This is a genomic window from Paenibacillus sp. FSL P2-0322 (assembly GCF_037975315.1).
Taxonomy (GTDB): Bacteria; Bacillota; Bacilli; order Paenibacillales; family Paenibacillaceae; genus Paenibacillus; species Paenibacillus polymyxa_B.
Genome location: NZ_CP150243.1, coordinates 130,343 through 245,685 on the forward strand (window position 1 = coordinate 130,343; position 115,343 = coordinate 245,685).

Sequence of the window (115,343 nt, forward strand, 5' to 3'; positions counted from 1 at the left end):
GAGCCTGCTTCAGGGAGAGAGCATCGTATCAAGTGAGTCCCTTAGAATGCGTAAGGATGGAAGTACGGTAGAGATTAGTATGAGCACGTCGCCTATTCTGGATGAAGAAGGCCAGATTTTGGGGTTTATCTGCGTGTCGCGTGATATCACGGGTCGCAACCGGATGGAGGAGCTGTTGCGCAGATCAGAGAAACTGACAACCGTCGGACAACTAGCGGCAGGCGTAGCGCATGAGATTCGTAATCCGCTAACCACGCTACGTGGCTTTCTCCAACTACAGCAGCAAAATCAAGTGTTGAATATGAAACACAACGATATTATGATGTCTGAGCTGGATCGCATTAATTTGATTGTAAGCGAGTTTTTAATTCTGGCGAAGCCACAGGCGGTGCATTTTCAGAAAAAAGATGTTCGCTATATTGTGAGCGATGTGATTTCTTTACTAGATAGTCAGGCGCATCTGCTGGGCATTGTATTCAATCTTCAGGTCACGGACGAGCCTGCCCTGGTATACGCCGAAGAAAATCAGTTAAAACAGGTATTCATTAATTTACTTAAAAATAGCATGGAGGCTATGAGTAAAGGTGGTATCATCACGATTCATTTGTTCTTGGAGGGAGAAAGCGTTAAAATCTTCATACGGGACCAGGGAACGGGTATTCCTGCAGAAATGCTGTCCAAGCTAGGAGAACCTTTTTTCACAAACAAAGAAACAGGGACAGGACTAGGACTTATGGTCAGCCAGCGTATTATACAGAGTCATAAAGGCACACTGGATATTGAAAGCACAGAGGGAGAGGGAACGACAGCCCTGGTGCAGCTTCCGATTGCCAAGCCGGAGTAACGGGCAGGGGCGCAGGAGGAAGTGTGTTAGTAGAAATGGAGGGTACACAGGTTGCGCATTAACAAGTTTATCAGCGAAACCGGTTTTTGCTCGCGTCGGGAGGCGGACAAGCTGGTAGAGAGCGGCAGCGTGACGATTAACGGCGAAGTGGCCGTGCTGGGTAGTCAAGCGGAGGAAGGCGATGATGTTCGCGTGAACGGCAAGCCACTGCGCGAGAAGTCCGATCACGTCTATATTGCATTGAACAAGCCGGTGGGCATTACAAGTACAACGGAGAGCCACATTAGAGGCAATGTTGTTGATTTTGTGGGGCACCCGCAGCGGATATTCCCGATTGGACGCCTGGATAAGGATTCGGAAGGTCTCATTTTACTTACCAATGATGGAGACATTGTGAATAAGATTTTACGGGCAGAAGGCAAGCATGAGAAAGAATATATCGTAACAGTGGATCGCCCTGTCATACCGTCTTTTGTGCAGGGCATGTCCAGCGGGGTGAAAATACTCGGCCAGCGGACGCTACCTTGTGAGGTGACGCGTGTATCTGAGTATGTATTCCGTATTATCCTGACTGAAGGGAAAAATCGTCAGATCCGGCGTATGTGTGCTGCCTTCGGTTATGAAGTAAAAAAACTGCAACGGCTGCGAATCATGAATATTCGGTTGGGGTCCCTTCAGAAAGGTGCCTGGCGTGATCTGACAGAGGCTGAGAAGCAGGAGCTTGGCCAGATGCTCGATTATACGCTTAGCTAATGCCAGAGGAGTTTCGTATAGCCTACAGCGTATGATCGTGTACCTGACAGGGCCAGAAGTACAGGAAGCATAAACAAAGAGGCACCAGCTGCATAAAAATGCGGCGGTGCCTTTGTTCATATAACATATGCATAATCAACCTTCACTCGAGCTTGAGGTAGGACTGATGACTTGTGTCCCGTTCTGATATTTGCGGAGAACAGATATTTCAACACGACGGTTTTTGGAGCGTCCTTGACCATCTTGATTGCTTGCCAATGGACGATACTCGCCATAACCGATGGATACAAACTTGGTTGGATCGAGATCTGGATTGAGCAACAAGATACGCAAGAAATTCAGAGAGCGCTTGGCGCTCAAATCAAAGTTGGACGGGAACTGGCTGTTGGAGATCGGTACATTATCCGTGTGACCCGATACGATAACATCATAGCCAGGGAACTGCTGAAGCATACTAGAAATAGACTTGGCCAGCTTTCTTGCTTCCGGCTTTACTTCGGCCTGCCCGGATGAAAACAAGGCATTATCACTAATGGTGATCATCAGCTGTGATTGGTTCAGCTTGGTATTCAGCAACGGGGTCAGGCCGTTATTTTGAATGTATTGATCCATTTGTTTTTTAAGTTTTTTTAAATCTTCTTCTTCCCGCTGGGCCAACTGTTTTTGCAGTTCAGAGGTAGAAGTAGCCTTCGATTTTAAGGGTTGTGATACTTGTTCTTTATTTTTGCCCATATCCATGGATTGTGACGACGGATTCGCGGCCGAGTGATCCAGCACGCCAGTGCCGCCACTAAAAGCTGCACTCAGGGATTGAGCCATAGTTTCAAATTTTTTGGCGTCGAGCGAGCTCATACCGAATAAGACAATGAAAAGAGCCAACAGAAGGGTCATTAAGTCGGAATATGGCAACAGCCAGCTTTCGTCAGCATGCTCTTCATGCGGTTCATGTCTCTTTTTACTCACTGGAATCGCCATCCTTCTGGGTCAACGTAGCCCGTTCGGTCGGAGTCAGGAAGATCGTCAGTTTCTGACTGATGGCAATCGTCGATATCCCCGATTGAATGGAAAGCAGACCTTCGACCATCATTAATTTAAGCTCCACTTCTTTTTTGGATAACCGTTTGAGCTTGTTGGACATCGGATGCCACAGGACATAACCTGTAAAAATACCGAGCAACGTCGCAATGAAGGCTGCTGCAATGGCATGAGAGAGCTTTTCCATGTCACTAAGGTCGGCCAGAGCGGCGATCAGACCTACAACCGCACCGAGTACCCCGAGCGTTGGAGCGTACATACCAGCTTGAGAGAAGATCAGCGCGCCAGAGCGATGTCGGTCCTCGGTAGCATTGATATCCTCCATCAGAACGTCCCGTACGAATTCCTGATCATTTCCGTCAATAATCATTCGCATGCCGCCACGCATAAAGGGATCGTCGATTTCCTCTACCTTAGATTCCAAGGCAAGCAGACCTTCACGACGGGTAATGGATGCCCACTCGGTAAACGTACCGATGAGCTCTTTGCGGTCTAACAGTTTTTGTTCGGTGAAAATAACCTTGAACAGCTTCGGAATCCGTTTGATTTCTGCCATCGGGAAGGCCATAAATATACTCGCTGCCGTTCCGACGAAAATAATCATGTAAGCAGCGGGATTATTGACCAGATTGACGACCGGAGCGCCTTTTAAGATCATCCCGACGACCAGTGACATAATCCCGAGCACAAGTCCGATAATGGTTGAAATTTGCATGATACACCTCATCCATGAGAATAGATTTTGAATCCTTTCATGCCGCCGGGGTCGTCCTTGCCCCAAGCGCGTCATTACAAGACGGATTATAGTATTTATCGACAAAACTCTCTTTTTTGTTAAGTGCGAATTTCCGGTATAATAAGGTGATTATGTATTGAATGGCGGAACCATTGGAGGAAATGGCATGGGAGTAAAGCATGGGCGTGAGTATGAACAAATTTTGAACGATTTGACAGAGGCTGTGGGACGCATCCCAGACAGCTATGAATTTTTTGAGATGGAAGCAGAAGATTGGGACAGGCTGGACCCGGCGGGACGCCAGGAAGTCAATGAAGCTTTGGCAGAAGACTTATTTTATGCACTGGGTACAGAGCCCATAATCACTGTAGGCAGTGGCGTTGTGATCTATGAGCCGGAGCAGCATCGTATCTATGTACTCATTGGAGACGAGGAGCTGACGTCAGTCCCTTTGATTTGAGGTCCGTCTTATGGATTTATCAACGGGGCCGTGGTAATATGTACACCAATATATCGTAGTTTTGGCCGTATTTAAGCGGTCGAAAGGCTTCCGTATAAACGGGGAGGAGTTCGTAACATGCCTTTTACACAAGAAGAGATTGAAGCACATCTGGAGAAACTGGAGGGCTGGGAACTGGAGGAAGGACGTTGGATCGTTCGGAAATATAATTTTTCCAGTTTTATGAAAGGGATTGCATTCGTGGATGAAGTTGCCGCTATATCTGAAGCATTCAATCATCATCCATTTATTACGATTGATTACAAGACCGTGACTCTGCGTTTGACCTCTTGGGACGACGGCGGTATTATGGCCGTGGATATTAAGGAAGCCCAACAATATAATGAAGCTTTTGAAAAAATGCGCAGCAGTCATTGAGCTTGTAATGATCTGTCGTATGATGATAAAAGCGCCTTCGCTATACAACATCGCGGTTGTATGCCGAAGGCGCTTTTATCATAGAACCTGGGTTTGGTGCTCGGGACGATATACCATACAAAAAAACGGTTTTTTGCCATCGGGAGTCTGGCGTTCATAGGTATCTGTAAGCTCAAATCCAGCCGCCTTGTAAGCCCGGATAGCGCGCCCATTCCAAGTGAGTACCTCTAGATCAATTTCATTCTTCGGGTTGCGTCGTTGGGCTTCCTCTGCAATGGCACGGACAAAATCAGCGCCTTTGCCATGTCCGCATCTTTCAGGATGCATTCCAAGACCTAGCCGGGTCACACCGATCATAGGAAAATATTGAGCAAATCCCGTCAGCTTATTCTCTTCATCCAGTACGGCAACATATTGCTCTTGACGAAGCGTGGGACTTCCAAATTCGACTTCAAGCGCCTTCATTTGTTCCCAGGGGAGCCAACCGTATATATTATAAGGTGGGTCATAGCGCCACTCACAGATTGCAGCCGCTTGATGCTCGTCCATCGGTACGATCTGATAGTTGGATATTGAGGCCGGCATGTGTTCCATCCTCCTTTTACAGGTACTTCAATCATTAACAACAGATTGTAGACAAGTTGCAGGGGAATGGCAAGCGTGTTTATTTCATACTCAAGTCGGGTATACATTCAATAAGAAGGAATTACTGCTCATATGCTCCCCCAGCGCTGACGGTAAAACCGACGATGTTCGCTAAAATTGAAACCTTTTGAGGCTTCAGTTCGTCAGTAATGATAATAATTGCTGATGTTGTGGACATAAAAAACCGCAATTCGATTCCGGCCAGAATCAAATTGCGGCTAGGGTTAGCTTGCTGTGCGTTAGTTATTCTACGTTGTCGTCATCAGGAATTTCTGAAGCTACAGAATGGTAAGCGTCTGTGCTCATAATTCTTTTTGCACCGACATAGCGGTTAGCGTAATAATTTTCGTTCAGTGAGCTAACTACTACACCACGTGAAGTCGAGGAGTGGGCAAATTTCCCTTCACCTACGAAGATACCTACATGGGAAATGCCTCTTCCTGTGGTGTTGAAGAACACCAGGTCTCCAGGTCTCATTTCATCGCGGGATACAGAAGATCCCATTTTGAATTGTGATCCGGATTGATGCGGAAGTTTAATTCCCAGTTTGTTGAATACATACATTGTGAAGCCGGAGCAATCGAATCCCTCGAGTGTAGTGCCTCCGCTTCTGTAGCTCGTTCCTTTGGCATCTTGAATGACCTGGTCCATCTTAGAGTCTGCATATGCACTGCCGCCACCGAATGTAAAAGATGTAAAGGCAATGGCAAGACCCATAGCTGCGATCGTTAGCTTCTTCTTCAAAAAAAATATACCCCTTCCAATGCCTGCGAGGTTAGCTTAAGGATTCGGTAGAAGGTTCCCCTATGACCACTCTGTTGCGAGATCAATTCACCCAAACTGGTTCCCCCGCTTCCTAGGTGCCAGGAATTAGGCTTAACTTAAGATGTGCACCTTGGAGAGCAGTATTCACAATAACGTTATTTTTGAGATAAAGGTTACAATAAAGATTACAAAGTTGTTACTATCAGTTCACTGCGATTATTGTAACAAAGACGGCTGGCTTTGGCAAATGTTTCATTGCAAAAAGTTACAAAAAAAATCTGCTCCTAATGTCCAAGGAACAGATGTTGTTAACAGTATTCAGTTATGTGTCGTTTGCGCGGATATGAATCAAGATTTTTCGACAGACGGAAATGAAGTAAAAAACATAAAGGCAGGGCTTAACTTCTACTGGAGATATCGGTATGCCATAGTCTGTACTGCGAACTGATATGCCACAGCCTGACCAGACTAGTAACAAAATGATACGATTGCTGGAGAATGAGCGCCAGCATGCCAGTCCAAATCATCGCCACGGTGCCAAATAGACCGAAGACCAGCAGCACACAAGCACCAAGCAAAAGAGATATACCGACAGCTGGAAGGAGCTGGCGAAAGAAGGCGAGCAGGGACGATAGTATGGCGTGACCACCGACAGTCCCCAGTTGCATATACAGGATGCACTGCCGAATGAACCATCCGTATGCCATCCATCCCATGACATAGGGCAACAAATGCAGCAGATAAGAGGAAGATTGAAGTGCTCCTGCTACAATAGGGTAGAGTCTCGGTACTACCCAAATGGCGGGAAGCAGCAGCAGTCCCAACTCGATGATGTAATACAACAGCGACGACATGCCATGGCGTTTCATACCCTTGAAAAAGGACAGGCTTTGCGGTTCAGTCGCATCGGTATGCAGGCTTTGATATATTCCGGCTCTAATGAAGGGAGTGATCAGTATGCGTAGTACAGTCGCCCCTAGTAGTATCCACAAATACACATGTACTTCCCGGCTGTCCATCAGAGCAATCTGGCTCTCCATCCAAAACAAGGTCTGTCCCAGCTCGTTTTGACCCTGATCAGGATAACGGAGCAGTAGCGGGATAACGGCAGACTGCACCAGCCGATAGAGAAACACCCCCCACAGTAGTCGATACAGAAATAAAATGATAACGATATAGAATCGTATGCGCACCAGCGCCCAGCCCTCTTTTATAACAGTCCGCATCTATAGACACCTCACCATGACAGACTTCCAAGCAGTGTTTCTAACAGCTTGGTTACACTTACATTCCAACGGGTTTGTTGCTTTTCGTCCAATTCGGCTTTTAGGCTATTGTTAATGTGCTTGTTCTCCAGTGCAATGGTATATAGAGGATCAAGGGTTACATAGGAAACGGGAGAAGTACTTTTGATCCGAAAAGTTGTGCTTTTGCCCGCGCCGTCCCAAGCCTTGAATATCGTGGTACCATCCTTGAAGGTAAATTGGACAGGGATCTTGGGATAATCCGCCCCTTTTTTGCTGACCGTCACGACTGCTTCATATCCATTCTCCAGCTTTTGGTTCGTGATATGATCCACCGAAAAGTCCGCCATCTGGCCGTCATATACATACTGTTCAAAATAGTGGCTCCATGAGCGTCCGGTGGCTCTCTCCACGATACGTTGAAAATCCTGGGAGGATGGATGCTTGAATCGGTACGTCTGGACGTAGGTCCGCATAATCCGATCCATTTTTTTCATACCCACCTGACGTTCAATGCCCCGTAGTACCAGCTTGCCTCGAGAGTAGGCGTTTTGCGCGTACTCAGCAGCCGAGCCGTACTTCCATGACTCGCGGTTTAGCGGCTGTGGGGAGGCTATCTGTCCCGATTGTAATGGCAAGTTGGGGGTAAGCCCATATTCTTGCTCCATAAGCCGCTCCTCTGCATAGGAGGTGAAGCCTTCATCCAGCCACGGCTCCTCAAATTCGTTATTGGCTACCATTCCGTAGAAATATTGATGTCCAATCTCATGAACTAATGTTCGTTCCAGACTATAGCCAGGATTTAGATTACCCGCAGCAGCGGCTGTGATGAGTGTCGGATACTCCATACCGCCGGCTCCATTGCCTGATTTGGGTGGAACCACGATGGATAGGGTGGAATATGGATAAGGCCCGTACCATTTGCTGTAGTACGAAAGAGCGGCCTTCGCTGCGCTCATATAGCGCCCTTTGAGCTCCTTGTGCGACGGGTCAAGGTAGAGCTTGATTTTGACACCAGGGACTTCAGCAGAAGAAAAGGGTTCTTCTACGGTTACAAAGTTGGGTGAAGCGGACCAGGCAAAATCGTGTACATCATCGGCATAAAATTGATATATTTTTTGGCCGTTCTGTCGGACGGCACCACGGGTGGGAAATCCGGTCGCTGCTACGATATGAGTTTCAGGCACCCGAATCCGTACGCTGTAAATTCCAAAATCGGCATAAAACTCGGAGTTACCATGATACTGGTGGAGGTTCCAGCCCTCTTCGGCGCGTCCACGTTGCCCTGCAGTCTCGTAGACGCTGAGCTTCGGGAACCACTGTCCTGCCATTACAAAATCATCTGTCGCACCCATACGAGCGAAGATGGCGGGCAGTTTTACCTCAAACTTCATATATAATGTGATTTCTTCGCCACCTCGTACCGGCTTGGGTAGACGCACCTTCATGAGCGAACGGTCGCCTGCGTTACCGTCATCTGGCTGCACATATTGGATGCGGTGCATGAGAGATAAACCGTCTTCTGTTTTTAGTTCAGTCAGCGTCATGGAGCCAAAGCCGTCTTTGGGCATGGTGTCTCCGCGCAGCTTTCCACCGGATTCCTTCATAAAGGTGGTTTCCATGGAAGAGAAGGCATTCGGGTATAGATGAAGATACAGATCATTCACGGTTTTCTTGCCCGGATGCCTCCAGGTCAGTGTCTCAGTGCCTCGCAAAACCTGTCCTTTTTCCAGAGACACATCAATGTGGTACTCTACCACCCGTTTGCTGAGGATTTCTGTAGCGGGCTGTGGAGGGTTCTTGGGCAGGTCAGGCAGGATGTTTGCCCCTAGAGGCATGCCCATATTTGGGGCAAGCGCAGACTCAGACAGGGAGCCGTATAGTGGTTGGCCTATGGACTGCGGGTCTGATTGCGATTGGGGCTGCCAGGCAAACCATAACGTCCCTGCGAGGAGACCGAGGGCTAGTGTAGACAATAAAACGATTTTAGTGCGTGCTGGGGTCATACAATGGATACCTCCCGTTGACAAGCATCTACAGCATGTATATGTTTGCTTTCAGGAGATTATTAGTTAAAATATTTATAGTGTAGAATGAGTGTGAAGACGGAAAATGGAGGTCTAGTGACGCATGAGTGAAAATCAGCCGGACGGCAAAAAACAGATTGCACTGAACATTGTCAGTGGCAAGAGTAAACATAAGGGTTTCGGCGCAGGCTCAATTGACCTGAACAGCATGTCCCCGGTCATCATTGACCGAGGAGAAGCGAAAATTGATATCGGTGCCATGCATGCCAAAAGTAAAGTAGAACGTGGTATCAAGTTCTCTACGAATAAAGAGGATGTACCGAATGGACGGCAGGTATGGCTCGTATGGGTAGCCGTGGATCGTACGCCCGAAGGACGTATGTACGGCGGCGCCACCGCCTGCGAGATGCTGATTGACGACGAAGCCAAACGCGGCTGGAAAATCCTCGCCGATCACGTCAACCGTATGGATTACGCGCTCAAGCGTCGTTTCATGCTGGATGATCTCGGCAGCGAAGATAGAGCAGCGCTTAAAAGCCTGCTAATTTCGCATAACGAGGAATGGTGGGACGCTTCGCCTGAGGAATTGAAGCAGGCGCTGGAAGGATAGGCCCAGCGTTAACGCAGTAAAAAAAGCAGCCACTTCTGTGGGCTGCTTTTTTTATTTATCTGAGTTGACACTAACCTTTTAGTAAGTAGTTGTCCTGAAAGTGCATACTTACATATTTGTAGCGCTCACTTTATACTCAAAAATAAATAATACTTAAGGAGGACAATTCTTTGAAAACTCTTGTTATCGTTACACATCCAAGCATCGAGGCATCTGTCATAAATAGGCGATGGGTAGAAGAACTCAAAAAATATCCAGAAAAGTATACTATCCACGAATTGCATAAGGTTTACCCAGACGGGAACATTGATGTGGAAAAAGAGCAGCACTTCATTGAATCACATAGCAATCTCATTTTACAGTTCCCAGTTTATTGGTTTAACAGTCCGCCTCTCCTTAAAAAATGGCTTGACGATGTTTTTGTTTATGGCTGGGCTCATGGTTCAAATGGAGGTGACAAATTAAAGAATCGTAAGGTTGCTTTAGCAGTATCTGCCGGAAGTAAAAAAGAAGATTATAGTGAAGAAGGAAGATATCGCCATACACTTGAGCAGCTATTATCTCCTTTTGAAACAACCTTCCTATATTGCAATGCAGATTATCGTTCGTTCTTTGCGTTTTATGGTACAGAAAAAGAGTCTGGCGAAAATGAGATTGGTACGTCCGAAAGCGAATTGGAGAAAAGCGCACGAGATTATTTGAATTTTATTGACAGCCTGTAATAGGAATGTCTATTGCTGTCCGTCCTCCAGAGCTGGCAAACCATTTTCCTCTCCCCACTCGCACATCATATTTAATAATGGAATGAGAGAAAGGCCACGTTTAGATAGTGAATATTCAACTTTTGGAGGGATCTGGGGAAATTCCTTGCGTATGATAAGGCCATCTGCCTCTAGCTCTTTTAACATGATGCTTAGTGTTTTGAAGGAAATGGTACCGATACTTCGCTTCAGCTCGTTATGTCGCATAACCTTATTTTCAAAAAGCCAATATATAATGATCATTTTATATTTACCGCTTATTAAGGACAACGTATATCCAAAGCCAGTGTCTTTTAGGACCACGCCAGACGGAACACAGGGTTCACTCATAAATTACACTCTCCTTTAGGTAAGTATATAATATGAATGTGCATACTTTACAACTGATCATTATGCAATTTTAGTGAAAGGATGTAAAGTATGCTCGCTATAAAATGTTTCTGTATCTTTAAATGGAGTGATTCTAGAAACGGAGAGAAGCATCTTGACATCCTGGAAAGGCATTCACTATAATTCAGATAGAAATCGCTTCCACTCCTCTTTTTATTCATTTTGTGGAACCGGTTCCTTGAAAGATGTAGTTAAGTCCTATTCACTGTTTATGAATGTAATCTCTAAATAAGGTGGCATCGTTATGTTTAAATGGTTGAAAAAGAAGGCGGCTCCTCGTATTGAAGAATTCGACATGGTAGCACCAATCAAAGGAAAAGTGGTTTCCCTTGAAGAGGTTCCAGATCCTGCGTTCTCTACGAAGGCTATGGGGGAAGGCATCGCTATTCATCCGACTGAAGGTAAAGTGACTGCTCCTTTTACGGGTAAAGTCGTCCACGTGATGGAGAAAAGTAAGCATGCTCTGATCATTGAGCATGAATCTGGTGTACAAATTTTGATACATGTCGGGATTAATACAGTTTCCCTCAAAGGACAAGGGTTTAACCCTCACGTTCAAACAGGAGATAACATTAAAGCAGGGCAATTACTGATGGAGTTTGATCTAGACGCGATTCAACAGGGGGGATTGCCTGTAATTACTCCGGTAATCGTTCCAGACGGGCAAGAGATGATCAGCCATGTGGAAATCTTGGAAGGAACATCTGCCTCTTCAGAAGTACCCGTATTAAGAGTCCACTTAAAAGCCTAGTTCTCATTCAGAAAAGACTAACCAGGAATTCCTGGTTAGTCTTTTCTTTAGATGATTATCTGATCGGTCAAGGATCGGGTATGACCATGTAATCAAAAGCTAGGATTCACATATTTCAGATATCCGCTGATTACAATTGCCTTCGTACAGCCCTCCATGAAAGCAGATCACTTTTTTAATATCATAAGGCAGCAGGTTTTTAAGAGATTCTTTGGCCATATTGAAATCACAGCAGTATTGCGGGTCTGGAGCCAATAATTTGCTGCTTACTACGCGTAGGGCATCTCCTGCAATCAGGGTTTGACTGGATTTATGATAGAAACTTAGGTGTCCTGGTGTATGACCAGCAGTATCTATAACTACGATCCCCCCACAGAAGGACAATTCCTCTCCGGCAACGATGATGGAGTTTACAATAGCCTTTGGGGGATTTTCAAGTGTACGCCGGAATGCATGTCTCCATTCTACCGGAACGGATTCGGGCATGGAGCTTACAGCTTGATCTATTGCTTCTGGAGTCAGCTTTATAAGCTGTTTTTCTCCTTGTATATAAGGCCTTTCGATAGAACTGGCTAATACTTGAACTGGGGATGAGGAAGCCCGGATTATATCTGTTAAACTGCCGATATGATCAAGATCCTGGTGTGTTATTAATATGGAGGTAAGTTTATGGATTGCTAATCCGGTGTCTAGAATAGCCTCATGTAAAAGTGAGAGTTGCCCGGGGTAAGTCGTATCGACTAAAATCATGTTATCTTCGTCCCACATTAAAGTGGGGTGAATACTCTCTATACTTCCCATGATGTTAGCAGAAACCTGGAGTATGTGTATTCCCTTGTCTAATTGCATCGAATCCCTCCCATAAGAGTTGATGTAATACAAAGGAATCGTATCATGAAATCCAAATATGTAAACCAATATTATAACATAAAAATAATTATTTGTAAATATGCAGAATTTTAAATTTGTGTGACAGTTAAGGAGTGATGACGTGAAGAAAATTTATTTTGTCAGACATGCCCAAGCAACCGGACAGGAACCAGATGCCCGACTCACCGATGAAGGTACCCGGCAAGCTGAGCAGTTGGCTGATTTTATGGAGAATGTAGGTGTGGAATATATTGTGTCCAGTCCATGGAAACGGGCCGTGCGAACCATTCAGCCCTTGGCTGAGCGTAGACAGTTGCAGGTATATACTGATCTACGTCTTCAGGAACGTGTATTAAGCGGTGAGCATCTGGATCATTGGCTGGACGTGCTGGAGCAGACGTATTTGGACGAGGACTTGAAGCTGGAGGGAGGAGAATCATCTCGTGAAGCAGCAGATCGAGGAATCCAGCTTGTCCAGGAGCTTATAGAGCGGGCGGAAAAAACGGTTATCATTGTAACTCATGGAGCTTTACTATCTCTTCTCATTCGACATTACGATCCGCAGTTTGGTTTTGAGGAGTGGAAAAAACTTTCGAATCCAGACATATATTTGCTAGAACTGAAAGAAGCAGAAGCCAAGATTCATAGAGTGTGGAATACGGGTTGAAATAAATAAAGCACGTTCACCATAAGTGCAGAATGGAATCGAAGAGGGAGGCGCATGTTGAATGCAAACCGTTTTTTTAGAATTAGAAAAGGCGTTGTTTCAAGCTTGGTCTTTGGAGTCTAGCTCTAAATGGATAGCAAATAATCCTGCGGCTGGACAATGTGGTGTCACAGCGCTTGTCGTTCAGGACAGGCTTGGCGGCGATATTTTGAGGACATGGCTGGATAGTGGTTGGCACTATTACAACCGCATTGGTGAGGACATTATAGATTTTACGAGGTCGCAATTTTCAATCCCTCCACAGTATCAGGATGTATACTCCAACCGGGAGGAGGCTTTTTCGGACACCAATGCAGAGCAGTATACAGCTTTAAGTCGGAGATTAAAGGAATTTCTGAACGAAGAAGAATAAGGGGATTTTGGTGCATCTTCTGTAGCCTTGATTTATATTAAAATGTTTCCGTAGCCAAATAGGCTTTGGGAGTAGGGAGAGAGTATGATTAACAAATATATAGCAGTTGCGGTTATCGTTCTTGCGATTGTTTGTGGCTTGGTACTGAATGCTTCTAAACAAAATCCAATAACATTAGATCAACAGGAAACAGCCCCAGAAAGTAAAAAATATTCAGGTGAGAAGTACATAACGAAATATACTTATAAAAAAATTAATGATCAAAAGGCTTCATTGATGACATCCAATATTCTTCATGCTACATCGCTGGAAGAGGAGACTGTTGCTCAGTTTAGAGGAGCGCTAATTACTTTATTTGGAGAACCTCAAAGGACATCAGAAAATTTTGAAGAAGCATATGAGTACATAATTAAGGCAACAGATCCAAATGGGCAAAGCTGGATATTGACTGCATACGAGGGACCAGGAGGCCCAGCTATAGGAGGGGACACCGAGAAAGAGTCTATAGAAGAAGTCGCGCAGGATTTGCTGAATCTAATTGAAGCCACAAGGCCCGCTAATTTCGAAGATGTGGGCTATTATGAGGATACTGGATCTACTATTCGTTATGGATGTAAGGAACAAGTCTGTTTTCATCAGGAAAGCACTACAGAGCAATATGCACCGGATAAGTGAAAGTACGGAGTGAACAGTAAAATTTTTGAAGATAAAAGCTGTATTTACGTTATAAAATGAGCTATACTGAGGTAAGAATAGTAAAGGAGTCGTGCGCTAACACGACTCCAGTATACAACCACTGCTTAAAGAGCAGTCGGCAGTAGGGTCCAACAATAGACCGTTACCTTTGTGGGGGGCGGTCTATTTCTTTTTCATGTAGGTAAGCAATGTTTCTTTAGAAAAAAACTAATGCAGCCAATGGCCGGGAATGCTTAGAGAGGGGGGCAGTTTGGTTTTACAATTGCCCTTAGCCGAATTTAATTGCGCTTGTGTAAGGAAAATACTTCCTTCCAGATTAGCTCCACTTAAATCAGCGTCTCTAAAATCCGCACCGATAAGGTCGGTCATTCTCATATCGGCTTCTCGGAGGTCAGCAGCAATAAGTAAAACTCCTCTCAAATTGGCACCCCTAAGATTGGCGCCTCTCAAATTTGCCCCGATAAGGTCTCTACTCCTGATTTTTTTATTATATTTATTGCGCTCTAAGTTTTTCTTACCTTTTTCTCGTACTAACTCACTTGTTTGTAAAAGTAAATCATTGACTAACGCCCTATGGGTTGGTACATGAAGATTTATGAGGGATTTTGGATCTTGATCCGTAAGCTGCTCGGTTTTCGCCATAGCTTTTTGTAAGTCTGTATAGATGGGGTGAGTTTCTTTTAAGTTAAGGGCTTCATTTAGGTAATAAAGCATTTCATGAAGCTGTTGCATGATGGGAAATATACTGAACATTTCCTCAGCTATTGCCGGGTGGTCTCGCCAGCTTTTTCCGTTGTATGTAACTTGGGAAATTTTTTGACCTGCTCCAAAGCAATCATATACCGTACAGCCTCGCAAGCCGTTGTTTCTTAGATTCTTATGAATATCACAACGATAATCCGCATTTAGGTTTTGACAAGGAGTTCCTCCATCCTTATTAAAAGCAAAATCAGCTGATTTTGCATAAGGCAAGGCTACACAGCATAAACCAAAACATTGTTCACAATTTGCACTATACAATAAACACACATCCTTTTACTGGCACCTATTAAATATAATATTACCAAAAAAAGATGGAGCATGGTCTATTGTTTTTTCATAGACTTCTAGAGTCTGCTGGATCGTTTAGAGAAGAAATTTAGTCTTTTGCCAGGTTCAATTGCCATGAGACTCCGTATTTATCTTCAACCCACCCAAATTGTTGGCTTACGGGAGAGGCTTCAAGGGGCATTAGAACTCGGCCTTCCTGAGATAGCTGGTCAAACACGCTATGGATTTCTTCTTCCGAATCACAAGTGACGAGTAGCGATAGAGCTGGGGTAAAAGGGTGTTTGTTGTGATGATTTTGGTCAATAGCCATAAAAGTCTGCCCTTTGAGGTTGAATACGGCATGTAACACGGTTCCATCTTCCTGATGAAAAATGCTCATAATACCAGACGGCTTAAATACAGAGGTATAATATTGCATGGCTTCTTCTGCTTGACCTGAGAACATGAAAAATGTTGTAATTTTTGGACTGGAATCTTGCATGAGATCAACTCCCTAGACTGGATCGTAGATGATAACATCTTTCCTCTTTTTTAATAGAAATATTCAACAGTGGAGAAGTGCTTCATAAAGAAAGGTATGCAAACATGGGAAAGGGGAAAACAGGATGATGGACGCGACAGCAGGGCTTATTGATATGTTCGGCTCAGGCAAGAAGCTGGACGCCAGCATCATTTCCGCTTATACGGATGTGGTTGCCCAATATGGGACCATGGAGGATGCTTGGGAGTTATACAGGCTTTTTGTAGAAGATCCCCATCATTATATCCGGGGGTTACTCCTCCAGCCGATCATGAGATGCGGGGATGTTACTTTGGCGCAGGATATGTACGAGCGTTACGTTCAAAATCAGGCATCCCCAGAACATATACCTGACGGTGTGCTGTATGTGCTAGGTTATTTGGGTTATGTGGAGGCTGCTGCTGATCTTGTCGCTTTGGTGAATGGGCCATATGGAGTTGCGTCTGTGGATGCCTGTTTGGGACTGGTACATCTTCCATGCGAACCGTATCGTGAACAACTAGCGGCTGAATTGGAAAAAGTGTTGGATCAGAATTTGTTTAATGAATTCTTACCTCTGTTAAGCTTTAAATGCACTACTGAAGATATGATTCCGCGATTGGTACATTGGGGAGAGCAACATGCTTCCGTAGACTGTAATGCAGGAATTATTGCTGGAATAGCATTGTTTGGAGAAGGGCAGAAGGATACGATTCGCTCTATCCTGTGGAATCCGTTTTGGGAGGCTCATGGAACGGCTACAGGCAGTTGTGTGTGGTCTTATTTTGCTATGCAGCATGTAGGGCTAACCTTTAGGGAGCTCGTTCAGGATATAAAAAGCTACGATGCATCCAAAGAAGATGTACAGGCATTGGAATATCGTTTGGACGTGCTATATGAGATGTTGGAACTCAAGCTAAGCTATACAGCCCGACCGATCCGGTTCGCTCGCAGCAATGAGGAATCATTTGGTCAGCTATATAGCGATTTGTTTAGCTGGTCTAACGAACATCACGATGACTCTATTATAGGCTGGATGAATGAACAGTTGGGGGTTGAGCACCGACTGCTGGAACGGTATTATGAGCTAAGGAAACGAGTCGAGATTAAAATGGTGCATGAAATTGAGCTGGAGCATGTTCAGAAAGGGAGTTAATCGTAACAGGAAATAAGAATTTTTGATGTAAAAGGACGAAATAGCGGAGTTTGGCGGCGATATGGGGATTCGCCCAGTCCGCGGGCTGATGTCCCGCATAGGATACATCAGCCTAGAACACAAGGAGTGAAACACATGTCTTTACTGCCACAAGTTCCTTTCGGAACGCAACCGGGTACTCCGGGTCCATTCACGCCGTCAGGTCCTTCGATTCCACAATTTCCTGATATGCAGGATTCCTTCCCATCTCCGATAGGTCCGCCACCAGGCCCAGGGCCATTTTCGCCACAGCCGTTCTCACCGCCGCCGCAGGGGCCATTCGGTCCGCAAGGTGGGCAGCAAACTCAAGCACCAACTTCCCCACCACCGCAATTTACGCCACCGAAGCCGCTGGTTTCGGCGTATGCGGTTGACCCTGGAGCCATTTTCGGTTGTTTGTTCCGCAACACGTTTGTATGGCTGACGAACGGGGAGCGTTTCTGGATGTACCCTGTCTTTGTAGGCAGGACATCCGTAGCGGGTTTCCGGTGGAGTGGTCGTTTTTGGTTTTATTACGGTGTAGACACTAACCGTATTGAGTCGTTTAGCTGTTATTGGTAATCGCGCAGCTTTAGGGAAGAGCGGGGCTTAACGGGATGATGGCTGATGGCACTGGCAAGAGAGGTAAATGGGTAAATGAGGTAAGTGAAGCGAAAATAAAAAGACTGAGAGAGCGCTCATCGCGTTCTCCCAGTCTTTTTTTGCTATTAATCCATCCACCAACGCTTAAAATTGCCCCACCACGATTTCTTTTCGGCTTGTCGCTCCGCTTGGTCAGTTGGCGTTGCTGCCGGTGGGTTATCTTGCCCCGACAGCGTATCCTTTGGCTCCGTGCCGCTGACGAATACCTCCAGCCGCTTGTCCGGGCTGTCCGATGCAGCCAGCTTGCCGCTGGCCGGATCAATATAAGCGCTGACTACGCCGTCAGGGATAGGGAAGATTTTGGGCGGCACATTCTCCAGCGCTTTCTCCGTATATTGCGCAAAAATCGGAGCCGCCCGTCGGGCATCCTGTGTGCTGATGGCCTTGCCCTTGTCGTAGCCGACCCAGACAGCGGTGGACAGCTCGGGGGTAAAGCCGACCATCCACGCATCGGTGTTGGTCGTGCCGCTCTTGCCGGCGACCGGGCGCTTGATCAGCTTCGCGACCCGGTTGCCGGTGCCGCCTTCTTCAAACACGCCTTCCATGAGGCGTGTGAGGACGTAGGCGGAGGCGGGCTTCACCACCTGCACGGGCGCGGCTTGGGGCGCTTCGTACAGCGACCGCCCGGCCGCATCGGTGATGCGCAGCACTGCCACCGGAGCCACCTTTTGCCCGCCGCTGCCGATGACCGAGAAGGCCGAGGCCATCTCGAACGGGCTGACGGGCGACACGCCCAGCGCCAGCGAAGGTACGGGCTTGAGCTCGCTTGTAATGCCCATTTTGCTGGCGAGGTCCATGACCTTATCCGTTCCCACCTTCAAAATGGTGCTAACAGCATAGATATTATCGGACGCCGCAATTGCGCGCCGAAGATCTATTTCGCCCAAATATTTATCTCCAAAATTTTTGGGCTTATAGGTCTTGCGGTTGTTATCGTAGTGGAACAACGTCGGTCGGCTTTCGAACTTGGACGTACTCGTCAATTCGCCGGAATCCAGCGCGCTCAGATACATAATCGGCTTGAAAGCGGAGCCTGGCTGCCGGGTTGTGGCCAGCGCATGATTATATTGATTCCCGACATAGTTCGTTCCACCGACCATGGCCTTGACATGTCCGTTGCGCGGGTCCATGGAGATTAACGCGGTTTCCAGTCCGTTGCTGCTCTTCATGCCCTCGTTTACAGCCGCCTCGGCTGCTTGCTGCATGTGCATGTCCAGCGTGGTATAAATGCTCAGGCCACCATGCTCAAGCACCCCTTCGCTAATCCCAAGCTGATGAGTCGCCAGTTGGCGGACGTAATCGCGGAACCAGGGAGCGGCTTCCACTGTCCGGCGCTGGCTCTCGGGCCGCAGGGCCAGCATTTCCTCATAGGCCTTGGTGGCTTCGGCCGGAGTAATTTTGCCGGTGAGCGCCATGGAGTCCAGTACAATTTTCTGCCGATCCTTTGCATTTTTCATATGATTATACGGTGAATAGTAGGTCGGTCCTTTCGGAATACCTGCTAACAGGGCGCTTTCGGCCAAATCCAGATCCTTTGCGGATTTACCGAAATACATTTGCGAAGCCGCTTCAATGCCATAGGCGCCATGACCATAGTAAATTTCGTTCAAATACATTTGCAGCAGCTCATTCTTGGTGTACTTCATTTCAAGCTGTGCGGTATAGATGGCCTCCTTGGCCTTGCGAGTCCACGTTTTCTCATGAGATAAGTACAGATTGCGTGCAAGCTGCTGAGTCAGCGTGCTGGCCCCTTGCGACATATCCCAGCGGGTCAGATTAACGATTACCGCCCGGCCCAGACCTTTGAAATCAAAGCCAAAATGATCGTAAAACTTCCGATCTTCCACAGCCAGGGTAGCTGCAATCAAATCGGGTGAAATGTGATCAAGCTGGACCGGAATGGATTCTTTGCCTCCAGCAGAGAAAGTGGCGATGACTTGCCCTTGACTATCGAGTAGACGTGAATTCCGATCCGTATCCGCGAGCGGAAGGCTGGTCGTGTACAAATAGGCGAGCAGGATGCAGGCGGCGATGACCGTCAGAATAGTGAGAGACATCAGTCCTTGAAAGCATCGAAGCCAAAGCGGTTTACGCTTGGGGGATCGCCCGGTCGTATCGGTCATCATGCCACCTCCTTCCATAGTTGATGTTCTCAGTATAGTCAATCCGAAAGCGTCTATTCATCAGATACACACACGTGTCTATTTTAAACAAGATTAAATCTCCAAATTGCTTTTGCAGTCCATTCAGGTATCACTTATAATGCAAAAAGTGTGAAATTCCAATGCGTTTGGTACAATAAATATAGCAAACTCGGCGTTTGCGTGTTGCTGATATAAGGAAAGTCAACGTTTATGCTACCGGATTGCCGGACACATACTTTGATCAGAAAGAAGGTTGGAATGATGGACTTGTGGTTTACGGAGAAGCAGACTCCCTCTTTCGGCATTACAGCAAAAATCAAACAAACCTACGTCTCTGAGAAAACAGATTTTCAGGATCTGGCTATGATCGAGACTGAGGAATTCGGCAATATGCTTGTTCTGGATGGCATGGTGATGACAACGGTTAAGGATGAATTTGTGTATCACGAAATGGTAGCACATCCGGCCTTGAATACACATCCGAATCCGAAAAAAGTTTTGGTTGTGGGCGGTGGCGATGGCGGCGTTATTCGTGAGGTTATCAAGCACCCTGAAGTGGAGAAGGCTGTATTGGTTGAGATCGACGGTAAGGTGATTGAATATTCCAAAAAATATTTGCCTGAAATCGCAGGAAAGCTGGACGAGCCTAATGTAGAAGTGCTGGTCAATGACGGATACATGCACATTATTGAACACAAAAATGAATACGACGTCATTATGGTCGATTCGACGGAGCCGGTAGGTCCGGCAGCCCCGCTGTTTGAGCGCGGGTTTTACCAAGGTATTTTTGAAGCGTTGAAGGAAGACGGCATTTTCGTTGCGCAAACGGATAATCCTTGGTTCAAGGCAGACCTGATTCAGAAGGTCAACAAAGATGTGAAGGAAATTTTCCCGATTGTGCGTGTGTATGGTGCGAACATTCCGACCTATCCGAGCGGTCTTTGGACCTTCACGTTGGGTAGTAAGAAGTATGATCCGCTCGAAGTAGACGAGACCCGAATTCCAGAGATGGACACCCGATATTACAGTCCGCGTCTACACAAAGCGGCGTTTGTATTACCTAAATTTGTGGAAGATTTAACGAAGTAAACATTTTAAGAAGCGCCTTAGTGGTCTTTATTGCCTGTTTTTGGGTGAGAAAGAGCGCTATAGGCGCTTTTTTGTGTTGGATAAGATTTGGAAAAGGCTATGAAAGCATACTGGACACCGGATTTCCTTTTAAGATAAAAGAAGGAAATTTAAGGGTGTACGTAGAATATACAAAAAACCAGACAATTAACAGATTTGTAATATCAACAAGGGAGGTTTGGTTATGGAAATACCTAAATTGGCGATGTACCAAAGAGGGGGAAACTTTTTTGATCAGACGCTCTTTTTATTACCTGTGGGGGTCTCAGACGATCTCCAACGTAGCAGATATCATCTACATGTTGAGTGTAGTGGTATTGGTGTTCAGTTCAAGTAATTCCTTAATGACGACTATTTTAATCCCGTTGTTCCGATTGTCTGCCCAAGTGCTTAGTGGGCTCGTTGCACCGATCGTCCTCGGCCGATTTCGGCTGACGCGCGTGTTGCTATTTTCCCAGTTTGGGCAGTTTGTCATTTTTACGCTGCTGCTGCTTTATTTGTGGATCGTACCGGAGCAGAGGTCGTTTCTATTTATTTTTGTGATGGTGTTTGGTATGTCTTTTCTGGATGGCTGGACAAATCCTGCGCGTAATGCGCTTGTACCCCGTTTGGCTACGGGTGAAGGGCTAATGCGGGCCAACGGCATGGTAGCGGTCAGTGATCAGGTGGTCAGGTGTGCAGGCTGGGCGTTGAGCGGAATTATTGTGGCTTGGCTGGGTTCCCTGAATACGCTTGTGATCGCATCCGGTTGTTATCTCGTAGCTGTAACTGTCACGTCCTTCGTCCGCGATCCACTGGATCAGAAGGAATTAAGTCTTGAAGCTTCGGATTCCTCAACAAATCTAGTAGAACCTGCAAAGGGAAAGGAAAAAGGCTCCCATTGGAAAGAGCTTGGGGAAGGCTGGAAAATCATTTGGCACAACCGTCGTATTCGTTCTCTGATGATCGTCGATAGTGTGGATAGTATTGGGGGAGTCTCCTGGCTCGGCGTATTTATTTTGGCGTACGTCAGTCAAGTGCTGCATCGGGATGCAAGCTGGTGGGGCTTTATGAATGCGTCCTTTTTCTCGGGCACGATCTTGGGTGGATTGATTGTCGTTGGCTTGGTCAAGCGATTGCAAAAGAACAGCTTTTTGTACATGCTCGGAGCGTTGCTGGTGTATGTACTGATTACAATTGTATTTGCGCTGAATACAATCCCCGTTGCTGCGCTTATTCTTTTTGCTGTATCAGGCTTACCTGTTCAAATGGCTGGGATTATTCGCCGCACCTTGCTGCAAACCAGTGCACCGGCAGCCCAGCTGCCCAAAGTGATGGCGGGAATTGATGTGCTTACAAATCTCGCTTTCGGTCTGTCCTTGTTATTTATGGGCTGGTATGCAGACCGTTTCGGTATGGTACAGGTGTATTTGTTGGCCGCGGCTATGACGACCATTGCTATCTTGATCGGCTGGTTGTATCGCAGGGATTTTCAGGAAAGTGAGCAAATGGACCATCCAACCGCTACGGGCGCTGGGATTTAAAATTGGGGTTCTCGTTAGGCGTGACATCATTCATTGGATGACTACATAATTAAATGCAGTTGTAAAAGTGAACGTGACGATTGGGGAGAATAAAAGCCTGCAATTCTCCTCAATTTTACAGGAACACCACTGGAATAACGTTGACGGTGGTGTTCCTTTTATAACTATTAAATTAATTGGTATATCTGTTGAGCAGTATGTGCCATTCCTAATGTCAGGTCCGTTTGCTTTTGAGATATGTTTTGACGGCAGGAGGAGTGTAATTTGTAAATTGCCGTAGGATTCCTTGCGGAGTGGTATCCGTAATTACCATCGCACGATATTTTTCCTGCATAAATTGTTCCTCAGCCATACGATCGAACAAGGTAATAAGAGGATCGTAATAATGGTTAATGTTTAAAAGACCGCATGGCTTTTCATGCAAGCCTAATTGCGCCCATGTGAAGATTTCAAAGTATTCTTCCATTGTACCTGGGCCACCTGGTAAAACAATGAATCCATCCGCAATCTCTGCCATTTTAGATTTTCGTTCGTGCATGGAATCAACAATGATTAATTCGCTCAGGCCATTATGTGCAATTTCACGGCTTTGCAAAAAGTGAGGGAGCACACCGATGACGCGACCTCCTGCATGAAGTGCAGCGTCAGCCACTGCACCCATTAAACCAACACTTGCTCCTCCATAAACCAGGCTTATTTCCTGTTCGGCAAGTGTCTTGCCCAGAGCAACAGCATGCTCTCGATAAATCTCAGACGCTCCATTACTGGAACCGCAAAAAACAGCAATGCTTTTCATATGAGATTCTCCTTTATGTATATCTTTTTGCAAGTTTTTGCTGGTGTGTTCGAAATATATCCTCCAAGGTGATGTCATACTTGTTGGCGATCACGATGAGATTACCCAGTACGTCTCCAAGTTCTTCAGTTAAATGGTCCTTGTTCTCCTCGAATGAACCATCGATCTCATCAGGCCGGTCTCTGCCGATCTCCAGGGCGCGAATAGCTCTCGCAACCTCCCCGGTTTCCTCTGCCAAGAAACCAATTCGGACAAAGATATCCAAATCAGACCAGTTTCTCTCCTGATAATATTGCTTGACCCACTTTTGAAATTCATTAATATCCATATTCAGCCTCCCAACTGGAACCCATGCATAGGTGTTGGCTATACACAAACCATAAGGTTTAGATGAAACAGAAACATTTGTTCGTGTTTTATTATATAATATAAGAGGCGAATTTATCAAAGAAAAATTTAAAAAGCCGTTTGCTTAAAAAGCAACCGACTTTTTAAAAGAACGTTGACCTTAATGATGCGACCGTATCCGGTCAGTCTTTTAAGCCGTAGTGAACTGGCTGTTATAGAGCGAGGCATAATGGCCGCCGCTGGCAAGAAGTCCCTCATGGGTACCACTTTCGACGACATCGCCGTTTTTCATGTATAAAATTAAATCCGCTTCGCGGATGGTCGATAGTCTGTGGGCGATCACAAAGCTGGTGCGTCCGGCAATCATTTTCATAAATGCTTTTTGGATACGCGCTTCTGTCAGGGTGTCTATGCTGCTGGTCGCTTCATCCAGAATCAGCATAGGTGGATCGACCAGGATCACCCTCGCGATAGTGAGCAGCTGCTTTTGGCCTTGCGACAGGCTATCGCCCGATCCGCTGATGACCGTATCGTAGCCATGAGGCAGTCGTTTGATGAAGCTATGCGCATTGGCAGCTGTTGCAGCCGCGATGACTTCTTCGTCTGTAGCCTCCGGCTTCCCGTAAGCGATATTGTCCCGAATGGTCCCGCTGAACAGCCAAGTATCTTGAAGTACCATACCAAAGTTAGTCCGCAGGCTGTCCCGGCTCATGTCGTTGATATTCATTCCGTCGATGGATATCGAGCCGCTGTCCACATCGTAAAACCGCATGAGCAGATTGACGAGTGTGGTTTTACCAGCTCCGGTCTGCCCGACAATGGCCACACGAGTGCCTGGCTTAACCTCCAGACTAAAGTTCGTAATGAGCGTACGTTCAGGATTATAGGAGAATTTGACATGATCAAAAAGAATCGTGCCTTTGCTGCGCTCCAGCTGTACGGCGTTCGATTTTTCCGACTGCTCTGGCGGTGAGTCTAAAATCGAAAATATGCGTTGAGCAGAAGCCGTAGCTGCCTGGAACTGGGTCAGCACACCCGTAATTTCATTAAAGGGCTTGGCGAACAAATTGGTATAAATTAGAAAGCTCGACAATCCGCCTACCGAGATCACGCCCAAAATGATGGAGATACAGCCAATCATGGCGGTGACTGAAAAAGTCATGTTGTTCACCAATCGGGTGGAGGGGTTGGACAATGATCCGTAAAACTGCGATTTCACCCCGGCTTGATACAATTGTTCGTTTCTGGCGGAAAATTCCTCAAGCGAGCGGTTTTCATAATGAAAAGCGGTAACTACCCGTTGTCCGCCGATCATTTCTTCGACGTAACCGTTCAGGCTTCCTAAAATTTTGGCCTGTTCGCGGAACATACGCTGCGACCTTGTAGTAATGAACCGTGCCACGCCATATGTGATCGGGGCAGACACCAATACGACCAACGTCATGATCGGACTGATATACAGCATGAGTACAATGGAGCCTATAATTGTAATAATCCCGGTAATCAATGTGGAAAATCCTTGTAGCAATCCATCCGACACAGCATCCATATCGTTCACAAAACGGCTAATGCTGTCTCCTTGTGGATGAGTGTCATGAAAGCTTAACGGAAGGATATTAAAATGATCAAATAATTCCCGCCGCATATCATTTACAGTCTGAAAAGCAATCCGGTTCGTCAAATACGTGAGCAGCCAGCTAAATAGACTTCCTACTACATATACAAGGCCTAATCCAGCTAGAATCTGCGCAATACCTTTAAAATCCACTGCTCCCTTATCCACCATGTGGTCGATAGCTTGACCAATCATGTAGGGTCCGATCAGACTGGCAAGCACGCTGAGAAACGCACTGACGATGACCCAAAATGTTGTTGTTTTATATTGACCCACATAGGTTAACAATCTTCTCCAGGTTTCCTTGCCACTCATTGGTCTACCTCCTGCGTTGAGAGCTGGGAATGATTAATTTCCTGATACACATCTGAGCTGCTCATCAACTGTTCATGTGTGCCGATACCGACAATCCGCCCCTCATCAAACACAATTATTTTATCAGCATGCTGTACGCTGCTTACTCGTTGCGAGACCAACAGGACGGTCATACTGGTGCTATTTTCCCGTAGCGATTTACGGAGGGCGGCATCGGTAGCAAAATCAAGTGCGCTTGAGGAGTCATCCAAAATGAGAATTTGTGGATTGCCGACAATAGCTCTGGCAATGGTAAGTCGCTGCTTTTGTCCTCCCGACAGATTAAGCCCCCCTCGGGTGATCGGAGCATCGAATTTCTCCGGCAAGTTGGAAATGAACTCATCTGCTTGCGCGATTGCTGCAGCTTGAGCGACTTCCTCATCGGTGGCGTGTTCATGCCCCCAACGGATATTATCCGCTATAGTTCCAGTGAACAGCAGCGCCTTCTGAGGAACAATACCGATTTTCTGCCGCAATTGCTCAAGCTTATACTGCCGTACGTCAATGCCATCAACCTCTATACGACCTTCTACTACATCATAGAAGCGGGGAATGAGATTCACAAAGGTGGATTTCCCCGAACCTGTTCCTCCGATGATGCCGACCGTTTCACCGGGATAGATGTTTACCACTACATCGCTAAGCGCCAGTTGCCCTGTCGTATTGTATCCAAAGGAAACATGATCAAAAGAGATGGCTGGTACAGCGCCATGCTCAGTTGTTCCCTCCCTGTCTATAGGTGTAGAAGTAGCAGCAGTGTCGGAAATCGAAGCTTGCGTGTCTAGGACCTCCTGAATCCGCGCTGCTGAAGTGGCAGCCTTGGTGAACAAAATAATTAAATTGGTCACCACAATCAGAGCCAGTAAAATTTGCGTAATGTAATTAATAAAGGCAATAATCTCCCCTTGTGTAAGAGATCCATATTGGATATGGATGCCGCCGATCCACAGGATTGCAATAATAGCTCCGTTCACCACCAGCAAGGTGGCAGGGCTTAGCAAAGCAGAAATACGTCCGACACGAATAGCGGTCTGAGTCAGGTCATCTGAAGCAGTGTTGAATTTAACTCGTTCAGCTCCTCTTTTGGCAAATGCGCGTATGACCCGTACGCCTGTAAGATTTTCGCTTAGCACCAGGGCGATTTTATCCAATTTTTTCTGATACCGACGATACAGTGGTGAAGCCTTCGTAATGACCACATATAGGATCAAAGCCAGAACTGGTGTAGCCGCCAACAGCACCAAAGCCAGGCGGAAATCCAGAATCATTGACATGATAATAGCCCCGATACAAATAAAAGGGGCACGAATGACCAGACGAATCAGCATTGCTACAGCCGTTTGGAGCTGATTGACATCATTCGTAATCCGGTTAATGAGCGAGGGCGTACCGAACTTATCGAGATCAGCATAAGAAAACGATGAAATATGCTTAAACATCGTATTGCGCAGCGTAGTTCCGAATCCTTGAGAGGCACGGGCTGCGTAAAACTGACACACTAATGAACTGCCAAAGCCCAGTATAGTCATGAGTAACATCAAAAGACCCATCTGCCAAACATAATGGGTGTCTCCTTTACCTACGCCATGATTGATCATTAAAGCAACCATAGTAGGCAGCAATAGTTCCAAGATGGCCTCAATCAATTTAAACAGAGGTCCAAGAATCGTTTCCTTTTTATAAGGTTTCAAAAAAACAGCAAATTTCAGCAAATAAACCATCACCTAACCTAAATAATGTATATAGCCTCATGCCGCAATAGCATAACTGAATTTGATTATGGCACATCCCCAACCATATGAATAATATTTAATATATATTAGAGGTATAGGTTTTACATATATCAGTACCGGAGGTCCATAAGGATGGAATTGAGACATCTCAAGTATTTTTTGGCGATCGCAGAGGCCGGACAGATTACAGCGGCAGCCAAAAAGCTGCAAATCGCGCAGCCTCCTTTAAGTCAGCAGCTCATGCAGCTAGAGGAAGAGCTTGGTGTAAAGCTCGTGCATCGAGGCTCACGAAGTATCCAGTTGACGGAGGCCGGCATCATTTTACAGAACAGGGCCAAGCAGATCTTGGAGCTGACAGATGCCACAACGAGAGAAATAAACGATTTTGCCTTGGGGATGAAGGGGACGCTCACCATTGGAACGGTCTCCTCTTCCGGCGCAGCCCTGATGAAAGACAGGCTTTCCGAATTTCATAAAACCTATGCGGGTGTAAAATTCGAAATTCATGAGGGAAATACCTTCATGATTCTTGATCTTTTGAACAAAGGAATTGTAGAGGTCGGTATCGTCAGAACCCCTTTTAATACCACCGATTTAGGGTGCAGATATGCGTCCTCCGAGCCGATGATAGCAGTGATGACAGAAGAACATGACTGGAACCCCGAACAGAAGACCATCCCGTTGTCTGATTTGAAAAACAGGCCGCTCATCGTATATCGCCGCTTTGAACAATTGATCCACGATACCTGTATGAAGCATGGCTTTGAGCCAAATTTCTTTTGCAAAAACGATGATGCCCGCACCACGCTTCACTGGGCTAATGAAGGACTGGGGATCGGTATGATTTCGCGGTCTGCGTTGTCACTCGGAAGCAATAACCAGTTAATCATTAAGGAAATTATGTGTGAAGAATTGCATACGCGTGTGGCAGCTGTCTGGCTGAAGGATAAATACATGTCTTCTCTAGCCTCTCGATTCATTGAAAGTTTTAGCCAAGCATCCGATGAAGCTGACTTAAGGTAGCTAAATTTTTTGGATGAAAGCATCTTTTTGTAAAAACTCATTTGAATTGCAATCGGGAACTGGATATAGTAGTACAGTAGGATAGCAATAGAATGGAGTTTGAATACATGCCACATAATGCAAAGGTCCGAATCCGTCTTCATAGTCATCATGACGGAGAAGATGTGGTACAGGAACTTCCCGGAGAAGCGATCGTGCGTGGGAAGCATCTATATATAAGGTACGATGAGCCGCAAGAAAGTCCTGAGGGCGGTACGACACGGAACACAGTCAAAATCGGACCGGATGAGCTAAAGCTGATTCGTCATGGTGAGGTACAATCAGAGCAGTCGTTTGCGCTGGGACGCAGGTTGCCTGGATTTTACCGCTCGCCTTATTTAAACCTGAACATGTCTGCGCATACGCAGAAGCTCGATATTCGGATGGATGGATTCACCGGACATGTGAGCTGGACCTATGATCTGTACGTATTTGAGGATTTCTCGGGGCATTTTGCCATCAGTTTGCATATACAGGAGGAGCAATAATCATGACAAGCAATCCACTGGAACTTATTAATCAAAAGGTGACCTCAGCAATTGAGGCGGCGGTGCTGGCTACCGGAATCGTGAGCCGCGAAGAGCTGCCGACCATTACGCTGGAGGTACCGAAGGACAAGTCACACGGTGATTTGGCCACCAACGCCGCGATGCAGCTCACTCGCATTGCGAAGAAGAACCCACGGCAAATTGCTGAAGATTTGATCGCGAATATGGATTTAGCTTCTGCTTCTATTGAAAGTGCGGAAATCGCTGGACCGGGCTTTATTAACTTCCGCCTGAACAAGAGCTACCTTTATGCTGTTATTGGACAGGTGCAGGAGCAGGGGGCAGATTACGGGCGTATACAGGAAGGTGCGGGCAAAAAGGTGCAAATCGAGTTTGTCAGCGCCAATCCGACGGGTAGCCTTCACTTAGGTCATGCACGTGGTGCAGCCGTAGGGGATGCTCTTTGCAACGTGCTTGATTTTGCTGGATACAAAGTAACTCGTGAATACTACATTAATGATGCGGGTAACCAGATTTACAACATGAGCCGTTCTATTGAAGCGCGTTATTTGCAGGAGCTGGGACAGCCTGCGGAGATGCCCGAGGATGGTTACCATGGTGAGGATATCATCGGGTTTGCCAAGGAACTGGTGGCCGAAAAGGGAGATTCTCTGTTGTCTATGGAACCGGGAGATCGCGCTGCTTATTTCCGTGACTACGGTCTGGAAAAGGAACTGAACAAGATCAAGCGCGATCTGGAACTGTTCCGTGTACCTTTTGACTCCTGGTTTAGCGAAACGTCGTTGTATGAAAACGGTGAAGTGCTTAAAGCGCTGAATGAGCTGCGTGACCGTGAGGAGATCTACGAGAAGGACGGAGCTACATGGCTGAATACGACCAAGTACGGCGACGATAAAGACCGCGTCTTGATCAAAAATGACGGTACATACACGTACCTGACCCCGGATATTGCTTACCATCGCGATAAATATGCTCGTGGGTATGACACGATCATCAACATTTGGGGAGCGGATCACCACGGCTACATTCCACGGATGAAGGCAGCAATGGAAGCACTGGGCAATGACCCGGATAAGCTTAAAGTGCTGATTGCCCAAATGGTCAGCTTGTTCCAAAATGGGGAAAAAGTAAAAATGTCCAAACGTACCGGCAAGGCCGTGACGATGGAAGATCTGATGGAAGAAGTGGGTGTAGACGCGATCCGTTACTTCTTCACTATGCGCAGCATGGATTCGCACCTGGATTTTGACATGGATTTGGCGATTTCTACCTCCAATGAGAATCCAGTATTCTACGTGCAATATGCGCACGCACGTGCATGCAGCGTATATCGTCAAGCCGAAGAGCAAGGTATTGCTGTGCTGCCGTTGGCAGAAGTTGACTTGTCCAAGCTGACGGCTGAGCATGAATACGATCTGTTACGCAAAATCGGCGAGCTGCCGGAAGAAGTATCGGTGGCGGCTGCAAACTTTGCACCACACCGTATGATTCGCTATGTCTACGAGCTGGCTTCATTGTTCCACAGCTACTACAAGGCAGAGCGCGTCATCACAGAGGATGCCGCTCAAACGCAGGCACGCTTGGCGTTGTTTGGTGCGGTGCGTACTACCATTGCCAACGTACTGAAGCTGGTGGGCGTGTCTGCACCGGAACGTATGTAAGCAAGCAACTTTGACATCATGACTTCGTAGTCATATAAATAATAATAAAAGGAACCGTTCGTATCACCCTCAACAGGGTGGCGCCTCGGTTCCTTTTTATGTTGGATTAGCTTAGTAGCGTTCCAGTACCAAATTCGTTTTCAGGGAATCGGCGGGAACCAGCCATCCTTTGGATTGCAGCAGGTTCATCAGCTTGGTGCGGTTGCTGGCGGCAACACTGTAATCCGAGGTTTTGAAGGAGATTTCGATAATATTTTCTGTACCTGATCCGTTTGCGCTGCGAATAGGCCATATTTCAACGTCGGTATCCAATCCCTGAAAGCTACCCTCGTATTTACTGACCTGTACAGGACCGCGTACTCTGGAGTTTGCTAAGGTTTGTTTACCCCAATTGCTGTTTTTCCAGTTTTGCAGCTTGCCCGGAAGATTATCCTGCAATTGCTTTAATGCTTGATCTGGGGAAGGCAGAGCCAATCCTTTGGAGGCGTTTGTCTTCTTATCATTGGAAAAGCTTAGTGTTTGCTTGCTGTATCCCCAATCCACCTCAGCCTCATAATTATCATCAGATGCACTGAACCCATCTTTATTCGCTTGGGTGAGCGCCGCGTCGATATTTCCATTTGTGACCGTATAGCGCTTTTTGTAGGTTAATTCATAATTCTTTTTGTCCTCTTTTTTACGAAATCTCACGTTCCAGCCCTCGTCATTCAATTGCAATGAATTTGTATCAAAATACTCGACGCTCAATCGTTGTGCATCTTCGCTAATTTGAAACTCGTTCACGATGCCACTTTTTAATGAGCCATCCGCATTGAGGACCTGAGCCGTATCCAGTAGCAGCTTCACCTCATAGCTTGGTGTGGCATTGGCGGCAGCTTGTACCGGCTCTGCTCCTTTCCATCCTGTTACGAGCAGCACTGCACTTAGAGTTACTACCGACATCAATTTGGTGATACGAAGGCCTGTTTTCATTTCATCCTCTCCTGTTCGTCCGAATAGGTTACACGCTACACTTTACGGGTGTATTGTCAGTCGTATGTCAAAGCAAGAGGGTACTCCGGTTAAAAAATTACATAATTTCTATATGACAGGTAAGATTTAATCTTGGTTCCATGAACAATATTCGGTGAATCTGTGAATGAGCGCCGAGCGATGGCGGTCTTTGTTGCTGACCATATAGATGTACCGCTCAACAGACTGCCCCGGAATAGGTCTTACAACCAGTAAGCCCCGCTCAACCTCTGACTGAACGGCAATGCGAGAGACAAAGGAGATGTGTTCTCCCAGCATAACCGCCTGTTTGATGGCTTCCAGTGAATCCAGCTCCAGATAGGAAGGAAGTCGCCGACTCCCACGCTCCAGCCATTTGTCGGTCACGTGGCGTGTGCTGGATTCCTTGCCATGTAATACGAAGGAGGAAGAAGCGATAAGCTCGGGTGTCAAATCGGTTTCGTTGGCGAGCGGATGAGTGGGTGAGCAGATGAGCATCAATTCATCTTCGCCCAAGGATTCGGAGAGTAGCGTTGGGGATTGAAACGGCTCTGCCGAAATGATGCCAAGGTCAATTTCGTGGCGAGCGAGCATGTCCTTGATCACGGGCGCTGTTTTCACGGACAAGGCGATGTGAATGCCCGGATGCTCACGGGCAAAGCGGTGCAGCACAGCAGGAAGCAGGTAGGTAGCGGGTACATAGCTTGCGCCAATACGTATACTTCCCCGCTGGAGCGTATCGAACTCGCGGACGACTCGCTCAGCTTCAGCAGCCAGTGCATTAATTTTAGTGGCATAGTGCAGCAGCGCATTTCCAGCATCCGTCAGGATGATTTTACCCATACGTGTGTCAAACAGCTTCACTCCGAATTCACGCTCCAGATTTTTCATATGAAAAGTAACGGTGGGTTGCTTTAGGCCAAGAAGCTCGGCGACCGTGGTAATTTTATGGTGCTTATTCAGTAGCTCTACAATATGTAACTTTAGAAGACTTAAGTTCACTTAGAATGCCTCGCTTTCAGGTTAATCGAACAATCATGCCTACTTCTTTGGGGAGCAGCATCAATCCCCTCTATATAGATTAAATCTATGAGTGTTAACACAATTCATTGAAATAATTAATTTTGTTTTAACTTTCCAATAACACAGGTTGCGAATTCAAGTCTTACACTGGGGTCAGTCAGAAGAACAGGCAGGTAATGCGATGAATCAGGATCTATATATTCACGGATTAAGTAAAACCTTCAGCCAAATAACAGCGCTGCATGAGACGAATCTGGTAGTACGACGGGGCAAATTCACAACACTGCTCGGACCGTCCGGCTGTGGGAAAACAACGCTCTTGCGCTTGATTGCTGGTCTGGAGATACCGGATACCGGCACAATCATGATGGGAGAGGAAATTCTTTTTTCGGCAGAACGCAAAAAGGATATTCCCGCCCATCTCCGCCACTTTGGCATGGTCTTTCAGGATTTCGCGTTGTGGCCGCATATGACGGTGTTTGAAAATGTGGCCTTCGGCCTGCGTGCGGGCAAGCGGGGGAAAGGGTTCGCCAGCGTACGAGACAAGGAACTGCGGACAGTGGTGCTGGAGGCGCTCGACATGGTCAGATTGTCAGGGATGGAGGATCGGTATCCTCATCAGCTGTCCGGTGGTCAGCAGCAGCGGGTTGCCTTTGCAAGAGCGGTTGCTATCCGGCCTCGACTTGTTTTGTTCGACGAGCCGCTCAGTGCGCTGGATGCGGTGCTACGGGAGGAGATGCGCATTGAGATGCTATCGCTTGTGCGCGATCTGGGGCTGACCGCCCTATATGTCACCCATGATCAGATCGAGGCCATGTCCATGTCTGATGAAGTAGTTGTTATGAAAAGTGGACATATTTTGCAGACCGGAACACCAGAGGTGATCTACGGTTGCCCAGCTCATCCAGAGGTAGCGAGGTTTATTGGCAAATCCAACTGGCTGGAGTCGGAACGAACACTATTTCGTCCTGAACATGTCCGTTGGGAACAGGAGCAAGCGGATCAGCATGCTTTTACAGTAGAGATCCTGCATGTCAGCTATGTCGGCGATCGTTATGAAATTCGTATACTAGCCGAGAACGGCGAGCAATGGACTGCATATCACTCCATCCGCTTGCCCATAGGTCAACAAATGCACATTTGGGTATCACCGCAACACATCCACCAACTTGAAGCATAGGGAAAAGGGGTAAATATAAGATGATGAATAGGCATGTTTTTCGTACAGGATGGAGAAAAGGGACGATGCTCGCATTAACATTGACTTTTGGACTCGCTGTGGCGGGTTGCGGAACAGCAACGCCATCTAAGGATGGGGCGCCAGCTAATGGATCAGCAGGACAAGCTGAGGCGGCATCCACCGATCAGAAGCTGGTGGTCTACAGCGCAGGCCCGGATGGACTGGCGAAAAAGCTGGTAGCAGGGTATGAGGCGCAGAGCGGAGTTAAGGTAGAGTTGTTCCAGGGAACGACAGGAAAAATTTTGGCCCGCATGGAAGCCGAGAAGACGAATCCAGTAGCGGACGTGGTTGTGCTGGCATCGCTTCCGTCTGTACAAGGCTTGAAAAAGGAAGGACTTACGCTGCCTTACCTGGATGCCAAGAACGCAGACAAGCTAAACCCAGACTGGTCCGATAAGGAGGGCAACTACTTCAGTACCAGTGCTTCTGCTCTGGGCATTGCGTATAACACGAAGCTGGTGAAAACACCACCAACTTCATGGGCTGATTTGGCGAAGCCTGAGTACAAGGATCAGGTTAATATTCCCGATCCATCCCTGTCCGGCTCAGCGTTGGATTTTATGACAGGCTATCTGAGCGCTAAGGGCGATGGAGGCTGGACGTTGTTCGAGCAGTACAAGGCTAACGGCGTTGCTATGGCTGGTGCCAATCAGGAAGCGCTGGACCCCGTGATTACCGGAGCTAAAGGTATAGTCGTCGCTGCGGTTGATTACATGACCTACAAGGCAAAAGCCAAAGGCGAGCCGATTGACATCGTCTATCCGACAGAGGGAACAGTCATCAGCCCACGTCCTGCCGCAATTCTCAAGTCAACGCAGCATGAGCAGAATGCGAAGGCATTCATTGACTATCTGTTGTCGGATGAGGCACAGAAACTAGTAGCTGATGCCTCTTTACTCCCGGGCCGCACGGATATCAAAGCCGACAAGCGTGCCAACCTGGACGAGATTCCATTGTTGAAAACCAATTGGGAGTGGATGGGTGAGCACGGATCAGACGTGACGGAGAAGTTCACGCAAATGTTCAAGTAAGCCGATGGGAGGCTTATCCGTTAAACACATCAGAGCGTGGTGTCTGACGCTGGCTCTGATCGCGCTTCTTTTCCTGATTGTGATGCCGTTGCTGCAAATCTTTATCCAAAGTGTGTATGTTGATGAAAAATTTCAATGGGATGCGCCTTTTCGAACGTTAGCTGCTTCACCATTTGCGGGAGTGCTATTCAGCTCGATTTGGCTAGGCATCTGTGTGATTGCAGGAACGACGGTACTTGCGCTTCCGCTAGCATGGATCATGTCCAACACTCGTCTTGCACACTGGCGCTGGTTGGATGTCGTGTTGCTGATTCCGTTTATGACCCCGCCCTATATCGGTTCCATGGGCTGGATTCTGTTCATGCAAAAAAACGGATATCTGGAGCAGTTGTTCCCGGACCTGCATTTCTTAACGCCGTCCTTCTTCAGCCTTGGTGGCATGGTGATGATCATGAGCCTGCATCTGTTTCCATTCCTGTACCTGCTGCTGCGCGGGGCGCTGGTGAGGATTGGCGGGAGCCTGGAAGAGGCGGGTGCCGTAATGGGCGGCGGCTTTCTGTACAGATTCCGTCGAATCATTTTACCGCTGCTGCTTTCAGCTTACGGAATGGGCGCGTTGCTCATTTTCGTTAAAACGATTGCCGAGTTTGGCACCCCTGCTACCTTTGGGCGACGTATCGGGTATGAGGTCATGACTTCGGAAATTCACAAATATATTTCCAGCTGGCCCATAGATTTTGGCAAAGCGACGTCAATGGCCTCGGTGCTGTTAACCGCCTGCCTGCTCATGTGGTATGCGCAATCGGTGATCAACCGAAAGTTTACGTACAGGCTGGTAGGTGGTAAAGGTTCGCGTCCGTCCCGTCTTCGTATATCCGGCTGGACTACGGGGCTGAGTGTTGCATACATTCTATTGTTGCTCATTGCGTCCATTGGCATTCCTTATTTTTCAATTCTTTCAGCCTCGACGATGAAGCTGAGGGGAATTGGGCTCGCCTGGGATAATTTGACGCTCGACTCTTACAAGGAACTGCTGTCTTGGGGATCAGAGAGCATGGAGGCGCTCCTGAACAGCGTATTTCTCTCTTTGGGCGCTTCGACGCTTGCTGTGGTGCTGGGCACTTGGTTTGCGCTTGTCATTGGCGGCTCACGCACAAGAATCCAACGGACGGTTGATGCATTTAGCTTGCTTCCGAATACGGTGCCGGGAATTGTTATGGTGGTCGGCCTGATTTTGTGGTGGAACTCACCATGGATGCCGATCCCTTTGTATAACACATACGGCATGGTCATTCTGACGTATGTTATCTTGTTTGTTCCTTATACGGTGCAGTATGTCAAAAGCGCCTTTACGCAGGTGGACACTGGTCTTTTTCAGGCGGGACAGGTATTTGGCGGGCGACCGTCTTACATATTCCGCCGGATTGTGCTGCCGCTGATTGTACCGGGAATGCTCGCTGGTTGGATGATGACATTTACCATTGCTTCACGCGAGCTGGTAGGATCGTTGCTGATTTTGCCGCCATCCGTTCAGACGTCTGCAACCTACATATTTGCACAATTTGAGCAGGGACAGGTGTCACTTGGGATGGCGATGGCCGTCATATCGGTCGGAATGACCACACTGCTGCTGATCTTAATGGAAAGCTTAAACTCGCAAAGAAAGTGGAAATGATCATGACCAAGCTTAGGATTTGGGGAGGAGCGGGCGAACATGGCCGCTCCTGCTATGTTTTTGAAGGAACGCAGCATCGCGTCATGCTGGATTGTGGCGTGAAGAAGGAAGGAACCGGACAATATCCGATTTTTCCGCCGCAAAAGGCGGAGGGACTGACCACTGTATTGCTGTCTCATGCACATGAGGATCATTCCATGGCGCTCCCCTTACTGTACAAGTATGGATACCAGGGGGAGGTCTGGACGACCAAGGCCACCGCTGAGCAGCTAGGCTCCTATTTTCGCTCCTGGCATACTTATGTTGAATCGAGAGGAGCCGAATTGCCATACGACGTACAGGATATCCAATCCATTGCTTATCGCTATCTAGAAGATGAAGCGCCAGCAGGAGAATGGCTTGAGGCTTGTCCGGGTGTGAGAATCATGTGGGGACGCAGTGGACATTTGGCTGGTGCAGTGTGGTATGCGGTAGAAATGGAAGGGAAGCGGTTGTTTTTTTCTGGAGATTACAGCCGCGAATCTGAGCTTCTTGCTGCCGATGCGCCAGACTTGGGTGTTGGGGAGGGGTTGCATGACCTGCCTGAATGGAAGTCAGAGCCCAATCTAGCGGACATATCCATTATGGACAATGCCTATGGCATGGATATAGACCCGCAGCCTGTTAAGCTGGAGCGGCTGAGGGTCGAGATGGAGCGGATATTATTGTCTGGTGGTCATGTGTTGTTGCCGGTGCCTGTCTTTGGCAGAGGGCAGGACTTGATCGTATGGGCTAGCGAGCAATTCCCTGCACAGGCAATGATTGTAGAGCACGATATATGGCAGGGATTGAAACAGTTAAACCGCTGGAAAGAATGGCTGCGTCCAGAAGCTCCAGCGCGAATAAAACATGTGCTAAACAGTGACAGGGTCTTCGTGCCTCGTGATGCTTCTGAACGAGTGAGTCTGCTGGAACAGAACCCAACGGCTATTATCATAACAAGAGACGGCATGATGGATTCCCCACAGGCGCGCTGGTACTATCAGTTTCTATCGGATAACCGCAACATGGGGGAGGGTGAAGATAGCGGAGAAAGCATTAGCAACAGTGTTATATTGACCGGGCATGCTCCACATGGTTCTTTTGGCAAACATCTGTTGGAACGTGCAGATCAAAATGACAGCTGTGTAGCTCGGCATTTGATTTACAAGGTGCATCAGGGATTATCAGATGTGCGGCAAATGCTGAAGGAGCTGCCTAGCAAACAGGTTGTACTCGTTCATGCGCCAAAGCTGCAGACTGACCTGGTACGAGATGAGTTGATAAGAGCAGGAAATCGTGGGTGTGAAAGTCCTGCCAGAAAAGTTCATTCTTTGGAGCCGGGCGCTACACTAGAGGTTTAGCATCACATCATCATTTACTTCGTGCCCTCCTGCATCAATCGGAAGGCATCGACTTCGCCAAGTTTGGTGGAGATAGAGCTGCGTCCAGCGCTTTTACGCAGGCGTAGCGGTGTGGCGGTACGCTTAAGCAGCGCTTTGATTTCTCCAGGCTCCAGTTCCGGTCTCAGTGAAAGGAGAAGTGCGATGCTTCCGGTCACATGGGAAGTAGCCATAGAGGTACCGCTCATTTCGTGATGCTTGCCATGGATCCAGGAGGAGGTGATCTTTTCGCCCGGTGCGTATACATCTACAAATTGCCCTCGGTTGCTGAAAGGTGCGATGCGTCTGTATTTGTCAGTAGCCCCCACTGAAATCGTCTGGGAATAGCGGGCTGGATAGTCAATACTTCGGCGCTTGCCCTCATTTCCCGAGGACGCTACAATCACGATGCCGTTATGATATGCTTTATTCACCATATCAAGTAGTGCCTTGCTGCGCGACTTCATACCAAAGCTCATATTGATGATATCGACACGATTTAATACACACCAGTCGATACCAAGAATGATATCGGAGACGTAGGCAGCTCCATTATGATCAAATGCTTTTACGGGATGAATTAAAGCCCGTGGTGCTACGCCGACCATACCTTCGTCATAGTTGGACGCCGCGATAGTTCCAGCAATATGAGTACCATGGCCGTTATCGTCATAGGGTAGCATGGTTCGGTTAAGCAAATTAATACCTCTGGCGAGAGAATGACGAAGATCAGGATGTTGAAAATCCGCTCCTGTGTCAATCACACCGATTCTGACCCGATTCCCTGTCGAGGAAGGCCAAGCCTTGTATGCACGTACCTGTTTGACTCCCCATGGCATGGAAAGGTTCTTTTCTGCTTTTGGTATATGAGCAGTTTCAGCGTGGACCTTCATGCGGGTATCTTCTTCAACGGTAACACCGTTGTGATATTTGCCTAGCCTGTCTCCCCCTGAAAGCGGAGCGATTAAAGCGCGGATTAGTCGGGCCGGTTGTACTTGCCGTAATCCCGCAAGCTCGGGTTTCAGCTTCCTGAGATAGGACAGGCATTCCCGGTATTGGTGAGGCTTATCGAACGTGATGATCTGTTTGTTCCGTCCACTGCCGGACGGCTCCGAAATACCCTCATGCAAACGCTGCAAAAAATCCGGATAGTCCATTTGAGACGGTCCCCCTCCGATGAGCCATGCTGAGGTATTGTATGAGCAAGCGTCAGCTGCGGCATGGGAAACCTGCCCCTTTTTTATGGAAATAGGCCTGCTTGTCGTGTCAAAGTGGCCGTGGACACATACGATACATGGAGGGCATAAGCTCTTGTGCAACAACTTTGGGGGGTTCTCCCGGAGCGGGTACAGTCGAAGACGGGGGGGACCCCGTCTTTTTATGTGTGCCGTCTTGTTTAGAGGGATATTACTGGAAATTATGACGATACCCATCTTTAACTTGCAATTTGCTTCCAAATAGGTTTTACTTAGTTTTGATAATGGATATGTTAGTATTGCATGTATCGTGTATGCTCTGAAACATGTTCTTGTGAATTACGTGTGAGAGGAAGTGTCCCTAGGTGAGTACCCCACTCAACTTGAAGATTGACCCGGAGAAAGTCCACGAGACTCCAATGGTGGACTTGGCATTTATGGTATTGAAAGCAGCCAATACTCCGTATTATTACCGTGACCTGATGAAGGAAGTCGCCAAATTGCGTGGCTTTTCCGACGAAGAAATTAATGACGTTATTGCTCAGCTATATACTGAAATCAACATTGACGGGCGTTTTGCCTGTGTCGGTACGAATCTGTGGGGCTTGAAACGTTGGTATCCGGTAGATAAATCCGAAGATGCCCTGACAGGCGCCAAGCGTCCTCGCATTATTAACGACGAAGACGATGACGATGAAGATGACTATCATGAGGAAGAAGAAACATACAACTCTGATGACGACTTCGATGCAGATAGCGAAGACGAGGATGGCGAAGATGAGCTGTTCGACGGAGAAGAAGATGATGATGATAGTGATGAAGACGTGGTTATAGACGATGAAGACCTCAGTGATGAGGAAGATTCAGAAGATGAAAATGACGATGAGTCGACGGAAGACGACGATTCGCTTCGTTAGGAACAGGCTGTAAGGGGAGATGCGTTCTCCCCTTTTTCATGACCGTTTTCTTGAAAACCTCTTCTGATTTAAAGCTTTCAGGTAGATTCTCTCCAATCTGGTTCAATGGACAAATTAACACAGATAACTTCCTTGACAGCGGATTGGACACGGGGTAAACTATTGCTTGGGCTTATGATTGATTCACTTATATGTTTGCTTTTTGTATAAAAGTGCCCCGTACTACGGGAGTGCTTTTTTGTTTTTTATAGGGGTGTTTTCACTCATGAAAGAGGGCTAAGGGCGGCGGACATGGAAAATGATTCCGCTGCCTTCTTCATGGATGATAATCCGTGCAAACGGGTTACGATAACATCATAATGTCGCCTGAATTTTGCATCTTATCTAGGAGGGTTTTGAACAGTGACAAAGTATATTTTTGTGACAGGCGGGGTTGTGTCTTCCTTGGGCAAAGGGATTACGGCAGCTTCACTGGGGAGGCTTTTGAAGAACAGGGGACTGAAGGTAACGATTCAAAAATTTGATCCTTACCTGAATGTCGATCCGGGTACGATGAGTCCTTACCAGCACGGTGAAGTGTTTGTAACGGATGATGGTGCGGAAACGGACCTTGACTTGGGACACTATGAGCGCTTTATTGATATTAATCTGTCCAAGAACAGCAATGTCACAACAGGCAAGGTATATTCCAGCGTAATCAGCAAAGAACGTCGCGGAGAATATTTGGGCGGTACGGTGCAGGTTATCCCTCATATTACGAACGAAATCAAGGAGCGCGTGTACCGTGCAGGCCGTGAAGCAGGTTCGGACGTAATTATTACAGAAATCGGCGGTACTGTGGGCGATATTGAAAGCTTGCCATTTTTGGAAGCTATTCGTCAGCTCAAAAGCGAAGTTGGGCGCGAGAATGTAATGTACATTCACGTAACGCTCATTCCTTATATTAAAGCTGCTGGTGAGGTTAAAACCAAACCAACTCAGCACAGTGTAAAAGAATTGCGCAGTATCGGTATCCAACCGAATGTCATTGTTTGCCGTACAGAGCATGAACTGTCCTCCGATATGAAGGCAAAAATTGCATTATTCTGCGATATTGATGCGAATGCAGTGGTAGAATGCCGCGATGCTTCAACCCTCTACGAGGTTCCGTTGAACCTGCGTGAAGAAGGCTTGGATGAAATCGTAGTTAACCACCTCAAGCTGACAACACCTGCACCAGATATGACCGAATGGGAAGGGTTAGTTGATCGAATCAGCAAGCTGGATAAAACGGTTGAGATTGCTATTGTTGGTAAATATGTTGCATTACATGATGCGTATTTAAGTGTGGTTGAATCACTTTCCCACGCTGGATTTGATGCGAATGCAGACGTAAAAATCCGTTGGGTGAACGCTGAAGAAGTGACGGACGAGAACGTAGCTGACATGCTGGGCGGCATTGGCGGCATTCTCGTACCGGGTGGCTTCGGCGATCGCGGAATTGAAGGCAAAATCAGTACCATTCGTTATGCACGGGAGCAAAAAATTCCGTTCTTCGGCATTTGTCTGGGTATGCAGGTATCTGTCATTGAGGTTGCCCGTTCCCTGGCTGGTCTCGAAGGAGCTAACAGCTCGGAAATTAACCCAGCTACGGATTATCCTGTCATTGACTTGCTTCCTGACCAAAAAGACATCGAAGATTTGGGCGGTACGATGCGTCTTGGTTTGTATCCATGCAAACTGGCGGAAGGTTCCCTGGCTTCGGCTTGCTACAACGACGAGCTGGTGTACGAAAGACACCGTCATCGGTACGAATTCAATAACGAATATCGTGAAGTTATTGAAAAAGCAGGTCTTCGTATTTCCGGTACTTCACCAGATGGACGCTTGGTGGAAATTGTGGAGCTCCCTGAGCATCCGTGGTTCCTGGCGGTACAGTTCCACCCAGAATTTACTTCCCGTCCGAATCGTCCGCAGCCTTTGTTCCGTGAATTTGTAAAGGCAGCATTGCAGCTTCAAGGTTAATGTTTGGGCTTGTAAGACCTCCTCAGGGAGGTCTTTTTTTATCCCATGCTTCCTGATTATGAAAGAATATTCCACAATTATGTATAAGAGCAGGATTTTCTTTTTGCAGGAGCGAATATAGTTTTAAGTATGGGACGGATATTGTACGTCATCGGACGCTGTTATGGCAATAGCTGCATGATCCTCGTTTTAAGATCTTAGGAGGTTAAAACATTGGAAAAGAAGAAAGTATTAATCGTCGATGACCAGAATGGAATACGGATTTTATTGATGGAAGTGTTCGGAAGTGAGGGTTATGAGACCTTTCAGGCGGCGAACGGAAAAATTGCACTTGAAATTGTTGAGAAGGAACCACCTGATCTGGTTCTGCTCGATATGAAAATTCCAGGTATGGACGGACTCGAAATTCTGAAGCATCTAAAAACCATGAATCCTGATATCAAGGTTATTATGATGACAGCATATGGAGAACTGGACATGATTAAAGAGGCGACGGAGCTAGGTGCGCTAATGCATTTTACCAAGCCCTTTGATATTGACGAAATGCGGATCGCTGTGAACAAACAACTCAGAGGTGATTAGGTGAGTCACTATGGTTGAGAACTCTGTTAACACAACAGGGTTTTTTGTTTGTGATTATGGGAAATACTGAAAGTAAATCCTCTCCTTATACAATTCTATGGAAAAACGGCGTCCTGGGCGTGATTTTTGTATGTGTTGATATGCAAAAGCTTGTTTAGTATTTAACATGGGTTGTGGTATAATAAGCCCGTATGTGATGTCGGCTAAAATATAGACAAACCCAAACACCTTTAGGAGGACTGTAACCATGCCATTGGTATCTATGAAAGACATGTTGAACAAAGCACTCGAAGGAAAATATGCAGTAGGTCAATACAACATTAATAACCTGGAGTGGACTCAAGCTATTTTGGGCGCTGCTGAAGAAGAAAAATCCCCAGTAATCTTGGGTGTTTCTGAAGGCGCAGCACGTCACATGGGCGGATTCTACACTGTTGTTAAAATGGTAGAAGGTCTTATTCATGACATGAAAATCACCGTTCCAGTTGCGATCCATTTGGACCACGGTTCCAGCTTTGAAAAATGTAAAGAAGCTATCGACGCTGGTTTCACATCCGTTATGATTGACGATTCCCACAGCCCGATCGACACAAACATTGCTACAACCAAAAAAGTGGTAGAATATGCTCATTCCAAAGGCGTTTCCGTTGAAGCTGAAGTTGGAATGGTTGGCGGTCAAGAGGATGATGTTGTCGGCGACGTAATGTACGCTAAGTTGGACGACTGTCTGCGTATCGTTAACGAAACAGGTATCGATACACTGGCACCTGCACTGGGTTCCGTACACGGACCTTACAAAGGTGAGCCAAACCTCGGATTCAAAGAAATGGAAGAGATCTGCAATGCAATCAAACTTCCACTCGTTCTGCACGGTGGTACTGGTATCCCAACACATGACATTAAAAAAGCAATCTCCCTGGGAACTTCCAAAATCAATGTAAACACTGAGAACCAAATCGTATTTGCGAAAGTGGTTCGTGAAGTGCTTGCTGAGAAACCGGATGCTTATGACCCACGTACATTCATCGCTCCAGGTCGTGAAGCGATTAAACAAACCGTTATCGGTAAAATTCGTGAGTTCGGTTCCAACAACAAAGCGTAATAATGAATTAAACTGGTCGTGCGTCTGCACAGGCTAGATGTATTTCTTAGTTGTAGCTGTAGTTCTGCTGCACAAAATATTTAAATCTGTACAGTTGAATAGTTTGGTATGGAAAGCACACCGCTTAGCCGGTGTCTTTCCATTTTCACCACTAAAAAAGTTAAAAGTTCATGATTTGAGATTATTGTTTGAGATTATTGTTTGACCGACTGCAAAACACGTAGGGGGACCCTCAAGCTTATGGAAAAATTGATGATCACCGGTGGACGGCCGCTTCAAGGTACAGTTTCCATCAGCGGTGCCAAAAACAGTGCCATCGCCTTGATTCCCGCAGCCATTCTGGCAGAGTCGGAAGTCATTTTGGACAATTTGCCACTGTTGAGTGATGTGGCGGTGTATTCCGAAATACTGGAGGAACTTGGTGCAACGGTTACCTGGGAAGGTAGCCAGATGAAAATAGATCCTTCCTCTATTAAATCCATTCCTATGCCGAATGGGCCTGTTAAGAAATTACGAGCCTCTTATTATATGATGGGAGCCATGCTGGGCAGATTCAAGGAAGCGATCATCGGTTTGCCAGGAGGGTGCAATTTCGAACCCCGGCCCATTGATCAGCATATTAAAGGTTTTGAAGCGCTGGGTGCCACGGTTACGAACGAGCACGGTGCTATTCATTTGCACGCCAAAGAACTGCGCGGAACCAAAATTTATTTGGATGTTAGCAGCGTAGGCGCTACCATTAATATTATGCTGGCGGCAGCACGTGCCAAAGGCGCCACAATTATTGAAAATGCGGCTAAAGAGCCTGAGATTATAGATGTAGCAACCCTTTTAAACTCCATGGGGGCCATTATTAAAGGCGCCGGTACGGAAACGATTCGAATTGAAGGTGTGTCGGAGCTGCATGGTTGCCGTCATTCGATCATACCTGACCGTATACAAGCGGGCACATATATGATTGCCGCTGCGGCAACCCGTGGAAATGTATTGATTGACAACGTAATCCCCAAACATATGGAGGCTCTCACTGCAAAAATGCAGGAAATGGGCATCGGCATCGAGGAATATGATGAAAGTATTCGCGTACTGGGTGCACCTTCCTATGAACATGTCGACGTTAAAGCCTTGATATACCCCGGATTCGCCACAGATTTACAATCTCCCATGACCAGCTTGCTTACCCAAGCACAGGGTGTCAGTGTATTGAGCGATTTTGTGTACAGCAATCGTTTTAAGCACGTCCCTGAGCTGGTGCGAATGGGGGCTAAAATTCGCGTAGAGGGTCGGTCCGCCATTATAGAGGGTGGTCAACTGAATGCAGCTAAAGTAAAAGCAGCAGATCTGCGCGCCGGAGCGGCCCTTGTCATTGCTGGACTTACAGTAAGCGAAGGCGTAACCGAGGTGACGGGTGTCGAGTACATTGACCGTGGTTATGATCACCTTGTCTCCAACCTGCGTCTTTTGGGCGCGGATGTATGGCGGCAAACTGAATAATTAAACCATGCAGTTTTTTCGAACTCCCGGACGAAAGCAATAGAACGGGCAACATCTATGCAGCCGCTGCTTGATAAAAGATTGTGGTTCATACCTAACAATCTTTTATCGGAAAACCGGAATAATTCGGTATAATCCAGGCAGATGGCTGCATAACTTTATTTGTTTTGGTTAAAATTATGTTAATGGTGTTTATGATATCATTGTCTATCATTTAGATGTATGAATGGACTTAATAATTGAATAGGTGGTTATTATATGGATCTGCAAATTTCCGATCTGGAAGAAATGAAGCTGACCGACCTGTACAAGCTGGCCAAGCAATACCAGATCCCGTACTACGGAACGCTCAAAAAGAAAGAATTAATTTTCGCCATCCTGCGCGCACAAGCTGAGAAGAGCGGATTGATGTTTATGCAGGGGGTTCTGGAAATCCTTCCCGAAGGTTACGGCTTTCTGAGGCCGATCAATTATCTCCCGAGTACCGAAGATATTTACATCTCTGCTTCACAAATCCGCAAGTTTGACTTGAGGACAGGCGATCTTGTTTCCGGTAAATGCCGAACGCCAAAAGAGAATGAACGATATTTTGGATTGCTTCAAGTTAACGCCGTCAATGGAAGAAGTCCTGAGCAAGCTGCTGAGCGGCTACATTTTCCTGCACTGACTCCACTGTATCCGCAAACCAAATTAGTCCTTGAAACTTCCCCCAACCATTTGTCTACGAGAATTATGGATGTACTGGCCCCTGTCGGACTTGGACAGCGCGGACTCATTGTAGCACCTCCCAAAGCTGGGAAGACGCTTCTCCTCAAAGAAATTGCCAATAGCATTTCTACCAACAATCCCGAGATCGAGCTTTTTGTCTTGTTGATTGATGAACGCCCCGAAGAAGTGACCGACATGCAGCGTTCTGTTAAAGGTGAAGTTGTGGCCTCTACATTTGACGAACTTCCTGAAAATCACATCAAAGTGGCAGAACTCGTGTTGGAGCGTGCACTGCGTCTCGTAGAACATAAAAAGGATGTTGTCATCCTGCTGGATAGCATCACACGTTTGGCTCGTGCGTACAATCTCGTTATCCCTCCTTCTGGTCGTACTTTGAGCGGGGGTATTGATCCGGCGGCATTTCACCGTCCAAAGCGCTTTTTTGGTGCGGCTCGGAATGTGGAGGAAGGCGGTAGCTTGACGATTCTTGCTACAGCGCTGATTGATACAGGATCACGCATGGACGATATCATCTATGAGGAGTTTAAAGGTACAGGCAACATGGAGCTGCATTTGGACCGCAAGCTGGCAGAACGTCGTATCTTTCCTGCGATTGATATTCGTCGTTCCGGCACACGCCGTGAGGAAGTGTTGTTGAATAAGGAAGAATTGGATACCATCTGGGCCATTCGTAAAAATATGACGGAAAGCCATGATTTTGTGGAAGGCTTCCTCAAAAAGCTGCGTAATAGCAAAACTAATGCTGAGTTTTTGGCTTCGTTTGATTTGACGGCACCTTCTTCCAGTGGCTCGCAAAGCAGTTCTGGTGGGCAACAACGGAGAACGGCGCGTTCTACCACAGCGTCAGTCCCGGCCACAACCAGCTAAAACCCATCATGTATTTTATCTGTTCCGTAAGTACACAGTCGTTACCATTCATTTTGTTAATGGCGCAGGCTTAACGGAGCGAAAGGAGCTCCATAATGTATTTGGTGTATGCCGACGAAAAAGGCAATGTATATGATCATGCTTCTTTGTATGGGCTTGCCCGTAGTGCAGACATGATTGTTGAAATCATGGAGGATGAGCTTATTCCGTTACCGGAAGGAGCTACATTGGTAAGCCTACCCAGCACTCGCCCGGTCGGTATGAACCCTGAAACAGGGGAAATGGTTTCTCTTCCCGGAGATATGCAAGCAGTAGGGGCTTTATTGCCGCAAGGTTTTACACGCTTGTGCCTGCCGGGATATGTGAAGACCGATAAGGAGTACAAACTTCCCTTGTTCGGTTATTCGGCTGTAGTCTGGAAAGACGGGGCATTTTATGTAACGGCAGAGCAGAGTGACAGTCCATCCAAGTGGAATCCGGAAAACTGTGACCGTCATCAAGTTAAATTGGGTGTGCAGCGGATGACGGAGCAATATCCCGAAAATCGGCTGTACCAACATTTGTCTAACTGTGCGCTGGGCTACGAATGTCTTACTTCCTCGAACACATTCCTGAATCGCTGGGAAGGAGGAGTTCCGGTATCTTATTCTTGTAATGCGGGTTGCTTTGGGTGTATATCTGAACAGCCGGATGACAGTGGTTTCGTATCTCCGCAGACAAGAATGAACTTCCGTCCTCGCGTCGAAGAAATTGTAGAAGTTATGCTGGAACATTTGAAGACACCGGAGTCCATCATCAGTTTTGGCCAAGGGTGCGAAGGTGAGCCTTCCACACAAGCCAAACTGATTATTGATTCGATCAAAGAGGTGCGTTCCATTACCGATATGGGATACATCAATATCAATACGAATGCGGGATTGAGCGATCATATCCGGGGAATCGTGGATGCGGGTCTTGATCTGATGCGCGTTAGTACCATTAGTGCACTGGACGATCACTACAATGCGTATTACAAGCCGCGCGGTTACACGTTGGCTAATGTGGAAAAATCACTTCGTTATGCTTCCGAACAGGGAGTATATACGTCGATTAACTATTTAATTTTTCCGGGTGTAACTGACCGAGAGGAAGAAATTGAGGCAATGATTGAATTTGCCAAACGTACTAAGCTCAAGCTGATTCAAATGCGTAACTTGAATATCGATCCTGAAAGCTATCTGGAGTTGATTCCACCTGCTCAAGGTGAGATTCTTGGTATGAAGCAAATGCTTGAGATTTATCGTGAGGAGCTGCCTGATGTAGTCATCGGTTCTTACACTCATGTACCGCCACAAGGGCTGGCACGTCCCAAATTTGCCAAGGCCTAAAATGGTCGATGTAACTTGAAACACACCTATTTTATGCCATCTTTGAATGCAGAAAAGAGTTGTTGAAACGCTCATATTCAAGTGCTATAATGTGAACATGTGTTCATACAACTCTGGACTGATAGGACGTTCAGGGCGGAAAGAGGTGAAAGTTCAATGCAACAAGCTATTCAACCAAATTTTAACGTAACTAATGTCACTTGTGCTTGCGGAAATTCGTTTGAAACTGGTTCTGTGAAAGGATCTCTGCGTGTGGAGATTTGCTCCGCCTGCCACCCATTCTTCACAGGCAAGCAGAAATTTATTGATGCTGGTGGACGCGTGGATCGTTTCAAAAAGAAATACGGTATCTAATGGATTACCGCAGGTTATAAAGTTATTAGAGCCTTCTGCAACTGCAGAGGGCTCTTTTTGTAATAATGTGTATTTGCTTTTTATGCGGCCTTAAGATATACTTATTTTCACCGTGCTAGATGGGGAGGTAGCGGTGCCCTGTAACTCGCAATCCGCTATAGCGAGGTTGAATTCCTGTTAGAGGTGTTGTTGATGTGAGGCTGGTCCCTGCGCACAATGTTGACGGCTGGGTCCTCCGCAATGAGTACTTGTGAACCTGGTCAGGTCCGGAAGGAAGCAGCCATAAGCAGGTCCACTCTTGTGCCGGAGGGTTGCCTAGCCCGAGTTGTTGTTCAGGATTGCCGCTCGGATCACAACGATCAATAACAGGTGCACGGTATATATTGGTAATTAGAACATCTTGGCAATCATTGCGAAGATGTTTTTTTGTGTTTTATAAATTGGAAGGTGTCTGGTTTAGATTCGGACGGGAGTATAGTATAATGAAGTGACCATGAATGGTCATGAAAGTGAATGGGAAAGAGGGTAACGCGCATTGGAACATATAGCGTTGTACCGTGCTTGGCGGCCGCAGGCTTTCAAGGACATGGTAGGACAACAGCATATTATCCAGACATTGCAGAATGCCATCCGCGAAAATCGCACGTCCCATGCCTACCTGTTCAGCGGTCCACGAGGAACAGGTAAGACGAGTGCGGCCAAAATTTTGGCCAAGGCAATCAACTGTGAGCATGGACCTGCGCCGGAACCTTGCAACGAATGCGAAGCCTGTAAACGGATCACGGCCGGAGCGGTCATGGATGTACAGGAGATTGATGCAGCCTCCAACCGGGGCGTTGAAGAGATTCGTGATTTGCGCGATAAAGTCAAATATGCGCCCACAGAAGTGCGGCACAAGGTTTATATCATTGATGAAGTGCACATGCTGACGACGGAAGCGTTCAATGCGCTGCTCAAGACGCTGGAAGAGCCGCCGCCACACGTGATGTTCATATTGGCTACGACTGAACCACATCGGATTCCGGCAACAATTATTTCACGTTGCCAGCGGTTTGACTTCCGGCGGGTATCGCTGGAAGAACAGACAGAGCGGCTTGACCTGATATGTCAACAGGAGAACATACAGGCTGATTCGGATGCACTGCAGTACATTGCGCGTCTTTCAGATGGTGGGATGCGAGATGCGGTTAGCGTTTTAGATCAGATATCCTCGTTTACAGATGGTCGGGTTACTTATCAGCAGGTGCTGGATATGACGGGAGGTATTGCGTCCGAGCAATTCGGTAAGCTTGCCTTGGCATTGCTGAAAGAAGATGTGGGCACGGTGCTCCAAATGATCGAGAACTTTATGCAGGAAGGTAAAAGTGCGGATAAGTGCATGGAGAATCTTCTGTACTATTTCCGAGATCTGCTAATGATCAAGATGGTGCCTCAGGCGACCAAAATGACGGAGCGAGTGCTGGATCCAGAGCGATTTAAGGAAGTGGCAGATGCTTTTACCAAGGAGCAACTCTTTGCGATGATTGACACCCTTAATCGTTATCAGAGCGAGATGAAATATGCCGTACAGCCACAAACCTTGTTTGAGGTAGCTCTATTGAAGCTGTGCAGTATTCCGGGGGAAGCAGGAACTGTTGCTCAGCCGACCGCACAACGCTCTGGCGCTGCAGCTGATCAGGAAGATGTGGTAATGTTGAAGCGTCAGCTTGCTGAGCTGGAAAAGAAACTGGAGCGCGCGCTGCAAGGTGGATTGGGCGCTGGAGCGGGACAGGAAGCATCGTCGGGTGGTCGTCAGGCTTCCGGGGGGCGTGCCCCTGCTCCGCGGATTTCAGCGCCAGCCAAGCTTCCTTCTCAGTTGGATCGCTATATCGCTGAGAAGTCGAGCGAAGCATTCGCAGCAGCAGGACGTAAGTGGAGCCAGATTTTGCAAGGGGTAAAAGAGGCGAAAGTTACGGTTCATGCTTGGTTTATGGATGGTGAGCCAGTTTCTGTGTTAGAGGACAGTGTGCTGGTTGCATTTAAGAACAATATTCATCGTGAAACTACCGAAAAGCCTGCCAATAAGCAGGTCATCGAGAAGGTATTGCATGAGCAGTTGGGTCATCCTTATCGTTTAGTAACGATGATGCAAAAGGATTGGAATGCTGCGATTGAAGGAGTTTCCGACCAGCCTGCCGAAGAATTGCAACTGGAGCCGGAGCATGATGCGCCGGGAAAGTCCAAGGAGCCCTGGATTGATGAAGCTATTCAACTTTTCGGGGAAGACCTAGTAGTCATTAAAGATTGAATCAAGTTTCTAGATGTATACTTCATTAAAGGAGATGATTGAAATGAACAATATGAACCAAATGATGAAGCAAGTGAAAAAAATGCAGGAACAAATGCTGAAAGCCCAAGAGGAGCTTGGCGGAAAAGTAATCGAAGGAACTTCTGGCGGCGGTGTTGTGACGGTGGAGGTAAATGGACATAAAAAAGTGTTGTCCATCACGATCAAACCGGAAGCTGTAGATCCTGATGATGTAGAAATGCTGCAAGATCTTGTGCTGACTGCTGTCAATGATGCTTTGTCCAAAGCAGATGAACTGGCTAATGATGATATGGGTAAATTTACAGGCGGCATGAAAATTCCGGGCTTGTTCTAGTCTGCTGCATAAAGGAGAAACACGCTATTGTATTATCCGGAGCCGATTGCAAAGCTAATTGATGCTTTTACGCGCCTGCCGGGAGTAGGGCCGAAGACGGCTGCCCGGTTGGCTTTTCACGTACTGAAAATGAAGGAAGATGATGTGATTGACTTTGCCAAAGCGCTGGTCAATGTAAAACGCAATCTTCACTTCTGTTCAGTCTGCGGCAACATTACGGACACAGATCCTTGTCGGATCTGTCAGGATAAGACGAGGGATACCTCCGTCATTTGTGTTGTTCAGGATTCCAAGGATTTGGTGGCTATGGAGCGTACCAAAGAGTTTAATGGTTTTTACCATGTGCTTCATGGGGCGATATCTCCTATGGAGGGAATTGGTCCTGAGGATATCAAACTCAAGGAATTGCTGAACAGACTCAGTGATGAACGCGTCAAGGAGCTGATTTTAGCTACGAACCCGAACATTGAAGGAGAGGCCACGGCCATGTACATTTCTCGGCTAGTGCGTCCTTTTGAAATCAAGGTTACTCGTATTGCTCATGGATTGCCAGTGGGTGGAGATTTGGAGTATGCCGACGAGGTTACCCTGTCCAAAGCGTTGGAAGGCCGTAGAGAGCTCAATTAATAGGTGTATTTATACGTTATAAATAGGGAGTCTGAAATGTCCTTTGGGCATTCTCGACTTACTTGGGGGAGCCGCTACGGCTCCTTTTTTATTTGCCGTGATAGATGGCAGTATAGATCGTTCCTGGTTCTAAGTTTGTCCTTAGTTCAATAAGTATGAATAAGGTAGTCTTGCAGACTGTGCACATAATTCAGCTTGTGAGGAGGATGAACGGATGTGGGAACGGATGAAACAAAATTTCCGTCGTCAGGAGAATGGCAAATCAGAAGCGGAGTATCGGCAGGAGTTGTTTGCCCAGATTCGGGCTTCGCATGCGGAATGGCTAAGAGCGCATCGTTTATTTCATGAAGCTACGGGTAAAGATGAGATCGACTACGCTATATTTGTTCTAGAAGCTGCAGAACGTAAATATCAGATACATTTAAAAAGCGCGAAACAGCAAGGCCTGCATCGTTTCCATCTGCCTGCAGATGAACCTGGGTATGCCAATGATACGGATCGTGTTCACAAGCGGAGAGCTGAATGAAAGGGGCGGTCTGGCTTGTTCTGATTGCCTGTGTCGGGATGCTACTATTTCTAATCTTAAAAAAACGTTTGGGTATCGGCTGGCTTGTAGTATTCGGGGCGCATATGGGCCTGGCAGCCATCGCATTGTATGTTATCAATTATTCAGGGTGGATTACGCAGGTGTACATCCCGATCAATCCAGTGACAATGGGGGCGGTAACGATATTAGGTTTACCTGGGATTGTCCTTTTACTGGGATTGAAAATAGTATTATTCGGACAGGCCATATGAAAACTTAAATGTTATTGTTTCTATTTTTAAAATATAGTTGACGGCGAATTCAAAAATGTGATACATTAATTTTCGGCCCTTAAAGCCCGGGAATTTTTTGTGAGAACAACATTTGAATGAAATTAAAAAATAATTTTAAAAAAGTGTTGACTTAAATCCTGAATGTGTGTTATATTAATCAAGTCGCCGCTGAGATGCGGTGGTGAAACAAAGTAAGACATAATGCAGGTTTGATCTTTGAAAACTGAACAACGAGTGAGTAAAACGATTTTGTTCGCAAAATCAAACAAGAGATATTTTTATCTCGTCAGTTTCAAAATGAGCTTATCGCTCTTTCTATAAACCAACTTCGGTTGGTCTTTAATGGAGAGTTTGATCCTGGCTCAGGACGAACGCTGGCGGCGTGCCTAATACATGCAAGTCGAGCGGGGTTGTTTAGAAGCTTGCTTCTAATCAACCTAGCGGCGGACGGGTGAGTAACACGTAGGCAACCTGCCCACAAGACAGGGATAACTACCGGAAACGGTAGCTAATACCCGATACATCCTTTTCCTGCATGGGAGAAGGAGGAAAGACGGAGCAATCTGTCACTTGTGGATGGGCCTGCGGCGCATTAGCTAGTTGGTGGGGTAAAGGCCTACCAAGGCGACGATGCGTAGCCGACCTGAGAGGGTGATCGGCCACACTGGGACTGAGACACGGCCCAGACTCCTACGGGAGGCAGCAGTAGGGAATCTTCCGCAATGGGCGAAAGCCTGACGGAGCAACGCCGCGTGAGTGATGAAGGTTTTCGGATCGTAAAGCTCTGTTGCCAGGGAAGAACGTCTTGTAGAGTAACTGCTACAAGAGTGACGGTACCTGAGAAGAAAGCCCCGGCTAACTACGTGCCAGCAGCCGCGGTAATACGTAGGGGGCAAGCGTTGTCCGGAATTATTGGGCGTAAAGCGCGCGCAGGCGGCTCTTTAAGTCTGGTGTTTAATCCCGAGGCTCAACTTCGGGTCGCACTGGAAACTGGGGAGCTTGAGTGCAGAAGAGGAGAGTGGAATTCCACGTGTAGCGGTGAAATGCGTAGATATGTGGAGGAACACCAGTGGCGAAGGCGACTCTCTGGGCTGTAACTGACGCTGAGGCGCGAAAGCGTGGGGAGCAAACAGGATTAGATACCCTGGTAGTCCACGCCGTAAACGATGAATGCTAGGTGTTAGGGGTTTCGATACCCTTGGTGCCGAAGTTAACACATTAAGCATTCCGCCTGGGGAGTACGGTCGCAAGACTGAAACTCAAAGGAATTGACGGGGACCCGCACAAGCAGTGGAGTATGTGGTTTAATTCGAAGCAACGCGAAGAACCTTACCAGGTCTTGACATCCCTCTGACCGGTCTAGAGATAGGCCTTTCCTTCGGGACAGAGGAGACAGGTGGTGCATGGTTGTCGTCAGCTCGTGTCGTGAGATGTTGGGTTAAGTCCCGCAACGAGCGCAACCCTTATGCTTAGTTGCCAGCAGGTCAAGCTGGGCACTCTAAGCAGACTGCCGGTGACAAACCGGAGGAAGGTGGGGATGACGTCAAATCATCATGCCCCTTATGACCTGGGCTACACACGTACTACAATGGCCGGTACAACGGGAAGCGAAATCGCGAGGTGGAGCCAATCCTAGAAAAGCCGGTCTCAGTTCGGATTGTAGGCTGCAACTCGCCTACATGAAGTCGGAATTGCTAGTAATCGCGGATCAGCATGCCGCGGTGAATACGTTCCCGGGTCTTGTACACACCGCCCGTCACACCACGAGAGTTTACAACACCCGAAGTCGGTGGGGTAACCCGCAAGGGAGCCAGCCGCCGAAGGTGGGGTAGATGATTGGGGTGAAGTCGTAACAAGGTAGCCGTATCGGAAGGTGCGGCTGGATCACCTCCTTTCTATGGAGAATCGTTTCCTGCAACGGAAACATTCAAATATGAAGCGTAAGCTTCAAAACTCAGGTTTAGGCCTGTTACTCACTCGTTGCTCAGTTTTGAGAGCTCAAACTCTCGAACGTTTGGTGGCGATAGCGGAGGGGTTCCACACGTACCCATCCCGAACACGACCGTTAAGCCCTCCAGCGCCGATGGTACTTGGACCGCAGGGTCCTGGGAGAGTAGGACGTCGCCAAGCGCAACCACTAAAGAAGAACTTCTTTGGTGGTTTATTATGGGCCCTTAGCTCAGCTGGTTAGAGCGCACCCCTGATAAGGGTGAGGTCGGTGGTTCGAGTCCACTAGGGCCCACCATATAACTTTATATTTACTTTTGGGGCCATAGCTCAGCTGGGAGAGCGCCTGCCTTGCAAGCAGGAGGTCAGCGGTTCGATCCCGCTTGGCTCCACCAAAAAGATTTATTATCATTGCACCTTGAAAACTGGATACCGAAACGAAATTGCGTTTTAGAATATTCCTTTAAGCTGATCTTGTGTAAACAAGTGAAATAAAGGTAGCTGCCTTGAATTTCATTCACACGTAAGTGTTGAACCGAAATTCAAAGCGAATCGTATTTACCATGTAAATACTAGGTTAAGCTACAAAGAGCACACGGAGGATGCCTAGGCGCCAGGAGCCGACGAAGGACGTGGCGAACAACGATAAAGCCTCGGGGAGCTGTAAGCAAGCTTTGATCCGGGGATGTCCGAATGGGGAAACCCGGCTGTCTTCATCGACAGTCACTTTCTGCTGAATACATAGGCAGAATAGAGGCAGACCAGGGGAACTGAAACATCTAAGTACCCTGAGGAAGAGAAAACAATAGTGATTCCGTCAGTAGCGGCGAGCGAACGCGGATTAGCCCAAACCAAGGAGCTTGCTCCTTGGGGTTGTGGGACGTCTCACATGGAGTTACAAAGGAACCGGTTAGATGAAGAGGTCTGGAAAGGCCCGCCAGAGAAGGTAAAAGCCCTGTAGTTCAAAACTTGTTCTCTCCGAGACGGATCCCGAGTAGTGCGGGGCACGTGAAACCCCGTATGAATCCGGCAGGACCATCTGCCAAGGCTAAATACTCCCTGGCGACCGATAGTGAAGCAGTACCGTGAGGGAAAGGTGAAAAGCACCCCGGAAGGGGAGTGAAATAGATCCTGAAACCGTGTGCTTACAAGAAGTCAGAGCCCGATCTATGGGTGATGGCGTGCCTTTTGTAGAATGAACCGGCGAGTTACGTTCCCGTGCAAGGTTAAGGTGAAGAGCTGAAGCCGCAGCGAAAGCGAGTCTGAATAGGGCGAATGAGTACGTGGACGTAGACCCGAAACCGGGTGATCTACCCCTGTCCAGGGTGAAGGTGCGGTAACACGCACTGGAGGCCCGAACCCACGCATGTTGAAAAATGCGGGGATGAGGTGGGGGTAGCGGAGAAATTCCAATCGAACCCGGAGATAGCTGGTTCTCCCCGAAATAGCTTTAGGGCTAGCCTCGGAAATAGAATCGTGGAGGTAGAGCACTGATTGGGTGCGGGGCCCGCAAGGGTTACCAAGCTCAGTCAAACTCCGAATGCCATAGATTTAGTTCCGGGAGTCAGACAGTGAGTGCTAAGATCCATTGTCGAAAGGGAAACAGCCCAGACCATCAGCTAAGGTCCCCAAGTGTGTGTTAAGTGGGAAAGGATGTGGAGTTGCACAGACAACCAGGATGTTGGCTTAGAAGCAGCCACCATTGAAAGAGTGCGTAATAGCTCACTGGTCGAGTGACTCTGCGCCGAAAATGTAACGGGGCTAAACACACCACCGAAGCTATGGCTTGATGCTTGCATCAGGGGTAGGGGAGCGTTGAATGCGGGTTGAAGGTGTACCGTAAGGAGCGCTGGACTGCATTCAAGTGAGAATGCCGGTATGAGTAACGAAAAGATCTGTGAGAATCAGATCCGCCGAAAGCCTAAGGGTTCCTGAGGAAGGTTCGTCCGCTCAGGGTAAGTCGGGACCTAAGGCGAGGCCGATAGGCGTAGTCGAAGGACAACAGGTCGAAATTCCTGTACCACCGTAATCCGTTATGAGCAATGGGGTGACGCAGTAGGGTAGTGACGCGGACTGATGGATGTCCGTCTAAGCAGTGAGGCTGGTGTGTAGGCAAATCCGCACATCGTAAGGCTGGGCTGTGATGGGGAGCGAAAATTATAGTAGCGAAGGTCATGATCTCAGACTGCCAAGAAAAGCCTCTAGCCAGGAGAAGGTGCCCGTACCGCAAACCGACACAGGTAGGCGAGAAGAGAATTCTAAGGCGCGCGGAAGAACTCTCGTTAAGGAACTCGGCAAAATGACCCCGTAACTTCGGGAGAAGGGGTGCCTCGGTAGGGTGAATAGCCCGAGGGGGCCGCAGTGAAAAGGCCCAAGCGACTGTTTAGCAAAAACACAGGTCTGTGCGAAGCCGCAAGGCGAAGTATACGGGCTGACGCCTGCCCGGTGCTGGAAGGTTAAGGGGAGTGGTAAGCCTTCGGGCGAAGCTATGAACCGAAGCCCCAGTAAACGGCGGCCGTAACTATAACGGTCCTAAGGTAGCGAAATTCCTTGTCAGGTAAATTCTGACCCGCACGAATGGCGTAACGACTTGGGCGCTGTCTCAACGAGAGATCCGGTGAAATTTTAATACCTGTGAAGATGCAGGTTACCCGCGACAAGACGGAAAGACCCCATGGAGCTTTACTGCAGCTTGATATTGAATTTGGGTACGATCTGTACAGGATAGGTGGGAGCCGTTGAATCTTGAGCGCCAGCTTGAGAGGAGGCATCCTTGGGATACCACCCTGATCGTATCTAGGTTCTAACTTGGTACCGTAATCCGGTGCGAGGACAGTGTCAGGTGGGCAGTTTGACTGGGGCGGTCGCCTCCTAAAGAGTAACGGAGGCGCCCCAAGGTTCCCTCAGAATGGTTGGAAATCATTCGAAGAGTGCAAAGGCAGAAGGGAGCTTGACTGCGAGACCTACAAGTCGAGCAGGGACGAAAGTCGGGCTTAGTGATCCGGTGGTACCGCATGGAAGGGCCATCGCTCAACGGATAAAAGCTACCCTGGGGATAACAGGCTTATCTCCCCCAAGAGTCCACATCGACGGGGAGGTTTGGCACCTCGATGTCGGCTCATCGCATCCTGGGGCTGAAGTAGGTCCCAAGGGTTGGGCTGTTCGCCCATTAAAGCGGTACGCGAGCTGGGTTCAGAACGTCGTGAGACAGTTCGGTCCCTATCTGTCGTGGGCGTAGGAAATTTGAGAGGAGCTGTCCTTAGTACGAGAGGACCGGGATGGACGTACCGCTGGTGTACCAGTTGTTCCGCCAGGAGCACCGCTGGGTAGCTATGTACGGAAGGGATAAGCGCTGAAAGCATCTAAGCGTGAAGCCCCCCTCAAGATGAGATTTCCCAATTAGTAAGACCCCTTGAAGACGACGAGGTAGATAGGTTGGGGGTGGAAGTGCAGTAATGCATGGAGCTGACCAATACTAATCGGTCGAGGGCTTATCCTAAAAATAAAACGCAAATGAGTTTCGGATCCAGTTTTCAGGGTGTAACCTTGAAATTGCGCTTGATATTCCAAATCACTTTGTTGATTTAAAGAATAACTTGCGGAATTTTGCTAAGCGAGTCCATTTATATGGAGAGATACCCAAGTGGCTATAAGGGGACCCTCTGCTAAGGGGTTAGACTGCGAAAGTGGTGCGAGGGTTCGAATCCCTCTCTCTCCGCCATTTAGGACAAGCTAGCGAAATATTATGTTATGGCGGTGTAGCTCAGCTGGCTAGAGCGTACGGTTCATACCCGTGAGGTCGGGGGTTCGATCCCCTCCGCCGCTACCATACATACCCAGGAGGCTTAGCTCAGCTGGGAGAGCATCTGCCTTACAAGCAGAGGGTCGGGGGTTCGATCCCCTCAGCCTCCACCATTGTGCCGGTGTAGCTCAACTGGTAGAGCAACTGACTTGTAATCAGTAGGTTGGGGGTTCAAGTCCTCTCGCCGGCACCATTTTTGAATTTTGAAAAATCTAGGGAACTGTGGTGTAGAGGCCTAACATGCCTGCCTGTCACGCAGGAGATCGCGGGTTCGAATCCCGTCAGTTCCGCCATTTTTCAATTCAATAGTTTTTCCGTACTAAAGTGGGAAGGGGTATCCCTCCGCACTTTATTTTTTTGTTAATGGGTATGGCTCGGTAGCTCAGTCGGTAGAGCAGAGGACTGAAAATCCTCGTGTCGGCGGTTCGATTCCGTCCCGAGCCACCTTTATATGGAGGATTAGCGAAGTGGCCAAACGCATCAGACTGTAAATCTGCTCCCTTACGGGTTCGGTGGTTCGAATCCATCATCCTCCACCAGTTTTACGAGCCATTAGCTCAGTTGGTAGAGCACCTGACTTTTAATCAGGGTGTCGAAGGTTCGAGTCCTTCATGGCTCATCAGAAGTCATCAACTATAGGTTGATGGCTTTTTTTGTATTGTTTTAAGTTATGTTTTTATATAGCTTTTTTATTTTACGGTATCGACAGGTTATAATGAGTTCATTATGTTCGCTCAGTGCTTATTCTATATTCTAAAAAAAGTGAAGTGGTGATCGCGTGACTCTGGATACAGAATGGATTCAGCAACAGCTTCAGAATATTATTCAAGCGCCTTTTACCATAGTGCCTTGGTGCCCGGAAGTGATGGCAGAGGGAGAGACAGCCGATTCAGTTATTCCGGATAGATCGTTTGTCCGTGACAACAAGTTATATTTTCCGTTTCGTGCGTCGGCAGGTGAACTGGCTGCCTTTGTGGTAGAGGCCAGATATTTGACGGATCGAGAACGGAAACTGGTAGAAGCGCTATTGGGGAACATGGAGCAGGTCTGGCAGAACGGTCCACAATTGTCGGACAACCCGATTTATAGCGAGGAAGAGCGGATGAATCGTTTTGGACAATGGCTCATACAGCAGGCTGCCAATTTAAACAGGGAAGAAGAGGTTCCTGATGAATTGCAGCTTCGTGATTCGCTATCAGCGTGTATGGTTCCGATTTTACTGAATGGCGAGGGAACACAGGAGGGGGCTATTACTTATACGCAGCTTCATCGATTGTTCGCGAGCTATTTTGGAGGGGATGTGTTACTTACTCCATTGGACGAACAGTCTTGGCTGATTATGGCTAAAAAGGAGCTTTTATTAGGAGCTGACGATGAACGGGATAAAGACACTGAGTCCAGGGATGCAGATTTTACGGAATCGCTGGAGGAGGTTCTTACGGCTTTTAGCTTGGGCCTATATGAGCTTATTGCGAATGAGTGGGTGGGTGTATTCCATTTGGCGGTTTCTAAGCCTTCGATCCCTTTGCAAAGTCTTCCCCAAGAGCTGAATTTGTTATGGGAGACGATACATCTGGGCAAGATTTTTCATGTAACAGAGCACATCCACTTTTCATGGGAGCTTCATTTAGAAAGGCTGTTAAACCGCATTCCCAAGGAACAACGCGTACTATTTTTAGAGCAGGTAATGAAATCATCTGTCATACTGGAAGACTCAGAAACGATGGCTACATTAGATATCTTTTTTCAATTGGATTGTAATGTGAGTGAGACAGCTAAGCGTCTGTATGTGCATCGAAATACGTTGATTTACCGTTTGGACAAGATCAAACAGGAGACCGGATTGGACGTGCGGACGTTTAATGATGCGGTTTTGGTCAAGCTCTATCTCCTATTGTACAAAGTGACAAAAAGGAAATAGCATCTTTGTGCAGTTTGCGAATAGCCACGCTACAAGGACTAGGGTAAGATACAAGTAAGAAATGTATTCGATTTCATAACTCGATCTTAGGAGGCAAAAGCTATGGCTGGTGTACGTTTAGAGCATATTTTCAAGCAATATCCGGGTGCAGATAAAGCTACGGTTGTTGATGTCAATTTGGACATTCGAGATAAAGAATTCCTCGTATTGGTTGGTCCCTCCGGTTGCGGGAAGTCTACTACACTTCGTATGATTGCTGGTCTGGAGGAAATTTCAGATGGTAAATTGTACATTGGGGATCGTGTTGTGAACGACGTGGCTCCAAAGGACCGCGATATCGCGATGGTATTCCAATCCTACGCCCTGTATCCGCACATGAGCGTGTACCAGAACATGGCGTTCGGTCTGAAACTGCGCAAAGTTAAGAAAGAAGAAATCGACAAGAAAGTACGCGAAGCTGCCAAAATACTCGATATCGAGCACTTGCTGGAACGTAAACCTAAGGCGCTGTCCGGTGGTCAACGCCAACGTGTCGCTCTGGGCCGTGCGATTGTCCGCGATCCTCAAGTCTTCCTGATGGATGAGCCGCTCTCCAACTTGGATGCTAAACTTCGTGGTCAAATGCGTGCTGAAATCACTAAACTGGTTAAACGCCTTGAAACCACTTGTATCTATGTAACACATGACCAAATTGAAGCCATGACGATGGGTGATCGGATTGTCGTTATGAAGGATGGTATCATTCAACAAGCTGCATCCCCGGATGAACTGTACAACCGTCCAGTGAATCTGTTCGTTGCTGGTTTTATCGGCTCTCCTACGATGAACTTTATCACAGGTCAGCTGGTTGAAAAAGAAGGTGCATTGCATTTTACTGCGCCGGGTCTGGATCTGTTCGTACCAGAAGGTAAAGGACAGATTTTAAAAGCGAAGGGCTATATCGGCAAAGATGTGATCTTGGGTATCCGTCCTGAGGATATTCATGAAGAGCCTGTATTCTTGGAGGCTTCTCCGAATACAATCTTTACATCCACTGTGGATGTAACAGAAAATCTCGGTCATGAAATGCTGTTGTACCTGAGCGGTGCCGGAAATGATACGATTATTGCCCGTGTAGACGGACGCTCCAATACTCGTGATGGTGTCAAAGCGAAGTTGGCTGTTGATATGAACAAGGTTCATATTTTTGATAAGGAATCGGAATTGAGTATTCTGGTTGGCGAATAAAATTTGCCTCTGGAAGAGAGTCGCAGTTTTCCCCAAGCGGAGAACTGCGACTCTTTTTGTATATCGCATACGGCTACTAGCTTCGGCATTGCATTCATTGGAAAATTCCGATACGATGGGTACAATGGTACAGGTCTAGATGCAGGCAAGGTTCGTTGGCAAGGGTCCTAGATGGGATCAATCCAGCTGTCGGAATAGAGTTAGCCTGGAACCATAGTGTTAAATCAAATGGAGTGTGGATTGATGCAGTGCAGCATAGACTGGCGTTGGGCTGTATGGTTAATAGGGTAAAGCTACATAAATCAAATGACGTATAGAATCCGGTGTTGCAGATGAAGGGGAGAATACAATGGCTAAACAGGTAAAGGTATCCGAGCTTGTACAGCAGTTTCAAATGGAAGTTATTTCTGGTGAAAAAGGTCTGCGAAGACTGATCACAGTGGATGATTTGAATCGCCCAGGTCTGGAGATGGCCGGGTATTTTGAATATCATACACAGGAGCGGGTACAGCTTCTGGGAAGGTCTGAGTTGGCTTTTCTGGGGATGCTTCCTCCTGAGGAGCGTCGGGATCGGATGGAGCGTCTGTGTACAGAGCTGACTCCATGCATTATTATCACACGTGGTCTGGAGGTACCGGCTGAGCTAGTGGAGGCGAGCGCAGAGCGAGATATTCCTGTACTGCGCACTAATATGGCGACGACGATTTTATCAAGCCGCATCACAGGCTTTCTCGAAAGAAAGCTGGCTCCTACGGCGACTATTCATGGTGTACTGTGTGACGTGTATGGCGTGGGAATGCTTATCACAGGAAGTAGCGGAATTGGTAAAAGTGAAACGGCACTGGAACTGGTTAAACGTGGACATCGCTTGGTAGCAGATGATGCGGTAGAAATTCGGCAAACGTCCGATTTTCAGCTGCATGGTACGGCACCTGAGCTGATCCGTCACCTCTTGGAAATTCGTGGCGTGGGCATTATTAATGTGATGACGCTGTTTGGTGCTGGCGCAGTTCGTAATAACAAGCGGATTACATTGGTTGTTCGTCTGGAGGCATGGCAGCAGGACAAGCAGTATGACCGTCTTGGTCTCGATGAGGAAACGACACGCATTATTGATACAGATGTTCCACTGGTTACAATCCCAGTTCGTCCGGGCCGAAACTTGGCTGTTATTATCGAGGTGGCGGCGATGAACTATCGTTTGAAACAAATGGGCGTTAATGCAGCCCTGCAATTTACAAACAAGCTGACTGCTACGATTTCTGAAGATATGGAAGAGATGGATTAAGGTTTGTTCGTTTGCAAGGAAGAACGAGGAGTGAGAGAAACATATGTCAACGGCAACATTACTGCTGAATCCGATCGCTTTTTCAATCGGGGCAATCAAGGTCCACTGGTATGGGCTTATTTTGGGGCTGGCGGCGCTTGTGGGTTTATATCTCGCCATCCGTGAAGGAAAAAGATTCGGTATTCCGCAGGACTTTTTTATGGATATGCTGCTTCTGGGTGTTCCATCAGCTATTATTGGAGCGCGTATTTATTATGTAGCCTTCAAATGGGAAGACTACCGAGATAATCTATGGGATGTTTTCAAAATTTGGAACGGCGGTATTGCGATATACGGTGCCTTGATCGGGGCCATTATATGTGCGGTCATTTATTTCCGGTATAAAGGGTATAACTTCTGGCGTATCGCTGATATTTGTGCACCAGGCCTACTGATCGGTCAAGCGATTGGACGCTGGGGTAATTTTGTCAATCAGGAAGCCTACGGTGGACCGACGGAAGAAACATTTTTGCGAAATCAGCTCCATCTGCCGGATTTCATTGTGAATCAGATGAACGTTAACGGGGTTTTCCATCACCCTACATTTTTATATGAATCACTGTGGAGTATTGTCGGTGTGATTTTGCTGCTCGTCATTCGTCGTATGAAATTTGTACGTGCAGGCGAAATGTTTGCGTTTTACTTCATTTGGTACTCGATTGGCCGCTTTTTCATCGAGCGTGTACGGACGGATAGTTTGGCTTTTCAGGGACCAGATTGGCTGGCTTCCTTTGTGAATGCTTTGTGGTCTCCTATGGTGTGGTTAGGGTTTGAACCAGGGCATCTGGACCCGAGTTACGGTAATGTACGGATCTCGCAATTGCTGCCTATTTTCATTGTGGTAGCCGCCGTGATTTTCATTTTGGTTCGTCGCCGGAAGGGCACATCTGTTGCTCGGTATAGCGATCCGATTATCTCCAGCAAAGCGGGGATTGATCAGGTACCTGACGTGACGCCAGAACAGGTATCCCGTCCAGGACAGGGCGCGGTTCCTCCAACAGCTACGACGGATAAGCTACCTAAGGAAGACACGGACGAGGACAAGAAGGAGCATCTATGATAAATACGATTTTGTTTGATTTAGACGGCACCATCATGGATACGAATGAGTTGATTATCAGCACATTTCTACACATTTTGAATCATCCGGATGCTGATCCGCTGACGCGGGAGCATATTATTCCTCATATGGGTGGAACGCTGGACGATCAACTCCGTACTTTTTCGGGATTAACGGATGTATCTGGGTTAGTTAAGGACTATCGTTCTTATAATCAGATTCATCATGATCAAATGGTGAAGCCATTTCCATATGTCATTGAGGTTATTCAGGAGTTGCGTGCGCGAGGAATTAAGCTGGGGGTTGTGACAACCAAAATACGACCATCCACGTTACGTGTACTTAACCTGTTCAATCTGACCTCCTCTATGGACTATATTGTGACGGTAGACGATGTGGAGCATCCAAAGCCACACGCTGAGCCAGTGCTCAAGGCATTGGCAGGTTTGAATGCTGAAGCAGAGCATACATTGATGGTCGGAGACAGTTCTTTTGATATTTTGTCAGCTCAGGCAGCAGGTGTGAAATCGGCTGGTGTAGCTTGGTCGCTCAAGGGTGAGGAAACTCTGCGCGGATATGGGCCAGACTACATGTTGCATGATATGCGGGATTTGCTGAAGCTGGAGCTTCAAGGTGTCAATGTATCGTGAGAAAGGTGAACCGCTATCCTGTAGAAGGTCCCAATGCGTTGTGGCAGATTTATCGGACGGTGAGCCGCTGGAAAGGCATTAAGAACTTTATTTTTATACAGATTGCCCGGTATTGTCCTGTGCTTTCTCTGAAAAACGTCATTTACCGCAGAATGCTGGGGATGAAGGTGGGGCAACATGCGGCCTTCGGCCTGATGGTGATGGTAGATGTTTTTTTTCCGGAGCATATTACGATAGGGAACAATTCGGTCATTGGATATAACACGACGATACTGGCTCACGAATACCTCATAGAGGAGTATCGTATCGGTAAAGTGGTGATTGGTGATCATGTGTTGATCGGCGCCAACACAACCATTTTGCCGGGTGTGACCATCGGTGACGGAGCTATCGTAGCGGCCGGAGCGGTCGTGCATAAAGACGTGCCCGCAGGTGCATTTGTGGGTGGCAATCCGTTACGTGATTTAAGACGCTCTGGTGTGAATGAGCAGTAAATAGCACAATAGAAAGGCCCCTTATGTATTAAGGGGTCTTTCTTGCATTGTTTTTCTGTATAATAAGTGGGGTAATGCATGTTAATTATGTTTAAAAATTGATAACAGACATATTTGCAAGGCGATATGGGAGCGTGTTGATTTGGTCAAAAAAGAACGTATACCAGAGCTTGATATTTACCGGGGAATATTAATTGCAGCCGTTGTTACCATTCATGCGACTTCAATGGCTTTAATTGATGCGCGTCATTCTCTATTGTTTTATCCTTTTTTATTTTTAAATGTGTTTAGTAGCTTTGCAGTGCCCGTATTTATTTTTGTGAGCGGGTTTGTTTTATTTTACAATTATGTTGATAGGCCGCTTCGTGGTAAGAATATGCTTATATTTTTCCGAAAAAGACTGATGTTTATTGTGTTACCGTACGTTTTGTTTTCTCTTGTGTATTATTTGACCTTGGTAACACGTGGGTTGATGCCGCTCAGTGATCTTCCGCTCGTGCTGTTAACGGGAAAGGCATACACGCATTTGTATTATGTCATCATCATCATCCAATTTTATTTGGTCTTTCCGCTGTTGCTGTGGGGAGTGCAGCGTTTATGCCATTCGATATCGAGTCCACGGAGAGCAGCCTTTGTCATTTTGATAGTAGGGTTAGTCATTCAATGGGGGTTTGTATTGCTGAACAAATACGTTTGGCAAGAGGAAAGAGGAAGTCTTGCGATTACGTATATCAGTTATTTTGCCTTGGGTGCAGCTGTAGCAATTGGATATGAAGGGTTTAAAAAGTGGCTTTTACCGGTGTCAGGTACGGCAATTAGTCGCAGTCAGTTGATCAGTTGGTGGGGCTTGTGGGTGGCTTGGCTACTCCTGGGTATAGCTTATGTGCAAATATGGTTTGTAGCATACCGCAAAGCCATCTATGCAGACTCGCTGATCTATGAACTGCTCCATAATGCATATGCCCTCGTCTCTGCGCTGGTGCTGTTTCAGTTCTCGGTCTTATTATATCGTCATACTAACGATAGGTTGCGAATGTTAATCAGTTGGCTGGGGGCATGCTCATTCGGCATTTATTTACTTCACCCAGCGTTATTGCGGGTGTATCGCAAGTTAGATTTCCAAGGAACGCCGGTAGAATATATCTTCTCTGTTGCGGGTGGATGGTTGTTGGCGCTGTTTGGCTCATGGCTGATTGTGACGTTGTGTTTTCGATATGTACCATTTGCATGGATCGGTTTGGGCACGGTTCCAAAGTTTCCTTCCCGGAGTAAAGAGAACAGATAAATAGCTAAATATTTTGATTTGGACTGTTAGCTTAAAGCTGGCAGTCTTTTTTTAGAGTACAGAATTTATAAGTTTTCAGTGGAGCTGAACAACTCTATATGCACAAAAATTACCGTAAGCGCGGTCTTGCTCCGGAGAATACGTTGATAGATGTTTTTCATATAGGATTCATGTATTTTGCATTGGATAAAATATAGAGAGGGGCAGCCACTTGGCGAATCCGTAAAAAAAAGGGCTGCGCTGTTCGGTTGACGTTCACAAGTAGGGCATGATAATATATCGAATATACTTTAGTTTGTTAGCACTTTACCATGATAAAGATATTGTGAAATCATGAGGTGATAGAGATGTCTAAGCCAAAAGGATTTGAGATCCCTGTAGGGGTTCGAGATTATCTTCCGCGTGCAGTGTCGAAGCTGCGGGCCATTGAACTGAATGTACTCGAATGCATGGAGCGTTGGGGTTACCGCCAGATTATGACGCCTACGATGGAATACTACGATACGGTGGGAGTGGCTAGTTCTACTTCCGATCGGAAGCTGTTTAAATTGCTCAATAACCGGGGAACCACGTTGGTGCTGCGATCGGATATGACCGCTCCGATTGCACGGGTGGTATCTTCGTTGCTAAAGGAAGAGGAAGTACCACTCCGACTTTCCTATCACGCAAATGTATTTCGGGCGATTGAGGAAGAAGCAGGAAGAGAAGCGGAGTTTTTTCAGACGGGTGTGGAGCTGGTGGGTGATGATTCGCCTGAGGCTGATGCAGAAGTTGTAGCATTGGCAATTGCATCATTACAGGCAGCAGGGGTGACCTCTTTTAAAATTGCCATGGGACATGTGGGATTCCTGAACGGCTTATTTGAGGAAATCATTCCCGGCCGTCAGGCTGAACAACATGCGCTAAAGGAACTGTTGCTCAGTCGTGATGTAGTGGGCTACCGAACAGCGATTGAAGCTTTGGGCTTGGCTCCCGAACATCGGGATAAGCTGGAAGCTATTCTTCGGTTGCGCGGTGGAAAAGAAATTTGTGACCAGGCTACCCGTCTTAGTGTGGAGCAGCAGACGATTCGATCCATTGCACATTTGTGCGAGGTGTGGGAAGTGCTGGAGGCTTACGGCGTATCTGAGCATGTGTTAATCGACCTTACCATGATCGGGGATTTCTCATATTATACAGGAATGACTTTTGAGGGCTATGCAGCGGAGATTGGGTTCCCGGTATGCAACGGAGGCCGCTATGACAATCTGCTTCAGCAGTTTGGTCGATCCGTACCTGCAACGGGATTTGCATTGAAGACGAACCGGATCGTCGATGGTGTGGATGGTATCCAAATGGAGACGAAGCTTCCTGTACTTATCCGTTATGACGCACAGGGACGCCAAGAGGCGTTATCCGCAGCGGCACAGCTACGCGCAATAGGCCTTACTGTAGTGACAGGGCTCACGGGCGGAACGGAAGATCGACGTCGTGAACAGCATGGCCTGTACGCAGAGGTATACAGCTATACAGCCGAAGGAAGACAGCCAGTACAAAGGAGAGAATTGCCATGACGGAAACGTTGAAGGTAGCCATGCCAAAGGGACGGATTTATAAGCAGGCTTCCGAGCTGTTTCGCCAGGCTGGGGTTCCGATTCCACTGGATGTGGACGAAACGCGTAAACTGGTCATTCCACTGCCTGAGCTAGGCATGGAATTTATTATGGCGAAGCCCGTCGATGTTCCTACGTATGTGGAGTATGGGGCGGCGGACATCGGCATTGTGGGCAAGGATGTTTTGCTGGAAGAAAACAAGGATGTGTATGAACTGCTGGATCTCGGAATTGCCCGTTGTCGGATGTCGGTGATTGCTTTACCAGATTGGCAGCCAGGTATTCGTCAGCGGGTCGCTACAAAATATCCGAACGTGGCTTCCCAGTATTTTCGGGAGCAAGGTCAGCAGGTGGAGGTTATTAAGCTGAATGGCTCCATTGAACTGGCGCCGTTAATTGGTCTGGCAGACCGCATTGTTGATATGGTGGAAACGGGGCAAACCTTGCGGGAGAACGGATTAGTCGAGCAGATCAGCATACTGGATATTACCAGTCGTCTGATTGCCAATCGGGTCAGCTACCGGATGAAAAACGGCCCGATTCAGGCGTTGTGTGACCGATTGCATCAGGTGATTCCAAATGCGGTGGCACCCCGTGAATAAATGAACTAAAGGAATAAGCCAATAGTTAAAAGGGCATTCTGCAAGCTTGCAAGTAAGGGGGAATGGACAAATGAAGATCGTATCAGCCCGTGATTTCAGCCTCCAACGGGAGGTGGATTACGGCACACCTGAGCAAAATGAGGCTGTGCGTACCATTATTCATTCGGTACGCCAAGAGGGGGATGAGGCTGTCCTGCGGTATACGCAATCGTTTGATGGTGTATCGCTGGTAGCAGAGCAACTTCGTGTGACGGAGGAAGAATTGAAGGCGGCATATGACAAGGTAGAGCCTTCTTTTTTACAGGCGATTCGAGAGGCGGCGGATAATATCCGTGCTTTTCACATGAAGCAAAAACGTAATTCGTGGATGGATTTACAGCCGGATGGTAGCTTGCTCGGCCAAATTATCCGACCGTTGAAACGTGTAGGCGTGTATGTTCCGGGCGGTAAAGCAGCCTATCCATCCTCGGTGCTGATGAATGTCATTCCCGCTCAGGTAGCTGGTGTACCGGAGATTGTCATGGTGACACCCCCGGCGACAGGCGGCAAGGCAGGGATAGATCCATATACACTGGTAGCTGCGGCAGAGGCTGGTGTAACGGAAATATATAGGGTTGGCGGAGCGCAGGCGATTGCCTCTCTCGCTTACGGAACACATAGCATTGAACCAGTCGATAAAATTTGCGGTCCCGGCAACATTTATGTAGCGCTAGCGAAGCGAGAGGTGTACGGCGCGGTGGATATCGACAGTATAGCGGGACCAAGTGAAATTGTCGTGTTGGCTGACGACACGGCGAATGCCTCTTATGTAGCGGCCGACCTGCTTTCACAGGCGGAACATGATGAAATGGCCTCAGCCATACTGGTTACGCCCTCGCAACGCTTGGCCAAAGAAGTATCAGCTGAAGTACAGCGCCAATTGGCAGAGCTGCCGCGTAGAGATATTGCTGCTGCATCTGTGGAGGCATACGGGGCTATCATTGTCGTCGACACTTTGGAAGAGGGTATCCATATTGTAAACCAACTGGCGCCAGAACATTTGGAAATTATGACAGAGCAGCCGATGGAGCATGTGGGTCTGATCGAAAACGCGGGAGCTATTTTCCTGGGAGCGTACAGCTCGGAGCCGGTAGGCGATTATTTTGCTGGACCTAACCACATTATCCCGACGAATGGAACGGCGCGGTTTTCTTCGCCAGTGGATATTGATGATTTTATCAAGAAGTCGAGTATGATCTATTACAGCAAGGAAGCACTGCTGCGCAATGGAGAGACGATTATGCAGCTTGCCCGCCATGAAGGACTGGAAGGTCACGCACGGGCGATACAAGTTCGATTGGACAATGAAAAGAAGGCGGTGGATGGCGATGGGGAACGAAAATAACGTAACAGGACGTACAGGCAGCGTCAGCCGAAAGACGAACGAAACGGATATTCAGCTATCTTTTGCAGTAGACGGCACAGGGCAAGCTGAGATTGAAACGGATGTTCCTTTTCTGAATCACATGCTGGATTTGTTCACCAAGCACGGACAATTTGATCTTAATGTACAGGCCAGAGGGGATGTTGATATCGACGATCATCATACCGTGGAGGACATTGGTATTTGTTTGGGGCAAACCTTGCTGAAAGCGTTGGGTGATAAAAAAGGAATTAAGCGCTATGCCAGCGTCTTTGTACCGATGGATGAGGCGCTCGCGCAAGTTGTCATTGATCTGAGTAACCGACCCCATTTTGAGTATCGTGCGGAGTATCCATCACAGCAGGTAGGGAGCTTTTCGACAGAGCTGGTGCATGAATTTCTGTGGAAATTTGCGTTGGAGGCTCGCATGACGCTACACGTCATCGTTCACTACGGGCAAAATACCCACCATATGATTGAGGCGGTGTTCAAAGCACTGGGACGTGCACTGGATGAAGCGACCTCCATTGATCCGCGAGTGACGGGAGTGCCTTCAACGAAGGGAGTGCTGTAGTCCATGTCCATTGCCATTGTGGATTACGGCAGAGGCAATCTGCATAGTGTGAGCAAGGCGGTTGAGCGTCTTGGCTATGAGGCTGTAGTAACGGGAGATGCCCAAGTGATTCGTTCCTCCAGCGGTGTGATTTTGCCGGGTGTAGGGGCATTCGGGGACGCTATGGAGCATTTGCGTTCCAGCGGATTGGATCGGGTGATTCAGGAGGTTGCAAGCGCTGGACAACCGCTGCTCGGTGTTTGTCTAGGAATGCAACTGTTATTCACTCGTGGTGAAGAATACGGCAGTCACGAAGGGCTTAATATTTTACCAGGCGAGGTTATTCGGTTTGCTCCTGATCTGGGGGTTAAAGTGCCGCATATGGGCTGGAATCGTCTGCGTATGACTCAGCCGGATCACCCGTTGCTACAGGGCTTGGAGGAAGGACATGTGTATTTTGTGCATTCCTATCATGCGAAGCCGGAGGTCGAAAGTGACCTGCTGGCGGTGACCGACTACGGTGGGCCCGTAACGGCTATCGTGGGCAGAGGCCATGTATATGGCATGCAGTTCCACCCAGAGAAAAGCGGGGAAATGGGGATGCAACTGCTTCGTCAGTTTTTGGAACTAGCGGAAGCGGAAAAGCGAGCGTAACGATTCGTGAGTTTGCAGTTGGAGGTACGCCAACTTTGGTCGTTAATTGATGTAAAGGCATATAGATGTTGAATAGCTCACAAGGGGGTCATACTTTGTTCACGATATACCCGGCGATTGATATTCGCGATGGCAAATGTGTACGACTGGTACAAGGAGATTATAGCCAGGAGACGATATACAACGAAAACCCGGTGGAGGTTGCCCAAGAATGGGAGCGTTTGGGCGGCTCCTACATTCATTTGGTTGATTTGGACGGTGCTAAAGCAGGTCAACCGGTGAACGATGAGCTCATTGGGCGCATCGCTTCTGCGGTGCAAGTGCCTGTACAAGTGGGTGGCGGCCTGCGTACACGTGAACATGTGGAGCGGCTGTTGTCGCTGGGCGTGAGCCGTGTGATCTTGGGGACGGCAGCGATTGAGGATCGTGCTTTTACGGAAGCGGTATTGGGTACCTACGGTGATCGGATCGCCATTGGTCTGGATGCACGGAATGGCTATGTGGCCACGCGTGGATGGCTTGAAACCTCGGAGGTTCGAGCGGACGAATTGGCTGCTGAGTTGGCCTCCAAGGGAGCTGAAACGTTCATTTTCACAGACATTTCCCGCGACGGAATGATGCAAGGCCCGAATGTTGAGGCTATCGTAGCCCTTGCGAAAAGCAGTGGACGAACCGTGATCGCTTCCGGCGGTGTCAGCAAGATGGACGATCTAATCACGCTGAGCACCTATGCGAAAGAGGGTGTGGGCGGTGCTATTGTGGGTAAGGCATTGTATACAGGCAGCATTGATTTACAGGTCGCCGTACAAGCTGTAGCAAAGGCATAGGGGGAGTAGGCATGCTGGCTAAACGTATTATTCCCTGCTTGGATGTAAAGGATGGCAGGGTGGTTAAGGGCGTTAATTTTGTGAACTTACGCGATGCAGGCGATCCGGTGGAATTGGCGGCGCTTTATGACCGGGAAGGGGCAGACGAAATCGTATTTCTGGATATTTCTGCTTCAGTTGAAGGGCGTGCCACCATGGAAGAAGTAGTTCGTCAGACAGCCGGGGAAATTGCCATTCCTTTCACCGTAGGTGGCGGGATATCTCATGTCGATGATATGAAACGCATTTTGCGTGCCGGAGCTGATAAAATCGGCGTAAATACGGCAGCTGTCCGTAACCCTCAGCTGATTGCGGAGGGTGCGCGCAGCTTTGGCTCACAATGTATCGTTGTTGCCATTGATGCCAAGTACAACAAGGCGTGGGACGAGTGGGAAGTGTATACGCACGGAGGCCGCACGCCATCTGGTATCCGCGCCTTGGCCTGGGCCAAGGAAGCTGAGCAGTTGGGAGCCGGTGAGATTCTGCTGACCAGCATGAATGCGGACGGAACCAAGGACGGCTTTGACCTGCCACTGACTTCCGCGGTGTCGGATACCGTCGGGATTCCAGTTATCGCTTCTGGCGGAGCAGGCAAACAGGAGCATTTCTATGACGTGTTTACGGCGGGCAAAGCGGATGCTGGATTAGCAGCAACGATTTTTCACTATAAAGAAATAGGAATCCCTGAGCTAAAACGGGATTTGAAGCGCAGAGGAGTGGAGATACGATGAGCAACGAATTGAACCAACAGCTATCTCTGGAGCAGATATTGGATAATGTCCGCTGGAATGAGGCAGGTCTTGTCTCGGCGATTGTGCAGGATGATGCTACGCTTCAGGTGCTGACGCTGGCCTATATGAACCGCGAGTCGCTGAAACTATCTTTGGAGTCGGGAGAGACCTGGTTCTGGTCTCGTTCCAGACAGGAGCTGTGGCATAAGGGGGCTACTTCGGGGAATACGCAAAAAATCACCTCCATCCAGCTGGATTGTGACGGTGATGCCCTGTTGGTACGTGTCATTCCGAGTGGTCCTGCCTGTCATACAGGAGCAACGAGCTGCTTTTTTCGTGATATTTCCGCGCCAGGAACGGCTGTAGCACCTGTTGCAGGAAATGCAGGAGACCACACGCTGGTAAATGATGTTTCCAATGCTTCAGCAGACCGCTTTGAGGTGCTTGCCCAGCTGGAGGCGATTATTAAGGAGCGCGAAGAGACACGTCCTGAAGGGGCCTATACGACTTATCTTTTTGATAAAGGTGTAGACAAAATCTTGAAAAAGGTTGGCGAGGAAGCATCCGAGACAATCATTGCCGCCAAAAATAAAGATAATGACGAACTGCGCCTGGAGGTCAGCGATTTGATTTATCACCTGCTGGTGCTGTTGCAGGAGCGCAAGCTACCGCTCGATGACGTGCTGGCTGAGCTGAATCGCCGTCATGAACGTCCTCGTCGTGATTAGTACGGTTTGTTGTAGTGTTGAAAGGGGGAGGGTCGCATGAAAATCGACTATCATACGCATCACGCCCGCTGCGGGCATGCCATAGGGAGTCTGGAAGAGTATGTACAGCAGGGAATTCGGCTGGGTCTGGATCAGCTCGGCTTGTCCGATCACATGCCACTACTGCATGTAAAACCGGCTGACTATTATCCGGAAATGGCGATGCCTATGGAGGAGCTTCCCCGATACGTGGAAGAATGTTTGGAACTGAAGGAACGTTTTAAAGGGCAAATTGATATTCGTGTTGGCTTGGAAGGCGACTACATCGAGGGCTGGGAACGAGAAATCGAGGACATCATCACCGCGTATCCCTGGGATTATGTGATTGGTTCCGTCCACTTTCTCGGTGAATGGGATGTCACGGACTTCCGTCAGGTACACCATTGGGAAGGCAAAAATGTGCTTGAGGTGTACCGCACGTATTATGATGCAGTTTCCAAGGCGGCAGCTACCGGTTTGTATGACATCATGGGTCATCTGGATGTCATTAAGCGCTTCGGCTATCATCCGAAGTCGGAGGAAATGGAGGAGCTGCGTGAACTGGAGCGCTCCGCACTCTCAGTTGTTGCCCGTAGCGGTCGGGTGATGGAACTGAATGCATCAGGGCTTTCGAAGCCCTGTGCCGAGATGTTCCCGAGCCGCCGCATGCTGGAAGAAGCTTTTTCGCTAGGCATCCCGCTGACCGTAGGATCGGATGCTCATGATCCGGCGAAGCTGTCCGAGCACTTGGAGAAGGCACGCGCGCTTCTATATGAAGTCGGTTATCGCGAGCTTGCCGTATTTCAGCATCGCGAGCGCTCGCTGGTGCCGCTGACGCTTTAATTATTACGTTTATTGGGTCTAAGTATCATATCCAGTGGCTAGCCGAACGCTCCCTATTTATACAGGGAAAAAGCGCTCGGCTATTTAGCGTATTCTTGTATATATATCTATCGGTATACGAGCATGTATCCGTTTTTTGGAATGAGGTAGGATCGACTGTCAAGTCGTTTTGAAGTTGTGGTATACTGAAGGGTATGAACATGCCAGTTACTTTTAAAGGAGGTGCCTTGGTTATTTATGAAAGGGAAACATCTGCGAGTATCGGAACCTAGCCCTAAAATTATTGCTTTGCGTTTCGACGCATCTTTCTTTTTTGAGAAAGCTGTGCGCTCGCTTGATCGCAATCATTATGACAAGGCATTGAAATATTTTCGCAAAGCCGTTGAATATGAACCGGATAATCCGGTGAATCATTGCAATATGGCGGGTATATTATCAGAGATGGGGGATTATGCAGGTTCGAATGAGATCCTGTCCTCTGTTCTGAGTGACGTAGACTCGTCGATGACAGAGTGTTATTTCTATATGGCGAATAATTACGCTAATATGGAGCAGTTTGAAGAAGCGGAGAAAGCATTGGTCACGTACCTGGAGGAGGACGAAGAAGGCCAGTTTCTTGATGAAGCGGAGGAAATGATGGAGCTGCTCTATTATGAGCTGGACCGTCCAACGAAGCTGAACCGCATTAAGGCCCGGCAGGGAGTAGTAGAGCATGATCAGGCTCGTGTCCTGCTGGAGGAGGGGAAATTTGCTCAGGCAGCCCAGTTGCTCAAGCAAATTTCAGAGGAACAACCGGATATGTTCGCTGCGCGGAATAATCTGGCGCTGGCGTATTACTACATGGGATTGTTCCAAAATGCTAAGGCTACCATTATTCAAGTGCTGGAAGATGAGCCGGGTAATTTACACGCATTGTGCAACTTGGCGATCTTTTATCAGCACGAGGGCGGCGGCCCGGAATTGGATCGTCTGGTGCAGACTTTGGCGGTTACTATACCGTTTCAGGAGGAGCAGGTATTCAAGCTGGCGACCACTATGGGGATTCTCGGACGCCATGAGGAGGCCTACAGACATTTCCGCAGGTTGCTTCATGGCGATGGAGAGAACAATGCGGACGCTTCTTTGTACCATTACACGGCGGTAGCTGCCAGCAATACGGGAAGATATGCGGAAGCTCGGCGGTTGTGGAGTCATTTGCAAAAGCAGGATGCTTCCTCGGAAGTTCCGCGGTTTTTCCTGTCCCGATTGGAGGAACTCCAGCAGGAGGGTACACCGCTGCAAGTGCTCAGCTATCATTATCATCTCCCGTTTGAGGAGCAATTCCGCATGTGGGAGAAGTTTGGTGCTGACCAGGTGCCTGACAGTATGAAGAAGGACCCGCTAATCCGGTCATCCTTCTTCTGGGCCTTGCGCCACGGGGACCGGGCGACTCAGCTTCAGGTCATTCAGGCGTTAAGCCTAATCGGTGATGATGAGGTGCGTCAGGCACTGGAGTCCTTCGTAGAAGACCCGGACCAGGAGGATGAACTGAAACGCCGTGCCTTGCAAGTATTGCAAGAGCTGGCGGAGCAGGGTGAGCAGAAAACGTACCCGGAAACGGAACATTCTGATCAGTTGGAGGTTGAGAACGATCCGCATACAATTGAAGGTGATGTATCTGCTTCCCCGGTCGATCCACAATGGCAGGCAGTGCTGGATAAGGTACTGACCGTCATGAGCAAGCCATCAGATCCGGCCATGCAGCACGATTTGAGATCGCTTTGGCTGGAGTATTTGGATCGGCTTGCCCCGGAAGTTCCGATGGTTCAGCATACTGAGGGATGGGCAGCGGCGCTGGAATATTTGACAGCTAAAATGCATCATCATTCAGTCACCTATCAGGAAGTAGCCGATCGTTATGGTATTTCCGTATCGACCGTAAGCCGCTATGCACGCCAGATTGACAGCGTGTGTGGTATCAAACAGAAGTTGAAGCAACCGCTCTCCACGTTTAAAAAGCAGGTCTGAGACCTGCTCCAAACATCACTTAAAGGAGGCAACAAACGTATGTATAAATCCATAATTATTGGTACAGGTCCTGCAGGCTACACAGCCGCTATTTATTTGGCACGCGCTAACATGAATCCGCTGATCATTGAAGGGATGCAGCCCGGTGGGCAGCTTACTACAACGACCGAAATTGAAAATTTCCCGGGTTTTGAGCAAGGTATCCTCGGGCCTGAACTGATGGATAATATGCGCAAGCAGGCTGAACGTTTTGGCGCTGAATTTACTTCCGGATGGGTAGAGGAAGTAGATTTCAGCAAACGCCCTTTTAAAGTGAAGGTAGAGGGTAAAGGTATCATTGAGGCGGAGTCGGTCATTATTGCTACAGGTGCGTCCGCCAAATATCTAGGCATTCCGGGTGAGCAGGACAATGTAGGTCGCGGAGTCAGCACGTGCGCAACTTGCGATGGATTCTTTTTCCGCGGGAAAAAGATTGTCGTGGTTGGCGGTGGCGATTCAGCCATGGAGGAAGCGAGCTTCTTGACCCGTTTTGCTTCCAGTGTAACCTTGGTCCATCGTCGCGATGAGTTGCGGGCATCCAAAATTATGCAAGATCGTGCGCGTGAGAACGAAAAAGTACATTGGGCATTAAACCGGACTCCTCTGGAAGTTGTGACGGGAGAAGCTGGCTTAAAAGGTTTGAAGGTACACAATAATGAGACCAATCAGGATGAGCTGATTGAGGTAGATGGCGTGTTCGTAGCCATCGGGCATACACCGAACACAGGTTTCCTGAACGGACAAATTCATACCGATGAACACGGCTATATTGTAGTAAAGCCAGGCACAACGGAAACGAACATCCCCGGAGTTTTTGCCTGTGGGGACGTACAGGATAACCGTTACCGTCAAGCTATTACGGCTGCGGGAACGGGCTGTATGGCGGCTATGGACTGCGAGAAGTATCTCGAAGGCAGTGCTGTTCACGACTGGAGCGAAACACTGGATCAATAAAAGCGTGTCTATGGTATACAAAAAGGCTAACGGGAGAGCGAAGGAAACCTCTGTTATGCCGCATCTTTTGTTCAGGAAGAGAAAGCCTGCTGCGTTTGCACAGGCTTTCTCCTTTTTATGATTATAGAATTTATAAGTTTTCAGCGGAGCTGAACAATCTATAATCGCAAGAAAAATTTCCGTTAAGCGTGGTCTGGCTTCCTTGAAAGTACGTCAATAGACGTTTTTCTTATGGGTGCATGAGGTTAAAAATTCCGCTAATCGTACACTTTTCAACAAGGAAGTGTCCTTGACCGTAACGGGGGCTTCAATTATAGTTGGAACGTAGGATTACTATTATGAAGTAGGAATTGTAAGCATATATTTCATACCAGGTTTTTAAGTAAACATAAAGGTGGCTTGGAACATGTCTGAAAGTATCTATGTAGGTGTCGATTTGGGCGGTACCGCGATTAAAGTCGGCATTTGTAATGAAAACGGACAGCTTTTGCACACATATGAGGGACCAACCGAAACCGATAAAGGTGTAGACGTTGTCATCGGTAATATCGAAAAATATGTGCGGCATATTGTTGAGCAATCTCCTTATGAGTGGGATCAACTAAAGGGTGTCGGTGCAGGCGTTGCAGGTTTTACGAATGTTCGTGATGGTATTATTGTCCTCGCTCCTAATATTGGCTTTCGTGACGTACCGATCCGTGCGCTCCTAGAGAACCGGATTGGCAAGCCTGTGAAAATAGACAACGATGCGAATGTTGCTGCGCTGGGTGAGGCTTGGGCTGGTGCAGGCAAAGGCATAGAAAACTGCGTATGCTATACCCTGGGAACAGGAGTAGGTGGCGGCATTATTATAAACGGTAAAATATACCAAGGTTCTTCGGGCATGGCCGGAGAAATTGGCCATATCAGTGTCGTACCTGATCTGGAGGCTATTCAGTGTGGATGCGGCAAAATGGGTTGCTTGGAAACTGTATCTTCCGCAACAGGCATCATTCGTATGGCCAAGGACGCTGTGGAACGTGGCGACCGGACCTCTCTGGCGCTGGAAGATCAAATTGCTGCCAAGGAAGTATTTGATGCTGCTAAAGCCGGGGATGAAGTCGCTCTGCGTATCGTGAACCGTGCTGCTTTCTATTTGGGGAAATCTATGGCAGCAGTTGCCGCTGTGCTTAATCCAGAGTTGTTTATCATAGGTGGCGGTGTTTCCAAAGCAGGCGACTTTTTGTTTGAAGAGATGCGTCGCGTGTACACCAAACTGGCACCTGAGCCCCTTCAAAAAGGGGTATCGATTGTTCCAGCTGTGCTGGGCAATGACGCAGGTATCGTAGGGGCAGCTGGTTTGTTGCTACGTTCCTGATCCTGATCCACAGGTTACTGATAATACGGGTACTGGCATAGAGCGAAGAAGCAAAAGGAGAGGGAAGTCCATATGACAGATAACCTAAAAAATGCTGCGCCGTGGGCAACGCTCATTATTATTACGGGGATGTCAGGCGCAGGGAAGACCATTGCGGTTCAGAGCCTGGAAGACTTGGGCTTCTTCTGCGTTGATAATTTGCCTCCTGTACTGATTCCCAAATTTGCCGAGTTGATTGAGCAGTCTAACGGTAAAATAGGCAAGGTGGCACTCGTAATTGATTTACGCGGACGAGAATTTTTCACCGCCTTGTCTGAATCGTTGAATTATATTAAAGATCATTTTACGATTCATTGTGAAATTTTATTCTTAAATGCGAATGATGGCGTTCTCGTACAGCGGTATAAGGAAAGCCGTAGACGTCATCCGCTGGCTCCAGACGGCATGCCTTTGGATGGGATTCGGTTGGAGCGCAAGATGTTGGAAGAATTAAAAAGCTCGGCTACACAGGTTATTGATACAAGTGTGATGAAGCCTGCAACCTTAAAGGCGAGGATTATTTCACGATTTTCTCATCTGGAGAGCAGTATGCTTTCCGTGAACATTACTTCTTTTGGCTTCAAGTATGGTATTCCCATTGATGCCGATCTTATATTCGATGTGCGCTTCCTGCCTAATCCCCACTATGTGGACCAACTACGTCCCCACACGGGACAGGATAGCGATGTATATGATTATGTCATGAAATGGCCCGAGACTCAGGCATTCTTGACCAAGTTGCTGGATATGTTACACTTTTTGATTCCGCAATATCGCAAAGAAGGCAAAAGCCAGGTCATTATCGGCATTGGCTGTACTGGCGGTAAGCATCGTTCTGTTGCAATATCGGAGTATTTAGGAAAAATGCTGGGTGCCAGCGAGACAGAATCTGTTTCTGTTTCGCATCGGGATGCTGATCGGGACCGGCATTAATGAGGTGAAATCATGAAAGAGACCGGATCACAACGGGAGCGCCCACGTATTGTTGTTATGGGCGGCGGAACCGGCTTGTCCGTCATGCTGCGGGGCTTAAAGCAAAAGCCGCTAGATATTACGGCTATTGTTACAGTCGCTGACGATGGCGGAAGCTCCGGGATTTTGCGCAGTGAGCTGCAGATGCCCCCTCCAGGGGATATTCGCAATGTGCTGACTGCCTTGGCTGACGTGGAACCAGTGATGTCAGATATGCTGAAATACCGTTTCGGTGCGGGATCAGGATTGTCAGGCCACAGCCTGGGTAATCTGATTTTAGCAGCGATGACCGATATATCGGGAGATTTTGTAACGGCGGTGCGTGAGCTTAGCCGTGTATTTGCTGTCCGGGGACGCGTGCTGCCGGCAGCTGAGGAAGGCGTTGTGCTAAGTGCCGAAATGGAGGATGGCACGGTGATTACCGGAGAGTCCAAGATCCCGGAAGCGGGCGGACGAATCAAACGCGTCTTTCTTGAACCGACTCACGTGGAGCCGTTGCCTGAGGCTGTAGAGGCCATTAATGAGGCTGATGCGATTTTGATTGGCCCCGGCAGTCTATATACCAGCATATTACCGAATCTGCTTGTACCTAAACTCGCTGAAGCTGTAGTAAAATCAGACGCTATCAAAATATTTGTCTGTAACGTTATGACCCAGCCTGGAGAAACCGATGGCTATACGGTAGGAGATCACCTGCAAGCTATTTTTGAGCATGTAGGGCATCATCTCTTCGACTATGTCATTGTAAATAACGGAGAAATTCCACCCCAAGTACAGGAAATGTATGCCGAGCAGGGCGCTAAGCCAGTTCAAGTAGACATGGGCGAGCTGACCGATCGGGGATATAAAGTGGTGGCAGATACATTAGTTCTGTTCCGTACGTATCTACGGCATGATGCCGACAAATTGAGCCAGCATATTTACCAATTGGTACAAAACTGGATATTAAGAAGGAGGTGAGTCCCTTGTCCTTTGCGGCACAAACGAAAAAAGAGCTTACGATGATTGAAAGCCAGTCCTGCTGTGAGAAAGCGGAACTATCTGCGCTCATACGTATGCTCGGATCCGTACAACTGTCGAATAAAAGGGTGATATTGGACGTGTCCACAGAAAATGCCGCGATTGCAAGGCGGATTTACTCCTTGATCAAGAAGCATTTTCAACTTCATATCGAACTGCTTGTACGGAAAAAAATGCGCTTGAAAAAAAATAATGTGTACATTGTCCGTATTCCCAATGGTGTGCAACAGCTGTTAAAGGATCTTTATATCGTTTCAGAAGGTTTCTTGTTCACTGACGGGATTAATCGGGATATCGTTCGGAAAAACTGTTGTAAGAGGGCTTATTTGCGGGGCGCCTTTATGGCAGGTGGCTCTGTCAACAATCCTGAAGGATCGTCTTACCACCTTGAAATTTCTTCGATGTATGAGGAGCATTGTCAGGCACTCGTTGATCTTGCGAATGAGTTTCACCTAAATGCTCGCTGTATTGAGCGAAAAAAAGGTTTTATTCTCTACATCAAGGAAGGCGAGAAGATCATTGAGCTGCTTAGCATCATTGGGGCGCATCAAGCCTTGTTCAAATTTGAAGATGTACGCATTATGCGCGATATGCGCAATTCCGTAAATCGCATTGTCAATTGTGAAACGGCTAATTTGAACAAGACGATCGGAGCTGCTGTCCGGCAAATTGAGAATATTAAGTTGCTGGAGAGGGAAGTTGGTTTGGAGACCTTGCCGGATAAACTGCGTGAAGTGGCAGAAATTCGACTCGCTCATCCCGATTTGAATTTAAAAGAAGTCGGGGAAATGCTCAAAGGGGTCGTGAGTAAATCGGGTGTAAATCATCGGCTTCGCAAAATTGATGAGATGGCTGACAAAATCAGGGGCGAAAATGGCCTGATTCCGTAAAAAGAATGTCCGTGGGGCTTTCAGCCCCGGTTTTTTTAGTTTTTTTTCTAGTGTCTGTCCCGGGTTAATGTTATAATGTGATAAATAAAATGGAGTAAGTAGTGTCCAGATTTATTTGATGAGGGGGTAAGCTGACATGTCAAAACATCCGGTAGTCGTACGCTTGAAAACAGGACTGCACGCCAGACCTGCTGCGTTGTTCGTACAGGAAGCGAATAAATATTCATCTGAGATTTTTGTGGAAAAAGAAGACAAAAAGGTTAATGCCAAGAGCATCATGGGTATTATGAGTCTTGCCATCAGTACAGGTACTGAAATCAATATTAGTGCTGAAGGTGCGGACGCCGAACAGGCTGTAAACGCTTTAGTAAGTCTGGTTAGTAAGGTAGAGCTGGAAAATCAATAAACAAAGATTTGCTTTGTGATATGGTGTATGCTCTTAGTGAAAAGCCCCTTTGGGGCTTTTTTTGTATCCAGAAAAAAGTCTTCGAAAACTCCTCCGTTAACTGTTTTATGGATGGATTTGTTGAATATAGACACCGTATTAAGTTCAAACTATAAATAATTAAAATCCCCGTGGTCATGCTCTGTTTCGGAAATTTGTACGCTTGGCTGCAACCTTTTTCCGTCTTTTCCGTCTGGAAGGTACAAACATTTTCAAGAAAGAGGTTGAATTCAATGAGACTTTGGACAAAAACAGTAGCCACGGCAGTTCTCGCAGGAGCATTAATGGCAGGGGGAGTAGCAGGAGGATTATGGACGGGGGCAGATCGTGCTTATGCTGCGTCAACAGCTTCGACGGTAAACGGTGTAATTAATGTGACTGGAAGCGGGGAAGTATTGGCGAAGCCCGATATTGCTTATCTCTCTATCGGTGTACAATCGGAAGGGAATACGGCAGCCGCTGCTCAAAAAGCCAATGCTACAAAATTGAACAAGGTTACACAACTGCTGAAAGAAAAGTGGAGCATTAGTGCAGATGACATTCAGACCAGCCAGTTTTATGTACAGCCTAACTACACCTATAACGAAAAAGAAGGGCAGAAGCTCAAAGGCTACACTGCCAACCATACACTTTCCGTCAAATACCGCGATTTGGATAAAATCGGTCAGTTGTTGGATGAGGCGACCAAGTCCGGAGCCAATAACGTAGATAATGTACGTTTTTCCGTGGAAAATCCTTCGACTTATGAAGAAGAAGCCATTACTAAGGCATTGGGAAGCGCACAATCTAAAGCCAGTGCTGTAGCTAAGGCAGCAAAACGCGGGTTAGGTGCTCTTGTGAGTGTGACGGTAGATGGCGGAGAAGCACAAATCTTTACACAACGTGAAAATGCCATGTCAAAATCGCTCTTGGACGTAGCAGGTGGCGGGACAGAGATACAATCGGGGCAAGTAACAGTGAAAGTTCAGGTGTCGGCTCAATACGAAATGAACTAATATAGATCATCAAACGAAGCCACAAGCGGCCAGCATCATGTGCAGGCTGGCTTGCTGGCTTTTTTTGTATACCGAAACCTTTTTGTAATGAGTCTGTCATAGCTAAGGGTTATTAGGTGTACATATTGAAATCGGAGAGTGTACAGATTGTAAACTACATACAATAGGGTATAGATATAATAATAAAAGTAGTTATCACACATAGACAATACAGATCATTAACAGGAGGAATATTTAATATGAGTAAGCATGCAAAAAAATGGGGTTCAGCACTGCTGGCGGCAGGGATTTTCGCAGGAGTCACAGCTGTTCCCGTTTCCTATATCCAGGCAGCATCGACGAAACAGCAGCAAGCGACAACACAGCAACCAGGAATCACCATCCAATGGAATGGTAAAACGTTGCCCGCTAAAGGTGTCCAAGTGAACGGGAGTACAATGATTCCGGTGGCCGCACTGCGCGACAGCTTGGGGATTCCAGTAAGCTATGATGCGAAAACAGCGACATATACCGTAGGTAGCGGGTACAATAAACTTTACATTATGGCTTCTTCCTCGGATGCCTACGTCAACGTCAATGGAATCAATACACGTAGTATGGATGCCAAACAGATCGCTGGGAAGCTATATATTCCTATGAGTTTGCTGAAAGACTATCTGGGCATAGATGCTCAATGGAATGCAGCTCAGAAAACAGTAACGCTGAGTAAAAGCCAGCTAAATCCGATTACAATTGCGTCTCAAACACTTCCAGCTTCGAGTAGTGCGAAGGTGTCCTACAAGATTAAGTACCCGCAAATCAGCGGTAGCCAGCTGAATTCTGAGGCTCAACAGGCCATTAACAATGTGCTTAAAAAGCATGCAGAAGGTATATTGGCAGCAGGCAAAAAGATGATGGCTGAGGGAGAGGCTACAACAGAAAGACCGTATGAGTTTGGAAATGATTTTGCGATTGCCTATAACAAAGATGGTATTCTGAGTGTGATTATGCAGGACTACTCGTATACGGGTGGCGCACATGGCATGACGGCACGTAAAGGATATACGTTTTCGCTCGCTGATGGTAAACTGCAGCAATTGTCTGACGTATTGAAGGCAAATCCGAACTACAAAAAGTTCCTCAATGCTGATTTGAAGAAAAAAATCGATGCACTTCAGGCTGGCGAAGGATTCGGCAAATTTAAAGAGCTGGCGGCAGATCAGAATTTTTATGTGACGAACAGTGGAGTAACAATCGTGTTTGATTTGTATGATTATGCGCCATACGCGTATGGAATTCCGGAGTTTACCTACTCGTTCGGTCAATTGCTGCCTCAAGGCGAAAAGCCTTTTGCGGGACAGAATGAATAGTAGAAATAAATAAGTCCAATTGTCTATAACCTAAAAAACAATAATGCAAAAAAGCTGCCTACCGGATAAGAAAGTCCGGAGCAGCTTTTTCATTTACCAGTTATCGAAAGAGGTGAATTTCTTCTCTTATACACCTTCTGGAGAGGAGCTAGTTAGCACTTTATCAATAATACCGTATTCCTTGGCATCATCAGCAGACATGAAGTAGTCACGGTCTGTATCTTTTTCAATGCGCTCCAGTGGTTGGCCTGTGCGATCTGCGAGAATGCGGTTCAGTTTATCACGCATTTTCAGAATGCGGCGTGCGCGGATTTCGATATCCGTTGCCTGACCTTGTGCACCACCCAGTGGTTGGTGAATCATAATTTCACTGTTTGGCAAAGCGAAACGTTTACCTTTGGCGCCTGCATTCAGCAAAAACGCGCCCATGGAAGCCGCCATACCTACGCAAATCGTAGATACGTCAGGTTTAATGTATTGCATCGTATCGAAAATGGCCATACCAGCTGTAATGGAACCGCCAGGGCTGTTAATATACAAGTGAATATCTTTTTCAGGATCTTCGGCAGCCAAAAACAGCATTTGCGCAATTATAGAGTTGGCTACAACGTCATTGACGTCCGAGCCTAACAAAATAATGCGATCCTTTAACAGTCTGGAATAAATGTCATAGGCGCGTTCGCCGCGGTTACTTTGTTCTACTACCATAGGAACATAGCTCACGTCAAAAAACCTCCCTTAAATATCGTTAGTGGATTTGGTGGACATGCCGATTACACGTCCCTTATTTATAAACTGTTACCGTAATAACCACATGATAAACAATTTCAAACAAAAAGTCAAAGAAAGTCAAACTAATGATTAAAAAAAAGAGCCCTCAGCGCTCTTATTGGTTAAAACATTATATAGAAGCATCTAAGCGTTCATTTAAAATGGCGCGCCCGCGAGGAATCGAACCTCGATCTCAGGCTCCGGAGGCCTACGTCATATCCGTTGGACCACGGGCGCATAGTTGATTCAATGCAAACAACTAACTAATTAAACAGCTAATTGGAAACAAAGATGATTATATGATATACAGCAGTGAATTGCAAGCTTTTATTAAATGCGCATATTCAGATAAATGGTTGAGAAATATAGGTTCAGATAGACTTGCATATGGAGCAAATATTGGTTAAGATATACGTGGGACTTAAAAAGTTATCCCGGGACGTTTTGAGACCAGTTAGAGATAGAGCATTAGAGACAGAACTTAGAAGTGTGCGGGAGTGGAAAGCATGCGAAAGATATTAGAAATACAGAAGCAGCTTCTGCCCGACCTCATGGATGTTTTGAAAAAAAGGTACACGATCCTGCATCAGATTATGCTGTCCGATGTTGTTGGACGCAGAACACTGGCAGCTTCACTGAACATGACTGAGCGCGTGTTGCGCGCCGAAACCGATCTTCTTAAAGCTCAGGGGCTAATTGAGATTGAGAGTGTAGGCATGAAGGTGAGCAAAGCAGGACTGGATCTGCTGGAACAGCTGGAGCCGATTGCGAACAACTTGTTCGGCCTGTCCCAATTGGAGGACCAGATTCGTCAAGCCTATGGTTTGAGGAAGGTGGTTGTCGTTCCAGGGGATTCGGATGCTTCTCCGTTAACAAAGCAGGAGCTGGGGCGCGCTGGAGCAAAAGCGTTGCTGAGTGTTATGGACGACGAGGATGTGGTCGCTGTAACAGGTGGCACGACAATTGCCGACGTGGCGGAACAACTGGCACTACCTTCTAATGGCCCACTTAAGGGTGGGTGGTTTGTACCGGCACGCGGGGGTTTGGGAGAAAGCATGGAAATGCAGGCCAACACAATTGCTTCCACAATGGCTCGCAAGGTAGGCGCTCAATACCGTCTGCTCCATGTACCGGATTTGCTCAGCAATCATGCTTACAACTCCTTGCTTGAAGATACGAACATTCAGGATATATTGAACCTGATTCGCGAGAGTCGTATCATCATTCACGGGATAGGCAACGCCATAGCGATGGCACATAGACGTAAACTTGATCCCGAAACCTTTGCCCAGATCAGCAGTGAAGGAGCGGTAGCCGAATCGTTTGGTTATTACTTTAACGAAGATGGCGTCGTTGTTCACAGAATGCTGACGCTTGGACTCCGATTGGAGGACATTAGGCGTACCGATACGGTTCTAGGTGTAGCTGGAGGCAAAAACAAGGCGGCCGCTATTCATGCGGTACTGCGTTTCGGGCAAGAGGACATTCTAGTCACCGACGAAGGCGCTGCTGTTGAGATTGTAAGTCGTTATTTAAATGATTAATATAGGATTTATGAATAGTGTTGTCTTGACGGGCTTTCGGGTCTGTCTTGAATATATAAAACTAAACTAAACGAACTTTGGGAGGAACTCACTCATGACAGTTAAAGTTGGTATTAACGGTTTCGGACGTATTGGACGCCTTGCTTTCCGCCGGATTCAAAATGTGGAAGGTATTGAAGTAGTAGCAATCAATGACTTGACAGATTCCAAAATGTTGGCACATTTGTTGAAATATGATACAACACAAGGTAATTTCCAAGGACAAGTAGAAGTACATGACGGCTTCTTCAAAGTAAACGGTAAAGAAGTTAAAGTTTTGGCTAACCGCAACCCTGAAGAACTGCCTTGGGGAGACCTGGGTGTAGACATCGTTCTGGAATGTACAGGTTTCTTCACAACTAAAGAAGCTGCTGAGAAACATTTGAAAGGCGGCGCTAAAAAAGTTGTTATCTCCGCTCCAGCTACTGGCGACATGAAAACTGTCGTTTACAACGTAAACCATGAAATTCTGGACGGAACTGAAACTGTAATCTCCGGTGCTTCTTGCACAACAAACTGCCTGGCTCCTATGGCTAAAACACTGCAAGATAAATTTGGTATCGTTGAAGGCTTGATGACTACAATTCATGCTTACACTGGCGACCAAAACACTTTGGATGCTCCACATGCTAAAGGAGACTTCCGTCGTGCTCGTGCAGCAGCTGAAAACATCATCCCTAACACAACTGGTGCTGCTAAAGCAATCGGTTTGGTTATCCCTGAGTTGAAAGGTAAATTGGATGGCGCGGCTCAACGTGTTCCAGTACCTACAGGTTCCCTGACTGAGCTGGTAACAGTTCTGGAGAAAAACGTAACTGCTGAAGAAATCAACGCTGCGATGAAAGAAGCTTCCGATCCTGAAACTTATGGATACACTGAAGATCAAATCGTTTCTTCCGACATCAAAGGTCTTACTTTCGGTTCTTTGTTTGATGCAACTCAAACTAAAGTTCTGACTGTTGGCGACAAACAACTGGTGAAAACTGTAGCTTGGTATGACAATGAAATGTCTTACACTGCACAATTGATCCGCACGTTGGAATACTTCGCAAAACTGGCTAAATAAGAACAGTCTTATTGAGCAACATCATAGAGCGGAAACAGGTTATTGTTTCCGCTCTTTATATATCAAATGTGCCTTGAATTCCTGATTCGTAAAATTATAAGGGTGCGGAGGAATATGGAGATGAACAAAAAGAGCGTACGTGATATAGAACTGAATGGAAAACGGGTGTTTGTTCGTGTAGATTTTAACGTTCCGGTTGAGGACGGTAAAATTACGGATGACAAGCGTATTCGTGAAACCTTGCCAACCATTAACTACCTGATTGAAAAAGGTGCAAAAGTTATTTTGGCGAGTCACTTTGGACGTCCAAAAGGTCAGGTTGTTGAATCCATGCGTCTGACTCCTGTTGGCGTACGTTTGTCTGAGCTGCTGAAAAAACCAGTAGTTAAAGTGGACGAATCGGTAGGCGAAGCTGTTAAAGCGAAAGTGGCTGAACTGCAAAACGGCGACGTGCTGTTGCTTGAAAATGTACGTTTCTATGCAGGAGAAGAAAAGAATGATCCTGAATTGGCGAAGCAATTTGCTGAATTGGCAGACGTTTTCGTGAATGACGCATTTGGTGCAGCACACCGTGCTCATGCTTCCACAGAAGGTATCGCGCATCTTCTTCCGGCTGTTTCCGGCCTGCTGATGGAGAAAGAATTGTCTGTAATCGGTAAAGCTCTTTCAAACCCAGATCGTCCTTTTACAGCCATTATCGGCGGTTCCAAGGTAAAAGACAAAATCGACGTGATCGACAACCTGCTGAATATTGCAGATAACGTAATCATTGGTGGCGGTTTGGCTTATACATTCTTCAAAGCTCAAGGTCATGAAGTGGGTCAATCCCTACTGGATGAATCCAAATTGGACGTAGCTCTTGGATTTATTGAAAAAGCGAAGAAGCTCGGCAAAAACTTCTACCTTCCGGTTGATATTGTGGTATCTGACGATTTCAGCGCTACGGCGAACACAAACATTGTGGATATCGACGGCATTCCTTCAGATTGGGAAGGCGTGGACATCGGACCGAAAACACGTAAAATCTATGCAGATGTTATCAAAAACTCCAAATTGGTTGTTTGGAACGGACCAATGGGCGTATTTGAAATCGAGCCTTTCGCTGGTGGTACTCGTGAAGTAGCGGAAGCTTGCGCAACAACAGAAGCATACACCATCATTGGTGGCGGTGATTCTGCGGCTGCGGCTGAAAAATTCCACTTGGCTGACAAAATGGATCATATCTCCACTGGCGGCGGCGCATCTCTGGAATTTATGGAAGGCAAAGCACTTCCGGGTGTTGTTGCACTGAACGATAAATAATCAAACGCACTATGCGTGAATAAAGCTTTAGGGCACCTAATAGTTAGGAGTTGAAACCATTGAGAACACCGATTATCGCGGGTAACTGGAAGATGTTTAAAACCGTACCAGAAGCTAAAACTTTCATCGAAGAGATCAAAGGCAAAGCAGAGGTTGCAGGAGTGGAAAGCGTGATTTGCGCACCATTTACAAATCTTCCTGCTCTGGTTGAAGCAGTAAAAGGCACGTCTATTAAAATTGGAGCACAAAACCTGCACTTTGCAGAAGATGGCGCATTTACAGGTGAAATTAGCGGTGGAATGCTGAAAGATCTGGGCGTAGACTACGTTGTGATCGGACACTCCGAGCGTCGTGAATATTTTAATGAAACAGACGAAACGGTGAACAAAAAGGTTCATGCGGCATTCCGTCATGACCTGACTCCAATCGTATGTGTAGGCGAAAAGCTGGAAGATCGTGAAGCTGGACAAACCAAAGAGGTTGTAAAAGTGCAAACTGTAGCAGCTTTTGCTGGTTTGGCTAAGGATCAGGCTGCACAAGTAGTTGTTGCTTATGAGCCAATCTGGGCCATCGGAACAGGCAAATCCTCCACTTCGCAGGATGCGAATGAAGTGATTTCCTATATCCGTAGTCTGATTAAAGAGCTGTATGATGAGAATACAGCAAATGCTGTACGTATTCAGTATGGTGGCAGTGTAAAACCTGAAAATGTTACTGAGTACCTGGGTCAAAGCGATATCGACGGCGCGCTTGTGGGCGGTGCCAGTCTTCAACCGGCGTCGTACATCGCGCTTGTTGAGGGGGCGAAGTAAGATGACAGCACCAAAACCGGTAGCTTTAATTATTATGGACGGGTTCGGATTGCGTGACAACGTAGAAGGTAATGCGGTTGCGCAGGCCAACAAACCGAATTACGACCGGTATTTACAACAGTATCCTCATACAACGCTGACGGCTTCTGGCGAAGCAGTGGGTCTGCCTGAAGGACAAATGGGTAACTCCGAAGTAGGTCACTTGAACATCGGCGCAGGCCGAATTGTATATCAAGACTTGACTCGTATTTCGAAGTCCATTCGTGACGGCGAGTTCTACGACAATGAAACACTGGTTAAAGCAGTGCAACATGCTAAGAAGAACAACACGAAACTTCACCTGTACGGACTGTTGTCTGACGGCGGCGTGCATAGCCATATCAGCCATCTGTTCGCTATGCTGGACTTGGCGAAAAAAGAAGGCTTAACTGAAGTGTACATTCATGCTTTCATGGATGGACGCGACGTTATGCCTGACAGCGGCGTAGGCTTCATGCAGCAACTGATCGCCAAAATTCAAGAAGTGGGCGTAGGCAAAATTGCGACTGTACAAGGACGCTATTATGCTATGGACCGCGACAAACGTTGGGAACGTGTGGAGAAATCTTACCGTGCAATCGTATACGGAGAAGGCCCTCAATACACAGATCCAATGGAAGCATTGAAAGAATCGTATGAAAAATCAGTGTTCGACGAATTTGTGGAGCCAACGGTTATTGTGAAGGCTGACGGAAGTCCTGTAGGGCTGGTCGAAAGCAATGACTCTGTTATCTTCCTCAATTTCCGTCCTGACCGTGCGATTCAACTGTCTCAGGTATTTACAAACGCGGACTTCCGTGGTTTTGACCGTGGCCCGAAATTGCCTAAAGATTTGCACTTTGTTTGCCTGACGTTGTTCAGCGAAACGGTTGAAGGCTTTGTAGCATACGAACCGAAAAACCTGGATAACACGTTTGGTGAAGTGTTGGTTCAAAACAACAAAAAGCAATTGCGTATTGCTGAGACTGAAAAATATCCGCACGTTACTTTCTTTTTCAGTGGCGGACGTGATGTGGAGCTTCCTGGCGAAACTCGTATTTTGATCAACTCGCCTAAAGTGGCTACATATGACTTGCAGCCGGAAATGAGTGCGTATGAAGTAGCGGATGCTGCTGTTAAGGAAATCGAAGCCGACAAGCATGATGCGATTATCCTGAACTTTGCCAATCCGGATATGGTTGGACACTCCGGTATGCTGGAGCCAACGATTAAGGCGGTAGAGACGACGGATGAATGTGTTGGACGTGTTGTAGATGCGGTTAAAGCCAAAGGCGGCGTGGTTATTATCATTGCTGACCATGGTAACGCGGATATGGAAATTGATGAGCAGGGACGTCCGTTCACAGCTCACACAACTAATCCGGTTCCGTTCATTTTGACTGACGAAAATATCGTTTTGCGTGAGCATGGAATACTGGCTGACGTAGCTCCAACGCTTCTGGATTTGATGCAACTTCCGCAACCTGCGGAAATGACAGGAAAATCTATGATTGCATCCCGCAAGTAAGCTTGATTTAATAAGTATAGGCTTGACCAATAAATCATGATTCACAAAGGAGATTAAGTACAAATGACTATTATTTCTGACGTGTACGCTCGCGAAGTCCTCGACTCCCGTGGTAACCCAACGGTTGAAGTTGAAGTATATCTGGAATCCGGTGCTATCGGTAGTGCTATCGTTCCTTCCGGTGCCTCCACAGGCGCTCACGAAGCTGTAGAGCTTCGTGATAACGATAAATCCCGTTACCTGGGTAAAGGCGTTCTGCAAGCTGTTAAAAACGTGAACGAAATTATTGCTCCTGAAGTAATCGGCTTGGATGCTGTGAACCAAGTAGAAATCGACACGCTGATGATCAAATTGGATGGTACACATAACAAAGGTAAATTGGGTGCAAACGCAATTCTGGCTGTATCCATGGCTGTAGCTCGCGCTGCTGCTGAAGCTCTGGGCTTGCCACTGTACACTTACCTGGGCGGATTCAATGCTAAACAATTGCCAGTGCCAATGATGAACATCGTTAACGGTGGCGCTCATGCCGACAATAACGTTGACGTACAAGAGTTCATGGTTCTGCCTGTAGGCGCTCCTACATTCAAAGAAGCTCTGCGTGTAGGCGCAGAAATCTTCCACAACCTGAAATCCGTACTGAACTCCAAAGGTTTGAACACAGCTGTTGGTGATGAAGGTGGTTTTGCTCCTAACTTCAAATCTAACGAAGAAGCTCTGTCCACTATTATCGAAGCGATCGAAAAAGCTGGTTACAAACCAGGTGTTGACGTATTCCTCGGTATGGACGTTGCCTCCACTGAGTTCTTCAAAGATGGAAAATACACTTTGGAAGGCGAAGGCAAATCCTTCACTTCTGCTGAGTTCGTTGACCTGCTTGCTTCTTGGGTTGATAAATACCCAATCATCACTATTGAAGATGGTTGCTCCGAAGATGACTGGGAAGGTTGGAAATTGCTCACTGAAAAATTGGGCAACAAAATCCAATTGGTTGGTGACGACCTGTTCGTAACAAACACAGAGCGTCTGGCTAAAGGTATCGATGAAAACATCGGTAACTCCATCCTGATCAAAGTAAACCAAATCGGTACGCTGACTGAAACTTTCGATGCTATCGAATTGGCTAAACGCGCAGGATACACAGCTGTTATCTCTCACCGTTCCGGTGAATCCGAAGACAGCACAATCGCTGATATCGCTGTTGCAACAAATGCAGGCCAAATTAAAACAGGTGCTCCTTCCCGTACTGACCGTATTGCGAAGTACAACCAATTGCTCCGCATTGAGGATCAACTGGGTGAACTGGCTCAATACCACGGCCTGAAATCTTTCTACAACCTGAAAAAATAATATTGCGCAAAAATGCTGATGGCGCCTCTGACTCATGGTTCATGATCACGAAGTCTCAACGCTCAAAGCTTTTACGCATTAAAAAACAGACCTACTCGCCACCGCGGGCAGGTCTGTTTTTTTGTTATTATGGATGTGTATGAGAATACATAACTTTGCAAAGGCTTAATGGCTGAGTGACTTGTATAACTGTTGTTATCTACTGGAAGCTGTGGTAGAATAAAAATAGTGTTTTGCGTTAATTTCCGGCTATTTATAACATGATATGTACATGTTTTCATAAAAGAGGCTGTGTTGTTTTGCAAAACAGATGTATAAGCTCAGGAGGTGGGATTTTTCATGGAAATCTTTTTGAAAGTGCTGCTCGTTGTGTTCTCGATTGCTGTTATTGCGGTTGTTTTACTGCAAAAGGGGAAAAGCGCAGGTTTGTCCGGTGCCATCTCTGGCGGTGCTGAGCATCTGTTCGGCAAAACAAAAGCTCGCGGTATGGATTTGATTTTACAACGTGCAACTGCTGTTTTGGGTGCGGGTTTTATGATCGTTTCTGTTTTAGTTGCATTTTTTGCAAAATAAGATAAATATGTACCTTAAGCCTTCGTTTCGCGGGAAACGGGGGCTTTTTTTAGATTTTGGACAGGCAGGGATGCCGTCGATTAAATTCGTGTATACTAGGGTATGAGTATATTAAGAGCCTTGTATCAGGAACAAGGACATGCGGATTTATTACTGAAAATTAAAGGTCACCCGAGGTGGACAATATTATGATAACAGAGCAACAACTACTCGATTTTATGCGCGAGACTGCATACAAACCCATGACTTACCAGGAGCTGGAGCAGCACTTTGATATTAAGGATGCGGAGGATTTCCGTGAATTTCTTAAGCTCTTGAATTCCTTGGAGGAAGAGGGGAAAATCCTGCTGACCAGCACAAACCGTTATGGCGTGCCGGAACGGATGGATTTGCAGCGTGGGCGTTTGCAGGCTCATGCCAAGGGATTTGCCTTTCTGATTCCAGAGGACCGGGAGCACCCGGATGTATATATTCATGCGAACGACTTAAAAAGTGCGATGAATGGAGATACGGTACTGGTAAGAGTGTCCTCGAAGGGACCTGCGGGCGGTCGATTAGAAGGTGAAGTTGTACGGATCGTGAAGCGTGCAGTGCTTCAAGTAGTAGGCGTGTTTCAGAGCCACGAAGCATATGGTTTCGTTCTGCCGGATGATAAGCGTATTAACCGGGATATTTTCATTCCAAAAACAAGCTTCAATGGAGCCGTAAACGGTCAAAAGGTCGTTGTGCGTATTGTGAGCTATCCAGAAGGACGAGCAGCGGCGGAAGGCGAAGTGTTGGAAGTTTTGGGTCATAAGGATGATCCGGGCGTCGACATTTTGTCAGTTATTCGCAAGCATCAGCTTCCGGAAGCTTTTCCAGATGAAGTTACAGAGGAAGCGGAGAAGGCTCCCGACGCGATTACGGAAGAAGAGATTGTTCGTCAGGGACGGCGCGACCTGCGTGATAAGATCATTGTTACCATTGATGGCGAGGATGCCAAAGACCTGGATGATGCTGTAAATGTAGAGCGCTTGCCGAACGGAAACTACCGTCTGGGCGTTCATATTGCCGACGTAGGGTATTATGTGCGTGAGAACTCTAAGCTGGATCAGGAGGCATATAACCGCGGTTGTAGCGTGTATTTGGTTGATCGTGTCATTCCTATGCTTCCACATCGACTTTCGAACGGAATATGTTCTTTGAATCCACAGGTGGATCGACTGACTTTATCCTGTGAGATGGAATTCAATGAGCATATGAAGGTTGTAAAGCATGATATTTTCACCAGTGTGATTAAAACGAAGGAACGGATGACGTACACTAACGTTCGCAAAATCCTCGAAGAGGAAGATGCTGAACTGTTGGAACGGTACAAGGATCTCGTTGATGTATTCGGCACGATGAAGGAATTGGCATTGAAGCTGCGTGCTAATCGAATGCGCCGAGGTGCGGTTGATTTTGACTTTGATGAAGCTAAAGTGATTGTGGATAATGAAGGCAAAGCTGTAGATATTGTGAAGAGAGAGCGTACGATAGCTGAACAAATTATTGAAGAGTTTATGTTGGCGGCCAATGAAACGGTAGCCGAACATTTCCATTGGCTCAAAGTACCTTTCTTGTACCGGATTCATGAGGACCCAGATCCGGAGAAGCTGCAAAACTTTATGGCTTTCGCAGCTAATTTTGGGCATCAGATCAAAGGTAGAGGAAATTCCATTCATCCGCGTGCACTGCAAACGTTGCTGGAAGATATTCAGGGTACGAAGGAGCAAACCGTGCTTAGCACGATGATGCTGCGTTCGATGAAGCAGGCAAAGTATGATGCGGAAACGACAGGACATTTTGGGCTAGCAGCGGAGTATTACTCTCATTTTACATCGCCGATTCGTCGTTACCCTGACTTGGTGATTCACCGTGTCATTCGTGAGGTATTGGAGAACGGCGGGGCTTTAACAGCCGAGCGTCAGGAATATTTGACTGCACGTATGCCTGATATTGCGCAGCAATCTTCCGAGCGTGAACGTGTGGCTGTGGATGCAGAACGTGATACAGAGCAGATGAAAAAGGCTGAATATATGCTGGACAAGGTCGGCGAGGAGTTCGAAGGCATCATCAGCAGTGTAACCAGCTTTGGGATGTTCATTGAGCTGGACAATACAGTGGAGGGTCTGACGCGTCTGAGTGCGCTTACGGACGACTATTACCACTTTGACGAGCAGCATATGGCTTTGATTGGCGAACGCACCTCCAAGGTGTTCCGCATTGGGGATGAGGTTAAGGTTCGCGTCGCGCGTGTGAACATGGAAGATTACACAATTGACTTTGAACTTGTCGATATGAAGCAACGGCAACGCCGTGAACGGACGGGCGGTTCAGGACAGGGCGGAGGTTTTGCGCGTGGCGGTGAGGGCCGAGGTAAAGGCAAACCCCATGAAGGGCGCGAACGTAAGGGTGGTAAAGACAAGGCTGGCAGGGAGCGTAAAGGCGGTCGTGATGCTGCCGGGAAGCCTAAAGAAGCCGGTTCAGGCGTAGGTGGCGGAGGTATTAGCACCGCAGGTCGTTCAGGGCGCGGCGGTGGAAACGGAGCTGGAGCCGGCTCAGCTAGCAGCTTCGGCTTTGGCAGTGGCAAGGGCGGGTATAACTCGCCAGCATCCGGGGCAAGCAAGCGACGGAAGAAGACGTCTGCCAGCGGTATTTTCATCGGCGGAGCAGCTACACCAGGTAGTGATGCCAGACCAAACGGTGAAGGCGCAGCACGTCGCAAGCGGAAGAATAAGGGCGGAAGTGGCGGCAATAGCACCGCGGGCTTTGTGCGGAAAAAGAAGAAGTAGGTAGCTAGAGCTTACTTACTTTGAAGGCTGGAGCTTTCATTGCAGTGTATGAAGCTGATTTGAAGCATAGGTATACGTGCGGTTTCTGTCTGCTGTATTGGATGGAAGCCGCTTGGTTTTAAGTGTGATATAAGTGCAGTTAGAAATGTAGAAGGCTTGACCTTTCTTGCTTTTACCATCTGAAATTTGTTACAATATATTTCTAGGTGGCCCTTTGTAGCCGGATTTTGATGCCTGGATTTCAAGAGTGAATTACGTTATTCATAAGGAGTGGTATTCATGGGTAAGAAGGCAGACGGGAAAGTGCTCGCCCAGAACAAAAAAGCTTCCCATGACTATTTTATTGAGGACACTTACGAGGCGGGCATGGTGCTAACGGGAACAGAAATTAAGTCTCTACGGAATGGTCGCTCTAATATAAGTGACGCATTTGCTACGATCCGTAACGGCGAAATTCATATTCACAATATGCATATCAGTCCCTTTGAGCAAGGCAATCGTAATAATCCTACTGATCCGACCCGTACGCGTAAGCTGCTGTTGCATAAAGAGCAGATTCGCAAACTTATCGGATTGTCCAAACAGGAAGGCTACACGATTGTTCCGTTAAAGATTTATGTTCGCAATGGTTATGCCAAGCTTTTGCTCGGACTGGGTAGAGGTAAAAAGCAGTATGATAAACGTGATGCTGCCGCTAAACGTGATGCACAGCGTGATATCCAGCGCGCTTTGCGTGAGAAACAGAAAATTGCGAGATAAGTTGCTGTATTATTGTATGGTACAAATTACGTGGAGAAGTTACTTGTTCCTGTAATGGTGCTATTTTATAAGGCTTAAATGGCTTCATTTCGTTTCGTAATGACCTGTAATATGCTATACTAACGAAGTAGTCAGTTTTAAAGCTTTTAACTTTGTTCGAGTGTTGAATCTTAGAATTCAGCTTTTGATATTATGCATGCTTATGCTCCGGTATTTCCGGATTTATCCGTGGAGCCCTTTTATAATAAGGGGGCGTTTATGGATTCGACGGGGATAGTTCGAGCATGGGTAGCGGGTAGTGGGGACGCGTCCGCTTCATCAACGCTAAAGCCTATTAAACGGCAAACAACAAAACAACTACGCTTTCGCAGCCTAAGAAACTGTGTGCGTGCTTCTACCCAGCATCGTCCATGTGACTGGGATAGGGGCTAACAAATAGTGGAATACGCTGTCTCATCTCCGCCTGGGGTGAGCTGAAGAAGATAATCAGGCTGACCCGAAGGGAATCCGGTGACAGGGAGTTTCTAGGGTGACATCAAAACTGTCACTACACCCGTAGAAGCTTATGTGTCGTTATCTTCGGACAGGGGTTCGACTCCCCTCGCCTCCATTTAAGTAAGACAAGAAAGCCATCAGCCAGTGATTCTGGTTGGTGGCTTTTTATTATGGCTCTAGTAATTGACTTGAAGAGGTTTTACACAACTTGTAGCTTAAAGGTATCTCTAAGTGTTCCTGCTGCTTTTTCTCCGTAAGCAACCCAAGCATTGATTTTCTTTTCGAAAAAGTATTGACATGGATAAAAAAATATTATATCTTTATATCAAGATAAATAAATTAAAGATAAAACAACCAGAAAATTTTGAATAGGGAGGTATACACGTGATCACCATTTTAGAAAGAATTAATCAGCTTGCAAAAAAAACAAAAGAAGTTGGGTTGACTGAAATTGAAAAAACGGAACAAACGGATCTGCGCAAAGAATACCTTCAAATCTTTCGGGGTTCTGTACAAAGCATTCTCTTGAACGCTACGATTTATGATCCGAATGGAGACGATGTTACGCCTGAAAAACTAAAAAAAGAACAGGCTCAAATCGCTAAACAATGAATTTAATTTTATCTAATATCTCTAATTTAATAATCTTTAAATAAGTATAATATGGAGGATGATTTTTATGTTGGCAAGTGGATTGTTACTGATACGTTTGGTGGTTGGATTGTTATTGGTGGGGCACGGAGCTCAGAAGCTTTTTGGTTGGTTTGGTGGCTATGGTCCAAAGGGTACGGGCGGTTGGATGGAATCGATTGGCATTAAGCCCGGAGTGTTCATGGCAGTGTCTGCTGGGTTGATGGAATTGTTGGGAGGAGCTCTATTTGCTTTAGGACTGCTCACTCCACTGGCTGCATTGTTGATTACGGTGACTATGCTCGGAGCGATTTTCAAAGTACATGGCCCAAACGGGATCTGGGCAACGGCTAACGGCTATGAATATCCACTAGTTCTTATTGCAGTCGCAATTGGTATTGCGTTGACAGGAGCAGGTTCATATTCTATCGATGCATTACTTAGATAAAACATGATGTTTAGGTCATTAAAAGCCATCAACAACAAAAAATAAAGGTTCCTACGATTAAAGGAGGGTTTCATATGTCACTGCAAACTACAGGTATCCATCATATTACAGCTTTTGCCGGTAATCCGCAGGAAAATGTCGACTTCTATGCCGGCGTCCTGGGACTTCGGTTAGTGAAGAAAACAATCAACTTCGATGCTCCTGAGGTTTACCACTTGTACTTTGGTAACGAGGCAGGAGGTCCTGGAACGATCATTACATTTTTCCCTGCACCAGGAACTCCCAAAGGACGAATCGGAGGAGGCCAGGTGGGCATAACCTCGTATGTGGTACCCCCAGGTTCACTTGATTTTTGGCAACATCGTTTGGAAAGCTTTGATATTCAAGTTACGAAAACGAGCCGTTTTTCTGAACAATATCTTCAATTCGAGGATAATGAGGGTCTACGTCTTGAGCTTGTCGAACGTGAAGCGGGAGCGAATAGCACTTGGTCTTACGATGGCATTTCGGCTGATCAAGCAATTAAGGGGTTTGGAGGTGCTGTGCTATTTAGCGTCAATCCACAGAGAACGATGGATGCATTGGAGACCATACTCGGATTTACAAAAACCGATGAAGACGCCGAATATGCCCGTTACCAGGCTGTAGGAGAAATCGGCAACATCGTAGATGTTCCGCTCGCCAAAATGGGTTTAGGATTTGGTGGAGCAGGCACGGTACATCACATTGCGTGGCGTGCAAAAGATTTCGAACAACATGAAGAATGGAGAAGCGCAGTCCAGCATTATGGCTATCAGCCGACTCCAATCATAGACCGCCAATATTTTAATGCGATATATTTCAGAGAAGCGGGCGGCATCCTATTTGAAATTGCTACAGATCCACCGGGATTTGCTAATAATGAACCTGCTGAATCTTTGGGGCAGAAATTAATGCTGCCAGAGTGGTATGAACCGCAGCGGGCTCAAATTGAGGCGAATCTGCATCCTATTGAAGTGAGAACATTAACTGGAAAACAACAGTAAACGAAACGGCAGCTGTTTTACCTCCAGAGGAAAAGGTGAAGCCACGTTGATGGGAACTGCCAGGTTTAGAAAAACGGTACATGACTGAATATAAACATGACAAGATGAATATCAACAGGATTAAACCCACTTTGACAAAATTGGTCATAGTGGGTTTTCATTATGCACTTGGTATGGACTTATAACATAGGGATGAAAGTCTGATCACGCTAGGCAGGAAGGGATGTATATTTAATCGCTATTTTTCAACGCATCTAATTTTCGAGTGCTCCAGATGAACCTCCCCCCAATCATACATACTGCGCAATATGGGGACGAAATTTGCTCCGTGAGCTGTTAGCGAGTATTCAACCCGGGGAGGGATTTCTCTGAATATTTCGCGATGCACAAACCCGTCTTCTTCTAATTCTCTTAGCTGCTTGGTTAACATCGCTTGTGTGATATCAGGAAAGGCGCGTTTAATTTCACCGAATCTTCGGGTACCACGGGACAGAAACCATAAAATCACTATTTTCCATTTGCCGCCAATGATTTTCTGAACCTTTGTTAAGGGGCAATCTGTAAAATAATTCAGATTTTCACTCATTTGTGCCATCTCCTCATCGTTTGTATTCCAGAAAGTCCTATGAAATCAATTAGTATGATTTTTGATAGTATATACTATAAATATGCCTACTTGTTGTTTCGATACCATTGGCTTAACATTACATTAGCATTAAAGCTTTGACAAGCCATCTGAAAATATTCTGGGGGCGAAGAAGATGAACATTAATATTTTATACGGTCACCCTTATGCTAAGAGCTTTAACAAAGCGATTTTGGAGCAGGTGATCGCTCATTTAAACGTACGAGGGGCGAATGTTAAGGTAAAAGACTTAATTCAAATGTCATTTAATCCGACGGCAGGCTTAAAGGATTTAGAGGCTAAGGTCACTAACGTATTGCCAGAGGAGATAGTAAAAGAACAGGAGGATTTATTGTGGGCAGATGCCTTGATTATTATTTCACCGGTATGGTGGGGCGGATTTCCCGCTGTTATTAAAGGATATATAGATAGAGTGTTCACAACAGGACTCATACGCTCTTCTGATGGTGTATATGGGCTTGAGGGCAAGAGAGCCTACTCGATTTTTACAACAGGATCTTCAGAAGATTATATTCGCATATCACGTCAGAAAGATATGCTCTACGCGGCTAACGATAATTTGTTTGGGTTCGCCAAGTTTTCGGATGCCGAGATTAAGCTTCTTTACTCGGTGCCGCGTGTAACCTTGGAGGAACGAAAAGCAATGCTGCTGGATGTCAATCGATTTGTCGATCGTATTTTTGATATGAGACCGGGAGAGGGAGGCAGTACGAGGGATAGCCTTTCTCTTCAAGCTTTGGAGCATGATTTGGCTAGCCATTAAGATTACGTAAACTGCAGGATGTTTCTTTGGAAAAATGAAGAACACCCTTATGGGTGTTCTTTCGTTTGGACATATGGACATATTACACTGTGCTAAGTTATAAGCTTGTTACTGCTAAAGATATAACCTTTTGGATGGTTCTCCTACTGGATACCGCAGAAGGTTTAAGACGTCAGTTGCCGGTTTGTAACTTGCCTTAGCCACCACGTCAGGAGATTTCCCGGTGTTTCCCGTATCCTCTAGCCGACAAGATATGAATGCTCCTCCAATCTTTAGAAATGCCAAATTCCACGCATTACCGTGTAATATTTTGCTTGATAGCCTTAATTTTCTCCTCAGTAAAGACTCCTGAATCCAGCAGGTCTAGAATGGAGAGCACGCTGCCGCGAGAACCCCAGCTGCCTTCTTCAATGACCTGGAAGGATACCCACCAAGTTGGGGATGGTTCCGGTACACCAAGTACTTTAGTCAAACTGCCAAGAATATTCTCAAGCACTTTTTTGCGAACGTCGTTAGGCCAGTCACCATCCATCACCAGAACATTGACAGTAATTACATCACGTTCTGGCTGATCCGACAGCAATTGCCCACCAATTGCCATGTAATCTATTGGACGTTCGTTGAAATGGACCTGAAACCCTTCTCTTGCTGGCGGACAATATTGACCTACCTCTGGAACGAGAACTGCATCCGTCAAACCTTCTGCCAAAAGACGGCGCTGTTCAAGCGTTATGCGGCCTGCGGGATAATTTACACTGATCATGGTCATGGTCTGATATCTCCTTATTAAGATTTAACCAAGCGATGTCTTGGAATTCTTTATGATATCTGTATCCAAGGCTTCAGCTTGGCAAGCTCATTGGTATTTTGTTGATATCGTTAATATAAAACGATGATAAACCCCTGTCAACACTAATTATTATAATAATATATATTTAAATAATATATAGAGAGATGTGAAGCTAGTTTAAATGGGCTATAATTATGTCTAGTCTAATGAAAGCATGACATACTACGGAGACTTGCTAGAGGTAACAGGAGGCACAATATATAATGGCGAGACAGTCAGGAAAAACCAATACAATGTTTGCGGTATTAGGCATTCTGAGTCTGGGTCCTCATACCGGTTATGATATAAAGCAACATATGGAGCAAAGCACTAGTTACTTTTGGAATGAGAACTATGGTCAGATCTATCCCAGCCTGGCAGAGCTACTGGATCGAAAAGATATTGCAGTCGAGGTTATTCGACAGAAAGGAAAGCCTGACAAGAAACTCTACAGCATTACCGATCAGGGAAGGCAGACGTTGTCAGACTGGCTTTCTCAGCCCATGGAGCATGTGGTGATGCTTAAAAAAAATGAGCTGCTGTTGAGGGTGTTTTTTGGCGGGAATTCTTCGCCTGAAACGATTATAAAGCACATACAGGAGTATAAAGAAAAGCTAGTGGAAAGCTTGCATATTTTTGAAGAACTTGAACGTTGGCTTATCAACGTAGAGCATAAAGACCATAATCACAAATATTGGATGATCACAATGAGCTATGGTAAAAGTCAGTTTAGCAGTTTAATTAGCTGGTGCGATGATAGCATTAAAATATTGAGTTCTTAGCAGTTGGTAAAATTCATATGTAATGAATAATCAGAAAGCATGCTGGACTATCAGAGGAATAGTAAACTAGTAACGACAATTCTTGTCGTTATCTCCGGACATGGCGACTCCTCCTTCATAAAGCTGCTTGCCAAGTTGGGCTCGCACCTTTATGGAGGAGTTTTTTTATCCCGTAAGGAGGATGCAATACACACGATTTTGTACGCTGTAAATGAGTAACTATTATTCCACCAGCTTTTCAGACTTCACCAGCATTTCTCGTAACACGTGAGCGACTCGACTTTTCCGGTTCTCTGCTTTCTTTTTTATCAAGTGTAATGATTTTTTGTATGCATGAGTATGGCTTTGATCGTAGAACTGTTTGGCTGCAATGCGTAATGTTCTTCTTAATAACAGTGCTGATGAGCGTGTTAACCTAGAGCGGAATCCCCTGCGCAATACCCGCAACGTATTTTTGTAGGTCTCAAAATCCTCGGATGGAGGGATAAGGGCAAATAAATTTAACGAGGAGTCATTGAATCCGTAAGTTTCATACATGATTCTCAGATTTTCTGTATTTAAAACGTTACCTCTGAGATAGGTTGGATGTTCCTGATGATATCCGACCACCTCTTTGATGCAATAAAAAGGGATCTTCAAGCGATGCAGTCTATAGCCAAGGTCCCAGTCTTCGAGTCCATACAGCACAAACCGTTCATTAAAACCTCCAATACGAATCAAGTGACTGCGTCTGATGGCTACACAACGAGTAACCAGCAGCATCCAGGGAGCGACATCCGTTGTGGCAAATTGTTTCTGCGTATTGGGGGGGACTCTTGTGGGACTAACTACTTTAGACAGTGCACCCGTTTGGTGAAGGATATCTTCAGGGGTTATGATTGGAGTAATTTCGTTCGCTGCTTCATAGTCAGCATTCCATAAGTTGGACTGCGTAAGTATGTTGCGACATTGTTCTTTTTCTTCAGGAGAAAAGTCAGGGTAATAATGGGTAAAAGCATCGTCCCATGAGTGAGGAATGCCTGAGAGCACAGACTTGGGATATTTACGGTGATAACGGCTCACGATCCTAATGAATTCCGGTAATACTACAAAGTCAGCGTCGCAGAAGATGATGTATAGCCCTTTTGCACGGCGCAGTCCCAAATTTCGAACGGCAGATCGACCGCGTTGTTCCTGATGTGACACATAGATAAGAGGATAGGATGCTTTGAAGCCTTCGACCATTTCTTTCGTTCCGTCTGTAGAACCGTCATCAGCTACAATGACTTCGAATAGTTGCTTTGGATAGGTTTGTGTCTCAAATGAAGCGAGTGTGAGCAACAATTGCTGGGCTCGATTATAGGTTGGAATGATGACGCTGTAGCGGATAGCCAATATGATCTCCCCCCCACCATTCTTATTAGAAAACGTTTGAACAAGATGAATAATAACAATGTATTCAAGGATTTTAGCCTGGTCTAGTCAAACATCCCTCAAGGTTCGAAACAGGCTTGGTCTTATTACTGATGCTAAGGTGGGGGTTCTGTATTTTCTGCTGTTTTGCAGGTACGTTCAGTGGTGTTATATATGTGTAATCATGGTATTATGCATAGAGATGTAAAGTAAAAGCGACGGCGCTTCCTATCCGCTGAAAGCCCGCTCAGCAAACAGAAACAAACATGAGATGAAATGGGCAAGTTATGGTAAACTATATAGAGTTATAGAAGACCTGAAAGAGGAGTACTTTATGACACAATTTGTCTATAAGCAAATTATTGACGATCTCAAGATGAAAATTTTTGCGGGAAAGTTTGCGGATATGAGATTGCCAGATGAACGTAGTCTTAGTGAGACGTACCAGGTTAGTCGTAGTTCAATTAAACGTGCTCTGACTAAAATGGAGAATGTCGGAATTATTTTCAAAAAACAAGGTTCCGGGACATTTATTAATCCATTATACATAAGAAATGAATCTATCTTTAACTACGAAGGCTCTAATCTAGGGGTCACTGATAATTTTCAAATGCATGGTAAAAAGCCTAAGATCAAAGTATTGAGTTTTGAGGTCATTCCGCCAACAGAAGAGTTACAGCGCGATTTGTTCTTGGAGACTCATGATTTTGTTTACAAAATTGTTCGCTTACGTCTGTTTGATGATGATCCTTTTATGATTGAAACGGGCTATATCCCCATTAAAATTGTCCAGAATTTAAATCAGACAATTATCGAGGGGTCCATTTTTAATTATTTGGAAGACTCGCGGAACTTGGCCGTCACCAAATCTTTTTTATCCATTTTTGCAGAACCGTCTCAAGAGACTGATCAAAAGCTGCTACATTTAAATGAAAATGAGCCTGTAGGTATTATGGAAGGTGTGTTCTTTTTAGATAACGGTACGCCATTTGAGTTTTCTCATATGCGATTTCATTACAAATATTTGAAATTTAATACCTTTGTATCGGTTCACTAATGATAAGACTGGAGAATTCTCCGGTCTTTTTTTTATGGTTTTGAAAAAAGGATTGAAGCCTGCAATTACCTCGTTTATTACAAATTTTATTGGTTTATACTTCTATATATTTTAATGTAAGAGCTTTTTTACTGTCTTTTTAATTTATATTTCATAGTATGTTCAAAATTTCACAAAATTGGACCGTATCACTTGTGAAAAAGGTTGAATTAAATTGGCGTAGCGTTATGATGGACATGTAGATGAAATTTCCGGAAATAAATTACAAACAAAACTACTTAGGGAGTGGACACAATGTCATTATCACCCGTGTTAGCAGATTATTCATCTAAAACATATTTGGAAAAACTTGATGCATATTGGCGTGCAACGAACTACATTTCGGTAGGTCAGCTTTATTTAAAAGATAATCCTTTGTTGAGAGAGCCTTTAAAAGATTCAGATGTGAAAGTTAAGCCTATTGGACACTGGGGCACAATTCCGGGTCAAAACTTTATTTATGCACATCTAAATCGTGTTATTAATAAATATGATTTGAGCATGCTTTACATTGAAGGTCCTGGTCACGGCGGCCAGGTTATGGTTTCAAATTCTTATCTGGATGGTAGTTACACTGAAATCTATCCACAAATTACGCAAGATATCCCAGGTATGAAGAAATTGTTCAAACAATTCTCTTTCCCTGGCGGTATTGCTTCACATGCTGCTCCTGAAACACCTGGATCTATCCATGAAGGTGGAGAATTAGGTTACTCCCTTTCTCATGGTGTAGGTGCCATTCTGGATAATCCTGATCTGATTTCGGCTGTTGTTATTGGTGATGGCGAAGCTGAAACGGGCCCATTAGCCGCTTCGTGGTTCTCTAACCGATTTATCAACCCCATCACGGATGGTGCAGTGCTGCCAATCTTGCACTTGAATGGCTTTAAGATTAGTAACCCAACGATTATGTCTCGTCAATCGAAAGAAGAATTGACCTCCTACTTTAAAGGTTTGGGTTGGGAGCCGTTCTTTGTTGAAGGTGAAAATCCGGATCACATGCATCCAGAAATGGCGAAAGTATTGGATACGGCCATCGAGAAGATTGAAGCTATTCAAAAGAATGCACGTGAAAATAATGACCTTACTCGTCCGGCGTGGCCGATGATTGTATTCCGTTCACCTAAAGGCTGGACAGGTCCGAAGGAATGGGACAACGTGCCGAATGAAAATTCATTCCGTGCCCATCAGGTTCCAATTCCGGTTGATCAAAAGAATATGCAACACGCACCTGCTTTGTTAGAATGGCTGAATAGCTATAGACCAGAGGAATTGTTCGACGAAAACGGTCGTTTAAACTCTGAGCTTGCTGAAATTCTGCCTACAGGCGATAAACGTATGGGAATGAACCCTGTTGCGAATGCGGGTAACCTCATTAAAGACTTGAAATTACCGGATTTCCGTAACTATGCGCTGGATAATTCCGTACCTGGTAAAGTGATTGCGCAAGATATGTCGGTTTTAGGGAAATACGTTAAAGATGTGGTTCTTTTAAATGAAGAAAATCGTAATTTCAGAATCTTCGGACCGGATGAAACGATGTCTAACCGCTTGGCTCCTGTTTTTGAAGTAACCAAACGCCAATGGATGGACCAAATTATTGAACCTAATGATGAATTCTTATCATCCTATGGCCGCGTAATTGATTCTCAATTATCCGAACACCAAGCTGAAGGACTGCTGGAAGGTTATGTATTAACAGGTCGTCATGGTTTCTTTGCAAGTTACGAAGCCTTCCTGCGTGTGGTTGACTCGATGATCACCCAACACTTTAAGTGGCTGCGTAAAGCAACGGATCAAGGATGGCGTGCAGATATCCCATCATTGAATGTCGTAGCAACCTCAACAGTGTTCCAACAGGATCATAATGGGTATACACACCAAGATCCAGGTTTGTTAGGTCATTTGGCTGATAAAAAACCAGAATTTATTCGGGAGTATCTGCCAGCGGATGCCAATTCATTGTTGGCTGTTTTCGACACCATTTTAAATGACCGTCAAAAGATCAATTTGATTGTTTCGTCTAAACACCCACGTCCACAATGGTTTAGTGCTGATGAAGCGAAAGAATTGGTGGACAAAGGGTTGAAGATTATTGATTGGGCAAGTACAGATCAAGGTGGAGAACCTGACCTTGTCATTGCTTCTGCTGGTACAGAGCCAACTATTGAAAGTTTAGCTGCGATTTCCATTTTGCATGAAAAACTGCCTGACTTGAAGATTCGGTACATCAACGTGGTAGATTTGCTGAAACTGAGAAGTCAAAAACTAGACCCGCGTGGATTATCCGACGCCGAGTTTGATCATTTTTTCACAAAAGACAAGCCAGTTGTTTTCGCTTTCCATGGTTACGAAGGTCTGATCAAAGATCTGTTCTTTGATCGTCACAACCATAACTTGCATGTACATGGTTACCGTGAGAATGGCGATATTACGACACCATTTGATATGCGCGTATTGAATCAGATGGATCGCTTCGATCTAGTGAAGGAAGCTGTCCTCAACTTACCTGACGCTGAGAAGTACACCAACATTGTGGATGAAATGGATGCTACGGTTAAGAAACATCATCAATTCATTCGCGAAGAGGGTATTGATTTGCCAGAGGTAGAGAACTGGGTATGGAAAGGCTTGAAATAAAAACACAGACACTTCAACTTTGTGTTGGACAACCAAGCCATCAAGCATGAAGTGGAATATATGATTTGGTAGTGGTACAAGTGCCTGACCCCTTGACTTCAAGTATGATTTCAATGGGGATCAGGCGCTTTTTGATTTAGCACACAGAGAACTTGGTAGAGAATTTACAAGCTAGTGGGTATATACATATATAGGGAACGAAATGAATTTCTATATTTTGCCTGAGGATTAAAGAGGTGTTATGGTATATGAGAATAGTAAAGGAGGCTGTTAATATGAACCATCAAATTCCGGAGAAGGTATTGAATGATGGCACTAAAGTGCCCGTCATTGGATTTGGGACTGTTGGATTTAAGGGTGCAGATGGAGTACAGGCGATTACCGGCGCAATTGATGCAGGTTACCGTCTGATCGACACAGCGTTCAACTATGAAAATGAGGGGGCTGTCGGGAAAGCGGTCCGGCAGAGCTCTGTGCCCAGAGAGGAATTGTTGATTTGCTCCAAACTACCGGGTCGCCGACATGCTTACCAAGAAGCCATTGTAACGATCGAAGAGTCATTATATAGAGGAGGTCTGGACTATTATGATCTTTATCTGATCCATTGGCCGAATCCCCAAATTGATCGATATGTTGAAGCCTGGCAGGCGTTGATTGAGGCGAAGAAAAGGGGCTATATTCGTTCCATCGGGGTCTGCAATTTTCTGCCCGAGCATAATGAACGTTTAATTCGGGAAACAGGTGTCGCCCCGAGCATCAATCAAGTTGAATTGCATCCATTGTTTAATCAGGAGCACCAGCGTGCAAAAGATGCTGAACAGGGCATCGTGACCGAATCGTGGAGCCCCTTGGGGCGTGGTCACAGCATACTGGAGAATGAAAAGATTGGGGAAATTGCTGCTGCTCATGGTAAAACGACTACACAAGCGATTTTACGTTGGCATATCCAACTTGGAGCGATCCCGATCCCTAAGGCCTCTTCTTTAAAACACCAAACGGAGAATCTGGATATTTTTGATTTTGAGTTGTCTCCAGAGGAAATGAACGTGATTTCGGCATTTAGCAGTGAGGATGGGCGGATATGGGGTCAGGACCCCAAGTCCTATGAAGAACTATAATCAGGAACAATAAATAGAAGGGTTCAAAAATCTGTCGCGGGTTTTTGGACCCTTTGCTTTTATAATAAAACGAACACACATCCGAAAGTGATCAGTGGGCCAGTATATAGAGCTATGATGAACATTTTTTACCGGATTTGATGTATGATATGGTGGAATGTAGTCCTTTCGAAGGAGGTCATCATGGGAATTTTGTCGAGGTTTAGGGATATTATGAAAATGAATGTTAACGCCTTAGTGGATAAGGTGGGAGACCCGGAGAGAACCATTGACGATTATATGCGGAATTTAAACAGTGATCTAGGCAAGGTGAAAGCGGAGACGGCCTCAGTGTTGGCTGATGAGAGAAGGGCAAAAAGAGCACTGGATGAATGCAAAGCCGAAATCAAAAAGCTCCAGCATTATGCCAGTAAGTCTGTGGAAGCTGGTAATGAAGAGGAAGCTCGAAAGTTTCTGGAGAGAAAAGGTTTGCAGGCGGAGAAATTGGAACAATTACAAACGTCCTATGATTTAGCTTCGACAAACGCCGTAAATATGAAACAAATGCAGGAGAAGTTGGTGTCCGATATGGGACAACTAGAAGCGCGGCGCGCTGAACTTAAAGGGAAGATGGCGATTGCCAAAGCGCAGCAAACCTTGAACTCTATGGGCAGCAAGAATTCTGCTTTCGAAGTTATGGAAGAACAGGTGAACAGAGCGTATGATGAAGCGATGGCTATAGCCGAGCTTCGGGCAGGAACGAAGGACGACCTGGATGCTTTATTTGCACAATACGAGAAGAGTACGAATGCAGAAGATGAACTGGCTGCGATCAAAGAAAAAATCAACCATAAGGAATTATAACAGTATCTACATGAAGAGGTGAGCAGATGCCGGTTATCGAATACAAATGCCCAAACTGCGGCAGCGGCATGGTCTTTGACGGTGAGACAGGGATGTTATCCTGTCATAGTTGCGGAAGAGAGGACAATATCGAATCTATTCCTGATCCTCTGATAAATCGTATTTTTTCAGAAGATGAGGCCCATGAGTATCATTGTAATAACTGCGGAGCAGTGATTATGACCGAAGTGGAGACGAGTGCAACGGTGTGCAGTTTTTGTGGTTCTGCCGTGGTTCTCGGGGATCGACTGACTGGGAAGCTGGCTCCAGCGCAGGTTATTCCTTTTTCAATCAGTAAGGAAGAAGCCATAGCTGCTTTCAAAAAATGGTGCAAGAATGGCCGTCTGACGCCGAACCGGTTCATGATAGCAGACCGAATCAAGGGAATAACCGGGATGTATGTGCCCTTCTGGTTATATGAATTACATAATAAAATTGAGGTTCAAGGTGAAGGTACCCAAGTGAGAACCTATACGAGCGGAGACTACGAATATACGGAAACGAAGCATTTCGATGTATATCGGAAAATTCGTTTGAATTATGTAAAGGTTCCAATTGATGCTGCGGAGAAAATGAACGATGAGCTGATGGATAAATTGGAGCCTTTTCCATACGATCAGCTAAAACCCTTTAAAACGCCATATCTAGCAGGTTATATTGCGGAGAAGTACAGTTATAACGAAGAAGAGCTTTTCCCGCGAGTTAAAGAAAAAGTGAAGGAATATATTGATGCTTATATTCATTCTACGGTGTCAGAGTATACGGCCGTGAGTTATACGGAAAAGCAAATTGATACTACATTAAAACAAGCGGATTATGTCCTGCTCCCGGTGTGGGTCATACACTATGACTATAATCAATTGGAGCATACGTTTGCTATGAACGGACAGACGGGCAAGGTAGTCGGTAAGCCTCCGATTAGCAAGTTCAAAGTGACGGCTTGGTTTGCAGGCATTTTCGGCATTACTCTCTTTTCATTGAGATTAATCACTTGGTTGATGATGGGAGGGGGATTTTATTGAAAAAGCATAGAGCGATTATAGCCGTTTTGTTGTTCTTTGCTGCTTTTCTGGCAGTTCCTATGGAAATGAAGGGCGAACCAGCAACGACAGAAATGAAGCCATTGATTTATGATGAAGCGGGTCTGCTCAATCAGGAAGAGTATGATGTGTTGAACGCTATGGCTAATCAATACGGAGCGGAAAGAGAAACGGACATTATTATTTATACTACTCTCAATCCCGACAATATGGATGTTATGAAAATGACGCAGGACTTTTATGATGACCATGGCCCTGGGTATGACAGATCTCATGGGAACGCGGTCATTTTAACGATGGATATGAGAAATAGAGAGGTGTACTTGGCCGGATTTTATAAGGCAGAACGGTATCTGGATGATGACAGGCTTACTAAAATACGCCATGAGATTAGCCCGGACCTGACGAACGGCAACTATGGGCTTGCATTTCAAAAGTATATTCTGAGTGCGCACAAATATTTGGCCATCCGTCCAGGGGTGAATCCAGACAGTATATTTTTTAAGGGCTGGCTTCATTTGGCGGTTGCCCTGGGATTGGCGGCGATGATCGTGGGCAAGATGGTTTCCAATTCTGGCGGTCGGGTTACGGTAAATCGGCAGACCTACGAGGATTCGAACGCTTCAGGAGTTCTGGAGCATCGAGATCAGTATCTTCACACAACGACAACGAAACGGAAGATTGAAAAGAGCAGCAGTAGCAGCAGCTCAGGCGGTGGTGGCGGAACTACCAGCGGCGGTCATTCGCATAGCGGCAGCAGAGGATCATTTTAACTGAGGATTTTGTAAAAATCCAATAAGCACTTTCAATGAACAATATATAGATCGAAATGGTCTAGTTCGTCTATATATTGCACTTTGGAGCGACTGGAATCGAATTTTGCAAAATCCTAAATTGAAAGGATGGATACAGTATGGGGTTCTTCAGAAATCAATTTGCAAATGTTGTAGAATGGGAAGAATTTAGAGATGATATGATTTTCTGGAAGTGGAGCAACCGTGAAATTAAAAAAGGCAGTAAATTAATCATCCGCTCCGGTCAAGATGCGATTTTTGTAAATAACGGCAAAATAGAGGGTATTTTCGAGAATGAAGGGTCGTATAACATGGACTCTGACATTATTCCATTTCTATCCACACTAAAAGGGTTTAAATTTGGTTTTAACAGTGGCATGAGGGTAGAGGTCTTATTCGTTAATACGAAGGAATTTACGGTCAAATGGGGGACGCAGAATCCAGTGCTGATCCCGACCCCCCAGCTGCCAGGCGGTATGCCGATTCGTGCCAATGGCACATTTAATTTTAAAGTGAACGATTATGTTACGCTCATCGATAAGATTGCCGGAGTGAAGGACAGTTATCTCGTTGAGGATGTGAAAATACGGATTACTTCGGTGTTGGATCAGTTATTGATGAAGTGGATTAGCAGAGAAGGAAAGGACATGTTCAATCTGCAGGCGAATGCTTCTGACATTTCAAAAGGTATTCAAGAAGATCTGGATATGCAAGTGATGGACAACGGTATGACGATTACTGGCTTTCATGTGATGAGCTTCAATTATCCTCAAGAAATCCAAGATATGATTACGAAGACAGCCTCTCATGAAATGATCGGTAATCTGCAAAAGTACCAACAAGTGACGATGACGGACGGGATTGCATCGGGTAATGTAAAAGGCGGCGGTGCTGCTTCGGATATGGCGAGTATGATGATGGGGATGAATATAGCAAATGAAATGATGAAAAATTTGAACCCGAACCCGAACCCGAACCCAAAGCCTTTGGCTGAGACTCAGCCTACACCTGCTGCCCCCTCTTCATCTGGAGACGCTAAAAAGCTCAATTTTTGTCCGAATTGCGGTACAAAAAACGAAGGAGCTAACTTCTGTCCGAATTGTGGACAAAAATTGAACGGATAACATAGCTACGGTCAAACTTCTTTATTTCAGAAAAGTTCCGACTGGGTCAAGTAATCCTGTAAGCCAAAAGGCAGTTATCGCAGAGTATCTTCTGTGATGGCTGCTTTTTTATGTAGTTCGTTCAAGTTTTTTCTTCATAAATCCGATTTATTGGATTGAAAAAGGTACTCAGGATAAGGTACTATAGCTATATAGTATGTATTTATATTAATTAATTAGTTATTACATTAATAAACTATAGGTATAGGAGCAACGAAGATGACCAAATTCCAAGATCAAATCATTGCGCGTTACAAGTTTGATGATGCAGAGAACGTCGGCAAAGATAGCTCAGGGCAAGGTAACGATGGGGTTGCTTCAGGCACAGTAACACCTACGATTTCCCATGCTACTGGTAGAGCAGCTTTGATGCTTGAGGGTGGCCCCAACGGTACATCGTATATCCAGCTTCCTTCCGATCTATTCAAAGATGTAAGCGATAACACCGGTGTGACGGTTACTGCTTGGGTCAACTTCGGCAGATTCACAGATATGTGGGAACGTGTCTTTGACTTTGGTAAAGCCCATACAGGACCCTATATGTTCATGACACGGAATCTGCGCGGAACCCTTTTCACCGAGGCGGATTTGTCCGTAGACCCGGGAAGAGGCTTTGTCAGGGATGAGTGGATGCACATAGCCCTGTCTGTGATCGGCACGGAAGGCGGCACATTAAGCAGTGCCGGTCCGGTGATATATGTCAATGGTGAAGTGGTAGCGGATGGTTCCATCAGCCAAACTTCCAGCGGTAACTATGCCAAGCTGCGTAAATGGTTCGAAACGTTTACAGACTCGTCCAACTACAGCAACAATTTTATCGGTCGCTCCCAGCATGCGGCGGATGTAGACTTTGCCGGCTCCGTTTCAGACTTTAGAATTTATAAAGCAGGCTTGTCGGCAGATGAAGTCATTGAGGTCATGTGCGATTCGTTGACAGATGAAGAGATCGTGAAGCTTGCTAGAGATAAATATTTGTCCTTTCCAACGACGATTGTGACCAAGGACTTATCTCTGCCAACCGTTCTGATGGGCGGTAGAGTAGAAGTGACCTGGAAATCCAGCCAACCTAGTATACTCTCTGACAATGGGCAGGTGCAGGCGATTACCTCTGCACAAGGGGTTACCGTCACAGCTTTATTAATGAAGGGCTTAAGCCAGATTGAAGAAAGCTTTGAAGTATCCGTTCTTCCTGAACAGCTGCCTCCGTACACGCTGACCATTCATGGAAATAAGGAAGTACTGGATGTCAGCGAAGTGATGTACGGCTTGTTCTATGAAGATATCAATAACGCGGCAGATGGCGGGATTTATGCAGAACTCGTTCAGAATCGCTCCTTTGAATCTTTCGAGTTTGATACGTATTCCCATGCTTCCGGTGAATGCGGCTGCTCTACAGGACGGAACCGCAACCCGTTGTTTGCCTGGTCTGGTGATACGGACAAGATGACTCCACAACATAGCGGTGGATTAAATGAGTTTTTAGGCGCAAAAGACAAAGAAGTGAACTCTTATTATGTGACGGTAGCGGATGGTGCAACAATTCGGAACAAGGGCTTTTCCGATTCTAACCAGAATTGTGCCATGTCCATCCAAGAGGGTGCCAAGTATGAGTTTACCATCTGGGCGAAGGCCGATTCAGCGGGGGCAATCACACTGCAACTGCAAGACTCGAATGAAAAGGCTATTAGTGATTCGGTTACGATACAGGTGGAAGGTGGCAACACGTGGAAGAAGTACGGCATCGATTCCAAACTTGTGCTGACAGGCTCAGCTACGGTTCTCGGGCAGCTGGCGCTTACATTTGAAGGGGACATTTCGGTTGATATGGTTTCTTTATTCCCACAAGATGTATGGGGCGCAGGAGAGGAAGCGCAATCCCCATCGGCACATGCTAACTTCCAGGGAAATCCTAACTACCGACTGAGAAAAGATTTGGTGAACGCACTGGTTGGCATGCATCCGAAGTTTTTGCGGTTTCCAGGTGGTTGTATTTCCGAGGGTTCGTTTATATGGGAAAACGTATACGATTGGAAGGAATCGATTGGGGATATCGAGCTGCGCAAGGAAAACTTTAATGTATGGGGCTACATGATGACCATGGGCCTTGGTTATATGGAGTATTTCCAGTTGGCAGAAGACCTGAATGCAGCTCCGCTTCCGGTTATGGCCTGTGGCGTTCTCTGCCAAGCCCGTTCCGATTACGCTCATCCGGCTGGAGGCGCATTAAGAGAATACTATATTAAGAACTTTACAGATCTGATCGACTTTGCGATCAGTGTGGATTTTGAACATAATGAATGGGCTGCTATGCGTAAAAAAATGGGCCATGAAGCTCCGTTCGATCTGCGTTATTTGGGTGTGGGTAACGAGAACTGGGGCACAGAGTTCTTTGCCAACTTTGAAGTGTTCAAGACGTCGATTGATGAGTACATGGAGAAAAACTATCCGGGTTATGAGCTGCATATCATCTCCACGGTTGGCGCTCAAGCAGACGACGATGCCTATCAGCAGGGCTGGAAGTTCCTGAGCGGTAATATGAAGGGCTCGGCTAAGGTTGCTTTTGCAGATGGTAACCAGGTGACGGAAGAAACTGTAACCTGGTATGAGAAGCAAAAGGACTATATGGACACCATTGCAGACGAGCATTATTATCGTTCTAACGAGTACCTGCTGAATAACGTGGACCGCTATAACTACTACTACAGAGCTTATAACGTGGACGGCAGTATAAATTGGAAAGCAACATCAAAGGTTTTTGTCGGAGAGTACGCCTCAACGGATAAAAATACATTAGCAGGCGCTGTAGCAGAGGCAGCGGTGATGACGGGCTTCGAAAATAATGCCGATGTCGTTCG

Annotated in this window: 103 protein-coding genes, 11 tRNA genes, 3 rRNA genes, 2 other RNA genes and 1 riboswitch (2 of these 120 running past the window's edge); of the genes, 96 read left to right on the forward strand and 23 right to left on the reverse strand. The window is 46.6% G+C overall.

Features of this window, described 5'->3' with window-relative positions; translation table 11 throughout:
- Positions 1-844 carry the final stretch of a PAS domain S-box protein gene (locus MKY24_RS00505; RefSeq protein WP_028542603.1) on the forward strand. The gene continues 1,433 nt to the left of window position 1, outside the view, so only the last 844 of its 2,277 coding nucleotides appear in the window; its start codon lies off the left edge, out of view; the stop codon is at positions 842-844.
- A gap of 51 nt (positions 845-895) precedes the next feature.
- Positions 896-1,597: a 23S rRNA pseudouridine(2604) synthase RluF gene (gene rluF / locus MKY24_RS00510; RefSeq protein ID WP_028542602.1), complete on the forward strand. Its 702-nt coding sequence runs from the start codon at positions 896-898 to the stop codon at positions 1,595-1,597.
- A 135-nt stretch (positions 1,598-1,732) separates the two neighbouring features.
- On the opposite strand, the gene motB is transcribed toward rluF, so the two are convergent.
- Both motB and motA read right to left on the reverse strand, forming a co-directional pair.
- Positions 1,733-2,560, reverse strand: a complete 828-nt coding sequence (gene motB, locus MKY24_RS00515; protein ID WP_025723781.1) for a flagellar motor protein MotB — start codon at positions 2,558-2,560, stop codon at positions 1,733-1,735.
- On the reverse strand, positions 2,553-3,347 hold the full coding sequence (gene motA / locus MKY24_RS00520) for a flagellar motor stator protein MotA (RefSeq protein WP_028542601.1): 795 nt from the start codon (positions 3,345-3,347) through the stop codon (positions 2,553-2,555). Before motA ends, motB begins: the two co-directional genes overlap by 8 nt.
- A 187-nt stretch (positions 3,348-3,534) precedes the next feature.
- Between motA and MKY24_RS00525 the strand changes: the two genes are divergently transcribed.
- Positions 3,535-3,828: a hypothetical protein gene (locus MKY24_RS00525; protein ID WP_028542600.1), complete on the forward strand. Its 294-nt coding sequence runs from the start codon at positions 3,535-3,537 to the stop codon at positions 3,826-3,828.
- Positions 3,829-3,945: 117 nt separating this feature from the next.
- Positions 3,946-4,245: a 4a-hydroxytetrahydrobiopterin dehydratase gene (locus MKY24_RS00530; RefSeq protein ID WP_007428083.1), complete on the forward strand. Its 300-nt coding sequence runs from the start codon at positions 3,946-3,948 to the stop codon at positions 4,243-4,245.
- Between the two features lie 78 nt (positions 4,246-4,323).
- On the opposite strand, the gene MKY24_RS00535 is transcribed toward MKY24_RS00530, so the two are convergent.
- The 4 genes from MKY24_RS00535 to MKY24_RS00550 form a co-directional block, all read right to left on the reverse strand.
- Positions 4,324-4,830, reverse strand: coding sequence for a GNAT family protein (locus MKY24_RS00535; protein WP_339201231.1), 507 nt, complete (start codon positions 4,828-4,830; stop codon positions 4,324-4,326).
- A 303-nt stretch (positions 4,831-5,133) separates the two neighbouring features.
- A complete protein-coding gene (locus MKY24_RS00540; RefSeq protein WP_025723776.1) occupies positions 5,134-5,634 on the reverse strand; it encodes a C40 family peptidase in 501 nt (166 codons plus the stop codon).
- A 5-nt stretch (positions 5,635-5,639) separates the two neighbouring features.
- A riboswitch (cyclic di-AMP (ydaO/yuaA leader) is annotated at positions 5,640-5,777 on the reverse strand.
- Between the two features lie 276 nt (positions 5,778-6,053).
- Positions 6,054-6,881: a hypothetical protein gene (locus MKY24_RS00545; protein WP_028542598.1), complete on the reverse strand. Its 828-nt coding sequence runs from the start codon at positions 6,879-6,881 to the stop codon at positions 6,054-6,056.
- An 11-nt stretch (positions 6,882-6,892) separates the two neighbouring features.
- A complete protein-coding gene (locus MKY24_RS00550) occupies positions 6,893-8,905 on the reverse strand; it encodes a M1 family metallopeptidase (protein WP_071559516.1) in 2,013 nt (670 codons plus the stop codon).
- 124 nt (positions 8,906-9,029) lie between these two features.
- Here MKY24_RS00550 and MKY24_RS00555 point away from each other — a divergent pair, with 124 nt between their 5' ends.
- Both MKY24_RS00555 and MKY24_RS00560 read left to right on the forward strand, forming a co-directional pair.
- The gene (locus MKY24_RS00555; RefSeq protein WP_028542596.1) at positions 9,030-9,536 is read left to right on the forward strand and encodes a YwhD family protein; all 507 of its coding nucleotides are present in this window, start codon (positions 9,030-9,032) and stop codon (positions 9,534-9,536) included.
- Between the two features lie 170 nt (positions 9,537-9,706).
- Positions 9,707-10,258: an NAD(P)H-dependent oxidoreductase gene (locus MKY24_RS00560; RefSeq protein ID WP_028542595.1), complete on the forward strand. Its 552-nt coding sequence runs from the start codon at positions 9,707-9,709 to the stop codon at positions 10,256-10,258.
- Positions 10,259-10,267: 9 nt separating this feature from the next.
- On the opposite strand, the gene MKY24_RS00565 is transcribed toward MKY24_RS00560, so the two are convergent.
- The gene (locus tag MKY24_RS00565; protein ID WP_025723772.1) at positions 10,268-10,627 is read right to left on the reverse strand and encodes a helix-turn-helix domain-containing protein; all 360 of its coding nucleotides are present in this window, start codon (positions 10,625-10,627) and stop codon (positions 10,268-10,270) included.
- Between the two features lie 304 nt (positions 10,628-10,931).
- On the opposite strand from MKY24_RS00565, the gene MKY24_RS00570 reads away from it, so the two are divergent.
- Entirely contained in the window at positions 10,932-11,438 is a 507-nt protein-coding gene (locus tag MKY24_RS00570) for a PTS glucose transporter subunit IIA (protein ID WP_025723771.1), read from the forward strand.
- Positions 11,439-11,537: 99 nt separating this feature from the next.
- On the opposite strand, the gene MKY24_RS00575 is transcribed toward MKY24_RS00570, so the two are convergent.
- On the reverse strand, positions 11,538-12,287 hold the full coding sequence (locus tag MKY24_RS00575) for an MBL fold metallo-hydrolase (protein ID WP_053324346.1): 750 nt from the start codon (positions 12,285-12,287) through the stop codon (positions 11,538-11,540).
- 142 nt (positions 12,288-12,429) lie between these two features.
- Between MKY24_RS00575 and MKY24_RS00580 the strand changes: the two genes are divergently transcribed.
- The 3 genes from MKY24_RS00580 (at position 12,430) to MKY24_RS00590 (ending at position 14,062) form a co-directional block, all read left to right on the forward strand.
- On the forward strand, positions 12,430-12,975 hold the full coding sequence (locus MKY24_RS00580) for a histidine phosphatase family protein (RefSeq protein WP_028542593.1): 546 nt from the start codon (positions 12,430-12,432) through the stop codon (positions 12,973-12,975).
- Positions 12,976-13,036: 61 nt separating this feature from the next.
- Complete coding sequence (locus tag MKY24_RS00585) at positions 13,037-13,387, forward strand: hypothetical protein (RefSeq protein ID WP_028542592.1); 351 nt, start codon at positions 13,037-13,039, stop codon at positions 13,385-13,387.
- 84 nt (positions 13,388-13,471) lie between these two features.
- Complete coding sequence (locus tag MKY24_RS00590) at positions 13,472-14,062, forward strand: hypothetical protein (RefSeq protein WP_028542591.1); 591 nt, start codon at positions 13,472-13,474, stop codon at positions 14,060-14,062.
- Positions 14,063-14,290: 228 nt separating this feature from the next.
- On the opposite strand, the gene MKY24_RS00595 is transcribed toward MKY24_RS00590, so the two are convergent.
- Entirely contained in the window at positions 14,291-15,103 is an 813-nt protein-coding gene (locus MKY24_RS00595) for a pentapeptide repeat-containing protein (RefSeq protein WP_049828494.1), read from the reverse strand.
- 118 nt (positions 15,104-15,221) lie between these two features.
- A complete protein-coding gene (locus MKY24_RS00600; protein WP_028542589.1) occupies positions 15,222-15,614 on the reverse strand; it encodes a VOC family protein in 393 nt (130 codons plus the stop codon).
- A 124-nt stretch (positions 15,615-15,738) separates the two neighbouring features.
- Here MKY24_RS00600 and MKY24_RS00605 point away from each other — a divergent pair, with 124 nt between their 5' ends.
- Together MKY24_RS00605 and MKY24_RS00610 are read left to right on the forward strand one after the other, a co-directional pair.
- The gene (locus MKY24_RS00605) at positions 15,739-16,788 is read left to right on the forward strand and encodes a hypothetical protein (RefSeq protein WP_028542588.1); all 1,050 of its coding nucleotides are present in this window, start codon (positions 15,739-15,741) and stop codon (positions 16,786-16,788) included.
- A gap of 135 nt (positions 16,789-16,923) precedes the next feature.
- Positions 16,924-17,388: a hypothetical protein gene (locus MKY24_RS00610; RefSeq protein ID WP_028542587.1), complete on the forward strand. Its 465-nt coding sequence runs from the start codon at positions 16,924-16,926 to the stop codon at positions 17,386-17,388.
- A 146-nt stretch (positions 17,389-17,534) separates the two neighbouring features.
- Here the strand turns inward: MKY24_RS00610 and MKY24_RS00615 are convergent, their stop codons facing one another.
- The gene (locus MKY24_RS00615; RefSeq protein WP_103744921.1) at positions 17,535-19,592 is read right to left on the reverse strand and encodes a PBP1A family penicillin-binding protein; all 2,058 of its coding nucleotides are present in this window, start codon (positions 19,590-19,592) and stop codon (positions 17,535-17,537) included.
- 282 nt (positions 19,593-19,874) lie between these two features.
- Between MKY24_RS00615 and speE the strand changes: the two genes are divergently transcribed.
- Together speE and MKY24_RS00625 are read left to right on the forward strand one after the other, a co-directional pair.
- On the forward strand, positions 19,875-20,702 hold the full coding sequence (speE, locus tag MKY24_RS00620) for a polyamine aminopropyltransferase (protein WP_053324352.1): 828 nt from the start codon (positions 19,875-19,877) through the stop codon (positions 20,700-20,702).
- Between the two features lie 269 nt (positions 20,703-20,971).
- Positions 20,972-22,264 carry an MFS transporter gene (locus MKY24_RS00625; RefSeq protein WP_209940751.1) on the forward strand — a complete coding sequence of 431 codons (1,293 nt, stop codon included), beginning with the start codon at positions 20,972-20,974 and terminating at the stop codon, positions 22,262-22,264.
- Between the two features lie 214 nt (positions 22,265-22,478).
- Here MKY24_RS00625 and MKY24_RS00630 read toward each other — a convergent pair whose 3' ends face one another.
- The 4 genes from MKY24_RS00630 to MKY24_RS00645 form a co-directional block, all read right to left on the reverse strand.
- Positions 22,479-23,060 carry a TIGR00730 family Rossman fold protein gene (locus MKY24_RS00630; RefSeq protein ID WP_254349278.1) on the reverse strand — a complete coding sequence of 194 codons (582 nt, stop codon included), beginning with the start codon at positions 23,058-23,060 and terminating at the stop codon, positions 22,479-22,481.
- A gap of 13 nt (positions 23,061-23,073) precedes the next feature.
- On the reverse strand, positions 23,074-23,388 hold the full coding sequence (locus MKY24_RS00635; RefSeq protein WP_025718465.1) for a MazG-like family protein: 315 nt from the start codon (positions 23,386-23,388) through the stop codon (positions 23,074-23,076).
- Positions 23,389-23,598: 210 nt separating this feature from the next.
- Positions 23,599-25,338: an ABC transporter ATP-binding protein gene (locus MKY24_RS00640; protein WP_076161135.1), complete on the reverse strand. Its 1,740-nt coding sequence runs from the start codon at positions 25,336-25,338 to the stop codon at positions 23,599-23,601.
- The gene (locus MKY24_RS00645) at positions 25,335-27,089 is read right to left on the reverse strand and encodes an ABC transporter ATP-binding protein (RefSeq protein WP_071559511.1); all 1,755 of its coding nucleotides are present in this window, start codon (positions 27,087-27,089) and stop codon (positions 25,335-25,337) included. The genes MKY24_RS00640 and MKY24_RS00645 overlap by 4 nt, the downstream gene beginning before the upstream one ends.
- A gap of 153 nt (positions 27,090-27,242) precedes the next feature.
- Here MKY24_RS00645 and MKY24_RS00650 point away from each other — a divergent pair, with 153 nt between their 5' ends.
- The 3 genes from MKY24_RS00650 (at position 27,243) to argS (ending at position 30,342) form a co-directional block, all read left to right on the forward strand.
- A complete protein-coding gene (locus tag MKY24_RS00650; protein WP_068939376.1) occupies positions 27,243-28,133 on the forward strand; it encodes a LysR family transcriptional regulator in 891 nt (296 codons plus the stop codon).
- A 92-nt stretch (positions 28,134-28,225) separates the two neighbouring features.
- Positions 28,226-28,660, forward strand: coding sequence for a DUF1934 domain-containing protein (locus MKY24_RS00655; protein ID WP_013308207.1), 435 nt, complete (start codon positions 28,226-28,228; stop codon positions 28,658-28,660).
- Between the two features lie 2 nt (positions 28,661-28,662).
- Positions 28,663-30,342, forward strand: coding sequence for an arginine--tRNA ligase (argS, locus tag MKY24_RS00660; protein ID WP_028542578.1), 1,680 nt, complete (start codon positions 28,663-28,665; stop codon positions 30,340-30,342).
- Between the two features lie 111 nt (positions 30,343-30,453).
- On the opposite strand, the gene MKY24_RS00665 is transcribed toward argS, so the two are convergent.
- A complete protein-coding gene (locus tag MKY24_RS00665) occupies positions 30,454-31,314 on the reverse strand; it encodes a hypothetical protein (RefSeq protein ID WP_339201236.1) in 861 nt (286 codons plus the stop codon).
- Between the two features lie 126 nt (positions 31,315-31,440).
- Entirely contained in the window at positions 31,441-32,334 is an 894-nt protein-coding gene (locus tag MKY24_RS00670; RefSeq protein ID WP_075153535.1) for a LysR family transcriptional regulator, read from the reverse strand.
- Positions 32,335-32,536: 202 nt separating this feature from the next.
- Between MKY24_RS00670 and MKY24_RS00675 the strand changes: the two genes are divergently transcribed.
- The 4 genes from MKY24_RS00675 to MKY24_RS00690 are packed head-to-tail and all read left to right on the forward strand — an operon-like array spanning position 32,537 to position 37,683.
- Positions 32,537-33,535 (forward strand): ABC transporter ATP-binding protein, encoded by a 999-nt coding sequence (locus MKY24_RS00675; protein ID WP_316243137.1) that lies wholly within the window; start codon positions 32,537-32,539, stop codon positions 33,533-33,535.
- A 20-nt stretch (positions 33,536-33,555) separates the two neighbouring features.
- On the forward strand, positions 33,556-34,626 hold the full coding sequence (locus tag MKY24_RS00680; protein ID WP_076161146.1) for an ABC transporter substrate-binding protein: 1,071 nt from the start codon (positions 33,556-33,558) through the stop codon (positions 34,624-34,626).
- A gap of 4 nt (positions 34,627-34,630) precedes the next feature.
- Positions 34,631-36,301, forward strand: a complete 1,671-nt coding sequence (locus tag MKY24_RS00685) for an iron ABC transporter permease (protein WP_028542573.1) — start codon at positions 34,631-34,633, stop codon at positions 36,299-36,301.
- Entirely contained in the window at positions 36,298-37,683 is a 1,386-nt protein-coding gene (locus tag MKY24_RS00690; RefSeq protein ID WP_076265416.1) for an MBL fold metallo-hydrolase, read from the forward strand. Before MKY24_RS00685 ends, MKY24_RS00690 begins: the two co-directional genes overlap by 4 nt.
- Positions 37,684-37,697: 14 nt before the next feature.
- On the opposite strand, the gene MKY24_RS00695 is transcribed toward MKY24_RS00690, so the two are convergent.
- The gene (locus MKY24_RS00695; protein WP_053324366.1) at positions 37,698-38,858 is read right to left on the reverse strand and encodes a S8 family peptidase; all 1,161 of its coding nucleotides are present in this window, start codon (positions 38,856-38,858) and stop codon (positions 37,698-37,700) included.
- 404 nt (positions 38,859-39,262) lie between these two features.
- Between MKY24_RS00695 and rpoE the strand changes: the two genes are divergently transcribed.
- The 52 genes from rpoE to MKY24_RS00955 all read left to right on the forward strand — a co-directional run bounded on the left by rpoE (position 39,263) and on the right by MKY24_RS00955 (position 84,170).
- The gene (rpoE, locus tag MKY24_RS00700; RefSeq protein WP_013308216.1) at positions 39,263-39,814 is read left to right on the forward strand and encodes a DNA-directed RNA polymerase subunit delta; all 552 of its coding nucleotides are present in this window, start codon (positions 39,263-39,265) and stop codon (positions 39,812-39,814) included.
- Positions 39,815-40,216: 402 nt separating this feature from the next.
- Positions 40,217-41,818, forward strand: a complete 1,602-nt coding sequence (locus tag MKY24_RS00705) for a CTP synthase (protein WP_028542570.1) — start codon at positions 40,217-40,219, stop codon at positions 41,816-41,818.
- Between the two features lie 213 nt (positions 41,819-42,031).
- Positions 42,032-42,400, forward strand: a complete 369-nt coding sequence (locus MKY24_RS00710; RefSeq protein WP_013308218.1) for a response regulator — start codon at positions 42,032-42,034, stop codon at positions 42,398-42,400.
- Between the two features lie 247 nt (positions 42,401-42,647).
- Positions 42,648-43,502 (forward strand): class II fructose-1,6-bisphosphate aldolase, encoded by an 855-nt coding sequence (gene fba, locus MKY24_RS00715; protein WP_013308219.1) that lies wholly within the window; start codon positions 42,648-42,650, stop codon positions 43,500-43,502.
- A 240-nt stretch (positions 43,503-43,742) separates the two neighbouring features.
- Positions 43,743-44,996, forward strand: coding sequence for a UDP-N-acetylglucosamine 1-carboxyvinyltransferase (locus MKY24_RS00720; protein WP_013308220.1), 1,254 nt, complete (start codon positions 43,743-43,745; stop codon positions 44,994-44,996).
- 258 nt (positions 44,997-45,254) lie between these two features.
- A complete protein-coding gene (rho, locus tag MKY24_RS00725; protein WP_339201237.1) occupies positions 45,255-46,592 on the forward strand; it encodes a transcription termination factor Rho in 1,338 nt (445 codons plus the stop codon).
- Between the two features lie 95 nt (positions 46,593-46,687).
- The gene (locus tag MKY24_RS00730; protein ID WP_061831800.1) at positions 46,688-47,959 is read left to right on the forward strand and encodes a radical SAM protein; all 1,272 of its coding nucleotides are present in this window, start codon (positions 46,688-46,690) and stop codon (positions 47,957-47,959) included.
- Positions 47,960-48,115: 156 nt separating this feature from the next.
- Positions 48,116-48,313 (forward strand): 50S ribosomal protein L31, encoded by a 198-nt coding sequence (rpmE, locus tag MKY24_RS00735; RefSeq protein WP_025719104.1) that lies wholly within the window; start codon positions 48,116-48,118, stop codon positions 48,311-48,313.
- Positions 48,314-48,423: 110 nt separating this feature from the next.
- Positions 48,424-48,690: signal recognition particle sRNA large type (gene ffs, locus MKY24_RS00740), an RNA gene on the forward strand.
- Between the two features lie 158 nt (positions 48,691-48,848).
- Positions 48,849-50,600 (forward strand): DNA polymerase III subunit gamma/tau, encoded by a 1,752-nt coding sequence (gene dnaX, locus MKY24_RS00745; RefSeq protein WP_028542567.1) that lies wholly within the window; start codon positions 48,849-48,851, stop codon positions 50,598-50,600.
- Between the two features lie 43 nt (positions 50,601-50,643).
- On the forward strand, positions 50,644-50,955 hold the full coding sequence (locus MKY24_RS00750) for a YbaB/EbfC family nucleoid-associated protein (RefSeq protein ID WP_013308226.1): 312 nt from the start codon (positions 50,644-50,646) through the stop codon (positions 50,953-50,955).
- A gap of 27 nt (positions 50,956-50,982) precedes the next feature.
- Positions 50,983-51,582 (forward strand): recombination mediator RecR, encoded by a 600-nt coding sequence (gene recR / locus MKY24_RS00755; protein WP_013308227.1) that lies wholly within the window; start codon positions 50,983-50,985, stop codon positions 51,580-51,582.
- A 214-nt stretch (positions 51,583-51,796) separates the two neighbouring features.
- Positions 51,797-52,108 carry a DUF2508 family protein gene (locus MKY24_RS00760; protein ID WP_025676300.1) on the forward strand — a complete coding sequence of 104 codons (312 nt, stop codon included), beginning with the start codon at positions 51,797-51,799 and terminating at the stop codon, positions 52,106-52,108.
- Entirely contained in the window at positions 52,105-52,380 is a 276-nt protein-coding gene (locus MKY24_RS00765) for a pro-sigmaK processing inhibitor BofA family protein (RefSeq protein ID WP_025719099.1), read from the forward strand. Before MKY24_RS00760 ends, MKY24_RS00765 begins: the two co-directional genes overlap by 4 nt.
- Positions 52,381-52,740: 360 nt before the next feature.
- Positions 52,741-54,296: ribosomal RNA gene (locus tag MKY24_RS00770) — 16S ribosomal RNA — on the forward strand.
- 118 nt (positions 54,297-54,414) lie between these two features.
- Positions 54,415-54,531: ribosomal RNA gene (gene rrf / locus MKY24_RS00775) — 5S ribosomal RNA — on the forward strand.
- A 38-nt stretch (positions 54,532-54,569) separates the two neighbouring features.
- A tRNA-Ile gene (locus MKY24_RS00780) sits at positions 54,570-54,646 on the forward strand.
- A 21-nt stretch (positions 54,647-54,667) separates the two neighbouring features.
- Positions 54,668-54,743 (forward strand) — tRNA-Ala (locus MKY24_RS00785).
- 180 nt (positions 54,744-54,923) lie between these two features.
- A 23S ribosomal RNA gene (locus MKY24_RS00790) occupies positions 54,924-57,847 on the forward strand.
- Together the 16S, 23S and 5S rRNA genes with 10 tRNA genes alongside form the textbook arrangement of a ribosomal RNA operon.
- Positions 57,848-57,977: 130 nt before the next feature.
- Positions 57,978-58,069: transfer RNA gene (locus MKY24_RS00795), tRNA-Ser, on the forward strand.
- Between the two features lie 31 nt (positions 58,070-58,100).
- Positions 58,101-58,177: transfer RNA gene (locus tag MKY24_RS00800), tRNA-Met, on the forward strand.
- 10 nt (positions 58,178-58,187) lie between these two features.
- A tRNA-Val gene (locus MKY24_RS00805) sits at positions 58,188-58,263 on the forward strand.
- A gap of 4 nt (positions 58,264-58,267) precedes the next feature.
- A tRNA-Thr gene (locus tag MKY24_RS00810) sits at positions 58,268-58,343 on the forward strand.
- 23 nt (positions 58,344-58,366) lie between these two features.
- A tRNA-Asp gene (locus MKY24_RS00815) sits at positions 58,367-58,443 on the forward strand.
- Positions 58,444-58,521: 78 nt separating this feature from the next.
- Positions 58,522-58,594: transfer RNA gene (locus MKY24_RS00820), tRNA-Phe, on the forward strand.
- 9 nt (positions 58,595-58,603) lie between these two features.
- Positions 58,604-58,689: transfer RNA gene (locus tag MKY24_RS00825), tRNA-Tyr, on the forward strand.
- Between the two features lie 7 nt (positions 58,690-58,696).
- Positions 58,697-58,769: transfer RNA gene (locus MKY24_RS00830), tRNA-Lys, on the forward strand.
- A gap of 159 nt (positions 58,770-58,928) precedes the next feature.
- Complete coding sequence (locus MKY24_RS00835; RefSeq protein ID WP_028541866.1) at positions 58,929-60,071, forward strand: helix-turn-helix domain-containing protein; 1,143 nt, start codon at positions 58,929-58,931, stop codon at positions 60,069-60,071.
- Between the two features lie 102 nt (positions 60,072-60,173).
- Complete coding sequence (gene ugpC / locus MKY24_RS00840; RefSeq protein WP_028541867.1) at positions 60,174-61,298, forward strand: sn-glycerol-3-phosphate ABC transporter ATP-binding protein UgpC; 1,125 nt, start codon at positions 60,174-60,176, stop codon at positions 61,296-61,298.
- Positions 61,299-61,647: 349 nt separating this feature from the next.
- Complete coding sequence (gene hprK, locus MKY24_RS00845) at positions 61,648-62,586, forward strand: HPr(Ser) kinase/phosphatase (protein WP_013308232.1); 939 nt, start codon at positions 61,648-61,650, stop codon at positions 62,584-62,586.
- 43 nt (positions 62,587-62,629) lie between these two features.
- Positions 62,630-63,685: a prolipoprotein diacylglyceryl transferase gene (gene lgt, locus MKY24_RS00850; RefSeq protein ID WP_023986466.1), complete on the forward strand. Its 1,056-nt coding sequence runs from the start codon at positions 62,630-62,632 to the stop codon at positions 63,683-63,685.
- The gene (ppaX, locus tag MKY24_RS00855) at positions 63,682-64,335 is read left to right on the forward strand and encodes a pyrophosphatase PpaX (RefSeq protein ID WP_339201239.1); all 654 of its coding nucleotides are present in this window, start codon (positions 63,682-63,684) and stop codon (positions 64,333-64,335) included. The genes lgt and ppaX overlap by 4 nt, the downstream gene beginning before the upstream one ends.
- Complete coding sequence (locus tag MKY24_RS00860) at positions 64,332-64,829, forward strand: acyltransferase (RefSeq protein ID WP_028541869.1); 498 nt, start codon at positions 64,332-64,334, stop codon at positions 64,827-64,829. The genes ppaX and MKY24_RS00860 overlap by 4 nt, the downstream gene beginning before the upstream one ends.
- 142 nt (positions 64,830-64,971) lie before the next feature.
- Complete coding sequence (locus tag MKY24_RS00865; RefSeq protein ID WP_075153540.1) at positions 64,972-66,114, forward strand: acyltransferase; 1,143 nt, start codon at positions 64,972-64,974, stop codon at positions 66,112-66,114.
- A gap of 347 nt (positions 66,115-66,461) precedes the next feature.
- Positions 66,462-67,667 (forward strand): ATP phosphoribosyltransferase regulatory subunit, encoded by a 1,206-nt coding sequence (locus tag MKY24_RS00870; protein WP_339201240.1) that lies wholly within the window; start codon positions 66,462-66,464, stop codon positions 67,665-67,667.
- Positions 67,664-68,308 carry an ATP phosphoribosyltransferase gene (gene hisG, locus MKY24_RS00875; protein ID WP_023986475.1) on the forward strand — a complete coding sequence of 215 codons (645 nt, stop codon included), beginning with the start codon at positions 67,664-67,666 and terminating at the stop codon, positions 68,306-68,308. Before MKY24_RS00870 ends, hisG begins: the two co-directional genes overlap by 4 nt.
- A 70-nt stretch (positions 68,309-68,378) precedes the next feature.
- A complete protein-coding gene (gene hisD / locus MKY24_RS00880) occupies positions 68,379-69,692 on the forward strand; it encodes a histidinol dehydrogenase (RefSeq protein WP_264454304.1) in 1,314 nt (437 codons plus the stop codon).
- Positions 69,676-70,284, forward strand: coding sequence for an imidazoleglycerol-phosphate dehydratase HisB (hisB, locus tag MKY24_RS00885; RefSeq protein ID WP_068938388.1), 609 nt, complete (start codon positions 69,676-69,678; stop codon positions 70,282-70,284). Before hisD ends, hisB begins: the two co-directional genes overlap by 17 nt.
- Positions 70,285-70,287: 3 nt before the next feature.
- Positions 70,288-70,917 (forward strand): imidazole glycerol phosphate synthase subunit HisH, encoded by a 630-nt coding sequence (hisH, locus tag MKY24_RS00890; protein WP_023986477.1) that lies wholly within the window; start codon positions 70,288-70,290, stop codon positions 70,915-70,917.
- 95 nt (positions 70,918-71,012) lie between these two features.
- Entirely contained in the window at positions 71,013-71,744 is a 732-nt protein-coding gene (hisA, locus tag MKY24_RS00895) for a 1-(5-phosphoribosyl)-5-[(5-phosphoribosylamino)methylideneamino]imidazole-4-carboxamide isomerase (RefSeq protein ID WP_264454303.1), read from the forward strand.
- Positions 71,745-71,755: 11 nt separating this feature from the next.
- Positions 71,756-72,514 (forward strand): imidazole glycerol phosphate synthase subunit HisF, encoded by a 759-nt coding sequence (hisF, locus tag MKY24_RS00900; protein ID WP_053324370.1) that lies wholly within the window; start codon positions 71,756-71,758, stop codon positions 72,512-72,514.
- A complete protein-coding gene (gene hisIE / locus MKY24_RS00905; protein WP_028541874.1) occupies positions 72,511-73,242 on the forward strand; it encodes a bifunctional phosphoribosyl-AMP cyclohydrolase/phosphoribosyl-ATP diphosphatase HisIE in 732 nt (243 codons plus the stop codon). The genes hisF and hisIE overlap by 4 nt, the downstream gene beginning before the upstream one ends.
- A gap of 36 nt (positions 73,243-73,278) precedes the next feature.
- Entirely contained in the window at positions 73,279-74,103 is an 825-nt protein-coding gene (gene hisJ, locus MKY24_RS00910; RefSeq protein WP_053324371.1) for a histidinol-phosphatase HisJ, read from the forward strand.
- Positions 74,104-74,340: 237 nt separating this feature from the next.
- Positions 74,341-76,110 (forward strand): tetratricopeptide repeat protein, encoded by a 1,770-nt coding sequence (locus MKY24_RS00915; protein ID WP_053324372.1) that lies wholly within the window; start codon positions 74,341-74,343, stop codon positions 76,108-76,110.
- A 39-nt stretch (positions 76,111-76,149) separates the two neighbouring features.
- On the forward strand, positions 76,150-77,103 hold the full coding sequence (trxB, locus tag MKY24_RS00920; protein ID WP_013308252.1) for a thioredoxin-disulfide reductase: 954 nt from the start codon (positions 76,150-76,152) through the stop codon (positions 77,101-77,103).
- 406 nt (positions 77,104-77,509) lie between these two features.
- Positions 77,510-78,460 carry an ROK family glucokinase gene (locus MKY24_RS00925; RefSeq protein WP_023986484.1) on the forward strand — a complete coding sequence of 317 codons (951 nt, stop codon included), beginning with the start codon at positions 77,510-77,512 and terminating at the stop codon, positions 78,458-78,460.
- A 72-nt stretch (positions 78,461-78,532) separates the two neighbouring features.
- Complete coding sequence (gene rapZ, locus MKY24_RS00930; protein WP_013308254.1) at positions 78,533-79,432, forward strand: RNase adapter RapZ; 900 nt, start codon at positions 78,533-78,535, stop codon at positions 79,430-79,432.
- A 12-nt stretch (positions 79,433-79,444) separates the two neighbouring features.
- The gene (locus MKY24_RS00935; RefSeq protein WP_023986485.1) at positions 79,445-80,431 is read left to right on the forward strand and encodes a YvcK family protein; all 987 of its coding nucleotides are present in this window, start codon (positions 79,445-79,447) and stop codon (positions 80,429-80,431) included.
- Positions 80,432-80,436: 5 nt separating this feature from the next.
- A complete protein-coding gene (whiA, locus tag MKY24_RS00940) occupies positions 80,437-81,381 on the forward strand; it encodes a DNA-binding protein WhiA (protein WP_013308256.1) in 945 nt (314 codons plus the stop codon).
- Between the two features lie 136 nt (positions 81,382-81,517).
- Positions 81,518-81,787, forward strand: a complete 270-nt coding sequence (locus tag MKY24_RS00945) for an HPr family phosphocarrier protein (protein ID WP_013368811.1) — start codon at positions 81,518-81,520, stop codon at positions 81,785-81,787.
- 272 nt (positions 81,788-82,059) lie between these two features.
- Positions 82,060-82,821 (forward strand): SIMPL domain-containing protein, encoded by a 762-nt coding sequence (locus MKY24_RS00950; RefSeq protein ID WP_013308258.1) that lies wholly within the window; start codon positions 82,060-82,062, stop codon positions 82,819-82,821.
- Positions 82,822-83,060: 239 nt separating this feature from the next.
- On the forward strand, positions 83,061-84,170 hold the full coding sequence (locus MKY24_RS00955) for a DUF4163 domain-containing protein (protein WP_023986486.1): 1,110 nt from the start codon (positions 83,061-83,063) through the stop codon (positions 84,168-84,170).
- Between the two features lie 126 nt (positions 84,171-84,296).
- Here MKY24_RS00955 and clpP read toward each other — a convergent pair whose 3' ends face one another.
- Both clpP and MKY24_RS00965 read right to left on the reverse strand, forming a co-directional pair.
- A complete protein-coding gene (clpP, locus tag MKY24_RS00960) occupies positions 84,297-84,893 on the reverse strand; it encodes an ATP-dependent Clp endopeptidase proteolytic subunit ClpP (protein WP_013368815.1) in 597 nt (198 codons plus the stop codon).
- Positions 84,894-85,103: 210 nt separating this feature from the next.
- Positions 85,104-85,178, reverse strand: a tRNA-Arg gene (locus MKY24_RS00965).
- Positions 85,179-85,447: 269 nt separating this feature from the next.
- Between MKY24_RS00965 and MKY24_RS00970 the strand changes: the two genes are divergently transcribed.
- From MKY24_RS00970 to MKY24_RS01030, 13 genes are all read left to right on the forward strand, one after another.
- A complete protein-coding gene (locus MKY24_RS00970) occupies positions 85,448-86,485 on the forward strand; it encodes a sugar-binding domain-containing protein (RefSeq protein ID WP_023986487.1) in 1,038 nt (345 codons plus the stop codon).
- 94 nt (positions 86,486-86,579) lie between these two features.
- Entirely contained in the window at positions 86,580-87,590 is a 1,011-nt protein-coding gene (gene gap / locus MKY24_RS00975; RefSeq protein WP_023986488.1) for a type I glyceraldehyde-3-phosphate dehydrogenase, read from the forward strand.
- A gap of 120 nt (positions 87,591-87,710) precedes the next feature.
- A complete protein-coding gene (locus MKY24_RS00980) occupies positions 87,711-88,892 on the forward strand; it encodes a phosphoglycerate kinase (RefSeq protein ID WP_023986489.1) in 1,182 nt (393 codons plus the stop codon).
- Positions 88,893-88,951: 59 nt separating this feature from the next.
- Positions 88,952-89,704: a triose-phosphate isomerase gene (tpiA, locus tag MKY24_RS00985; protein WP_023986490.1), complete on the forward strand. Its 753-nt coding sequence runs from the start codon at positions 88,952-88,954 to the stop codon at positions 89,702-89,704.
- Position 89,705: 1 nt separating this feature from the next.
- Complete coding sequence (gene gpmI, locus MKY24_RS00990; protein WP_023986491.1) at positions 89,706-91,250, forward strand: 2,3-bisphosphoglycerate-independent phosphoglycerate mutase; 1,545 nt, start codon at positions 89,706-89,708, stop codon at positions 91,248-91,250.
- Positions 91,251-91,313: 63 nt separating this feature from the next.
- Positions 91,314-92,600: a phosphopyruvate hydratase gene (eno, locus tag MKY24_RS00995; protein WP_013308266.1), complete on the forward strand. Its 1,287-nt coding sequence runs from the start codon at positions 91,314-91,316 to the stop codon at positions 92,598-92,600.
- 339 nt (positions 92,601-92,939) lie between these two features.
- A complete protein-coding gene (gene secG, locus MKY24_RS01000) occupies positions 92,940-93,173 on the forward strand; it encodes a preprotein translocase subunit SecG (RefSeq protein WP_013308268.1) in 234 nt (77 codons plus the stop codon).
- Between the two features lie 188 nt (positions 93,174-93,361).
- Entirely contained in the window at positions 93,362-95,986 is a 2,625-nt protein-coding gene (gene rnr, locus MKY24_RS01005; RefSeq protein WP_339201244.1) for a ribonuclease R, read from the forward strand.
- Between the two features lie 279 nt (positions 95,987-96,265).
- On the forward strand, positions 96,266-96,745 hold the full coding sequence (gene smpB, locus MKY24_RS01010; protein ID WP_013308270.1) for an SsrA-binding protein SmpB: 480 nt from the start codon (positions 96,266-96,268) through the stop codon (positions 96,743-96,745).
- A gap of 248 nt (positions 96,746-96,993) precedes the next feature.
- Positions 96,994-97,358, forward strand: a transfer-messenger RNA (tmRNA) gene (gene ssrA / locus MKY24_RS01015).
- A 266-nt stretch (positions 97,359-97,624) separates the two neighbouring features.
- Entirely contained in the window at positions 97,625-97,852 is a 228-nt protein-coding gene (locus MKY24_RS01020) for a DUF896 domain-containing protein (RefSeq protein WP_068938382.1), read from the forward strand.
- 67 nt (positions 97,853-97,919) lie between these two features.
- A complete protein-coding gene (locus tag MKY24_RS01025; RefSeq protein ID WP_068938381.1) occupies positions 97,920-98,318 on the forward strand; it encodes a DoxX family protein in 399 nt (132 codons plus the stop codon).
- A 74-nt stretch (positions 98,319-98,392) separates the two neighbouring features.
- Positions 98,393-99,343, forward strand: coding sequence for a ring-cleaving dioxygenase (locus MKY24_RS01030; protein WP_339201245.1), 951 nt, complete (start codon positions 98,393-98,395; stop codon positions 99,341-99,343).
- Positions 99,344-99,581: 238 nt separating this feature from the next.
- On the opposite strand, the gene MKY24_RS01035 is transcribed toward MKY24_RS01030, so the two are convergent.
- On the reverse strand, positions 99,582-99,929 hold the full coding sequence (locus MKY24_RS01035) for a helix-turn-helix domain-containing protein (RefSeq protein WP_034094951.1): 348 nt from the start codon (positions 99,927-99,929) through the stop codon (positions 99,582-99,584).
- A gap of 175 nt (positions 99,930-100,104) precedes the next feature.
- On the opposite strand from MKY24_RS01035, the gene MKY24_RS01040 reads away from it, so the two are divergent.
- Positions 100,105-100,752: an NAD(P)H-dependent oxidoreductase gene (locus MKY24_RS01040; protein ID WP_023986498.1), complete on the forward strand. Its 648-nt coding sequence runs from the start codon at positions 100,105-100,107 to the stop codon at positions 100,750-100,752.
- A 295-nt stretch (positions 100,753-101,047) separates the two neighbouring features.
- Here MKY24_RS01040 and MKY24_RS01045 read toward each other — a convergent pair whose 3' ends face one another.
- Positions 101,048-101,521, reverse strand: coding sequence for a hypothetical protein (locus MKY24_RS01045; protein WP_023986499.1), 474 nt, complete (start codon positions 101,519-101,521; stop codon positions 101,048-101,050).
- A gap of 284 nt (positions 101,522-101,805) precedes the next feature.
- Here MKY24_RS01045 and MKY24_RS01050 point away from each other — a divergent pair, with 284 nt between their 5' ends.
- Entirely contained in the window at positions 101,806-102,363 is a 558-nt protein-coding gene (locus tag MKY24_RS01050) for a PadR family transcriptional regulator (RefSeq protein WP_023986500.1), read from the forward strand.
- Between the two features lie 222 nt (positions 102,364-102,585).
- Here MKY24_RS01050 and MKY24_RS01055 read toward each other — a convergent pair whose 3' ends face one another.
- A complete protein-coding gene (locus tag MKY24_RS01055; RefSeq protein ID WP_023986501.1) occupies positions 102,586-103,737 on the reverse strand; it encodes a glycosyltransferase in 1,152 nt (383 codons plus the stop codon).
- Positions 103,738-104,089: 352 nt separating this feature from the next.
- Between MKY24_RS01055 and MKY24_RS01060 the strand changes: the two genes are divergently transcribed.
- The 8 genes from MKY24_RS01060 to MKY24_RS01095 all read left to right on the forward strand — a co-directional run.
- The gene (locus MKY24_RS01060) at positions 104,090-104,812 is read left to right on the forward strand and encodes a GntR family transcriptional regulator (protein WP_068938379.1); all 723 of its coding nucleotides are present in this window, start codon (positions 104,090-104,092) and stop codon (positions 104,810-104,812) included.
- Positions 104,813-105,106: 294 nt separating this feature from the next.
- Positions 105,107-107,491, forward strand: coding sequence for a phosphoketolase family protein (locus tag MKY24_RS01065; RefSeq protein ID WP_068938378.1), 2,385 nt, complete (start codon positions 105,107-105,109; stop codon positions 107,489-107,491).
- A gap of 275 nt (positions 107,492-107,766) precedes the next feature.
- The gene (locus tag MKY24_RS01070) at positions 107,767-108,609 is read left to right on the forward strand and encodes an aldo/keto reductase (protein ID WP_068938377.1); all 843 of its coding nucleotides are present in this window, start codon (positions 107,767-107,769) and stop codon (positions 108,607-108,609) included.
- Between the two features lie 183 nt (positions 108,610-108,792).
- Entirely contained in the window at positions 108,793-109,452 is a 660-nt protein-coding gene (locus tag MKY24_RS01075; RefSeq protein WP_339201246.1) for a PspA/IM30 family protein, read from the forward strand.
- Positions 109,453-109,478: 26 nt separating this feature from the next.
- A complete protein-coding gene (locus tag MKY24_RS01080; protein ID WP_023986506.1) occupies positions 109,479-110,513 on the forward strand; it encodes a hypothetical protein in 1,035 nt (344 codons plus the stop codon).
- Complete coding sequence (locus MKY24_RS01085) at positions 110,510-111,304, forward strand: TPM domain-containing protein (protein ID WP_023986507.1); 795 nt, start codon at positions 110,510-110,512, stop codon at positions 111,302-111,304. Before MKY24_RS01080 ends, MKY24_RS01085 begins: the two co-directional genes overlap by 4 nt.
- A gap of 140 nt (positions 111,305-111,444) precedes the next feature.
- Entirely contained in the window at positions 111,445-112,449 is a 1,005-nt protein-coding gene (locus tag MKY24_RS01090; protein ID WP_339201247.1) for an SPFH domain-containing protein, read from the forward strand.
- 258 nt (positions 112,450-112,707) lie between these two features.
- Positions 112,708-115,343, forward strand: partial view of an alpha-L-arabinofuranosidase C-terminal domain-containing protein gene (locus tag MKY24_RS01095; protein ID WP_339201249.1) — the 5' portion only. It continues 1,114 nt past the right edge of the window; the window shows 2,636 of its 3,750 coding nt (coding positions 1-2,636); its start codon is at positions 112,708-112,710; the stop codon falls past the right edge of the window.

Coding starts and splice junctions, on each gene's coding strand:
- motA (WP_028542601.1), bottom strand. CDS start 3,347: ATGCAAATTTCAACCATTATCGGACTTGTGCTCGGGATTATGTCACTG.
- MKY24_RS00525 (WP_028542600.1), top strand. CDS start 3,535: ATGGGAGTAAAGCATGGGCGTGAGTATGAACAAATTTTGAACGATTTG.
- MKY24_RS00530 (WP_007428083.1), top strand. CDS start 3,946: ATGCCTTTTACACAAGAAGAGATTGAAGCACATCTGGAGAAACTGGAG.
- MKY24_RS00535 (WP_339201231.1), bottom strand. CDS start 4,830: ATGCCGGCCTCAATATCCAACTATCAGATCGTACCGATGGACGAGCAT.
- MKY24_RS00545 (WP_028542598.1), bottom strand. CDS start 6,881: ATGCGGACTGTTATAAAAGAGGGCTGGGCGCTGGTGCGCATACGATTC.
- MKY24_RS00550 (WP_071559516.1), bottom strand. CDS start 8,905: ATGACCCCAGCACGCACTAAAATCGTTTTATTGTCTACACTAGCCCTC.
- MKY24_RS00555 (WP_028542596.1), top strand. CDS start 9,030: ATGAGTGAAAATCAGCCGGACGGCAAAAAACAGATTGCACTGAACATT.
- MKY24_RS00565 (WP_025723772.1), bottom strand. CDS start 10,627: ATGAGTGAACCCTGTGTTCCGTCTGGCGTGGTCCTAAAAGACACTGGC.
- MKY24_RS00570 (WP_025723771.1), top strand. CDS start 10,932: ATGTTTAAATGGTTGAAAAAGAAGGCGGCTCCTCGTATTGAAGAATTC.
- MKY24_RS00575 (WP_053324346.1), bottom strand. CDS start 12,287: ATGCAATTAGACAAGGGAATACACATACTCCAGGTTTCTGCTAACATC.
- MKY24_RS00585 (WP_028542592.1), top strand. CDS start 13,037: ATGCAAACCGTTTTTTTAGAATTAGAAAAGGCGTTGTTTCAAGCTTGG.
- MKY24_RS00590 (WP_028542591.1), top strand. CDS start 13,472: ATGATTAACAAATATATAGCAGTTGCGGTTATCGTTCTTGCGATTGTT.
- MKY24_RS00600 (WP_028542589.1), bottom strand. CDS start 15,614: ATGCAAGATTCCAGTCCAAAAATTACAACATTTTTCATGTTCTCAGGT.
- MKY24_RS00605 (WP_028542588.1), top strand. CDS start 15,739: ATGATGGACGCGACAGCAGGGCTTATTGATATGTTCGGCTCAGGCAAG.
- MKY24_RS00610 (WP_028542587.1), top strand. CDS start 16,924: ATGTCTTTACTGCCACAAGTTCCTTTCGGAACGCAACCGGGTACTCCG.
- MKY24_RS00615 (WP_103744921.1), bottom strand. CDS start 19,592: ATGACCGATACGACCGGGCGATCCCCCAAGCGTAAACCGCTTTGGCTT.
- speE (WP_053324352.1), top strand. CDS start 19,875: ATGGACTTGTGGTTTACGGAGAAGCAGACTCCCTCTTTCGGCATTACA.
- MKY24_RS00630 (WP_254349278.1), bottom strand. CDS start 23,060: ATGAAAAGCATTGCTGTTTTTTGCGGTTCCAGTAATGGAGCGTCTGAG.
- MKY24_RS00635 (WP_025718465.1), bottom strand. CDS start 23,388: ATGGATATTAATGAATTTCAAAAGTGGGTCAAGCAATATTATCAGGAG.
- MKY24_RS00640 (WP_076161135.1), bottom strand. CDS start 25,338: ATGAGTGGCAAGGAAACCTGGAGAAGATTGTTAACCTATGTGGGTCAA.
- MKY24_RS00650 (WP_068939376.1), top strand. CDS start 27,243: ATGGAATTGAGACATCTCAAGTATTTTTTGGCGATCGCAGAGGCCGGA.
- MKY24_RS00655 (WP_013308207.1), top strand. CDS start 28,226: ATGGAGTTTGAATACATGCCACATAATGCAAAGGTCCGAATCCGTCTT.
- argS (WP_028542578.1), top strand. CDS start 28,663: ATGACAAGCAATCCACTGGAACTTATTAATCAAAAGGTGACCTCAGCA.
- MKY24_RS00665 (WP_339201236.1), bottom strand. CDS start 31,314: ATGAAAACAGGCCTTCGTATCACCAAATTGATGTCGGTAGTAACTCTA.
- MKY24_RS00675 (WP_316243137.1), top strand. CDS start 32,537: ATGAATCAGGATCTATATATTCACGGATTAAGTAAAACCTTCAGCCAA.
- MKY24_RS00680 (WP_076161146.1), top strand. CDS start 33,556: ATGATGAATAGGCATGTTTTTCGTACAGGATGGAGAAAAGGGACGATG.
- MKY24_RS00685 (WP_028542573.1), top strand. CDS start 34,631: ATGGGAGGCTTATCCGTTAAACACATCAGAGCGTGGTGTCTGACGCTG.
- MKY24_RS00690 (WP_076265416.1), top strand. CDS start 36,298: ATGATCATGACCAAGCTTAGGATTTGGGGAGGAGCGGGCGAACATGGC.
- MKY24_RS00695 (WP_053324366.1), bottom strand. CDS start 38,858: ATGGACTATCCGGATTTTTTGCAGCGTTTGCATGAGGGTATTTCGGAG.
- fba (WP_013308219.1), top strand. CDS start 42,648: ATGCCATTGGTATCTATGAAAGACATGTTGAACAAAGCACTCGAAGGA.
- MKY24_RS00720 (WP_013308220.1), top strand. CDS start 43,743: ATGGAAAAATTGATGATCACCGGTGGACGGCCGCTTCAAGGTACAGTT.
- rho (WP_339201237.1), top strand. CDS start 45,255: ATGGATCTGCAAATTTCCGATCTGGAAGAAATGAAGCTGACCGACCTG.
- MKY24_RS00730 (WP_061831800.1), top strand. CDS start 46,688: ATGTATTTGGTGTATGCCGACGAAAAAGGCAATGTATATGATCATGCT.
- rpmE (WP_025719104.1), top strand. CDS start 48,116: ATGCAACAAGCTATTCAACCAAATTTTAACGTAACTAATGTCACTTGT.
- MKY24_RS00750 (WP_013308226.1), top strand. CDS start 50,644: ATGAACAATATGAACCAAATGATGAAGCAAGTGAAAAAAATGCAGGAA.
- MKY24_RS00760 (WP_025676300.1), top strand. CDS start 51,797: ATGTGGGAACGGATGAAACAAAATTTCCGTCGTCAGGAGAATGGCAAA.
- MKY24_RS00765 (WP_025719099.1), top strand. CDS start 52,105: ATGAAAGGGGCGGTCTGGCTTGTTCTGATTGCCTGTGTCGGGATGCTA.
- ugpC (WP_028541867.1), top strand. CDS start 60,174: ATGGCTGGTGTACGTTTAGAGCATATTTTCAAGCAATATCCGGGTGCA.
- hprK (WP_013308232.1), top strand. CDS start 61,648: ATGGCTAAACAGGTAAAGGTATCCGAGCTTGTACAGCAGTTTCAAATG.
- lgt (WP_023986466.1), top strand. CDS start 62,630: ATGTCAACGGCAACATTACTGCTGAATCCGATCGCTTTTTCAATCGGG.
- ppaX (WP_339201239.1), top strand. CDS start 63,682: ATGATAAATACGATTTTGTTTGATTTAGACGGCACCATCATGGATACG.
- MKY24_RS00870 (WP_339201240.1), top strand. CDS start 66,462: ATGTCTAAGCCAAAAGGATTTGAGATCCCTGTAGGGGTTCGAGATTAT.
- hisG (WP_023986475.1), top strand. CDS start 67,664: ATGACGGAAACGTTGAAGGTAGCCATGCCAAAGGGACGGATTTATAAG.
- hisD (WP_264454304.1), top strand. CDS start 68,379: ATGAAGATCGTATCAGCCCGTGATTTCAGCCTCCAACGGGAGGTGGAT.
- hisB (WP_068938388.1), top strand. CDS start 69,676: ATGGGGAACGAAAATAACGTAACAGGACGTACAGGCAGCGTCAGCCGA.
- hisH (WP_023986477.1), top strand. CDS start 70,288: ATGTCCATTGCCATTGTGGATTACGGCAGAGGCAATCTGCATAGTGTG.
- hisF (WP_053324370.1), top strand. CDS start 71,756: ATGCTGGCTAAACGTATTATTCCCTGCTTGGATGTAAAGGATGGCAGG.
- hisIE (WP_028541874.1), top strand. CDS start 72,511: ATGAGCAACGAATTGAACCAACAGCTATCTCTGGAGCAGATATTGGAT.
- hisJ (WP_053324371.1), top strand. CDS start 73,279: ATGAAAATCGACTATCATACGCATCACGCCCGCTGCGGGCATGCCATA.
- MKY24_RS00915 (WP_053324372.1), top strand. CDS start 74,341: ATGAAAGGGAAACATCTGCGAGTATCGGAACCTAGCCCTAAAATTATT.
- trxB (WP_013308252.1), top strand. CDS start 76,150: ATGTATAAATCCATAATTATTGGTACAGGTCCTGCAGGCTACACAGCC.
- MKY24_RS00925 (WP_023986484.1), top strand. CDS start 77,510: ATGTCTGAAAGTATCTATGTAGGTGTCGATTTGGGCGGTACCGCGATT.
- rapZ (WP_013308254.1), top strand. CDS start 78,533: ATGACAGATAACCTAAAAAATGCTGCGCCGTGGGCAACGCTCATTATT.
- MKY24_RS00935 (WP_023986485.1), top strand. CDS start 79,445: ATGAAAGAGACCGGATCACAACGGGAGCGCCCACGTATTGTTGTTATG.
- MKY24_RS00945 (WP_013368811.1), top strand. CDS start 81,518: ATGTCAAAACATCCGGTAGTCGTACGCTTGAAAACAGGACTGCACGCC.
- MKY24_RS00950 (WP_013308258.1), top strand. CDS start 82,060: ATGAGACTTTGGACAAAAACAGTAGCCACGGCAGTTCTCGCAGGAGCA.
- MKY24_RS00955 (WP_023986486.1), top strand. CDS start 83,061: ATGAGTAAGCATGCAAAAAAATGGGGTTCAGCACTGCTGGCGGCAGGG.
- MKY24_RS00970 (WP_023986487.1), top strand. CDS start 85,448: ATGCGAAAGATATTAGAAATACAGAAGCAGCTTCTGCCCGACCTCATG.
- gap (WP_023986488.1), top strand. CDS start 86,580: ATGACAGTTAAAGTTGGTATTAACGGTTTCGGACGTATTGGACGCCTT.
- MKY24_RS00980 (WP_023986489.1), top strand. CDS start 87,711: ATGAACAAAAAGAGCGTACGTGATATAGAACTGAATGGAAAACGGGTG.
- gpmI (WP_023986491.1), top strand. CDS start 89,706: ATGACAGCACCAAAACCGGTAGCTTTAATTATTATGGACGGGTTCGGA.
- eno (WP_013308266.1), top strand. CDS start 91,314: ATGACTATTATTTCTGACGTGTACGCTCGCGAAGTCCTCGACTCCCGT.
- secG (WP_013308268.1), top strand. CDS start 92,940: ATGGAAATCTTTTTGAAAGTGCTGCTCGTTGTGTTCTCGATTGCTGTT.
- rnr (WP_339201244.1), top strand. CDS start 93,362: ATGATAACAGAGCAACAACTACTCGATTTTATGCGCGAGACTGCATAC.
- smpB (WP_013308270.1), top strand. CDS start 96,266: ATGGGTAAGAAGGCAGACGGGAAAGTGCTCGCCCAGAACAAAAAAGCT.
- MKY24_RS01025 (WP_068938381.1), top strand. CDS start 97,920: ATGTTGGCAAGTGGATTGTTACTGATACGTTTGGTGGTTGGATTGTTA.
- MKY24_RS01030 (WP_339201245.1), top strand. CDS start 98,393: ATGTCACTGCAAACTACAGGTATCCATCATATTACAGCTTTTGCCGGT.
- MKY24_RS01035 (WP_034094951.1), bottom strand. CDS start 99,929: ATGAGTGAAAATCTGAATTATTTTACAGATTGCCCCTTAACAAAGGTT.
- MKY24_RS01040 (WP_023986498.1), top strand. CDS start 100,105: ATGAACATTAATATTTTATACGGTCACCCTTATGCTAAGAGCTTTAAC.
- MKY24_RS01045 (WP_023986499.1), bottom strand. CDS start 101,521: ATGACCATGATCAGTGTAAATTATCCCGCAGGCCGCATAACGCTTGAA.
- MKY24_RS01050 (WP_023986500.1), top strand. CDS start 101,806: ATGGCGAGACAGTCAGGAAAAACCAATACAATGTTTGCGGTATTAGGC.
- MKY24_RS01060 (WP_068938379.1), top strand. CDS start 104,090: ATGACACAATTTGTCTATAAGCAAATTATTGACGATCTCAAGATGAAA.
- MKY24_RS01065 (WP_068938378.1), top strand. CDS start 105,107: ATGTCATTATCACCCGTGTTAGCAGATTATTCATCTAAAACATATTTG.
- MKY24_RS01070 (WP_068938377.1), top strand. CDS start 107,767: ATGAACCATCAAATTCCGGAGAAGGTATTGAATGATGGCACTAAAGTG.
- MKY24_RS01075 (WP_339201246.1), top strand. CDS start 108,793: ATGGGAATTTTGTCGAGGTTTAGGGATATTATGAAAATGAATGTTAAC.
- MKY24_RS01080 (WP_023986506.1), top strand. CDS start 109,479: ATGCCGGTTATCGAATACAAATGCCCAAACTGCGGCAGCGGCATGGTC.
- MKY24_RS01090 (WP_339201247.1), top strand. CDS start 111,445: ATGGGGTTCTTCAGAAATCAATTTGCAAATGTTGTAGAATGGGAAGAA.